General features: G+C 60.8%; 105 protein-coding genes, 1 tRNA gene, 1 other RNA gene and 22 pseudogenes (2 of these 129 cut by a window edge). 89 read left to right on the top strand and 40 right to left on the bottom strand.

Annotated features, from left to right (window positions below; genetic code table 11):
* The 3 genes and pseudogenes from N7E02_RS09180 to tkt all read right to left on the bottom strand — a co-directional run.
* Positions 1-1,204, bottom strand: partial view of a GntP family permease gene (locus N7E02_RS09180; RefSeq protein ID WP_286581550.1) — the 5' portion only. It extends 176 nt beyond the left edge of the window; only the first 1,204 of its 1,380 coding nucleotides appear in the window; its start codon is at positions 1,202-1,204; its stop codon lies beyond the left edge, outside the window.
* Between the two features lie 372 nt (positions 1,205-1,576).
* Positions 1,577-2,587, bottom strand: coding sequence for a type I glyceraldehyde-3-phosphate dehydrogenase (gene gap / locus N7E02_RS09175; protein ID WP_286581548.1), 1,011 nt, complete (start codon positions 2,585-2,587; stop codon positions 1,577-1,579).
* 75 nt (positions 2,588-2,662) lie between these two features.
* Positions 2,663-4,637 (bottom strand): annotated as a pseudogene (tkt, locus tag N7E02_RS09170) (transketolase).
* A 320-nt stretch (positions 4,638-4,957) separates the two neighbouring features.
* Here tkt and N7E02_RS09165 point away from each other — a divergent pair.
* The 11 genes and pseudogenes from N7E02_RS09165 to N7E02_RS09115 all read left to right on the top strand — a co-directional run bounded on the left by N7E02_RS09165 (position 4,958) and on the right by N7E02_RS09115 (position 13,179).
* The gene (locus tag N7E02_RS09165; protein WP_286581546.1) at positions 4,958-5,230 is read left to right on the top strand and encodes a DUF4164 domain-containing protein; all 273 of its coding nucleotides are present in this window, start codon (positions 4,958-4,960) and stop codon (positions 5,228-5,230) included.
* Between the two features lie 10 nt (positions 5,231-5,240).
* Positions 5,241-5,618, top strand: coding sequence for a cell division protein ZapA (locus N7E02_RS09160; protein WP_286581545.1), 378 nt, complete (start codon positions 5,241-5,243; stop codon positions 5,616-5,618).
* Positions 5,619-5,681: 63 nt separating this feature from the next.
* Positions 5,682-5,840: non-coding RNA, 6S RNA (gene ssrS, locus N7E02_RS09155), on the top strand.
* 112 nt (positions 5,841-5,952) lie between these two features.
* Positions 5,953-7,368: a sensor histidine kinase gene (locus tag N7E02_RS09150; protein WP_353622867.1), complete on the top strand. Its 1,416-nt coding sequence runs from the start codon at positions 5,953-5,955 to the stop codon at positions 7,366-7,368.
* A gap of 79 nt (positions 7,369-7,447) precedes the next feature.
* Positions 7,448-7,891 (top strand): response regulator, encoded by a 444-nt coding sequence (locus N7E02_RS09145; protein ID WP_093001692.1) that lies wholly within the window; start codon positions 7,448-7,450, stop codon positions 7,889-7,891.
* Between the two features lie 10 nt (positions 7,892-7,901).
* Complete coding sequence (locus tag N7E02_RS09140) at positions 7,902-8,936, top strand: sensor histidine kinase (protein ID WP_286581543.1); 1,035 nt, start codon at positions 7,902-7,904, stop codon at positions 8,934-8,936.
* Between the two features lie 264 nt (positions 8,937-9,200).
* The gene (locus tag N7E02_RS09135) at positions 9,201-10,430 is read left to right on the top strand and encodes a hemolysin family protein (protein WP_286584112.1); all 1,230 of its coding nucleotides are present in this window, start codon (positions 9,201-9,203) and stop codon (positions 10,428-10,430) included.
* A gap of 7 nt (positions 10,431-10,437) precedes the next feature.
* Positions 10,438-11,024: pseudogene (locus tag N7E02_RS09130) on the top strand (5-formyltetrahydrofolate cyclo-ligase).
* An 11-nt stretch (positions 11,025-11,035) separates the two neighbouring features.
* The gene (locus N7E02_RS09125) at positions 11,036-11,860 is read left to right on the top strand and encodes a TIGR00282 family metallophosphoesterase (protein ID WP_286581541.1); all 825 of its coding nucleotides are present in this window, start codon (positions 11,036-11,038) and stop codon (positions 11,858-11,860) included.
* An 88-nt stretch (positions 11,861-11,948) separates the two neighbouring features.
* Positions 11,949-12,215: a hypothetical protein gene (locus N7E02_RS09120; protein ID WP_286581540.1), complete on the top strand. Its 267-nt coding sequence runs from the start codon at positions 11,949-11,951 to the stop codon at positions 12,213-12,215.
* A gap of 103 nt (positions 12,216-12,318) precedes the next feature.
* On the top strand, positions 12,319-13,179 hold the full coding sequence (locus N7E02_RS09115) for an MBL fold metallo-hydrolase (RefSeq protein WP_286581538.1): 861 nt from the start codon (positions 12,319-12,321) through the stop codon (positions 13,177-13,179).
* Between the two features lie 21 nt (positions 13,180-13,200).
* Here the strand turns inward: N7E02_RS09115 and N7E02_RS09110 are convergent, their stop codons facing one another.
* Positions 13,201-13,713: a pyridoxamine 5'-phosphate oxidase family protein gene (locus N7E02_RS09110; protein WP_286581537.1), complete on the bottom strand. Its 513-nt coding sequence runs from the start codon at positions 13,711-13,713 to the stop codon at positions 13,201-13,203.
* A gap of 170 nt (positions 13,714-13,883) precedes the next feature.
* Between N7E02_RS09110 and N7E02_RS09105 the strand changes: the two are divergent.
* A pseudogene (locus tag N7E02_RS09105) lies at positions 13,884-14,629 on the top strand (YebC/PmpR family DNA-binding transcriptional regulator).
* A 60-nt stretch (positions 14,630-14,689) separates the two neighbouring features.
* Here N7E02_RS09105 and N7E02_RS09100 read toward each other — a convergent pair.
* From N7E02_RS09100 to N7E02_RS09090, 3 genes and pseudogenes are all read right to left on the bottom strand, one after another.
* A pseudogene (locus N7E02_RS09100) lies at positions 14,690-15,684 on the bottom strand (LLM class flavin-dependent oxidoreductase).
* A 115-nt stretch (positions 15,685-15,799) separates the two neighbouring features.
* Positions 15,800-16,768 (bottom strand): methyl-accepting chemotaxis protein, encoded by a 969-nt coding sequence (locus tag N7E02_RS09095; protein ID WP_286581535.1) that lies wholly within the window; start codon positions 16,766-16,768, stop codon positions 15,800-15,802.
* 113 nt (positions 16,769-16,881) lie between these two features.
* Positions 16,882-17,139, bottom strand: coding sequence for a hypothetical protein (locus tag N7E02_RS09090; protein ID WP_286581534.1), 258 nt, complete (start codon positions 17,137-17,139; stop codon positions 16,882-16,884).
* A 174-nt stretch (positions 17,140-17,313) separates the two neighbouring features.
* On the opposite strand from N7E02_RS09090, the gene ruvC reads away from it, so the two are divergent.
* The 10 genes and pseudogenes from ruvC to N7E02_RS09040 all read left to right on the top strand — a co-directional run bounded on the left by ruvC (position 17,314) and on the right by N7E02_RS09040 (position 22,145).
* Positions 17,314-17,823, top strand: a complete 510-nt coding sequence (gene ruvC / locus N7E02_RS09085) for a crossover junction endodeoxyribonuclease RuvC (protein WP_286581531.1) — start codon at positions 17,314-17,316, stop codon at positions 17,821-17,823.
* A gap of 67 nt (positions 17,824-17,890) precedes the next feature.
* Positions 17,891-18,148, top strand: a complete 258-nt coding sequence (locus N7E02_RS09080) for an AbrB/MazE/SpoVT family DNA-binding domain-containing protein (RefSeq protein ID WP_286581529.1) — start codon at positions 17,891-17,893, stop codon at positions 18,146-18,148.
* On the top strand, positions 18,129-18,554 hold the full coding sequence (locus tag N7E02_RS09075) for a type II toxin-antitoxin system VapC family toxin (RefSeq protein WP_286581528.1): 426 nt from the start codon (positions 18,129-18,131) through the stop codon (positions 18,552-18,554). The genes N7E02_RS09080 and N7E02_RS09075 overlap by 20 nt, the downstream gene beginning before the upstream one ends.
* A gap of 16 nt (positions 18,555-18,570) precedes the next feature.
* Positions 18,571-19,184 (top strand): annotated as a pseudogene (gene ruvA / locus N7E02_RS09070) (Holliday junction branch migration protein RuvA).
* A gap of 62 nt (positions 19,185-19,246) precedes the next feature.
* Positions 19,247-19,531, top strand: coding sequence for an AbrB/MazE/SpoVT family DNA-binding domain-containing protein (locus N7E02_RS09065; RefSeq protein ID WP_286581526.1), 285 nt, complete (start codon positions 19,247-19,249; stop codon positions 19,529-19,531).
* Positions 19,528-19,923: a type II toxin-antitoxin system VapC family toxin gene (locus N7E02_RS09060; protein ID WP_286581525.1), complete on the top strand. Its 396-nt coding sequence runs from the start codon at positions 19,528-19,530 to the stop codon at positions 19,921-19,923. Before N7E02_RS09065 ends, N7E02_RS09060 begins: the two co-directional genes overlap by 4 nt.
* Positions 19,920-20,959: pseudogene (gene ruvB, locus N7E02_RS09055) on the top strand (Holliday junction branch migration DNA helicase RuvB). The gene N7E02_RS09060 and the pseudogene ruvB overlap by 4 nt, the downstream one beginning before the upstream one ends.
* Before the next feature lie 31 nt (positions 20,960-20,990).
* Positions 20,991-21,478: pseudogene (locus tag N7E02_RS09050) on the top strand (NUDIX hydrolase).
* Between the two features lie 54 nt (positions 21,479-21,532).
* Positions 21,533-21,754 (top strand): hypervirulence associated TUDOR domain-containing protein, encoded by a 222-nt coding sequence (locus tag N7E02_RS09045; RefSeq protein WP_286581523.1) that lies wholly within the window; start codon positions 21,533-21,535, stop codon positions 21,752-21,754.
* Positions 21,747-22,145 (top strand): hypothetical protein, encoded by a 399-nt coding sequence (locus N7E02_RS09040; protein WP_286581522.1) that lies wholly within the window; start codon positions 21,747-21,749, stop codon positions 22,143-22,145. Before N7E02_RS09045 ends, N7E02_RS09040 begins: the two co-directional genes overlap by 8 nt.
* On the opposite strand, the pseudogene N7E02_RS09035 reads toward N7E02_RS09040, so the two are convergent.
* The 3 pseudogenes from N7E02_RS09035 to N7E02_RS09025 all read right to left on the bottom strand — a co-directional run bounded on the left by N7E02_RS09035 (position 22,129) and on the right by N7E02_RS09025 (position 25,177).
* A pseudogene (locus N7E02_RS09035) lies at positions 22,129-23,009 on the bottom strand (NAD-dependent epimerase/dehydratase family protein). The gene N7E02_RS09040 and the pseudogene N7E02_RS09035 overlap by 17 nt on opposite strands.
* A pseudogene (locus tag N7E02_RS09030) lies at positions 23,006-23,817 on the bottom strand (glycosyltransferase). The pseudogenes N7E02_RS09035 and N7E02_RS09030 overlap by 4 nt, the downstream one beginning before the upstream one ends.
* A gap of 140 nt (positions 23,818-23,957) precedes the next feature.
* A pseudogene (locus N7E02_RS09025) lies at positions 23,958-25,177 on the bottom strand (NAD-dependent epimerase/dehydratase family protein).
* Positions 25,178-25,298: 121 nt separating this feature from the next.
* Here N7E02_RS09025 and ybgC point away from each other — a divergent pair.
* The 12 genes and pseudogenes from ybgC (at position 25,299) to N7E02_RS08965 (ending at position 38,241) form a co-directional block, all read left to right on the top strand.
* Positions 25,299-25,748, top strand: a complete 450-nt coding sequence (gene ybgC, locus N7E02_RS09020) for a tol-pal system-associated acyl-CoA thioesterase (RefSeq protein ID WP_286584111.1) — start codon at positions 25,299-25,301, stop codon at positions 25,746-25,748.
* A gap of 32 nt (positions 25,749-25,780) precedes the next feature.
* Positions 25,781-26,581, top strand: a complete 801-nt coding sequence (locus tag N7E02_RS09015; RefSeq protein ID WP_286581521.1) for an endonuclease/exonuclease/phosphatase family protein — start codon at positions 25,781-25,783, stop codon at positions 26,579-26,581.
* Between the two features lie 312 nt (positions 26,582-26,893).
* Positions 26,894-27,613 carry a protein TolQ gene (tolQ, locus tag N7E02_RS09010; RefSeq protein ID WP_286581520.1) on the top strand — a complete coding sequence of 240 codons (720 nt, stop codon included), beginning with the start codon at positions 26,894-26,896 and terminating at the stop codon, positions 27,611-27,613.
* Between the two features lie 24 nt (positions 27,614-27,637).
* On the top strand, positions 27,638-28,138 hold the full coding sequence (gene tolR / locus N7E02_RS09005) for a protein TolR (protein WP_286581519.1): 501 nt from the start codon (positions 27,638-27,640) through the stop codon (positions 28,136-28,138).
* A 5-nt stretch (positions 28,139-28,143) separates the two neighbouring features.
* Positions 28,144-29,263 (top strand): annotated as a pseudogene (gene tolA, locus N7E02_RS09000) (cell envelope integrity protein TolA).
* An 11-nt stretch (positions 29,264-29,274) separates the two neighbouring features.
* Complete coding sequence (tolB, locus tag N7E02_RS08995) at positions 29,275-30,579, top strand: Tol-Pal system beta propeller repeat protein TolB (RefSeq protein ID WP_286581518.1); 1,305 nt, start codon at positions 29,275-29,277, stop codon at positions 30,577-30,579.
* Positions 30,580-30,786: 207 nt separating this feature from the next.
* Positions 30,787-31,320 (top strand): peptidoglycan-associated lipoprotein Pal, encoded by a 534-nt coding sequence (pal, locus tag N7E02_RS08990; protein WP_286581517.1) that lies wholly within the window; start codon positions 30,787-30,789, stop codon positions 31,318-31,320.
* A 198-nt stretch (positions 31,321-31,518) separates the two neighbouring features.
* Positions 31,519-32,537, top strand: a pseudogene (gene ybgF / locus N7E02_RS08985) (tol-pal system protein YbgF).
* A gap of 14 nt (positions 32,538-32,551) precedes the next feature.
* Complete coding sequence (tilS, locus tag N7E02_RS08980) at positions 32,552-33,922, top strand: tRNA lysidine(34) synthetase TilS (protein ID WP_510185306.1); 1,371 nt, start codon at positions 32,552-32,554, stop codon at positions 33,920-33,922.
* A 103-nt stretch (positions 33,923-34,025) separates the two neighbouring features.
* Positions 34,026-35,960, top strand: a complete 1,935-nt coding sequence (gene ftsH / locus N7E02_RS08975) for an ATP-dependent zinc metalloprotease FtsH (protein WP_286581515.1) — start codon at positions 34,026-34,028, stop codon at positions 35,958-35,960.
* Positions 35,961-36,194: 234 nt separating this feature from the next.
* A complete protein-coding gene (glmM, locus tag N7E02_RS08970) occupies positions 36,195-37,550 on the top strand; it encodes a phosphoglucosamine mutase (protein WP_286581514.1) in 1,356 nt (451 codons plus the stop codon).
* A gap of 208 nt (positions 37,551-37,758) precedes the next feature.
* Complete coding sequence (locus tag N7E02_RS08965; protein WP_286581513.1) at positions 37,759-38,241, top strand: hypothetical protein; 483 nt, start codon at positions 37,759-37,761, stop codon at positions 38,239-38,241.
* 18 nt (positions 38,242-38,259) lie between these two features.
* On the opposite strand, the gene N7E02_RS08960 is transcribed toward N7E02_RS08965, so the two are convergent.
* Positions 38,260-40,092, bottom strand: a complete 1,833-nt coding sequence (locus N7E02_RS08960) for a glycoside hydrolase family 15 protein (RefSeq protein ID WP_286581512.1) — start codon at positions 40,090-40,092, stop codon at positions 38,260-38,262.
* A gap of 252 nt (positions 40,093-40,344) precedes the next feature.
* On the opposite strand from N7E02_RS08960, the gene N7E02_RS08955 reads away from it, so the two are divergent.
* The 6 genes from N7E02_RS08955 (at position 40,345) to N7E02_RS08930 (ending at position 46,861) form a co-directional block, all read left to right on the top strand.
* Positions 40,345-41,169 carry an outer membrane protein gene (locus N7E02_RS08955; protein WP_286581511.1) on the top strand — a complete coding sequence of 275 codons (825 nt, stop codon included), beginning with the start codon at positions 40,345-40,347 and terminating at the stop codon, positions 41,167-41,169.
* A gap of 350 nt (positions 41,170-41,519) precedes the next feature.
* The gene (locus N7E02_RS08950) at positions 41,520-42,038 is read left to right on the top strand and encodes a GNAT family N-acetyltransferase (protein ID WP_286581510.1); all 519 of its coding nucleotides are present in this window, start codon (positions 41,520-41,522) and stop codon (positions 42,036-42,038) included.
* Entirely contained in the window at positions 41,980-42,507 is a 528-nt protein-coding gene (locus N7E02_RS08945; RefSeq protein ID WP_286581509.1) for a GNAT family N-acetyltransferase, read from the top strand. Before N7E02_RS08950 ends, N7E02_RS08945 begins: the two co-directional genes overlap by 59 nt.
* A gap of 138 nt (positions 42,508-42,645) precedes the next feature.
* Entirely contained in the window at positions 42,646-43,827 is a 1,182-nt protein-coding gene (locus N7E02_RS08940; protein WP_286581508.1) for a phosphoserine transaminase, read from the top strand.
* A 76-nt stretch (positions 43,828-43,903) separates the two neighbouring features.
* Positions 43,904-45,499, top strand: a complete 1,596-nt coding sequence (serA, locus tag N7E02_RS08935) for a phosphoglycerate dehydrogenase (RefSeq protein WP_286581507.1) — start codon at positions 43,904-43,906, stop codon at positions 45,497-45,499.
* Positions 45,500-45,793: 294 nt separating this feature from the next.
* Positions 45,794-46,861: a Tim44 domain-containing protein gene (locus N7E02_RS08930; RefSeq protein ID WP_286581506.1), complete on the top strand. Its 1,068-nt coding sequence runs from the start codon at positions 45,794-45,796 to the stop codon at positions 46,859-46,861.
* A gap of 18 nt (positions 46,862-46,879) precedes the next feature.
* On the opposite strand, the pseudogene N7E02_RS08925 reads toward N7E02_RS08930, so the two are convergent.
* Positions 46,880-47,304 (bottom strand): annotated as a pseudogene (locus tag N7E02_RS08925) (DUF1810 domain-containing protein).
* 26 nt (positions 47,305-47,330) lie between these two features.
* Between N7E02_RS08925 and N7E02_RS08920 the strand changes: the two are divergent.
* Positions 47,331-48,092 (top strand): mechanosensitive ion channel family protein, encoded by a 762-nt coding sequence (locus N7E02_RS08920; RefSeq protein ID WP_286581505.1) that lies wholly within the window; start codon positions 47,331-47,333, stop codon positions 48,090-48,092.
* Complete coding sequence (locus N7E02_RS08915; protein ID WP_286581504.1) at positions 48,086-48,523, top strand: mechanosensitive ion channel; 438 nt, start codon at positions 48,086-48,088, stop codon at positions 48,521-48,523. The genes N7E02_RS08920 and N7E02_RS08915 overlap by 7 nt, the downstream gene beginning before the upstream one ends.
* A 7-nt stretch (positions 48,524-48,530) precedes the next feature.
* On the opposite strand, the gene greA is transcribed toward N7E02_RS08915, so the two are convergent.
* Entirely contained in the window at positions 48,531-49,013 is a 483-nt protein-coding gene (gene greA, locus N7E02_RS08910) for a transcription elongation factor GreA (RefSeq protein ID WP_286581503.1), read from the bottom strand.
* A 274-nt stretch (positions 49,014-49,287) separates the two neighbouring features.
* Here greA and N7E02_RS08905 point away from each other — a divergent pair, with 274 nt between their 5' ends.
* The 6 genes from N7E02_RS08905 to N7E02_RS08880 all read left to right on the top strand — a co-directional run bounded on the left by N7E02_RS08905 (position 49,288) and on the right by N7E02_RS08880 (position 54,511).
* Positions 49,288-49,635 carry a hypothetical protein gene (locus tag N7E02_RS08905; RefSeq protein WP_286581502.1) on the top strand — a complete coding sequence of 116 codons (348 nt, stop codon included), beginning with the start codon at positions 49,288-49,290 and terminating at the stop codon, positions 49,633-49,635.
* Complete coding sequence (locus N7E02_RS08900; RefSeq protein WP_286581501.1) at positions 49,636-51,249, top strand: methyl-accepting chemotaxis protein; 1,614 nt, start codon at positions 49,636-49,638, stop codon at positions 51,247-51,249.
* Positions 51,250-51,485: 236 nt separating this feature from the next.
* Complete coding sequence (gene mnmA, locus N7E02_RS08895) at positions 51,486-52,682, top strand: tRNA 2-thiouridine(34) synthase MnmA (protein WP_286581500.1); 1,197 nt, start codon at positions 51,486-51,488, stop codon at positions 52,680-52,682.
* A 158-nt stretch (positions 52,683-52,840) separates the two neighbouring features.
* A tRNA-Met gene (locus N7E02_RS08890) sits at positions 52,841-52,916 on the top strand.
* 96 nt (positions 52,917-53,012) lie between these two features.
* Complete coding sequence (locus N7E02_RS08885; RefSeq protein WP_286581499.1) at positions 53,013-53,249, top strand: hypothetical protein; 237 nt, start codon at positions 53,013-53,015, stop codon at positions 53,247-53,249.
* Positions 53,201-54,511, top strand: coding sequence for a KAP family P-loop NTPase fold protein (locus tag N7E02_RS08880; RefSeq protein ID WP_286581498.1), 1,311 nt, complete (start codon positions 53,201-53,203; stop codon positions 54,509-54,511). The genes N7E02_RS08885 and N7E02_RS08880 overlap by 49 nt, the downstream gene beginning before the upstream one ends.
* Before the next feature lie 76 nt (positions 54,512-54,587).
* On the opposite strand, the pseudogene N7E02_RS08875 reads toward N7E02_RS08880, so the two are convergent.
* Positions 54,588-55,891, bottom strand: a pseudogene (locus N7E02_RS08875) (amidase).
* Positions 55,892-56,106: 215 nt separating this feature from the next.
* Between N7E02_RS08875 and N7E02_RS08870 the strand changes: the two are divergent.
* The 3 genes from N7E02_RS08870 (at position 56,107) to N7E02_RS08860 (ending at position 57,240) form a co-directional block, all read left to right on the top strand.
* Complete coding sequence (locus N7E02_RS08870; RefSeq protein ID WP_286581497.1) at positions 56,107-56,382, top strand: membrane lipoprotein lipid attachment site-containing protein; 276 nt, start codon at positions 56,107-56,109, stop codon at positions 56,380-56,382.
* Between the two features lie 128 nt (positions 56,383-56,510).
* On the top strand, positions 56,511-56,894 hold the full coding sequence (locus N7E02_RS08865) for a DUF983 domain-containing protein (protein ID WP_286581496.1): 384 nt from the start codon (positions 56,511-56,513) through the stop codon (positions 56,892-56,894).
* 97 nt (positions 56,895-56,991) lie between these two features.
* Positions 56,992-57,240: a hypothetical protein gene (locus N7E02_RS08860; RefSeq protein ID WP_286581495.1), complete on the top strand. Its 249-nt coding sequence runs from the start codon at positions 56,992-56,994 to the stop codon at positions 57,238-57,240.
* A 494-nt stretch (positions 57,241-57,734) separates the two neighbouring features.
* On the opposite strand, the pseudogene treY reads toward N7E02_RS08860, so the two are convergent.
* The 7 genes and pseudogenes from treY to N7E02_RS08820 form a co-directional block, all read right to left on the bottom strand.
* Positions 57,735-60,271: pseudogene (gene treY, locus N7E02_RS08850) on the bottom strand (malto-oligosyltrehalose synthase).
* A 7-nt stretch (positions 60,272-60,278) separates the two neighbouring features.
* Positions 60,279-60,428, bottom strand: a complete 150-nt coding sequence (locus N7E02_RS30295) for a hypothetical protein (RefSeq protein ID WP_510185305.1) — start codon at positions 60,426-60,428, stop codon at positions 60,279-60,281.
* Positions 60,403-61,401, bottom strand: a complete 999-nt coding sequence (locus tag N7E02_RS08840; RefSeq protein ID WP_286581491.1) for an alpha-amylase family glycosyl hydrolase — start codon at positions 61,399-61,401, stop codon at positions 60,403-60,405. The genes N7E02_RS30295 and N7E02_RS08840 overlap by 26 nt, the downstream gene beginning before the upstream one ends.
* Entirely contained in the window at positions 61,398-62,090 is a 693-nt protein-coding gene (locus N7E02_RS08835; RefSeq protein WP_286581490.1) for an alpha-amylase family glycosyl hydrolase, read from the bottom strand. The genes N7E02_RS08840 and N7E02_RS08835 overlap by 4 nt, the downstream gene beginning before the upstream one ends.
* 81 nt (positions 62,091-62,171) lie before the next feature.
* The gene (locus tag N7E02_RS08830) at positions 62,172-62,936 is read right to left on the bottom strand and encodes a metallophosphoesterase family protein (protein WP_286581489.1); all 765 of its coding nucleotides are present in this window, start codon (positions 62,934-62,936) and stop codon (positions 62,172-62,174) included.
* Positions 62,933-63,727, bottom strand: a complete 795-nt coding sequence (locus tag N7E02_RS08825) for a nucleotidyltransferase family protein (protein WP_286584109.1) — start codon at positions 63,725-63,727, stop codon at positions 62,933-62,935. Before N7E02_RS08825 ends, N7E02_RS08830 begins: the two co-directional genes overlap by 4 nt.
* A gap of 177 nt (positions 63,728-63,904) precedes the next feature.
* Positions 63,905-64,123 carry a hypothetical protein gene (locus tag N7E02_RS08820; RefSeq protein ID WP_286581488.1) on the bottom strand — a complete coding sequence of 73 codons (219 nt, stop codon included), beginning with the start codon at positions 64,121-64,123 and terminating at the stop codon, positions 63,905-63,907.
* Between the two features lie 153 nt (positions 64,124-64,276).
* Between N7E02_RS08820 and N7E02_RS08815 the strand changes: the two genes are divergently transcribed.
* Positions 64,277-64,465, top strand: coding sequence for a DUF3008 family protein (locus N7E02_RS08815; RefSeq protein WP_093001716.1), 189 nt, complete (start codon positions 64,277-64,279; stop codon positions 64,463-64,465).
* A gap of 135 nt (positions 64,466-64,600) precedes the next feature.
* Entirely contained in the window at positions 64,601-64,831 is a 231-nt protein-coding gene (locus N7E02_RS08810; protein WP_286581487.1) for a hypothetical protein, read from the top strand.
* A gap of 59 nt (positions 64,832-64,890) precedes the next feature.
* Here N7E02_RS08810 and hutX read toward each other — a convergent pair whose 3' ends face one another.
* Both hutX and hmuQ read right to left on the bottom strand, forming a co-directional pair.
* Positions 64,891-65,409: a heme utilization cystosolic carrier protein HutX gene (gene hutX / locus N7E02_RS08805; RefSeq protein WP_286581486.1), complete on the bottom strand. Its 519-nt coding sequence runs from the start codon at positions 65,407-65,409 to the stop codon at positions 64,891-64,893.
* 3 nt (positions 65,410-65,412) lie between these two features.
* Positions 65,413-65,760 (bottom strand): heme-degrading protein HmuQ, encoded by a 348-nt coding sequence (hmuQ, locus tag N7E02_RS08800; protein WP_286581485.1) that lies wholly within the window; start codon positions 65,758-65,760, stop codon positions 65,413-65,415.
* Positions 65,761-65,916: 156 nt separating this feature from the next.
* Here hmuQ and N7E02_RS30025 point away from each other — a divergent pair.
* The 3 genes and pseudogenes from N7E02_RS30025 (at position 65,917) to N7E02_RS08780 (ending at position 68,719) form a co-directional block, all read left to right on the top strand.
* Positions 65,917-66,833, top strand: a pseudogene (locus tag N7E02_RS30025) (heme/hemin ABC transporter substrate-binding protein).
* Positions 66,814-67,916, top strand: a pseudogene (locus tag N7E02_RS08785) (FecCD family ABC transporter permease). Before N7E02_RS30025 ends, N7E02_RS08785 begins: the two co-directional pseudogenes overlap by 20 nt.
* Positions 67,917-67,936: 20 nt before the next feature.
* On the top strand, positions 67,937-68,719 hold the full coding sequence (locus N7E02_RS08780; RefSeq protein ID WP_286584107.1) for a heme ABC transporter ATP-binding protein: 783 nt from the start codon (positions 67,937-67,939) through the stop codon (positions 68,717-68,719).
* 3 nt (positions 68,720-68,722) lie between these two features.
* Here the strand turns inward: N7E02_RS08780 and N7E02_RS08775 are convergent, their stop codons facing one another.
* Positions 68,723-69,079: a YbaN family protein gene (locus N7E02_RS08775; protein ID WP_286581483.1), complete on the bottom strand. Its 357-nt coding sequence runs from the start codon at positions 69,077-69,079 to the stop codon at positions 68,723-68,725.
* Positions 69,080-69,267: 188 nt separating this feature from the next.
* Here N7E02_RS08775 and galE point away from each other — a divergent pair, with 188 nt between their 5' ends.
* From galE to N7E02_RS08730, 9 genes are all read left to right on the top strand, one after another.
* A complete protein-coding gene (gene galE, locus N7E02_RS08770; RefSeq protein WP_286581482.1) occupies positions 69,268-70,257 on the top strand; it encodes a UDP-glucose 4-epimerase GalE in 990 nt (329 codons plus the stop codon).
* Positions 70,258-70,269: 12 nt separating this feature from the next.
* The gene (locus N7E02_RS08765) at positions 70,270-70,665 is read left to right on the top strand and encodes a VOC family protein (RefSeq protein ID WP_286581481.1); all 396 of its coding nucleotides are present in this window, start codon (positions 70,270-70,272) and stop codon (positions 70,663-70,665) included.
* 12 nt (positions 70,666-70,677) lie between these two features.
* On the top strand, positions 70,678-71,370 hold the full coding sequence (ung, locus tag N7E02_RS08760; RefSeq protein WP_286581480.1) for a uracil-DNA glycosylase: 693 nt from the start codon (positions 70,678-70,680) through the stop codon (positions 71,368-71,370).
* A gap of 145 nt (positions 71,371-71,515) precedes the next feature.
* Positions 71,516-72,445 (top strand): VOC family protein, encoded by a 930-nt coding sequence (locus N7E02_RS08755; protein ID WP_286581479.1) that lies wholly within the window; start codon positions 71,516-71,518, stop codon positions 72,443-72,445.
* A 104-nt stretch (positions 72,446-72,549) separates the two neighbouring features.
* Entirely contained in the window at positions 72,550-73,164 is a 615-nt protein-coding gene (locus N7E02_RS08750; protein ID WP_286581478.1) for an alpha/beta hydrolase, read from the top strand.
* Between the two features lie 98 nt (positions 73,165-73,262).
* Positions 73,263-74,687 (top strand): aldehyde dehydrogenase family protein, encoded by a 1,425-nt coding sequence (locus N7E02_RS08745; protein ID WP_286581477.1) that lies wholly within the window; start codon positions 73,263-73,265, stop codon positions 74,685-74,687.
* Positions 74,688-74,877: 190 nt separating this feature from the next.
* Positions 74,878-76,740: a diguanylate cyclase gene (locus tag N7E02_RS08740; RefSeq protein ID WP_286581476.1), complete on the top strand. Its 1,863-nt coding sequence runs from the start codon at positions 74,878-74,880 to the stop codon at positions 76,738-76,740.
* Positions 76,741-76,834: 94 nt separating this feature from the next.
* The gene (locus N7E02_RS08735; RefSeq protein ID WP_286581475.1) at positions 76,835-77,218 is read left to right on the top strand and encodes a YceI family protein; all 384 of its coding nucleotides are present in this window, start codon (positions 76,835-76,837) and stop codon (positions 77,216-77,218) included.
* On the top strand, positions 77,215-77,445 hold the full coding sequence (locus tag N7E02_RS08730) for a YceI family protein (protein ID WP_286581474.1): 231 nt from the start codon (positions 77,215-77,217) through the stop codon (positions 77,443-77,445). The genes N7E02_RS08735 and N7E02_RS08730 overlap by 4 nt, the downstream gene beginning before the upstream one ends.
* Positions 77,446-77,465: 20 nt before the next feature.
* On the opposite strand, the gene N7E02_RS08725 is transcribed toward N7E02_RS08730, so the two are convergent.
* Positions 77,466-78,035 (bottom strand): transglycosylase SLT domain-containing protein, encoded by a 570-nt coding sequence (locus N7E02_RS08725; protein WP_286581473.1) that lies wholly within the window; start codon positions 78,033-78,035, stop codon positions 77,466-77,468.
* 229 nt (positions 78,036-78,264) lie between these two features.
* Here N7E02_RS08725 and N7E02_RS08720 point away from each other — a divergent pair, with 229 nt between their 5' ends.
* From N7E02_RS08720 to N7E02_RS08710, 3 genes are all read left to right on the top strand, one after another.
* Positions 78,265-79,530 (top strand): DUF3422 family protein, encoded by a 1,266-nt coding sequence (locus N7E02_RS08720; protein ID WP_286581472.1) that lies wholly within the window; start codon positions 78,265-78,267, stop codon positions 79,528-79,530.
* A 24-nt stretch (positions 79,531-79,554) separates the two neighbouring features.
* On the top strand, positions 79,555-79,854 hold the full coding sequence (locus N7E02_RS08715) for a hypothetical protein (RefSeq protein WP_286581471.1): 300 nt from the start codon (positions 79,555-79,557) through the stop codon (positions 79,852-79,854).
* 165 nt (positions 79,855-80,019) lie between these two features.
* A complete protein-coding gene (locus N7E02_RS08710; protein ID WP_286581470.1) occupies positions 80,020-80,535 on the top strand; it encodes a transglutaminase-like cysteine peptidase in 516 nt (171 codons plus the stop codon).
* A 35-nt stretch (positions 80,536-80,570) separates the two neighbouring features.
* Here N7E02_RS08710 and N7E02_RS08705 read toward each other — a convergent pair whose 3' ends face one another.
* Positions 80,571-81,455, bottom strand: coding sequence for a DMT family transporter (locus N7E02_RS08705; RefSeq protein ID WP_286581469.1), 885 nt, complete (start codon positions 81,453-81,455; stop codon positions 80,571-80,573).
* Positions 81,456-81,721: 266 nt separating this feature from the next.
* Between N7E02_RS08705 and N7E02_RS08700 the strand changes: the two are divergent.
* The 7 genes and pseudogenes from N7E02_RS08700 to N7E02_RS08680 all read left to right on the top strand — a co-directional run bounded on the left by N7E02_RS08700 (position 81,722) and on the right by N7E02_RS08680 (position 87,598).
* A pseudogene (locus N7E02_RS08700) lies at positions 81,722-83,021 on the top strand (adenylosuccinate synthase).
* 58 nt (positions 83,022-83,079) lie between these two features.
* Positions 83,080-83,301, top strand: a pseudogene (locus N7E02_RS30190) (hypothetical protein); the annotation flags it as partial.
* A gap of 1,159 nt (positions 83,302-84,460) precedes the next feature.
* Complete coding sequence (locus N7E02_RS29575; RefSeq protein WP_353622865.1) at positions 84,461-85,195, top strand: hypothetical protein; 735 nt, start codon at positions 84,461-84,463, stop codon at positions 85,193-85,195.
* Positions 85,192-85,467, top strand: coding sequence for a hypothetical protein (locus N7E02_RS29570; protein ID WP_353622864.1), 276 nt, complete (start codon positions 85,192-85,194; stop codon positions 85,465-85,467). The genes N7E02_RS29575 and N7E02_RS29570 overlap by 4 nt, the downstream gene beginning before the upstream one ends.
* A gap of 127 nt (positions 85,468-85,594) precedes the next feature.
* Entirely contained in the window at positions 85,595-86,032 is a 438-nt protein-coding gene (locus N7E02_RS08690) for a DUF2946 family protein (protein WP_286581468.1), read from the top strand.
* 161 nt (positions 86,033-86,193) lie between these two features.
* Positions 86,194-87,129 (top strand): PepSY-associated TM helix domain-containing protein, encoded by a 936-nt coding sequence (locus N7E02_RS08685; RefSeq protein WP_286581467.1) that lies wholly within the window; start codon positions 86,194-86,196, stop codon positions 87,127-87,129.
* Positions 87,086-87,598, top strand: a complete 513-nt coding sequence (locus N7E02_RS08680; RefSeq protein WP_286581466.1) for a PepSY domain-containing protein — start codon at positions 87,086-87,088, stop codon at positions 87,596-87,598. The genes N7E02_RS08685 and N7E02_RS08680 overlap by 44 nt, the downstream gene beginning before the upstream one ends.
* A gap of 79 nt (positions 87,599-87,677) precedes the next feature.
* Here N7E02_RS08680 and rpoH read toward each other — a convergent pair.
* From rpoH to N7E02_RS08650, 6 genes and pseudogenes are all read right to left on the bottom strand, one after another.
* Positions 87,678-88,581, bottom strand: a pseudogene (gene rpoH / locus N7E02_RS08675) (RNA polymerase sigma factor RpoH).
* 193 nt (positions 88,582-88,774) lie between these two features.
* A complete protein-coding gene (locus N7E02_RS08670; protein ID WP_286581465.1) occupies positions 88,775-89,560 on the bottom strand; it encodes a class I SAM-dependent methyltransferase in 786 nt (261 codons plus the stop codon).
* Positions 89,561-89,888: 328 nt separating this feature from the next.
* Positions 89,889-90,197 (bottom strand): DUF1127 domain-containing protein, encoded by a 309-nt coding sequence (locus N7E02_RS30020; protein ID WP_374730678.1) that lies wholly within the window; start codon positions 90,195-90,197, stop codon positions 89,889-89,891.
* A gap of 87 nt (positions 90,198-90,284) precedes the next feature.
* Complete coding sequence (locus N7E02_RS08660; protein ID WP_286581464.1) at positions 90,285-90,458, bottom strand: hypothetical protein; 174 nt, start codon at positions 90,456-90,458, stop codon at positions 90,285-90,287.
* Between the two features lie 72 nt (positions 90,459-90,530).
* Positions 90,531-91,397 carry a helix-turn-helix domain-containing protein gene (locus tag N7E02_RS08655; protein ID WP_286581463.1) on the bottom strand — a complete coding sequence of 289 codons (867 nt, stop codon included), beginning with the start codon at positions 91,395-91,397 and terminating at the stop codon, positions 90,531-90,533.
* 41 nt (positions 91,398-91,438) lie between these two features.
* On the bottom strand, positions 91,439-92,143 hold the full coding sequence (locus N7E02_RS08650) for a helix-turn-helix transcriptional regulator (RefSeq protein ID WP_286581462.1): 705 nt from the start codon (positions 92,141-92,143) through the stop codon (positions 91,439-91,441).
* A gap of 106 nt (positions 92,144-92,249) precedes the next feature.
* Here N7E02_RS08650 and N7E02_RS08645 point away from each other — a divergent pair, with 106 nt between their 5' ends.
* Complete coding sequence (locus tag N7E02_RS08645; protein ID WP_286581461.1) at positions 92,250-92,963, top strand: DMT family transporter; 714 nt, start codon at positions 92,250-92,252, stop codon at positions 92,961-92,963.
* Between the two features lie 193 nt (positions 92,964-93,156).
* On the opposite strand, the gene N7E02_RS08640 is transcribed toward N7E02_RS08645, so the two are convergent.
* Positions 93,157-94,182 carry an RluA family pseudouridine synthase gene (locus N7E02_RS08640; RefSeq protein ID WP_286581460.1) on the bottom strand — a complete coding sequence of 342 codons (1,026 nt, stop codon included), beginning with the start codon at positions 94,180-94,182 and terminating at the stop codon, positions 93,157-93,159.
* 44 nt (positions 94,183-94,226) lie between these two features.
* On the opposite strand from N7E02_RS08640, the gene N7E02_RS08635 reads away from it, so the two are divergent.
* Both N7E02_RS08635 and N7E02_RS08630 read left to right on the top strand, forming a co-directional pair.
* Complete coding sequence (locus N7E02_RS08635; RefSeq protein WP_286581459.1) at positions 94,227-94,616, top strand: hypothetical protein; 390 nt, start codon at positions 94,227-94,229, stop codon at positions 94,614-94,616.
* Positions 94,613-95,436 (top strand): annotated as a pseudogene (locus N7E02_RS08630) (TrmH family RNA methyltransferase). The gene N7E02_RS08635 and the pseudogene N7E02_RS08630 overlap by 4 nt, the downstream one beginning before the upstream one ends.
* A 12-nt stretch (positions 95,437-95,448) precedes the next feature.
* Here the strand turns inward: N7E02_RS08630 and N7E02_RS08625 are convergent.
* Positions 95,449-96,633: a coiled-coil domain-containing protein gene (locus tag N7E02_RS08625; protein ID WP_286581458.1), complete on the bottom strand. Its 1,185-nt coding sequence runs from the start codon at positions 96,631-96,633 to the stop codon at positions 95,449-95,451.
* Between the two features lie 139 nt (positions 96,634-96,772).
* Positions 96,773-97,433: pseudogene (locus N7E02_RS08620) on the bottom strand (DUF1134 domain-containing protein).
* Positions 97,434-97,552: 119 nt separating this feature from the next.
* Here N7E02_RS08620 and chpT point away from each other — a divergent pair.
* Together chpT and N7E02_RS08610 are read left to right on the top strand one after the other, a co-directional pair.
* Positions 97,553-98,200: a histidine phosphotransferase ChpT gene (gene chpT, locus N7E02_RS08615; RefSeq protein WP_286581457.1), complete on the top strand. Its 648-nt coding sequence runs from the start codon at positions 97,553-97,555 to the stop codon at positions 98,198-98,200.
* Between the two features lie 89 nt (positions 98,201-98,289).
* Positions 98,290-98,652 carry a response regulator gene (locus N7E02_RS08610; protein WP_286581456.1) on the top strand — a complete coding sequence of 121 codons (363 nt, stop codon included), beginning with the start codon at positions 98,290-98,292 and terminating at the stop codon, positions 98,650-98,652.
* A 140-nt stretch (positions 98,653-98,792) separates the two neighbouring features.
* On the opposite strand, the gene ctrA is transcribed toward N7E02_RS08610, so the two are convergent.
* Entirely contained in the window at positions 98,793-99,494 is a 702-nt protein-coding gene (gene ctrA, locus N7E02_RS08605) for a response regulator transcription factor CtrA (RefSeq protein WP_046794530.1), read from the bottom strand.
* Between the two features lie 421 nt (positions 99,495-99,915).
* Here ctrA and N7E02_RS08600 point away from each other — a divergent pair, with 421 nt between their 5' ends.
* The gene (locus tag N7E02_RS08600) at positions 99,916-100,266 is read left to right on the top strand and encodes a flagellar export protein FliJ (protein WP_093001514.1); all 351 of its coding nucleotides are present in this window, start codon (positions 99,916-99,918) and stop codon (positions 100,264-100,266) included.
* Positions 100,267-100,394: 128 nt separating this feature from the next.
* Here the strand turns inward: N7E02_RS08600 and N7E02_RS08595 are convergent, their stop codons facing one another.
* Positions 100,395-100,676: a GNAT family N-acetyltransferase gene (locus N7E02_RS08595; RefSeq protein WP_286581455.1), complete on the bottom strand. Its 282-nt coding sequence runs from the start codon at positions 100,674-100,676 to the stop codon at positions 100,395-100,397.
* A gap of 97 nt (positions 100,677-100,773) precedes the next feature.
* Here N7E02_RS08595 and N7E02_RS08590 point away from each other — a divergent pair, with 97 nt between their 5' ends.
* Positions 100,774-101,244: a paraquat-inducible protein A gene (locus tag N7E02_RS08590; protein ID WP_286581454.1), complete on the top strand. Its 471-nt coding sequence runs from the start codon at positions 100,774-100,776 to the stop codon at positions 101,242-101,244.
* Between the two features lie 60 nt (positions 101,245-101,304).
* On the opposite strand, the gene sciP is transcribed toward N7E02_RS08590, so the two are convergent.
* Together sciP and N7E02_RS08580 are read right to left on the bottom strand one after the other, a co-directional pair.
* Positions 101,305-101,580 carry a CtrA inhibitor SciP gene (gene sciP / locus N7E02_RS08585; RefSeq protein ID WP_018327815.1) on the bottom strand — a complete coding sequence of 92 codons (276 nt, stop codon included), beginning with the start codon at positions 101,578-101,580 and terminating at the stop codon, positions 101,305-101,307.
* A 244-nt stretch (positions 101,581-101,824) separates the two neighbouring features.
* Complete coding sequence (locus N7E02_RS08580; protein ID WP_286581453.1) at positions 101,825-102,856, bottom strand: DUF2793 domain-containing protein; 1,032 nt, start codon at positions 102,854-102,856, stop codon at positions 101,825-101,827.
* Positions 102,857-103,102: 246 nt separating this feature from the next.
* On the opposite strand from N7E02_RS08580, the gene N7E02_RS08575 reads away from it, so the two are divergent.
* From N7E02_RS08575 to N7E02_RS08555, 5 genes are all read left to right on the top strand, one after another.
* Complete coding sequence (locus N7E02_RS08575) at positions 103,103-104,353, top strand: sarcosine oxidase subunit beta family protein (protein ID WP_286581452.1); 1,251 nt, start codon at positions 103,103-103,105, stop codon at positions 104,351-104,353.
* Between the two features lie 17 nt (positions 104,354-104,370).
* The gene (locus N7E02_RS08570) at positions 104,371-104,649 is read left to right on the top strand and encodes a sarcosine oxidase subunit delta (protein WP_286581451.1); all 279 of its coding nucleotides are present in this window, start codon (positions 104,371-104,373) and stop codon (positions 104,647-104,649) included.
* Positions 104,646-107,618 carry a sarcosine oxidase subunit alpha family protein gene (locus N7E02_RS08565; protein ID WP_286581450.1) on the top strand — a complete coding sequence of 991 codons (2,973 nt, stop codon included), beginning with the start codon at positions 104,646-104,648 and terminating at the stop codon, positions 107,616-107,618. The genes N7E02_RS08570 and N7E02_RS08565 overlap by 4 nt, the downstream gene beginning before the upstream one ends.
* Before the next feature lie 6 nt (positions 107,619-107,624).
* On the top strand, positions 107,625-108,125 hold the full coding sequence (locus N7E02_RS08560; RefSeq protein ID WP_286581449.1) for a sarcosine oxidase subunit gamma: 501 nt from the start codon (positions 107,625-107,627) through the stop codon (positions 108,123-108,125).
* A 279-nt stretch (positions 108,126-108,404) separates the two neighbouring features.
* A complete protein-coding gene (locus N7E02_RS08555) occupies positions 108,405-110,831 on the top strand; it encodes a GcvT family protein (RefSeq protein WP_286581448.1) in 2,427 nt (808 codons plus the stop codon).
* A 62-nt stretch (positions 110,832-110,893) separates the two neighbouring features.
* On the opposite strand, the gene N7E02_RS08550 is transcribed toward N7E02_RS08555, so the two are convergent.
* The gene (locus N7E02_RS08550) at positions 110,894-111,103 is read right to left on the bottom strand and encodes a hypothetical protein (RefSeq protein WP_286581447.1); all 210 of its coding nucleotides are present in this window, start codon (positions 111,101-111,103) and stop codon (positions 110,894-110,896) included.
* Between N7E02_RS08550 and N7E02_RS08545 the strand changes: the two genes are divergently transcribed.
* Together N7E02_RS08545 and livM are read left to right on the top strand one after the other, a co-directional pair.
* Positions 111,102-112,004 (top strand): branched-chain amino acid ABC transporter permease, encoded by a 903-nt coding sequence (locus N7E02_RS08545; protein ID WP_286581446.1) that lies wholly within the window; start codon positions 111,102-111,104, stop codon positions 112,002-112,004. The two genes, N7E02_RS08550 and N7E02_RS08545, sit on opposite strands and share 2 nt — an antisense overlap.
* 37 nt (positions 112,005-112,041) lie before the next feature.
* On the top strand, positions 112,042-112,331 hold the 5' end (the start) of the coding sequence (gene livM, locus N7E02_RS08540) for a high-affinity branched-chain amino acid ABC transporter permease LivM (protein ID WP_374730755.1). 1,063 nt of this gene lie beyond the right edge of the window; only the first 290 of its 1,353 coding nucleotides appear in the window; its start codon is at positions 112,042-112,044; the stop codon falls past the right edge of the window.

Here is a 112,331-nt window from a genome sequence, read left to right as displayed (position 1 = left end):
TGACGATTGCCGACAGTTCGAAGCCGCTATAGCCGCCTGCCTGGATCGCAGGCTGGACGAGACCGGCTGCCGTGATCAGGGCCACGGTGGCGGAGCCCTGGGCGACACGTAGCGCGGTTGCGATCAGGAAGCCTGCGACGAAGACCGGCATGCCGATGTCTGCCATTGCGCTCGACAGGGCGTCACCGATGCCGGATGCGCGTAGGACGCCGCCGAACATGCCGCCGGCGCCGGTGATCAGCATAACCGAGCAGACCGGCCCCAGAGAGGACTCTAGGATGCGCTCGACCTTGAATGCGCTGCGGCCGCTTCTCGGACCCAGCACGTAGCCGGCGACGAGAACCGAGATGAGGAGCGCGATCGGGGTAGAGCCGACGGTACGAGCGAGTTGGAACCAAGCAGCATCCTTGCTCACCCATTCCTGGGCACGGGCAAAGTCGAGACCGGTGTTGATGAAGATGAGCAGCAGCGGCAGAAGCAGCAATGCGACGACAAGGCCGGGCTTTGGCGGGGTGATGCCTGCTTCTTCGGCCTTTTCTGCCTCAGCGGTGTTCGGCACCGGCAGGTCAATGCGTTTGCCGATCCAGTTGCCGAAGAAATGGCCTGCAAGAATCCAGGTCGGGATGGCGACAATCAGGCCGGCAATCACAAGCAGGCCGACATCGGCGCCGAGCAGCTCGGCAGCCGCGACCGGACCCGGATGCGGAGGCACGAAGACGTGCATGCAGGAGAATGCGGTCGCGACCGGAATGCCGTAAAGAAGAAGGCTGCCGCCGAGGCGACGCGCGACGGTGAAGACGACCGGAAGCATGACGACGAGGCCCGCATCGAAGAAGATCGGGAAGCCGAAGAACAGCGATGCGATGCCGAGCGCCAGCGGCGCACGCTTTTCACCGAAACGCCGAACAAGGTCGTCGGCTAGCGCTTGCGCGCCACCGGAAATTTCCAGCAGACGGCCGAGCATCGCGCCGAGGGCGACGAGCAATACCACGCCACCGAGGGTCGAGCCGAAGGCCGACGTCAGTGTGCTCAGCACGTTTGCCGCCGGAATGCCGGTGACAAGCGCCGTCAGGAAGCTGACGAGGATGAGCGCCACGAAAGCATGGACACGAAACTGGATGATGAGAAGCAGCAGCAGCGCGACGGCGCCGACGGCGATGGAAATGAGCGCACCGGCGCCCAGGGTCTGTTCGAATTGCGGCAAATCTATACTCCTCCAACGCCGGACCGTGGGAGGCGGTCGGCGGGTTATGCCTTGACAAAACGCGTTGTTATGCGAGCTCAGGTTGAGCCGTGCAGGTTCGCCCTCTACGACGGTTTTGTGCGCTGCATCAACTGGTAAGCCTCAGCATTCCCAGTATTTTGAAGGGTTTTTATCCTAAAATTCTGCGGTTGCTTTCAGCAGAGTGATTTAAACCGATTTATATTCTGCGCGATCGGAATGGCGTCGATCGGCGCCACCGCGTACAAAGAATCGGTGAAGATCAGGCTTCCCCCGAAAAACAAAGAAAAGCCCTCTCCTTCGCCGAAGGAGAGGGCTTCATTTTACTATCGTCCGGCGTTTCCGCCGTGAGCCTCAGATCAGCTTGGCCAGTGCAACCGACGTGTCGGCCATGCGGTTGGAGAAGCCCCACTCGTTGTCGTACCAGGAGAGCACGCGGACGAAGTTGCCTTCCATGACCTTGGTCTGGTCGATCGCGAAGATCGAAGAATGGCTGTCGTGGTTGAAGTCGCGGGAGACGAGCGGCTCTTCCGTGTAGCCGAGGATGCCCTTCAGCTTGCCATCCGAGGCGGCCTTGATGGCGTCGTTGATCTCGGCGACCGCGGTGTTTTTCTTGGCGACGAAGTTGAAGTCGACGACAGAGACGTTCGGGGTCGGAACGCGGATCGAGGTGCCGTCGAGCTTGCCCTTGAGGTGCGGCATGACGAGGCCGACGGCCTTGGCGGCGCCGGTCGAGGTCGGGATCATGGACAGGGCTGCTGCGCGGGCGCGGTACAGGTCCTTGTGCATGGTGTCGAGCGTCGGCTGGTCACCTGTATAGGAATGGATCGTGGTCATGAAACCGTGGTCGATGCCGACGGCGTCGTCCAGAACCTTGACGACCGGCACGAGGCAGTTGGTCGTGCAGGATGCGTTTGAGATGACCAGATGGTCCTTGGTCAGCTGGTCGTGGTTGACGCCGAAGACGACGGTCAGATCGGCGCCGTCGGCCGGAGCCGAGACGATGACGCGCTTGGCGCCGGCCGTCAGATGGGCAGCAGCCTTGTCGCGGGCGGTGAAGATGCCGGTGCATTCCAGCGCGATGTCGACGCCGAGTTCGCCGTGCGGCAGCTGGGCCGGATCGCGGACTGCTGTGACCTTAATCGGCTTGCCGCCGGCAACGGTGATCGTGTCGCCATCGACCTTCACGTCGGCCGGGAACTTGCCGTGGATGCTGTCATAGCGCAGCAGGTGGGCGTTGGTTTCAACCGGGCCGAGATCGTTGATGGCAACGACTTCGATGTCAGTGCGGCCGGATTCGACGATGGCACGCAGAACGTTGCGGCCGATGCGGCCGAAGCCGTTGATGGCAACCTTTACAGTCATAGAGTCCTCTCCCTGAATACGGGCTTACGTTATCAGACGTGGTGGCGCCGCCCGCGAAGGACGGCGCCGGCCCCGTTAAAGCTTTGCTTCAGCAGCGGCGACGACGGCTTCCGCCGTGATGCCGAAGTGCTTGAATACGTCCTTGGCCGGGCCGGAAGCGCCGAAGCTCTTCATGCCGACGAAGGTGCCTTCCGGACCGATGAAGGCATCCCAGCCTTCACGAACGGCGGCTTCGACGGCGATCTTGACCGGCGAGTTGCCGATGACTTCCTTGCGGTAGGCATCCGGCTGTTCGAAGAACAGTTCGGTGCAGGGCACCGAAACGACGCGGGTGGAAACACCCTTTTCCTCAAGCGTCTTGCGCGCAGCGACGGCGAGTTCGACTTCGGAACCCGAAGCGAAGATCGTCACCTTGGCATCGGCATTGCCGGCGAGCGTGTAGGCGCCCTTGGTGACGAGGTTCTCTTCCGAATACTCGGTGCGGACGGTCGTCAGGTTCTGGCGGGTCAGAGCGAGGCCCGACGGGCGGTCCTTGGTCTGCAGAGCGATCTGCCAGGCTTCCGCCGTTTCCGTGACGTCCGCCGGGCGGAACATCATCAGGTTCGGGATAGCGCGCAGCGATGCCATCTGCTCGACCGGCTGGTGGGTCGGGCCGTCTTCGCCGACGCCGATCGAGATCATGCGTCAGGACGTGGACGAGGCGGATGCCCATCAGCGAGGCGAGGCGGATCGGAGGACGGCAATAATCCGAGAAGATCATGAAGCCGCCGCCGTAAGGGATCAGGCCGCCATGCAGCGAGATGCCGTTCATGGCGGACGCCATGCCGTGTTCGCGAATGCCCCAGTGCATGTAGCGGCCGGCGAAATCCGTCGGCGTGATCGAATGCATCTGGCTGGTCTTGGTGTTGTTCGACGGCGTCAGGTCAGCCGAGCCGCCCAGCGTTTCGGGCAGGATGCCGTTGATGACTTCGAGCACGTCCTCGGAAGCCTTGCGGGTGGCAACCGTCGGCTTGGTCTCAACGATCTTCTTCTTGAGGTCGCTGATTGCGGCATCGAAGCCCTTCGGCAGATCGCCAGCGAAGCGGCGGTCGAACTCGGCCTTCTTCTCGGAGGCTGCCAGGCGACCTTCCCAGGCCTTGACGGCATCGGCCGAGCGGGTGCCGGCGGCGCGCCAGTCGGACAGAACGTCGTTCGGGATGACGAAGGGTTCGTATTCCCAGTTCAGCGCCTTGCGGGTGGCGGCGATTTCTTCGGCACCGAGCGGAGAGCCGTGAACCTTGTGGCTGCCGGCCTTGTTCGGAGCGCCGAAGCCGATCGTCGTCTTGCAGGCGATGAAGGTCGGCTTGTCGGACTTGTGGGCCTGTTCGATCGCGTCAGCGATCGCGGCCTGATCGTGGCCGTCGATCTCGATCGTGTTCCAGTGAACGGCCTTGAAGCGCATGATCTGGTCGGTCGAATCCGACAGCGAGACCGCACCATCGATGGTGATCGAGTTGTTGTCCCAGAAGAGGATCAGCTTGTTGAGCTTGAGGTGGCCGGCAAGCGCGATCGCCTCATGGCTGATGCCTTCCATCAGGCAGCCGTCGCCGTTGATGACGTAGGTATAGTGATCCTGCAGGTCGGCGCCGAATTCGTCGCGCAGCTTGCGTTCGGCGATCGCCATGCCGACGGCATTGGCAATGCCCTGGCCGAGCGGGCCGGTGGTGGTCTCGATGCCGGTGGCATGACCGTATTCCGGGTGGCCGGCGGTCTTGGAGCCGAGCTGGCGGAAGCCCTTCAGGTCTTCGACCGTCATGTCCTCGTAGCCCGTCAGATAGAGCAGCGAGTAGAGCAGCATCGAGCCGTGGCCGGCCGACAGGACGAAACGGTCACGGTCCGGCCAATGGGGCTTCGTCGGGTCGAATTTCAGGTATTTGGAAAACAGGACCGTTGCCACGTCCGCCATGCCCATCGGCATGCCCGGGTGGCCGGAGTTCGCCTTTTCGACGGCATCCATGGAAAGGAAACGGATCGCATTTGCCATCCGGTCGTTTTGTTCGCGAGAAGTCATGGCTAATCCACTGTGTCCGAGTGTCGGTCAGAGGCCCGATAATGGGCCCAATAAGGAGGCGCCTGATCCTTATCAGGTGGAACGGGCAAGTCAACAAAAGTGGGACAGTGCGGCGGGATTATGATCGTGTTTGCCGCAAGTTGCCTGTCATTTGGGCAGGAACGTTCAAGTAGGGTGCGGCGAGCGTGATCCACAGTTCGATGATGCCGACCGGCTGTCATTTATTGACCGGCTTTCAAGCGGTGAATAGTCTGCCGCTCTTGTTAGCGAGGCGGCATGTTTCGATTCGGCCGGGCTCGCTTTCTCAACGGGATAGGTGGATGCCGGCAGAAAAATCGGTCGAGATGGCGCTTTCGGAACTCCGGGCTGCGATCGGCAGCCTGGAGAATGCCGTCGATGCGCGCATCGAACGGCAGCGCGACAGCCGCGATGTCGAAGCCGAAGTGAAGCGCGTGCACGCCGATCGTGCCCGTCTGGCGCAGGAGCTCGACCAGTCGCAGTTCCGGGCGAACCGGCTCGAAGAAGTCAATCGCGAGGTTTCGCGCAGGCTCGTGACGGCGATGGAAACCATACGCGCCGTGCTCGATCGATAGGGGCAGGCGGATGGCGCAAATTTCAGTCACGATCGACGGCAAGGCCTATCGCATGGCCTGCGAGGAAGGTCAGGAAGATCACCTGACCGAACTTGCGGCAAGGCTGGATCGCTATGTCGGCCATCTGAAGAGCCAGTTCGGAGAGATCGGCGATCTGAGAATCACGGTCATGGCCGGCATCATGATCATGGACGAACTGTCCGAGATGACCCGCAAGGTGACGGCGCTCGAAAAGGACATCGAGGCGCTCAAGTCCAATCGCGACGGCTCGCTCGAGACGCAGTCGCGCAACGAGGAAATGCTGGCGGCGACGATCGGCGAACTGACCGAGCGGATTGCCGGGCTGGCTGCAAAACTCAATGCCCGCCCGTCGGCAGAGGCCAACTGACGGCTCGCCAAAAAACGTCGATGGCCCACTGGCGCCGCTGCAGCTTCGAACCTATATTGCCGAAGCGATCTGCGCTTCTCGACAGGAACCACAATCCCTGGGGCCATACTCGATCCAAAGGGAGCTGTCCCTGACCAGGCCCGTGGGCTTGGACATATGGCGCCCACCTACGTTTGTAGGCACCCAGGATCGTAAACCTCCATCGGTCGCCGCGGATCGCACTCTTCACCTCATCGCAAATGCCGTTATGGCCCGGTTATCTTGGCCGGTGGCTTGACATGGCTGGCTTTGCCGCCGACTTGTTGCCGATACTCTCAAACGGCGATACCCTTTCATGCCTTTCACCAATGCCAAGTTTGCCCGCTCGTCGCTGATGATGCTGCTCATCGGCGCAGCGCTGCTGCTCGCCATCGTCATGTCATCGTTTTTCCTGGCGCAGATGACGCGCAGCTATTTCGATGAGGTGACGAAACTCAGGGCAGTCCGCTCGGTCGCCGCGGATCTTCTGCTGATGCTGAATGGAGCAGAATCCGGGCAGCGTGGTTATCTTCTGGTGCAGAACGCTGCCTTTCTCGATCCGTACCAGAAGGCGATCGGGGCGCTGCCGGCGCAGGTCGACAGGCTGGAGCGGGTCGCTGGGAACCAGGACACGGTGAAGGTTCCGCTCGACGACATCCGCAGCCTCATTGCGGAAAAGGTCACGGAGATGCAGTCGACGCTGAACCTTGCCAGTCAGGGCAGGGTTGAGGACGCGGTTGCAATCGTGCGCAACGAGCAGGGTTTCGTGGTGATGCAGCGGCTTCGCGAGGTCATCGGTAATCTCGTGCAGGAGCTTGACGGTCATCTGATCTCGGGTATCGACGAGATCCGCGGCAGCGCCGCAACGCTCCAATATTTCACCATAGGCGGCGGCCTGATGATCATCGTCGTCATCGGCGGCGCGATCGCCGTGGTGGGCCAGCATGTCCGGGAGCTTTCGAGCGCACGGCGCGAGGTCGAAGAGCTCAACCAAGGGCTCGAGGAACGCGTCAACGAGCGTACAGAAGACCTGATGCAGGCCAATCGGGAGATCCAGCGCTATGCCTATATCGTCTCCCACGATCTGAGGGCGCCGCTCGTCAACATCATGGGTTTCACAAGCGAGCTGGATGCGACGCTGAAAACGATCCGCACTTACGTGATGGCCGACGGTGCGGAGATCACGGAGGATCAGGTACGCGACGCGCGGCTCGCCGTCGAGGAAGACCTGCCGGAGGCGATTGGCTTTATCCGCTCGTCGACCAAGAAGATGGATGCACTGATCAACGCGATCCTGAAGATTTCCCGAGACGGGCGGCGCGAACTGAAGCCGGAGCGTATCGACCTTGGCGAGATGCTCGAGGCGACCGCGGCCAGCGTCTACCATCAGGTGAACGATGCAGGCGGCGAGGTTTCGATCTCGGTCGCGGCGGCACGCGGGCTTGTAACCGACCGCTTCTCGCTGGAGCAGATCTTCGGCAACCTGTTCGATAATGCCATCAAGTACCGTGATCCCAATCGGCCGCTCAATCTTTCCGTCATGGCGCTGCCGATGGGCCGGGGAGCGATCAAGATCGAGGTGTCCGACAACGGGCGCGGCATCGCGCCGGAGGATCATGAGCGCGTCTTTGAACTCTTCCGCCGTTCCGGCGTGCAGAACCAGAAGGGTGAAGGGATTGGTCTTGCCCACGTTCGATCGTTAGTCAGAAATTTAGGGGCGAAATTACTGTGACGTCCACGCTAGGCGGCGGATCGACATTCATCATCCGTCTGCCCATGGATTTGTCCCAGTATGTCAGGAGTAACGGGTCATGAAAGCTGCAGGCAAGGAAGTCACCATCGTGATGGTGGAGGATGACGAAGGGCATGCCCGTCTCATCGAGAAGAATGTTCGCCGCGCCGGCGTCAACAACGATATCGTGCCTTTCACCAACGGCAACGAGGCTCTCGACTATATTCTCGGCGCCGATCGTTCGGGCAATGTAAACCACGACCGCTACCTGCTGATCTTGCTTGATCTCAACCTGCCCGATATGTCGGGTATTGACATATTGGAGAAGGTGAAGTCCAACCCGCATGCTAAACGGCTGCCCGTAGTGATCCTCACAACGACGGACGATGAGCGGGAGATTCAGCGCTGCTATGACCTCGGCGCAAATGTTTATATTACAAAGCCTGTAGACTACGATAATTTCGCAAACGCCATTCGACAGCTCGGGCTGTTCTTCTCGGTGATGCAAATACCCGGACAATGATTGAAGAGAGATGCCGCGAACGATCCTCTATGTTGACGACGACGTCGCCCTGGCCCGTCTCGCGGAACGCCATCTCGGTCGTGCCGGCTACAATGTAATCACTGCCGTCGACGGCGCCGCCGCCATGGAGGCGGCCGGTCGCGGCGGGGTCGATGCGATCGTTCTCGATCATTACCTCCGCGCGGAAACCGGCCTGGACATCTTTCACAAGTTGCAGGAGCAAGGGTCGACCGCTCCGGTCATCTACGTCACCGGCTCCAGCGACGCGACGATCGCCATCGATGCGTTGAAGAACGGTGCCGCCGATTATGTGATCAAGACCGTCGGAGACGAGTTCTGGCCGCTGATGGAAAGCGCCATCAGCCAGGCGATAACCACCGCTGACCTGCGCCGCGCCAAGGAACGGGCCGACCAGGAAATCCGCATCGGCAAGGAACGGGCGGAAGTTCTGCTTGCGGAAGTCAACCATCGCGTTGCCAACAGCCTTGCGCTGGTCGCCGCGATGATCCGCCTGCAGATGGGCAGCAGCAAGAGCGACGAGGTGAAGGAAGCGCTTTCGGAAACGCAGGCGCGCATCGCCGCAATCGCCGGCATGCATCGCAGCCTCTACACGTCCGACGACGTGCGGCAGGTGGAGATGGACAAGTATCTCGGCACGCTCGTCAACGAATTGCAGGGCACAGTGCCGGACAAGCAGGGGCCGATTATTCGTCTCGACGCGGATTGCGTTTCGCTGACCTCCGATCGTGCCGTCTCCGTCGGGATGATTGTCACCGAACTGCTGACCAACGCTCTCAAATATGCCTATCCGCAAGGAACCCAGGGCGAGGTGCGGGTGCTTCTTTCACGTCAACCGGATGGCAGGGCGCTGCTTGCGGTCGAAGATGATGGCGTGGGCTGGAAGGAAGGCGATACGGTAAAAGGCACCGGGCTCGGCAGCCGCATCGTCAAGTCCATGGCATCGACGCTCGGGTCTGCTATCCACTATATAGAGCGGCCCAAAGGCACGCGCGCAGAGATGGCTATCGAGCTTTCGGTTGCGTGACTGCCTGCGCCAGTGCGCCGGTGATTGCGTCGACCATTGCAATACGCGTGTCGCGACCCTATGATTTCTGCTGTTCATGAGGTGCATAGTTCCGAGAACCGTTTTCCGGTTTTCCGAACTGTGCGCGAGATCATCTATTCCAACGGCCGCCGATCATGCGGATGCCGTTACTGCGCACAGGATATTGTCCCAGCCTAAGAGCACCTTTTGTTAACCGAAATTTTCATCGTCATTGCGCTCACCGTCCTCAATGGTGTCCTGGCAATGTCGGAGCTTGCCGTCGTCTCGTCCCGTCCCGTCCGGTTGAGAGTCATGGCAGAGCAGGGCAATCGCGGAGCCGCCACCGCAATCAAGCTCGCTGAAGACCCAGGCCGTTTCCTCTCCTCCGTACAGATCGGCATCACCCTCGTCGGCGTCCTCTCGGGCGCCTTTTCTGGAGCAACGCTCGGTACACGCCTGACCGGCTGGCTCGAGGCGCAGGGACTTCCAGAAAACGCTGCCGACTGGCTCGGCGTCGGCGGTGTCGTCGTCGTCATTACCTATATGTCGCTGATCATCGGCGAGCTCGTCCCCAAGCAGATCGCGCTGCGCGCTCCCGAGGCCGTGGCAGCACGCGTGGCGCCGACCATGAAGCTTGTTGCACTTATCGGTGCGCCGATCGTCTGGTTCCTCGATATTTCCGGTCGTTTCGTTCTCTCGCTGCTCGGCCAAAAGGGCGAGTCCGAGGACAAGGTGACGGATGAGGAAATCCGTACCGTTCTCGCCGAAGCCCAGAGCGCCGGCGTGATCGAGACGGGTGAATCCGAAATGATTTCGGGCGTCATGCGCCTTGCAGACCGCACCGCGCGCGGCCTGATGACGCCGCGCCGCGACGTCGAGGTTATCGACACCGAAGATGACCCGGATGAGATCCGCGCCCAGTTGCGTGCAACCACACGCTCACGCCTGCCGGTGCGCAAGGGCTCTTCGGACGAAATTCTCGGCGTGCTGTTCGTCAAGGACGCCTATGACTTCATGGCCGGTGGCAAGGTGTTCGACATGGCTGCCGCGATGCGCGAAGCACCGGTCGTCTCCGACCTGACAGGCGCGCTCGACGTCATCCAGGCACTGCGCAAGGCGCCGGCCCATATGGTTCTCGTTTATGACGAATACGGTCATTTCGAAGGCATCATCACGTCGGGCGACGTGCTCGAGGCGATCACCGGTGTCTTCCAGGAAGACGAGCAGGAAGAGCCTCCGATCGTCGCGCGTGATGACGGTTCGTTCCTGATCGCGGGCTGGATGCCGGTCGACGAATTCGGTGCGCAGATGGGCCTGCCGATCGAAGAGGATCCGGGCTACGAGACCGTTGCCGGCTTCGTGCTCGACGAGTTGAAGCATCTGCCGGAACTCGGCGAGAGCTTCGTCACCCATGGCTGGAAATTCGAGGTCATCGATCTCGACGGCCGACGGATCGACAAGCTGCTCGTGACCCGGGCCACGGAAAAGGCCTGAGGCGCCGATGCCGGTTCTTGGCGACAAGGCAAGACTTAGAACCGAGCGGCTGGCGGCAAGGGACGCTCTTGCTGCCGCCGAGCGGATCGAAAAAAGCCTGTCGCTTGCTTCCCATGGCATGGGCGCCATCGATTTCGATGGCGCTCCTGTCGTTTCCGGTTTTCTGCCGATCCGCTCCGAGGTGGATGTTCGCCCGCTGATGGAATTGTTGGGAGACAGGGGGCGCGGCTTTGCGTGCCCGTGGTGCTCGACAAGGAGACGATCGTTTTTCGCGAGTTCCTGCCGGATGTGGAACTAGTCGGTGGCGTGTTCGGTACGGTCGGACCGGGGCCGGATGCGGCTCAGCTCGATCCTGTTATCATGCTTGTGCCGCTTGCCGCCTTCGATGCCCGCGGGCACAGGATCGGCTATGGCGGGGGGTATTATGACCGGGCGATTCACCGTTTGCAGCAAAAAGGCCTGAACCCGAGGCTCATCGGCATTGCATTCGACTGCCAGGAAGTGGCATCAGTGCCGGAAGAACCTCACGATATCAGGCTCGACGCCGTACTGACCGAGAGCGGCTTGAGGCCTTTCGGAGAACAGTCTCCGTAGATTGGATTGAAATGCGTCTTCTGTTTTTGGGTGACATGGTCGGCAAGTCCGGTCGCACCGCCGTATGGGAAAAGCTGCCGGGTCTGATTTCGGACCTGAAGCTCGACTTCGTCATCGTCAACGGCGAGAACGCTGCGGGCGGCTTCGGTATTACGGAAGACATCTATCTTGAGACGATCAATGCCGGCGCTGACGTGGTGACGACCGGCAACCATGTGTGGGACCAGAAGGAAGCCGTCGGTTTCGCCGGCCGCCACGACCAGTTCCTGCGGCCTGCCAATTATCCTGCCGGCACGCCGGGCAAGGGCTCCGGCCTCTACTACGCCCGCAACGGTGCGCGCGTGCTCGTCGCCAACATCATGGGCCGGGTGTTCATGCACCCGGAACTCGACGATCCCTTCAAGTCCGCGGAGGCCATTCTTGAAGCCGCACCGCTGAAGGATCAGGCTGACGCGATCGTCTTCGATTTTCATGCGGAAGCGACCAGCGAGAAGCAGTGTTTCGGCCACTTCGTCGACGGGCGTGCAAGCCTCGTCGTCGGTACCCATACGCATGTGCCGACGGCCGACTGCCAGATCCTGAATGGCGGCACGGGCTATATGTCGGATGCGGGGATGTGCGGCGACTATGATTCCTCGCTCGGCATGGACAAGGAAGAACCGCTCAACCGCTTCATCTCGAAAATGCCGAAGGGCCGTTTCGAGGCGGCATCCGGCCCGGCGACGATCTGCGGTCTCGGCATCGAGATTTCCGACGCGACGGGGCTGGCGGAAAAGATCGAGCCGATCCGCATCGGACCGCGGCTTGCCCAGAATATTCCGAGCTTCTGGCGGTAAGTGCATGTCCCGTACCCTACGGCTGATCGCGATGGCGACGATGTTGACGGCGTCGGCTGGCCTCGCTTGGGCACAGCAGGGAACGGATGTGGAGCGCAAGACGTGGCCGGAAAGAAAGTGCGCTTTCTATGCCGAGGCCTGGCGAGAGCTTCTTGCGTCGTCGCGCGATACTGGCGTTACCGAGGCGTTCATTCGCGGGAATGAAGCGTTCATCGCAGCCGGTTGTTCGAATGGCGCGGATATCTGTTCCTCGGCTCCGGCGGACATTGCGCTTGCCAACAAGCTGACCATCGCGGCGATGAATTTCGGCACCGCGAGCACTTTCCTTCCCTTCGTTTGCCGCCAGCCGCAATGACGGAATCGTGAGGCTTTGCCTCGCAATCGTCGCTGGACGGTTGGCAGAGGTTCCCGCATCTTTCTTCCCGGAATGAGCATGAACGCAGTTCACGGGGTGTGGCATGATGCTGCGAACTCTCGCATTCGGTCTTTCTGGTCTTCTACTTTCCACCTTTTCAGTCTTCGCCCAGGATGGCCTGCCGGTCAGCCAATGTCAGGCGATTGCGCAAAACCTACCGTCCCGGAACTTGCCCGATGTGCAGTTCGCCAGCTTCAAGCCATCGGATCTGCAGCTGGTTCAGGGCAAAACGCAATTATCCCTTGCCGACAGGGAAGAGGTGAAGATCACCTTCGTCGGGCACTCGACCTATTTCATCGAGACGCCTGGACGCATCGGCATCGCCACGGATTATAGCGGCGCCTACCAGCCCGATCGCATGCCCGACGTCGTGACGATGAACAGGGCGCATTCCACCCATTACACGCTCAGCCCGCCGCAGGAGATCAAGCATGTCCTGCACGGCTGGAGCGACGTGCCGGGCGAGAAGGCAAAGCACCAGGAGATGATCGGCGACGTCTATATCCGCAACGTCGTGTCGGATATACGCAACTGGGGCGGCGGGATCGAGGAGAACGGCAATTCGATCTTCATCTTCGAGGTCGCTGGCCTCTGCATTGGCCATCTCGGCCATCTGCATTTCGAGCTCAATGAGCCACAGTATACGGAGATAGGTCGGCTCGACATCCTGATGGTGCCGGTCGATGGCGGGCTCACGATGGGGGCCGACAGCATGAGCCGGGTGGTGCAGCGGCTGCGTTCTTCGCTGATCCTGCCGATGCACCGGTTCGGGCCACCGCTCGACACGTTTCTGAGCATGTTCGATGGGAAATTCGATATCGCCTATGCGAAGGAACGGACGCTGAAGGTTTCGATGCGGTCTCTGCCGAAGAAGCCGACGATCATGGTGCCGCAGGGCCTGTGAGGTCCCGCGGCATTCTTTCGTTTAGTGGTAGGCAGGGAAGGTCAAGTGCTGCTTGACGCCGACATCCGGCATCTTCTCATCCTTCCAGTTGGCCTTGGCGATTTCCCAGCCGAATTTCAGCGAGCTGTCTGTCGATGCCCAGATCTCGGCATCTTCGACGCGCAACGCGATCATGGTGAGCGCCGGATCTTCCTTGCCATGCTCGAACCAGGCTGCGGTCACCGCGCTCCAGTATTCGTCGATCTTCGCTCGATCGGGGCGGATTTCGAGAATGCCCGAAAGGCAGGCGTGGTAATCGTGGTTCTTGCCGACGACGCAGAAATGCGCGCGGCTGCCGGCCCGGATGGCGCGCACGAGATCGGTATCAGTTCTGGTGAAGAACCAGATCGTATTCGTCTCGCGGTCGAGGTTAGGCGCCATCGGCTGGAAATGCATATGGCTGCCTTCCAGTCCGAGCATGCCGGCGTGCACGGCGGTGATCTCGTCCCAGAGCTGGCGCTCCGGTGCTTCGCGGGCTTCCGTCAGGCTGGCCATTGTCGCATGTCTCCGTGTTGTTTTCCTCAAGTGACAAACGACAGGATGCGAAGCTTTGTTCCTTTCCCAAAAGGGTTTCCGGTCACAAGGTTGGTTGAAATGCCTTGAACGCGCGCTTCTTCGAAACTATAAGGCGCCATTCCCAAACAGACCAAGATATCAGGGGTGCCATGGCTGGCCATTCACAGTTCAAGAATATCATGCACCGCAAGGGCAAGCAGGACGGCATCCGTTCCAAGCTGTTCTCCAAGCTCGCGCGTGAAATCACGGTTGCCGCCAAGACCGGTCTGCCTGACCCGACGATGAACGCCGCCCTTCGCCTTGCCGTGCAGAACGCCAAGGCGCAGTCGATGCCGAAGGACAATATCGACCGCGCGATCAAGAAGGCCTCGGGTGCAGACGCCGAGACCTATGACGCTGTTCGTTACGAAGGCTACGGCCCGGGCGGCACCGCCGTCATCGTCGAGGCGCTGACCGACAACCGCAACCGTACGGCCTCCAATGTCCGTTCGATCTTCTCCAAGGCCGGCGGCGCGCTGGGCGAAACCGGCTCGGTTTCCTTCTCTTCGACCACGTCGGCGAGATCACCTACAAGCCTGAAGTCGGCGACGCCGACAAGGTCATGGAAGCGGCGATCGAAGCGGGTGCCGAAGACGTCGTCTCGGATGAAGACGGCCACACGATCTATTGCGGCTTCGAGGACATGAACGAAGTGTCCAAGGCGCTGGAAGCCGTGCTCGGCGAAGCGGAAACCGTCAAGGCGATCTGGAAGCCCCAGAACACGATCGAAGTGGACGAGGAAAAGGCCCAGTCGCTGATGAAGCTCATCGACAACCTGGAAGACGATGACGACGTGCAGAACGTCTACTCGAACTTCGAAGTGTCGGAAGAAGTCATGGCCAAGCTCTCGGCCTGATCTTCATCCCATGCAGAATAGCGAACGGGCCGGTCTTGCCGGCCCGTTTTCGTTTCTGCCTCAAACCTTCTTCATCATTGGAAGGTTGGCGAAGAGTTCGACGGAGCGGAGGCGCTTGTCGATATCGTGGATCGGCATGGAGATGATCAGTTCGTCAGCCTGCGTCTCTTCGAGGAAGTCCTTCAGCTGGGCCTCGATGGTCGGAACGGAGCCGACCGCGGCATAGCGCAATGTGTGCTCGACGCTCATCTTCTCCATCGGCGTCCAGAAGCCTTCCATGCTGTCGACCGGCTTCGGGAAGCGGGAACGGACATTCTTGCGCAGGTTGACAAACTGCTGCTGGGAGGAGGTGAACAGCTTTTCGGCTTCCTCGTCCGTATCGGCCGCGACACCCATGACACCGACCATGACATAGGGCTTTTCAAGCTCGGGGAGGGCTGGAAGCGCTCGCGATAGATGGCGATCGCATCCATCAGCATGTCGGGCGCAAAATGCGAGGCGAAGGCATAGGGCATGCCGAGTGCGGCCGCGAGATGGGCGCTGTAGAGGCTCGAGCCGAGCAGCCAGAGCGGCACGTTTGCCTCGGTGCCCGGAACGGCGATCACCGCCTGGTTTTCGATCGGCGTGCCGAGCAGATGCTTGAGTTCGACGATGTCGTGGGGGAAGTTCTCCGCGCCGGCATCCATGTTGCGGCGAAGCGCACTGGCGGTGCGCATGTCGGTGCCGGGAGCGCGGCCGAGGCCGAGGTCGACGCGGCCGGGCAACAGCGCTTCCAGCGTGCCGAACTGTTCGGCGATGACGAGCGGCGAATGATTGGGCAGCATGACGCCGCCGGAGCCGACACGGATCTTCTTCGTCGCTGCGCCGACATGGGCGATCACGATAGCGGTCGCGGCGCTGGCAATACCCGGCATGCCGTGATGTTCCGCCAGCCACACACGGTTATATCCCTGTTCCTCGGCTTTCACGGCCATTTTCTGCGACTGGTCGAGGGCGTCACGTACGGAATATCCTTCGCCGATCGGCGAAAGATCGAGTATCGAGAACGGGATCATGGGGCTACCTTGAAAGGAATTGAACAGGATATGCCTCTATCTAGGAACCCTGCTTGCGGGATGCGACCCCTCGCTTGCGTCTGCCATGAGAAAAGGGTGCCGAGGCACCCTTCCATCACGTCTTGATCAGCCTCAGATGACTGCGCGACCTTGGTGGCCGGTCCTGGGGCGGCGGATTATCCTGCATGACCGTAACCTTCATGAAGCGTCCGCAATGCTGATTGATCATCGCGAGCTCATGGGTCATGCGATCGAGCATGTCATCCCATTCATGATCAGAAGACGAGCGCTCAACATTCGATTTCACCAGCTCTTCGAGAACCGCGCCTGTGCGATCCATCATTTCGGCCGAGCTTTCGAACGTGTCGGAGATCGAGCTGATCCGGCTTGCCATTGTTTCAAGCTCGGAGGAGACCCCATCGCCCTCGCGAACAAGCTGATCGATTGAGGAACGGGCTTCAGCAGCCGAGATACTCAAGTCTCGCTCGAGGACCGAAGCTTCCTTGGCGACCGTCGCGGCATTTTCCGCCAGTTCGCGCAACTCCATGGCGAAGGTCTTCAAGACGTCATCCGGTGCCGAGCCGTTTGCAGCAGCAACGCTGGCGTTGACCGACAGCATGTTGGTGCGAAAGGCGATATCGCGCATGTTGGACGCTGCCGAGCCAATCCGGCCGCTGCTGCCTGCCACGCTGGTCAGTGCCGTGCCTGCCTTTGCGGCGGCAGCGCCCTGACGCTCCAGGCGTGCTGCCGCGTCGCCGGCCATGGCCGAAACCTGCTGAAGGCCGGTCGCCCGGCTGCGCATTGCCGAGGATGTATTTCTGAGGTCGTCACCTGCCCTAGCCAGGATTGGCGTCTCGTCCACCGCCGTCGTCCGCTGATGGTCGCGCTGGAATCGTGCGGCGGTGCATTCTCCGTGCAGGCGGCTTGCCGACCTTGAAATCGCAGCGAGGCTATCATCCAAGAGCCGCATGGCACGATTGAAGTCGCCGCGCATGCCTTCGAACTCTTCGGGCAGAGGGGTATCCAGTCGCGCCGAGAGATCAGCGGAGGCCAGCCGTCTCAAACCGGCGTCGAACATGTTCATCGCGAACTGTTTATCTTCGGCCTCAAGCGTGCCGGCAAGCGACTCGTCAAGCCTCTCCGACCGGAGTTCGACGACGTCGGCACGAGCGGTTACTAGAGCAATCGAAGGCTTTTCTATTTCTGCAACGGGGTCTTTGCGGATCGGTGCAGTCGTGGATGCGATTGATTTCTGGAGAGGCTGGAGGAGGGGCTGGCGAGGCGGGCGGCCATCATGGCCATCGCCACCGGTAAAACGATGACGCCCGCCGCCAACGCGGCCATCATGGCCGCGGATAATCCCGGAGACAGGTTCAGCATCAACGCGGCCAGCAATCCGTTCTGCAGCGCCAGAAGAGGCCACAGCCGAAGAAACAACTCACGGCGTTCGGACATCGCCTATCTCCTCTCGTATCATTCGAGCGGTCGGTTAACGCGCAGGATAACCTCGCGTTGCATCATGATCCAAAAGCAATCAGCTTTTAGTTAGCCAAAGGTTAAGTACGGCGCGCGTTTCTGTTTTGTTCATATTTCGATGGCACTTGATGACGGGCGACGATAAGGTGAGCCATGGCAGCGACTATTCGAATCATCGGCATCGACCCGGGCCTGAGAAGGACCGGCTGGGGCGTCATCGAGACGCTCGGCAATTCCCTGCGATTCGTGGCGTCGGGCACGGTGACATCCGACGGCGACATGGATCTGGCGTCACGTCTGTGCCAGCTGCATGACGGTCTGGCCGAAGTGGTACATGCCTACAAGCCGGACGAGGCGGCGGTCGAGCAGACCTTTGTCAACAAGGATGCGGTGGCGACACTGAAGCTTGGTCAGGCACGCGGCGTCGTCATGCTGGTGCCGGCGCGAGCAGGGCTGCCTGTTTCGGAATATGCGCCGAACGCGGTGAAGAAATCGGTCATCGGTGTCGGGCACGGCGAGAAGCAGCAGATACACATGATGCTGAAAATCCTGATGCCGAAGGCGGAATTCAAGGGCAACGACGCTGCTGACGCTCTCGCCATCGCCATCTGCCATGCACATAATCGTGGCGGCAATCGCATGCGGCAAGCGCTGGTGGGTTAAGCGTCCACGATCTTTGTTCTTGACTTGTTCTGTTTCGCTGGATAGGTAATACCGCAGAGGTATTACCATGCGCGTCACCGAAAAAGGTCAGGTTACGATCCCGAAGAATGTCCGCGACAGGCTGAATATCGGTCCTGGTTCGGAGGTGGATTTTCATGTCTCCGATGACGGCGTGATGTTGGTAAAGAGCACGCGCAAGAACGACTTCAAAGACTTCAAGGAATGGGCCGAAAGCGTCAAAGGTACCTTCGACACGATGGGCATGACGACGGATGAGTATATGGAATGGCTGAGAGGCCCTCGCGATGACCTCGACCGTGGTTGATACGAATGTTCTGATCGACGTGCTTGGCCCTGCTACATCTTTCAGATCGTGGTCACTCGCTGCGCTCGAGTTATGTCATGGCGAGGGCGAGCTGGTGCTCAACCCGGTCATATGGTCTGAACTCGCGGCCTCATCGCTGTCCGAACAGGAAATCGTGGAAGCGTTCGGCTGGCTTAACCTCAAGCGTGAGCCCCTGTCTTACGAGGCTGCGCATCACGCCGGAAAGGCGCATTTTTCCTATCGCCGTGCGGGCGGTCTGCGCGAACGCACTTTGCCGGATTTCCTGATCGGCGCGCATGCTTCGGTACGCTCGCACAGGCTGCTCACGCGAGATCCGGCGCGCTACCGGTTATACTTCCCGTCACTTGAACTCATCTCTCCCGAAACCCATCCTCTCTCATCCTAAGCGGCGGACCCATTTCATGATCGGCAAGCTCAAAGGCACTATCGACGAGATCGGTGACGACCATGTTCTCGTCGACGTGCATGGCGTCTGCTACGAGGCATTCTGCTCTTCGCGTACCCTGTCGCGCCTCAATGTCGGTGAGGCGGCGATCCTGTTCATCGAAACCTATGTGCGCGAAGACCAGTTGAAACTGTTCGGCTTCGTTTCGGCGCTCGAGCGCGAATGGTTCGGCCTGTTGCAAAGCGTGCAGGGGGTCGGGTCCAAGGTGGCGCTCGCGGTGCTTTCGACACTGACGCCGGGCGAACTCGCCAATGCGATCGCGCTGCAGGACAAGACGGCGGTGTCGCGCGCGCCGGGGTCGGCCCGAAGGTCGCGGTGCGTATCGTCACCGAGTTGAAGAACAAGGCGCCGGCTTTCGCGGGCGAGGCTTCGGCCAATATTGGCCTCAAGCAGGAGATCGGCGAGGGTGTTGCATCGGCGCCGGTGGCCGATGCCGTCTCGGCGCTGACTAATCTTGGTTACTCGCGCGACCAAGCTGCCAATGCCGTCGCTGCGGCGATGAAGACGGCGGGGGAGGGGGCGGATAGCGCGAAGCTGATCCGGTTCGGGCTGAAGGAGTTAGCGCGGTAAGAATTGGTGATCGAGCGAAATGCTGATACCTTTGATGTAAGAAAATTTGCACGAGGTAAGAAATGGGTGCCTTCACGACCATGACCTCCAAGGGACAAATTACGATCCCTAGCGAAGTTCGCGACGCACTCAACCTTGAGCCTGGGACGCGCTTCTATGTGTCTGCTCGCAACGGACAGGTCGTCGCTATTCCTAAAAACAAGAAGCTCATGGATTTCGCCGGCATTCTTGGCAGGCCTCCCACGGGAGAGAGCCTGAGTATCGAAGACATGGACGATGCTATTGGACAGGCCGTTGCGGAAGACGATGCCCGCATCATGCACGAATGGTCGGAGAACAACGGGTGATCGGTATAGACACAAACATACTGGTGCGCTTTCTCGTGGATGACGAACCAAGCCAGAATCTCGCCGCTCGCCGGTTCCTCAGCGAACGAACTGCGGAGGCTCCCGCTTATGTCAGTGCGGTTGTCGTCGCGGAAACGGTATGGATTCTCAACCGGCGCCTCAGGTATCCTATGACGGTGATCACAGAGCTGCTCCAGAACCTGCTTGCCACAGACGGCTTGGTCTTCGAATACACGGAAGAACTCGACGCGCTTTTGAGTGATGCGGGCCCGAAAGCGCATCTAGCGGACTATCTGATCGCTTGGGGTGCGCAACGTGTGGGCTGTGCCCGCATCATGACTTTCGACAAGCAGGCCGCGACGCGCGTGCCCGGAATGGAACTTCTCGCATGACCGATGATACCCGCCTCATCTCGCCGGAAAAGCGGGGCGAAGATCTTGATACGGCGCTGCGCCCGCAGTCGCTGGACGAGTTTACCGGCCAGGCCGAGGCGCGCGCAAACCTCAAGATCTTCATCGAGGCTGCAAAAAACCGCGGCGAGGCGCTTGATCACGTCCTGTTCGTCGGCCCTCCGGGGCTCGGCAAGACGACGCTGGCGCAGATCATGGCGAAGGAACTCGGCGTCAATTTTCGCTCGACCTCAGGCCCGGTGATCGCCAAGGCCGGTGATCTGGCGGCGCTGCTGACCAATCTGGAAGAGCGCGATGTTCTCTTCATCGACGAAATCCACCGTCTCAATCCGGCGGTGGAGGAAATTCTCTACCCGGCGATGGAGGATTTTCAGCTCGACCTCATCATCGGCGAGGGCCTGCGGCGCGTTCGGTGAAGATCGACCTGTCGAAGTTCACGCTCGTCGCTGCCACCACCCGCATCGGGCTTCTGACCACGCCTCTGCGTGACCGCTTCGGCATTCCCGTCCGTCTTTCCTTCTACACGGTGGAAGAGCTGGAGGGCATCGTGCGTCGCGGGGCGCGGCTGATGGGGCTGAATATGACCGATGACGGTGCCCGCGAGATCGCCCGCCGCGCGCGTGGGACACCGCGTATCGCGGGCCGCCTGCTGCGTCGTGTGCGCGATTTTGCCGAGGTGGCGCGAGCGGAAGCGGTAACCAAGGAGATCGCCGATGAGGCGCTTGTTCGTCTCAATGTCGACCATGCAGGCTTCGACCAGCTCGACAAGCGCTATCTCAATATGATCGCGGTGAATTTTGCCGGCGGTCCGGTCGGAATTGAGACGATTGCGGCCGGCCTGTCGGAGCCGCGTGATGCGATCGAGGACATCATCGAGCCCTACATGATCCAGCAGGGCTTTATCCAGCGCACGCCGCGCGGACGCGTGCTGACCGCGATCGCCTGGAAGCATCTTGGGCTGCAGCCACCCAAGGATATGGAAGCGGCGCAGTTCAGGATGAGTTTGGAAGATGAGTAAGAAGGACAAGGTGCAGGATCTGCGCCTGCGCATGAAGTTCAAGCCGAAGCGCATCTTCCAGATGCGTATTGCGGGTCTGGCGTTCCGTGATGGGCATGTGCTCGTCCATAGGGCCATCCACGAGACTTTCTGGACTTTCCCGGGCGGTCGCGCGGAGATGGGAGAGACTTCGGAAGAGACCCTTGCGCGCGAAATGGTCGAAGAGCTTGGCGTCACAGCAAAGGTCGGTCCGCTTCTCTGGGTGGTGGAAAACTTCTTCCACTATGAGGAGAAGGACTGGCACGAGCTCGGCTTTTATTATCGTATGGAACTGCCGGAGAGTTTTCCTTTCATTCGGCCGATATCGTGCATCGCGTCGTCGATACCCACGAACTCGAGTTCAAATGGGTGCCGGCGACGACCGAGGCGCTGAAGGCGCTCGATATCCCGCCTTACTTCATCGCCGACGAGATCGAGGCGCTGCCGACCTCGCCCCGTCATGTCGTCTGGCGCGACGGCGATCTCGATCTGAAAAGTTGATTTCGGAACATCATCGGCCTGCCTGAGTTCCCCAAGGAACGAAAGGAGCCGCTGATGCAGAAGATCCAAGTCGGAACCGACGTCGAATGGACGTGGGGCAGCTCGAAAGCCGAGGGCAAGGTCGCCCAGAAATTCACCGAGGATGTAGAGCGCAAGATCAAGGGCAAGGTGATCAAGCGCAAGGCCGACCGCGAGGAACCGGCCTTTCTCCTCAAGCAGGAGAATGGTGACCGCGTCCTGAAAAGCCAGTCCGAGCTGCGGAGGTCCCATGACTGAGAAGGATCTCGACCATCGCCCCCCAGTCGAGGTTGCTGCCGCGGCGGAAAAGGGACTGAAACTTCGCGCCAAATATCGGCGTGGCGGCACGACCCTTGGTATTGCAAGGGCACGTGACCTGCAGCATCGGAAATCTCTCTCCGACCTGACGGTCAAGCGGATGGCGAGCTATTTTTCCCGTCACAAGATCGACAAGCGTTCGGAGAATTTCGGCAATGATGACGATCCGTCGACAGGCTATATCGCTTGGCTGCTATGGGGCGGTGATGCAGGTCAGAAATGGGCGGAAGAGCATTTGAAGATCATCGAATCCCGCAAGAAGGAAACGCGCCGCCCGAGCCGAAACGCGTTGGACGGCAACGTCCAAAGGCATTTCAACTCGCAGCATTGAGCTGTTGCGCCAAGGACGCCATCGTCTTATCGAACCGCCGCATGCCACCGGGCTTCCAGCCGATGTGGCGGATTTTTTCTGTCAGCATTTCGTTGGCGGCGAGTGCCGTAAAGGCAAGCAGATCAGCTGGCAGGCCAAGCCTTTCCATGATCATGCGTGTATCGACGGTGATGTCGGAGAGGTTGAAGGACTGGCCCGAAACGATCTCGACGTCCGCTTTGAGCATAAGACCGACGGCTTGAGCTACGTCATCTCCATGAACTTCCGTGCCTGCGCGGGGTACGACGGGACGCCCCGCCGCAACATCGGCGACGAGCGCGTCCCATTTGTTCGGAAGCATGTCGCCATAGACACCGGTCGCGCGAAGCGATGAGGCAACGAAGTCGGGGCCGGACATGGCAGTGATTGCCGTCTCGCAGGCCAGCTTGATTTCGCCATAGAGAGAAGTCGGAGACAGGGCGATCTCTTCGGTCAATGCCGTTCCCGGCGGCAGGCCGTCGTAGACTGCGCGGCTGGACAGGAAGGTGGCGCGCGTCACGCCGGCGAGTTTGGCTGTCTCGAACAGCCTGATCGTTCCATCCAGATTGAGCCGTCTGAAGCGTTTGGGATCCTTTCCTTCTCCGCCTCGATATTTGCCCGGCAGGTGGTCGAAGGCGGCGTGGACGAAGGCTTCGATGCCTTTGAATGCTGCTGCCTGATCCCGTTCGGGAGTAAGGTCGAGCGGTACGAAATCGACGCGCCGCGAGAAAAGGCGTCGACCGGCGGTTTGCGCGCGCCGACGACAACGCTGTAGCCTCCTGCCAGAAGTCCCTCGACGATATAGCGGCCGACGAGACCCGTTCCGCCGGAGACGAGCACTTTCAAGAGGTCGCTCCGGGATTGGCGAGGCTTGCAATATCCGGCATTTCCCGGCCCTCATGGAAGGCGTGCCAGAGATCGATCAGCGGGCGCAGCTGCTCGGCTTTCGGGTGATCGGCTTCCCAGGGCTTTTCATACTGGTAGTGCAGGATTGAGATGTCCTTCCAATCCCACAGGGCCGGCATGTTGAACCAGACATATTGCAGCATGTTCATGAACACGGGCAGGCCGTGCCAGTTGGGGAAAAAGCTCTCCAGAAAGGTCTGATCGGTACGCCGCCAGAAGGCATCCGGCTGATCGAGGGCGGCGAGCATCCGCTCGAAGGTCTCGTTCGACGGCTTGGCTACGAAGACGCCGGAGTTGAGGCGGTGAAAATCCGCAAGGCTCTCGTAGACATTCGGGGCGGCTGAAAATTCAGGGTAGTCGGACAGTTTGTCGATGTTCTTCAGCACGACCACGTCCGCATCGAGGAAGACGACCGTGCGGTATTCCGTCAGCTGCCACAGGCGCAGCTTGCAGAAGTTGTCGAGCGGCGTGTGGAAGTCCGGCTTGCGACCCTTGGTGAAAGGGGCGGCACCATGCAGATTCTTGCGGGCGTGACGTTCGTTGAAGCCGTCCGAGAGGGGAGATGCTCGACCGGGATGATGCGGCAGCCGAGTGACTTCAGGCCGGCCAGAGCGTCCTGCGCGACTGCGCCGGTATGGAGCACGACGAGATCGGCAGTGGTTTTCGTTCGGCGCAATGAATGGGCGAGGGCCGTCGCCCCCATGATGTAGTCGGCGTTGGTCACAAGCGTGACGAAGGCGTTCTGCATGGCGTGCGATTGTCCTGTTCGAGTCCAGCGATCGTCACGTTCGGGCATGTCCCGAGCATCTACCGTCGTTGGCCGAATTCTACGTGGGCAGATCCTCGGGACAAGCCCGAGGATGACGGAGTAAAGATCTAGCGCGGCTCCTACGAAACCGACTTCAGGCGCGTGCCTTCCGGGTCGCGCTCGACGGTGGCCGCGATGTCCTTGGTCCAGGCGGATATGGCCGGTACGCGCGAGCGGTCGACGCGATAGGCGTATTTCTTCGCAACGTCGACGATTTCCGACAGCAGGCCTTCGCCGAGCGTCGTCGGCTCGAGGCCGAGCTCGAGGAACTTTTCGTTCTTCACGACCAGATCGTTTTCCGGCGCTTCCTTGCGCGGGTTCGGCAGCCAGGCGATCTTTGCGCCGGTCATCTTCGAGATCATCTCGGCAAGATCACGGACGCGGTGCGTCTCGGTCATCTGGTTGAAAATCTCCACTCGACCACCGGCGGCCGGCGGGTTGTTGAGCGCGATCTCGATGCAGCGGACCGAATCCTGGATGTGGATGAAGGCGCGAGTCTGCCCACCGGTGCCATGGACGGTCAGCGGATAGCCGATCGCAGCCTGGATGAGGAAGCGGTTCAGGACTGTGCCGTAATCGCCGTCATAGTCGAAGCGGTTGATCAGCTGTTCGTGGATGCGCGTCTGCTCGGTATGCGTGCCCCAGACGATGCCCTGGTGCAGGTCGGTGATGCGCAGACGATCGTTCTTGGCGTAAAAGGCGAAGAGGAGCTGATCCAGGCACTTGGTCATGTGATAGATCGAGCCGGGATTGGACGGGTAGAGGATCTCCTGGGAAACCGTCTCGCCGCTCATGGTCTCGATGCCGACCGGCAGGTAGCCTTCCGGGATCGCCGCGCCGACTGTCGAATAGCCATAGACGCCCATCGTGCCGAGATGGACGAGGTGGGTGTCGAGATCCAGCTCCACCAGCGCGTTCAGCAGGTTATGCGTCGCATTGACGTTGTTGTTGACCGTGTAGTTCTTGTGGCGGTCGCTCTTCATCGAATAGGGGCGGCGCGCTGTTCGGCGAAATGCACGATCGCGTCGGGGCGATGCTCGGCAAGCCAGTTCTTCAGCAGTTCGTAATCCTTGGCGAGATCGATCAGGCTGAAGTGGATGCGACGACCGGTTTCGGCATGCCAGATGCGGGTACGTTCCTGTATCGAATCCATCGGCGTGAGCGACTGCACGCCCAGTTCGGTATCGATCCAGCGGCGGGACAGGTTGTCGAGAATGTGGACCTCGTGACCCGCGTGGGAGAGGTGCAGGGATGTCGGCCAGCCGATGAAACCGTCGCCGCCCATGACTGCAATCTTCATAAAAATTCTCCGGTGGTTTTATAAGAATTTCCTGTTAGGGAGGAAATATTACGCCCGTCCAATTGTGGAGCACCATGCTCCCAATATCCAGTGCACGATAAGGTTTTTCCAAGGCAAGCCGATGAATAGCGACAATTTTCTCCTCGCGGGCGAGTTGACCGGGCACGGGCATAGACTCGTTCAGCGCGTCTATTACGAGGACACGGATTTCTCCGGCCTCGTCTATCACGCCCGCTATCTCCATTTCCTCGAGCGCGGCCGCACCGACTATCTCCGCTGCCTCGGCTGCGAGCAGAGTGCTCTGCTGTCGGCGGATGAAGAAGGCCTCGTCTTCGTCGTTCACCGGATGGAGATCGATTTCAAGCAACCGGCACGGATGGACGATATCTTGACGATCACCACGGCGACGGAGAAGGCCGGCGGGGCCAAGATGGTGCTCAACCAGGAAATCCGTCGTGGTGACATTTTGTTGATCCAGGCCAAGGTGGTGATCGCCGTGATCAACAAGCATGGTCGGCCACGACGGCTGCCAGAAACGATCGCGGAGAAGTTTCTGGGGCATCCGGTCTGAGCGTCAGGCACTAAAAAGCCGGGGAGGGCGCAGTGAAGATCATCTGCCTGAATGGCTGGGGCGGCAAGCTGCACGGCGAGCTGATAGACTATGTCGTCCGTGAAGATCCGGATATCCTTTGCTTGCAGGAGGTGGTTCACACGCCTAAGACAACGAAGGACTGGCTTACCTACCGGGACGGAGATCACGTTCTCGCGCAGCGCGCCAACTTCTTCCGGGATGTGGCGGAGGCGTTGCCGGACCACTTTGCGCAGTTCTGCCAGTCGGCCCAAGGCGAGCTGTGGGACGGCGACGTCGAAATTCCTTCGCGATGGGGGCTGGCAACCTTCGTGCGCCACTCCCTGCCGATCATCGAGCAGGTGCAGGGCTTTGTGCATGGCGAATTCTCACCCCATAGCTATGGAGACCATCCCCGCCCGCGGTTAGCGCATGCGGTTCGTGTCTATGATTACGAACAGGACCGAAGCCTTTGCGTTGCCCATATGCACGGCCTCCGCGATCTTGCCGGAAAGATGGATACGCCGGCAAGATTGGCGCAGGCGCAAAGGCTTGCCACGCTTCTCCGCGGAATCGCCAAGCCGAATGAACCGATTGTTTTTTGCGGTGATTTCAACATCGAACCGGATAGCGAAACCTTCGCCGTTCTTGCCGATCTTGGCCTTCAAGATCTCGTGACCGCCCGCGGTTTCACCAGCACGCGCACCTCCCACTACCCAAAGGCGGGCCGATTCGCTGACTACATGTTGGTCAACAGTCTCGTTGAAGTGCTTCGCTTCGAGGTTGTGACCGATCCCGAAGTATCGGACCACTGTCCCTTGTTGCTGGAGATGTGAAAACGGCAAGCGGGCAACCGGCTGTATCCTCTGGCTTTTTCCCGGATAATCGCAAAGTTAGCGAGTCATCCCAACGGGATAGGCGCCGTCGTTGTAACACTTCCTTAACGATAATGATGTCTTACTAGACGGTGAGGAATTTGTGCAACGCACGCCTTCCTTTGACCAAATTTGAAAGCGAGAAGCCAAGCTGAAAACTCAGGACATCTTGGGGTTAGGGCAACGCTGATCGTGATCGAGAACAGTTTCGCGAGAGCGCGCTTTGGAACCCGCCCGGTCGTCAAGCCGGGCGTTTGGATTCGGGGATAGTGGATGGAACAGGCAGCTTTGGAAGCCGCGACGCACGACGTCAGCCTTTGGGCGTTGTTTATGCAGGCCGGATTGATCGTCAAACTGGTGATGATCGGCCTTATCGGCGCGTCGGTCTGGACCTGGGCGATCGTGATCGACAAGTATATGAACTTTGCGAAGGCGCGCCGCCAGTTCGACCAGTTCGAACAGGTCTTCTGGTCGGGCCAGTCGCTGGAAGAGCTCTATCGCACGCTTTCTGACCGGCAGAATAATGGCCTTGCCGCGATCTTCGTCGCCGCCATGCGCGAGTGGAAGAAGAGCTTCGAGCGCGGCGCCCGTTCGCCGATCGGCCTGCAGATGCGTATCGACCGCGCCATGGACGTGACGATGTCGCGTGAGGCCGAGACCTACGAGGCGCGCCTCGGTTCGCTTGCAACGATCGGCTCGGCCGGTCCGTTCATCGGTCTTTTCGGTACCGTCGTCGGCATCATGACCTCGTTCCAGGCGATCGCCGGTTCGCAGTCCACCAACCTTGCCGTCGTGGCACCGGGTATCGCCGAAGCGCTGCTCGCCACGGCGATCGGCCTCGTTGCCGCTATCCCGGCCGTCATGGCCTACAACAAGTTCACGGCCGACGCGGGCAAGCTGTCGGCGCGCATGGAAGGCTTTGCGGACGAGTTTTCCGCCATCCTGTCGCGCCAGATCGACGAGAAGCTGCAGCCCCGCCAGGCCGCGCAGTAACTTCGCGACGAAGGAGACACTCTCATGGGCATGTCTGCCGGAGGATCCAAGGCATCGGGCGGTCGCCGCGGGCGTCGCGGCCGGCGCGGCGGTGCCATCAGCGAAATCAACGTGACGCCGCTGGTCGACGTCATGCTCGTGCTGCTCATCATCTTCATGGTCGCCGCACCGATGATGACGGTCGGCGTGCCGGTCGACCTGCCGCAGACGCAGGCTTCCTCGCTGAATTCCGAAACTCAGCCGATCACCATCAGTGTCAATGCGAATGGCCAGATCCATCTGCAGGAAACGCCGATTGCGGCCGAAGAGATCGCCGCCAAGCTGCAGGCGATTTCGACGACGGGCTACAACGAGCGCATCTTCGTGCGTGCCGACACGACCTCCGCATACGGCGTGGTCGCTGATGTCATGGCGCGCATTCAGTCCGCCGGTTTCCGAAATATCGGCCTCGTGACCCAGCAGCGCCAGGGCGCGGCCGCATCTGCACCGCAGGGCGCACCCCAGGGCACACCAAAGAGCAACTGACCTAGATGAAGGCGAGCCTCACCACATCCGCGATCCTGCACGTAACGGCTCTCGCCTTTGCGCTCGTATCGCTTGGCTCGCCGGAACCGCTCGATGTCGCCAATACCGAGACGCTGCCGGTCGATCTCGTGCCGATCGAGGAATTCAGCCAGATCCAGCAGGGCGACAAGAATGCGCCGATGGCGGAGACGGCGGCACCCGTGCCGACCACGCGTCCCGACATCGTCGAGAACGCCCAGAACGTCGGCGACAACAAGGTGGACATCAAGGCGCCGCCGATGCCGACGGCGAAGCCGAGCGACAACAGAATCCGCAGCTGCCCCGCCGAAGCAGGAAAAGCCTGCGCCTGTCGTCGATACCAAGCCGACCGCTTCGACCGAAGTTGCCAAAGAAGACACGGCACCTCCGCCGCAGGAAGTCGCAGCGCTTCCGCAGCAGAAGCCCGACGTGACGCCGCCGACGCCAAAGCCTGAAGCTGCGCCCGAGCCGACCCCGGCCGAGCCCGAAGAGGCGATGCCGCTGCCGGACAGCGTGCCGCTGCCCGCCGCCAAGCCGAAGCCCGAACCGCCGAAGGAACAGGCCAAGCCCGCCGAGAAGCCGCCGGAAAAGAAACCGGAGCCGAAGGCTGCCGAGAAGCCGACCGACAAGAAGGTCGCCGACAAAAAGCAGGAAGTGGCAAAGACCGCCTCCTCGAAGGAAAGCGACTTCAACGCTGACGATATCGCCGCGCTGCTGAACAAGCAGGCGCCGGCGAATGGTGGTGCGAAGCGCTCGACCCAGACCGCATCTCTCGGCGGCAAGACCAATACCGGCGGTTCCAAGCTCAGCCAGAGCGAGATGGACGCGCTGCGTGGTCAGATCCAGAACAACTGGTCCTATATCGCCGGCATCGAGGGCGCCGAGGGTGTCGTCATCCGGGTGCAGATGAAGCTCGACCAGTCCGGCGCGATCGTCGGAGACCCCGAAGTTTCCTCCAGCGGCGGTTCGGACACGGCCCGCAGGACGCTGGAATCGAGCGCGCGGCGCGCAGTCCTGCGTTCCTCACCGTTCAAAAACCTTCCCGCCGACAAATATGACGCTTGGGGCGATGTCGTCGTGAACTTCACTCCAAGCGACCTGCTTTGAAAGGCCCAATCATGATCAGACGTAACTTCCTCGGCCTCATGATGGCATCTGCCAGCGCGGCTGCGTTCTCAAGCCCGGCAAATGCATTGGTCGAGCTCAATATCAGCAAGGGCAATGTCGAGCCGCTGCCGATCGCCATCACCGATTTCCTGTCGAACAACGAGCTCGGGCCGCAGATTTCCCAGGTAATCGCAGCCGACCTGCAGCGTTCCGGCCTTTTTGCTCCGGTCAACAAGGCGGCCTTTATCGAGAAGATCACCGACCCGAACCGGGCGCCGCGCTTCCAGGACTGGACGACGATCAACGCCCAGGCGCTCGTCGTCGGCCGCGTCAGCCGCGAAGGCGACGGCCGCCTGCGCGCCGAGTTCCGCCTGTGGGATACGTTTGCCGGCCAGCAGATGACCGGCCAGCAGTTCTTCACCCCGCCGGAAAACTGGCGTCGCCTGGCGCATATCATCGCCGACGCGATCTATGAGCGCATCACTGGTGAGAAGGGCTATTTCGATACCCGTGTCGTCTTCGTTTCCGAAAGCGGACCGAAGACCGCCCGCCAGCGCCAGCTCGCGATCATGGACCAGGACGGTTTCAACGTCCGCATGCTGACCAATACCAAGGACCTGGTCCTGACGCCGCGCTTCTCGCCGAGCCGTCAGGAAGTCACCTACATGTCCTTCGAGGGCAACCAGCCGCGCGTCTACCTGCTGCAGTTGGAGACCGGACAGCGCGAGGTGGTCGGCAACTTCCCGGGCATGACCTTCTCGCCGCGCTTCTCGCCGGATGGCCAGAAGGTGATCATGAGCCTTCAGCAGGAAGGTAATGCCAATATCTACACGATGGACCTGCGTTCGCGCACAACGACGCGCCTGACCTCGACGGCTGCGATCGATACGGCGCCGTGCTATTCGCCGGATGGCGCTCGGATCACGTTCGAAAGCGACCGTGGCGGCCGCCAGCAGATCTACGTCATGGGTGCGGACGGCTCCGGCCAGAACCGAATCTCCTTCGGCGACGGTTCCTATTCGACACCGGTCTGGTCACCTCGCGGCGATCTCATCGCCTTCACAAAACAGTCAGGCGGAAAGTTCTCGATCGGCGTGATGCGTCCGGACGGCTCCGGCGAACGCATCCTGACGACCGGCTTCCACAACGAAGGCCCGACCTGGGCGCCGAACGGTCGCGTGCTGATGTTCTTCCGTCAGAACGCCGGTGCCGGTGGTCCGCAGCTCTATTCGATCGATCTGACCGGCTATAACGAGCAGGCCATCAAGACCCCGGCCTATGGTTCCGACCCGGCCTGGTCGCCGCTGCTTGAGTGACGCATTGGCGCGGCACACGCGCGTCCGTGTGAACGATTGCAAACAAAGGTGAGGCGATTTCGCCTCCCTGCCGCCGCATTTCATTGAAAATGGGGCAGATACGGGACACCGGAATACTTTGTTAACCATAGCTGTTTGATGATGGTTAACCGAGTACGGTTAGAGTCTGGCAACTCTGAATATACTGACCTCAAGGAGAGACCGGCTATGAGCCGCACTGAAACCTCGGCGATGAGCCGCATGCAGCAGATCGCACGCAACCCCGCTATCATCGCCCTGACGATGGCTCTGGCACTTGCCGGTTGCGCCAACAAGAAGAACCTCCCGAACAATGCCGGCGATCTCGGCCTGAACGGCGCCGGTTCGGCAACGCCGGGCTCCAGCCAGGACTTCACGGTCAATGTCGGCGACCGCATCTTCTTCGACACCGATTCCACCTCGATCCGCGCCGACGCCCAGCAGACGCTTGACCGTCAGGCTCAGTGGCTTGCCCGCTACCCGAACTACGCGATCACGGTCGAAGGCCATGCCGACGAACGCGGCACCCGCGAATACAACCTTGCACTCGGCGCACGCCGCGCTGCCGCCACCAAGGAATACCTCGCTTCGCGCGGCGTTCCGGCAAACCGCATGAAGACGATCTCTTACGGCAAGGAACGTCCGGTCGCCGTCTGCGACGACATTTCCTGCTGGTCGCAGAATCGCCGCGCCGTTACCGTTCTCGGCGGCGCCGGCATGTAATTCGGCCCGAGCGGTTCGCCGCTCTCCGGATGACAATTCGTTAATAAAAGGTGGTCTTCGGGCCACCTTTTTTGTTTTTCCTTAGTTTGGCCCCGTTTCCCTAGATTTTGAATGACGGCTTGGTTGCTTTTTGGCGGCAGGTAATAAAAATCCGTCTCGCGTCATCCCGGCGCAAATCAGAAGAGCAGGACGAACGACATGAAGAAAATTGTCTTGGCAGCAATGCTGGGGCTGGCGGCAATGGCAGGACCCGCTGGGGCCTTCCAACTCTCATTGCCGAAACTCTTCCAGGGCGAGCAGAGCGCTCCGCAACAGCCACGAGCCGAACAGGGCGAAGTGATTCTGGCGCAGAGCAATGAAGCCGTCCGTGTCCAGCAGCTCCAGGAAGAAGTCCGGCAGCTCAACGGCCGGATCGAGGAAATGAGCTATCAGCTGCTGCAGATGCAGGAGCAACTGCGCAAGACGCAGGAAGATAACGAATTCCGCTTCCAGGATCTGGAAAAGAGGAAAAGAAGCGACTTGGGCGACACGGGCGGGCAACCGGCCGTGGCGTCCAACCGCCCCTCTTCTTCGTCCGAACCGTCCGCCAATGGCGGCGACGATATCAGCCGTATCATCGAGACGCCGTCAGATAATGGAAGCAACGGAGCAGGCCAGGGGGCAATGCCGCTCCCGCGCCCACCACGCTCGGCTCCATGGAATTCGACCAGAACGGCAATCCGGTCGGCGCCAACCGCAATGAGGGCGCGCGCAACTCCTCCGCGTTGCCTGGCGTCGACACCGGCTCGCCGCGTGCCGGCCAGGGCCGCGATCCGCAGCAGACGGCCTCGCTCGGCAGTGAGAGCGACGCCTACAAGATCGCCTATGACCATGTCCTGACGGGTGACTACGCGCTCGCGGAGACCGAGTTCTCGAGCTACATCTCGTCCTATCCGAAGAGCAATCGTCTGCCGGACGCCAACTTCTGGCTTGGTGAGGCGCAGTATTCCCAGGGCAAGTATAACGAGGCGGCCAAGACCTTCCTCAATGCGCACCAGACCTACGGCAAGTCGGCCAAGGCTCCGGAAATGCTTCTGAAACTCGGCATGTCGCTGGCTCAGCTGGACAACAAGGAGACGGCCTGCGCCACGATGCGGGAAGTTCCGCGTCGCTATCCGAGCGCCGCCAAGGCAGTGCTGAGCAAGGTCGCCACCGAGCAGAAGCGCCTCGGCTGCTGATCGGCGGGCTCGACGTGCCCGGCGATCTCCCGCAATTCAGGCCTCTCTTCGAAGCGGTAGACCATTTCCTCTCTTCACTTTTGCGCCCGACGACGCTTCTGGTTGCCGTTTCTGGCGGAAGCGATTCTGTCGGATTGCTGATCGCCCTCCATCAGGCGCTGTCTTCAAGGCCAGGAAATCAGCACAGGCTGGTCGCCGCGACGGTGGACCATGGGCTTCGTCCGGAAGCGGCCGATGAGGCGCTGGTTGTTGCCCGCCTCTGCGAAGAGCTTTCCATCCCACACCGGATCCTGCGATGGCAGGGTGACAAGCCCGAGAGCGGAATTTCCGCAGCGGCGCGGGAAGCGCGGTACCAACTGTTGCTCAAGGCAGCGGGGACATTCAACGCAGACGCCATCGTCACGGGCCATACTTTCGACGACCAGATGGAAACGGTTGCGATGCGGGCTACCCGCAAAAGCGATGATGGAAATCTCGGTTTGGCGGGCATGGCGGATGCCGTGCTGCTAGACCGCCGATGCTGGCTGCTGCGGCCCTTGCTTGCAACGAGACGCGAGGCCATACGCGATTTCCTGAGAGAGCAGGGCAGGGGATGGATAGACGATCCCAGCAATGTCGACCGGCATTATGAACGGGTGCGGGTCCGATCGTCTCTTCAGTCGGAAACGCTTCTATCGCCGGCTTCCATCCGTGAAGCGGGGCGCAGGCGGGCCCAGCTTTCCGCAGCAGCGGCGGATATTGCTCGCCGTTATCTACAGGTTCAACACGGCGTGCTGGCGCATCTGGGCCGTGATGTGTTGGCTGAGGAGGCGTCGGTCGTCCGTCACCTGCTCGGTACGCTTGCCGCGATCCTCGGCGGGCGATCCCATATGCCGGCGGCCAAGACTATGGACCGTGTCATGGCGGTTCTTTCGAACGGTCAGCCACTGGGTGGTCAACCGGATCGCATGACCGCAGGGCGGGTGATCTTCGATCTGAGACGGCAGGGCCTGTTCATACACCGCGAAGCGCGTGACCTGCTGTCAATGCATGTCGGGCCGGAAGAGTGTGCCCTCTGGGATAGTCGGTTCAGACTTGAGAATCGTGGCGGGCGGGAACTCATCGTGGGGCCGACGCCTGCGGATCGCGATCTGGCGCTGGCGATGTTCGAGGACGTGCCGCCAGCGATTGGGATGCGCGCGATGAGTACCTGTCCTCATCTGGAGGTTGCATCTTTGCCGGCTGGAACAATCGATAAAGCGAGTGTGATCGCCACGCCGGTGCTTGCGCCCTACGACCGTTTTTTGCCGCAGTTCGAGCTTATTCTTGGTCGCGAGCTTGGGGTTCTGTTCGGATGCGACGAATTTCCTGCCGCCCCGATTAAGGTTTTCGAACGGAAAAGCTAAACGGGAATGCCACCTTGCCTTGGCAAGGGCGTGACGCAACCTTATGTTATGGGCCAAGAAAGGTGGCCGCTTCATCGGCGGCCGTCGCAGTCCGGGGAGTTCGATGAACCCAAACTTTCGTAATTTTGCCCTCTGGGCTATCATAGCCCTGTTGCTGATCGCCTTGTTCAGCATGTTCCAGACGGCGCCCACGCAGACCAGTTCGCGAGACGTCCCGTATTCGCAGTTCCTCAAGGATGTGGATTCGGGTCGTGTGCGTGATGTTGTCGTCACGGGCAACCGTCTCATGGGCACCTATGCCGAGAATGGCCAAAACTTTCAGACCTATTCGCCTGTGATCGACGACTCGCTGATGTCGCGCCTGCAGGAGAAGAATGTCACGATCGTTGCGCGTCCGGAAACGGACGGTTCGTCCGGCTTCCTCAGCTATCTCGGCACGCTGCTGCCGATGCTGCTTATCCTCGGTGTCTGGCTGTTCTTCATGCGTCAGATGCAGGGCGGATCGCGCGGCGCCATGGGCTTCGGTAAGTCCAAGGCCAAGCTTCTCACCGAAGCGCATGGCCGCGTGACCTTCGAAGACGTCGCTGGCGTCGATGAAGCCAAGCAGGATCTGGAAGAAATCGTCGAATTCCTGCGCGACCCGCAGAAGTTCCAGAGGCTTGGCGGCCGTATTCCGCGCGGTGTGCTGCTTGTCGGCCCTCCGGGTACGGGTAAGACTTTGCTTGCCCGCTCGGTTGCCGGTGAAGCCAACGTGCCGTTCTTCACCATTTCCGGTTCGGACTTCGTCGAGATGTTCGTCGGTGTCGGTGCATCCCGTGTGCGCGACATGTTCGAGCAGGCCAAGAAGAATGCGCCCTGCATCATCTTCATCGACGAAATCGACGCCGTCGGCCGCCATCGTGGCGCCGGTCTCGGCGGCGGTAACGACGAACGTGAACAGACGCTCAACCAGCTGCTGGTCGAGATGGACGGTTTCGAGGCAAACGAAGGCATCATCCTGATCGCCGCCACCAACCGTCCCGACGTTCTCGACCCCGCACTGCTGCGTCCGGGCCGTTTCGACCGTCAGGTCGTCGTGCCGAACCCGGATATCGTCGGTCGCGAGCGCATCCTCAAGGTTCACGCCCGCAACGTTCCGCTGGCGCCGAATGTCGATCTGAAGACGCTCGCTCGTGGTACGCCCGGTTTCTCCGGTGCCGACCTGATGAACCTCGTCAACGAAGCTGCCCTGATGGCCGCGCGCCGTAACAAGCGCCTTGTAACCATGCAGGAATTCGAAGACGCCAAGGACAAGATCATGATGGGCGCGGAACGCCGCTCGTCCGCCATGACCGAAGCCGAAAAGAAGCTCACCGCCTATCACGAAGCCGGCCACGCCATCACGGCGCTCAAGGTCGCGGTTGCCGATCCGCTGCACAAGGCGACGATCATTCCGCGCGGCCGTGCGCTCGGCATGGTCATGCAGCTGCCGGAAGGCGACCGCTATTCCATGAGCTACAAGTGGATGGTGTCGCGCCTGACCATCATGATGGGCGGCCGTGTTGCCGAAGAACTGACCTTCGGCAAGGAGAACATCACCTCGGGTGCATCCTCGGATATCGAGCAGGCCACCAAGCTTGCCCGCGCCATGGTCACCCAGTGGGGCTTCTCCGATGTACTTGGCCAAGTCGCCTACGGTGAGAACCAGCAGGAAGTCTTCCTCGGGCACTCGGTTTCGCAGTCGAAGAACGTCTCCGAAGCGACCGCCCAGAAGATCGATACCGAGGTCCGTCGTCTGATCGATGAGGCCTATACGGAGGCTCGCCAGATCCTGACCGATTACCACGACCAGTTCGTGGCGATCGCCGAAGGTCTGCTGGAATACGAGACGCTGTCGGGCGAGGAAATCAAGGCACTGATCAAGGGTGAAAAGCCGTCGCGGGATCTTGGCGATGACTCTACGCCGAGCCGCGGTTCTGCCGTGCCGTCTACAGGCACCAAGAAGGATGAACCGAAGGGCGATGCCACCGAAGGCGGCATGGAGCCCCAGCCGCACTAAGCTCGGACATCGAATGACAGGATGACCGCCGTGGAGTGATCCACGGCGGTCATTTTATGTTAACGATGACTTATCCACTCACGGGATATGATAACCTTTGATGCTAATTGACGTGCTTGTGCCCCGCGCTTGTGGCATGAGCCTGAAATGCCCGTCCATCGATGACGCGGCAGCGGGATCTGAGCCTTAGCTCGACCTGCAGCGCGCCGGACGCGCGATAGAGAAGGAGCATACATGACACGCCGTTACTTCGGTACCGATGGTATCCGCGGACATTCGAACGTCTTCCCGATGACGCCCGATCTCGCCATGAAGGTGGGTATTGCAGTCGGCACGATCTTCCGCAACGGCAGCCATCGCCACCGCGTTGTCATCGGCAAGGACACACGCCTTTCCGGCTACATGCTGGAGAATGCCATGGTTGCAGGCTTCACCGCTGCCGGCCTCGACGTCTTCCTGCTCGGCCCGATTCCGACGCCGGCGGTCGCCATGCTTACGCGTTCCCTTCGCGCGGATGTCGGCGTGATGATCTCCGCATCGCACAATCCTTATGAGGATAACGGCATCAAGTTGTTCGGGCCCGACGGTTACAAGCTTTCCGACAATCTGGAGACCCAGATCGAGGATTTGCTCGACAAGGATATCTATGGACAGCTGGCGAAATCCGGCGAGATCGGCCGCGCCAAGCGCGTCGAGGGCGACATCTATCGTTATATCGAACATGCCAAGCGCACTTTGCCGCGCGACGTGACGCTGCACGGCCTGCGCGTCGCGATCGACTGCGCGAACGGCGCCGCCTACAAGGTTGCCCCGCTGGCTCTCTGGGAACTCGGCGCAGAGGTCGTAACGATCGGCAACGAGCCGAATGGTACCAACATCAATCTCGATTGCGGCTCCACTGCGCCGGAGCGGCTGCAGAAGAAGGTGCATGAAGTGCGCGCCGATATCGGCATTGCGCTCGATGGTGACGCCGACCGCGTCATCATCGTTGACGAGAACGGCGAGATCATCGACGGCGACCAGCTGATGGCCGTGATCGGCGAGAGCTTTGCCGATGACGGCAGGCTGACCGGCGGCGGCATCGTTGCGACCGTGATGTCCAACCTCGGCCTCGAACGCTTTCTTGGTGACAAGGGGCTGACGCTCGCCCGTACCAAGGTCGGCGACAGATATGTCGTCGAGCATATGCGCAACCATGACTTCAACGTCGGCGGCGAGCAGTCGGGCCATATCGTGCTTTCGGACTTCGGCACGACCGGCGACGGTCTTGTCGCCGCCCTGCAGATCCTGGCTCGCGTCAAACGTCTCGGTCGGCCGGTGAGCGAAATCTGCCGCCGCTTCGAACCGGTGCCGCAGCTCCTCAAGAATGTTCGCTTCTCTGGCGGCAAGCCGCTGGAAGAAGCCGTCGTGCTTCAGGCGATCGCCGATGCGGAAGCTGAACTTGGAACCAAGGGGCGCCTGGTTATTCGTCCGTCAGGCACGGAACCCCTGATCCGCGTGATGGCGGAAGGTGACGACCGGACGCAGGTCGAGAAGATCGTCAATGGCCTGGTTGATGTAATCGCGAATGTCCGCTCGGAAGCGGCCTAACCGCCAATATTCGAGATAATCCAATCGCGCACCGAGGTTCCTAGCGGAGCCTCGGTGCATCGCATTTCGGCTACGGCACACTCCCTTTCGAGCGTGGGACGCCCTGCAGGGCATTGTTTATGCTTGCTCGTAGTCGATGGCTGGTCGGGCGCATCGATCGAACTCATTCGACATTGTCGTGAATTCCAACAGAAAATTGGGGTGACAGATGTCCGATATCTCTATGTCGCAAAGCACGCTTTCAGGTCTTATCCTGAAGCTGCTTACGCCGTCGCCCGATGACGACGGTCGCGTGCCTTGGCCGTTCCGTCCGCGGGCTCTGGAGCGCGGCCCCGCTTCCGAGCCGCGAGATGCCGGGCCAGTCCCCTGGACGCCTCTGGACGGCCTCTCCGATGTGCTGGATCGGATCGTGCGGCTGGCCGATGTGGCGGATGCCGGCGGCTCCGCCGACAAGGCGGTTTCGACCGTCGAAAAGATCCTCACGCGATTTGTCGACGATCACTGTGAAACCCCATGGCGGAAATCTCCGCGACCGCCGCCGAAGCCGCGCGACCTGCTAATGATCGGTGCCTTGTTGGAGGTGCGCAGCGAGGATTTCCAGGGAGGCAGGCTGGGAAAGCTGCTGAGCAATGCTGCCGCAAGGTTTCTTGAGGTCGGGCTCAAACGTCTTTCGAAGGACAAGCAGAACTGACGATTGAGACGGTGGCCGTTATGGCCGCCACTCCCTGAATTTCCCGTCGAGCGCGCCATCGAGATAAAAGGCCGCACTGATCAGGGCGAGGTGTGTCAGCGCCTGCGGGAAGTTGCCGAGGAATTCGCCGCGCGGGTCGAATTCTTCCGCATAGAGCTGCAGGTGATTGCCGAAGAGCAGCAGCTTTTCCATGTTGATCTCTGCTTCCTGCAGGCGGCCGGCGCGGGCCAGGCATTCGACGAACCAGAAGGAGCAGGCGCCGAAGAAGCCTTCGCGACCGTCCAGTGCATCCTGCCATTTGTAACGCATGACAAGGCTGTCGTCGGCAAGCTCATCGGAGATTGCATCGAGCGTAGCCAGCCACTTGGGGTCTGTGGCACTGATGAAACGCACCAATGGCATCATCAGCATGGACGCATCGAGTTCCTCTCCGCCCTTGCTGTGGACGAAATGGCCGTGCTCCTCGTTCCAGAAATTCTCCCAGATGTCCTCGGTGATGGCGTTGCGCGTCTCGATCCAGCGGCCGAACGGCGCTGCGAGAGAGCGTTTCTGAGCCAGGCGGAGAGCGCGGTCGACGGCGACCCAGCACATGAGCCGCGAGTGGAGATGTTCCTGGGCTTCGCTGCGAGCCTCCCATATGCCGGCGTCCGGCTGTCGCCAGACCTCGCAGACATGATCGACGATGCGGCGTACACTCAGCCAGTTTTCGTGCGAGATGGAGCCGCCGTATTTGTTGCTGATGTAGACTGAATCCAGAAGCTCGCCGTAGATGTCGAGCTGAATCTGGTCTGTCGCATCATTGCCGATCCGGACAGGCTTGGCGCCTCCATAGCCTGAGAGATGATCAAGCGATTGTTCTCGTGCTACCTTGGTACCGTCGAGATTGTACATGATCTCGATATTGCCTTTCGAACGGTCAGTGCGTTCGGCGATCCAGCGCCCGAAGGCGTTCGCTTCTTCGAGATATCCAAGCCGCATCAGCGCATAGATCGAAAACGACGCGTCGCGGATCCAGGTGGCGCGGTAATCCCAGTTGCGTGGACCGCCCGGGGCTTCGGGAAGGCCGAAGGTGCCGGCCGCAGCGATAGAGCCATAGCCCGCTGAGGTCAGCATTTTCAACGCGAGCGCCGAGCGGGTGACCGCAGATCTCCAGCGGCCGCGATAGGTCGATTTCTTCGCCCAGCCCTGCCAGTATTCCGTGGTCTGGCGGATGATTGCGTCAACCTCCTCTCGCTTCGGCAGCTCCTGGTCATCGCAATCGAGAATGAAATCGCAGCTCTCACCGCTCTTCAAAGTGAAATGCGCGGTCGCGGCGCCATCGCGGTGTTTGAAGTCAACGGTGCTGGAGAGGCGAAAGGTGAAGTCGCCGCACTGGAAATGCGCGTTACCCTTCTTGATCGAAACTTTCGGCTTGCGACGTGCATAGTCAAAACGCGGCCAGCACTTGAGCTTGAAGCTGACTTCGCCTCGCGTGACGCTCACGCGGCGTATGAGGCGCGACGGATCCTTGTCGCTTTTGGGCACCGGCATGAGGTCGATGATCTCGGCGCTTTTGTGATTGCCCAGCCAGCGGGTCAGCAGCACGTTGCTTTCCGGCACGTACATTTGCAGACGCCGCGCTCCGTCGATCTGCGGGGTCAGTTCAAAGGCTCCGCCTTTTTTCGGGTCGAGCAGTGCGGCAAAGACGCTGGGGCTGTCGAAGTAAGGCCAGCAAAGATAGTCGATGGTGCAGTCCTTGGCGACAAGCGCGATGGTTTGCATGTTTCCGATCGCGCCATGTTCGGCGATGGGGCGGGGGGCGTCGACAGTTTCGACGATTGACTTGCCCGCATCGTCTCTGGAGTGCTTCAATACCAATCCCTCTCTTAGCGCCAATCCATAACAGGTGATGATCAACGCGAAATGAGAGGATCGGTTTCAGAAAACGACAAGATTGGGTGCCTTGAGCGGCTCAACGTTGCTGCGTTTTGTCTGTTCCAGTTCGTATATGACTGCCTGTTGTTTTTATGGTTAAGCGAGACTTAACCATTCTTGTTCATTCTCCATTCCAAAGAGGGCGGTCGCTTGCTTTGTCGCCGCATCCATGAGTTTGGAGAACTTATTATGAAGAAGCGCTTCGCAGTAACGATGGCCCTGATGGTGTCGACGGGCGTGGCCCAGGCGGCCGATCTTTATCAGCCTCAACCGATGATGGACGCGCCGGAGGTGACGATCCAGGAATCCAGCGGCTGGTATCTGCGCGGTGACGCGGGCTATTCGTTCAACCGCTTGCGCGGTGCCGAGTTCTTCCAGGGCTCGAATGACAGCCTCGTCGACTTCGACGATGTCGATCTGAAGGACAGCTTCATTCTCGGCGCCGGTGTCGGTTATCAGATCAACAACTATCTGCGCACCGACCTGACCTTCGACTATATGGGCAAGTCTGATTTTCGTGGCAGCACGAGCGGCTTCTGCCTGAATGGCGTCGACACCTGCACCTCATCCGACAGAGCGTCGATGCGGGCCTATTCTCTGATGGCCAACGTCTATGTCGATCTCGGCACCTATTCCTATTTCACGCCCTATGTCGGTGCCGGTTTCGGTGCCTCCTACGTCAAGTGGGACAAGCTGCGCAATCGCATCTGCGATGATCCGGACGTTGCTGGCTGCTACGGCGACAACCACGACGGCAAGGGCAAGTGGCGTGCAACCGCGGCGATCATGGCTGGTGCCACGATCGACGTTACCTGCAACCTGAAGGCCGATGTCGGCTATCGGTTCCGTTATATCGACGGCGGTGACATGTTCGGCTTTGCCTCCGGCGGCGGACCCGGCAAGGACAAGGGCATCTACAGCCACGAAGCTCGCGTCGGTGCCCGTTACCTGTTCAACGGCTGCGACACGCCTGTCGCCTACGAGCCGGCACCGGAACCGATCGTATACAAATAACCATAGTCACCCCAAGTCACCCATGAAGGCCGCCGCTCTGGCGGCCTTCTGCGTTCCGCGCACCTGCCTGTTAACGATAGATTAAAATCTGGCTACGAGCTTTTCCCGCAATCCGCTATGCATCCCCTGATGCCAGGGAGAAAATCATGTCGGATTTCTTTGCCATCTCTGTTTTCGATGACATTGATGAGCTGTCCTCGGAATGGCCGAGGGGCGGCGATGCCGCCGATGGTGTCTTCTTTTATCCGTTCCAGACCGTCACCTTCCTGAAGGCGTGGCTCGCCAGTTTCGGCCGATCCGGCGAGCGCAGCCTCCACTTCGTTGAAGTACGTGACAATTCCGGAAGGCCCTTGCTGTTCATTCCGCTTTGCATTTCGCGGCGAAAGGGTGCCCGGATACTCGAATTTATCGACGGGGATGCCGCCGACTACAACGCGCCGATCCTGTTTGCGAGCGATGTCGAGTGGAACGCGACGCGAGCAGAGCAGCTCTGGCGCGGTGTGACACAATCCTTGCCACCCTTCGATCTCGTGCAACTGGACAAGATGCCTGCTCACATCGACGGCATGATCAATCCGCTCGGCTTCTTGGGCGATCGGGCCTATGAGATTTCGTGTCACGGCAATGATCTGCGTCGACCCTGGGCTACGGTGGAAGCAGCAGTGCCGCAGCGCAAGACGCTGCTGCGCAAAAGCAGGCAGATCGACCGGATTGCACCATTGGCGTTCAAGATCGCCTCCGACGACAGTGAGCGGACGGAAGCCAACGCCGCATTTTTACGGCAGAAGCAGCAACGATCTCGAACAGACAATGGTGCCGGGCTTCGATACCGACGTCGACAAACTGGATTTCTTCCAGGATGGAACTGAGTTCTTTGCCCGAGAGGGCATGCTCGTCCTCTTCTACCTGAAGGCTGGAGACGAGATCATCGCCACCATATGGGGGTTGAAGGCCGGAAAACGCTATTACGCCATCATGCTGTCCTTCGAGACGGGTGAATGGGCGCGCTACTCGCCGGGCAGTGTCCTCTTCTACCAGACACTCCAGTGGCTTCATGCCAACGGCTATGAATGGATGGACCTTGGTATCGGCGATGAGGCCTGGAAGCTCGAAAGCTGCGAGACGATCTTTCCGCTTATGGCACGCAGCGAGCCGGTGACAGCGCGGGGACGGGCTTATCTACTACGAAACAAGGCGGTCGAGACAATTCGCTCGACGTCGCTGTGGCGCAGGTTGCGCCCGCTGAAGTGGATTATCCGTCGGCGGCTGAGACCGGCCAGCCTGCTTCTCGCGGGTGTTGCCATACTCCCAGAGGGCATCCGCACTGTTTCCGCCTGACCGAACGTTCAGGCTTTGCGCCACCAAAAAACTCCAGGTCTCGTCAAGACCCGCTTGACTGTGAAAGCGGACGCTTATATCCACGGCGGCGGGACACCTCTCCCCAACGAGAGGCTAATTACCTGGAAGGGTATACATATGGCCAATGGCACCGCGAAGCCGGACGTACGTCCGAATAATGCTCATTTTTCTTCTGGCCCCTGCTCGAAGCGCCCCGGTTGGTCGCTCGACGCTCTCTCCGATGCCCCGCTCGGTCGTTCGCACCGCGCCAAGGTTGGCAAGGACAAGCTCAAGCAGGCCATCGATCTCACCCGTGAAATTCTGAACGTACCGGCGGATTACCGCATCGGCATCGTTCCCGCGTCCGATACCGGCGCTGTCGAAATGGCGATGTGGTCGCTGCTCGGCGAGCGCGGCGTCGACATGGTCGCCTGGGAAAGCTTCGGTGCGGGCTGGGTCAACGATGTCGTCAAGCAGCTGAAGCTCAAGGACGTCCGCAAGATCGAGGCCGATTACGGCCTCCTGCCCGACCTTTCCACGATCGATTTCGATCGTGACGTGGTCTTCACCTGGAACGGCACCACCTCGGGCGTCCGCGTTCCCAACGCCGACTTCATCCCGGCCGACCGCAAGGGCCTGACCATCTGCGACGCGACCTCGGCCGCGTTCGCGCAGGACATGGACTTTTCGAAACTCGACGTCGTCACCTTCTCCTGGCAGAAAGTTCTGGGCGGCGAGGGTGGTCACGGCATGATCATTCTTTCCCCGCGTGCGGTCGAACGTCTCGAAAGCTACGTTCCGGCCTGGCCGCTGCCGAAGATCTTCCGCATGACCTCCGGCGGCAAGATCTCCGAAGGCATCTTCAAGGGCGAGACGATCAACACGCCCTCCATGCTCTGCGTCGAGGACTATATCGACGCGCTCAACTGGGCAAAGTCGATCGGCGGCCTCAAGGCTCTCATCGCTCGTGCCGACGCCAACGCCAAGGTCATCTTCGACTTCGTGGCTGCCAACGACTGGATCGCCAACCTGGCGCAGGTCGATGCGACGCGCTCCAACACTTCCGTCTGCCTGAAGATCGCCGACGCTGATGTCGCCGCTCTCGATGCCGACGCGCAGGCCGCCTTTGCCAAGGGCGTCACCGCCATCCTCGAAAAGGAAGGCGTTGCCCTCGACGTCGGCGCTTATCGTGATGCTCCGTCCGGTCTTCGTATATGGGCCGGCGCCACGATCGAAGAAGCCGACATGAAGGCTCTGATGCCGTGGCTCGCCTACGCGTTCGAAACGCAGAAGGCCGCGCTCAACAAGGCTGCCGCCTGATCGATTCCCGGTCCCGCAGAAGCGGGACCGCTCATCCCAGATCCAGAGACTGAACCCTTTATCAGGAGCCCAGACAATGGCACCTCGCGTACTCGTATCCGACGAACTGTCTGAAACCGCCGTCCAGATCTTCCGCGACCGCGGCGTCGAAGTCGATTTCCAGCCGAAGCTCGGCAAGGACAAGGACAAGCTCGCCGAAATCATCGGCAACTATGATGGTCTCGCCATCCGCTCGGCCACCAAGGCCACCGAAAAGCTGATCGCCGCCGCGACCGGCCTCAAGGTCATCGGCCGCGCCGGCATCGGCGTCGACAATGTTGATATCCCGGCTGCGTCGAAGCGCGGTATCATCGTTATGAACACGCCCTTCGGTAATTCGATCACCACCGCCGAACACGCCATCGCGCTGATGTTCGCCGTTGCCCGCCAGCTTCCGGCAGCCGATGCCTCGACACAGGCCGGCAAATGGGAAAAGTCGAAATTCATGGGTGTCGAAATCACCGGCAAGACGCTCGGCGTCATCGGCGCCGGCAATATCGGCGGCATCGTCTGCAAGAAGGCGATCGGCCTTGGCATGCATGTCATCGCCTATGATCCCTTCCTGTCGGCCGAACGCGCGCAGGAAATGGGCGTCGAAAAGGTCGAGCTGGAAGAGCTGCTGCCGCGTGCCGACTTCATCACGCTGCACGTGCCGATGACCGACAAGACGCGCGGCATCCTCGGCGCCGAAAACCTCGCCAAGACCAAGAAGGGCGTGCGCATCATCAACTGTGCCCGTGGCGGTCTGGTCGATGAAGAAGCCCTCGCCGAAGCCATCAAGTCCGGCCATGTCGCCGGTGCCGGTTTCGACGTGTTCGAGGTGGAGCCCGCCACCGAAAGCCCGCTCTTCGGCCTCGACAACGTCGTCTGCACGCCGCATCTCGGCGCGTCGACCACGGAAGCCCAGGAAAACGTCGCCCTGCAGGTCGCCGAGCAGATGTCGGACTATCTCGTCAAGGGTGCCGTCTCCAACGCCATCAACATGCCGTCGATCACTGCGGAAGAAGCGCCGATCCTGAAGCCGTTCATCCGTCTTGCGGACGTTCTCGGCGCATTCGTCGGCCAGGTTTCGGATGATCCGATCAAGGAGATCGAGATCCTGTTCGACGGCGCGACCGCCAACATGAACACCAAGGCGCTGACGTCGGCGCTGCTCGCGGGCCTGATCCGCAACCAGGTGGCCGACGTGAACATGGTTTCTGCCCCGATCATGATCAAGGAAAAGGGCATCGTGCTCTCCGAGGTCAAGCGCGACAAGACCGGCGTCTATGACGGCTATATCAAGCTGACGGTCACGACCGAAAAGCAGAGCCGCTCGGTTGCCGGTACTGTCTTCTCCGACGGCAAGCCGCGCTTCATCCAGATCAAGGGCATCAACATGGATGCCGATGTCGGCGCCAACATGGTCTATATCTCCAACACCGACGTTCCCGGCATGATCGGCTTCATGGGCACCACGCTCGGCGATGCCAAGGTCAATATCGCCAACTTCCAGCTCGGTCGCGAGAAGGACGGTGGCGACGCCATTGCTCTTCTCTATGTCGATGCGCCGGTGTCGCAGGAAGTTCTCGACAAGCTGACCGCCAACCCGGCGATCAAGCAGGCCCGTCCGCTGGTCTTCAACGTCGACTGAGACTTCGGGCTTTAGGAACTTACTGACCTCAGGCTCAACCAATAAAAGCAAAAATCCTCCCAGGGGTGACTAAGAAGAGCTCGACGCGTCAGCGTCGGGCCTTTTTCTTTTGCTCGCGACTATGTGATCGGGTGATGTTTCGAAACATCCTTTGGTTGTGTTTTTGCTTGTTGGCTCCCGTGATGAACTTATGTAGCTACTAGAACGGGAAAAAATTGCGGAGGCTCTAAAACTCTCCGCGGCTCTTCCCCATATGAGTGCAGAGACCGCATAGGGCGGCCACAGGAGATATTGATGTTATCCAAGCTTCGGCGTTTCCAGAAACTCTTCGCGATCGCGGCGATCGGAATGGCAGTTTCGCTAACAGCCGTCGATTTTGCGGAAGCGCGTCGCGCAGGCGGCGGTTCCAGCTTCGGCAGCCGCGGCACGCGCACATTCTCCGCTCCGCCGACAACGAACACGGCACCGGGCGCCGCAAATGGCATCCAGCGTTCGATGACGCCCAACACCCAGCAGAACGCCACCCGTCCTGCGACCGGCGCCGGCCAGCAGGCAGCTCAGCAGCGTCGTCCGGGCATGTTCGGCGGCATGTTTGGTGGTCTCCTCGGCGGTCTCGCCCTCGGTGGCCTGTTCGGCATGCTGATGGGCAACGGCTTTGGCGGCATGGCCGGCTTCATGGGCATGCTCCTCCAGATCCTGCTGATTGGTGGTCTCGCCATGTTGGCGTTCCGCTTCTTCGCGCGTCGCCAGCAGCAGACGGCTGGTCCGGCCGGTGGTCGTAACGGCTTTGGCTCGGGCAACAACCATGACCGCGACCAGAACCATGCATACGAGGCGCCCCAGCAGAATCAGGGCGGCGGCTTCCAGATCCCGAAGATCGGCTCGATGGGCGCAGGCGCGGCAGCAGGTGCGGGCTACAACGATGCCCCGCGTCAGGCTGGTGCCGATACGGACGAGATCGGTATTACCAACCGTGACCTTGGCCAGTTCGAGAAGCTGCTGACGGAAGTGCAGGGCGCCTATGGCGACGAGGACTATGCGAAGCTTCGCAGCCTCACGACGCCGGAAGCCATGTCCTATCTGGCCGAAGAGCTCGGTGAAAACGCCACCAACGGCGTGAAGAACGAGGTCAAGGACGTCAAGCTTCTGCAGGGCGACCTGTCGGAAGCATGGCGCGAAAACGGCCAGGAATACGCGACTGTCGCGATGCGCTACTCGTCAATCGACTTCCTGCGTGATCGCAACAGCGGCGACGTGGTCGAAGGTGATCCGAACAGTGAGACGGAGGCCGTCGAAATCTGGACCTTCGTGCGCAAGCCGGCCAATGACTGGAAGCTCTCGGCGATCCAGTCGGCGGCTTGAGGCACTTGGCTTAAATCTTCAGGAGCCCGACGGTGACATCGTCGTGCTCCCCCGGTAAAAAATCTCAAGGGCTCGCTCGAAAGGCGAGCCTTTTTCGCTGACTAGATGAAACAGCGTCATCGAGCTGCGGAACTTCATGTCGTCGACCGAACCGAGAATTTCATCGGCGCCGCGGCCCTCGTGAGCGAGCATCGCGGTCGTACATTCGGCAAGCCGCCAGCCGAGCAGGGGTGGGCGAGATAGGCGATTGCCTCGTCGCGGGAACGGATGGCAAAGCGCTGCGACATTTCCGATTTTCCGAGCCCGTCGAATTGCGGGAAGATATACCACATCCAGTGGCTGCGCTTCTGTCCGTCGCGCAGTTCCGCAATGACCTGATTGTAGATCGATGCCTGGGCGTCAACGAAACGCGTCAGGTCTACAGTCACGGTACGATCGATCATTAAATGCTCCTCACCCCAATTGCGGCATGAAGACGGAAAAAGATGATATTTTTGCGGCCGCTCTTTTCTATGCTGCAATGCACCCTAGCTGGGATGGAATGAACAACTTCATCGCAGAGTTTCGTCAATATACGGACTGGCTGCCGAATTGGATCGTCAGCATCGGACTTTTGGTTGCCGCCGTCCTCATCGGGCTGGCAATTCATCGGCTTACATTTCGCATTTTTACCCGCCTGGTTGAGAACAAGGATTTGTTCTGGCGCTCGGTGGTGTCGCGCGGACGTCGGCCGTTGCGGGTCGCGATACTGACCTTCACCCTGTCTGTTGCCGCCACCATCGCGCCGCTTGCGGCCAGGCCCGCGGAAATCATCCGCCATGTCCTGCTGATCGCGTTCATTCTTGTGCTCGGCTGGTCGGCAAAGGCCGCCCTGCATATCTGGATGACCGTCTACCTGCGCCGCTTCAAGCTGGATGCAGAAGATAACTTGCTGGCACGCGCCCACGTAACGCAGTCACGCATAGCTGAGCGGATCGCCGGCGCGATGATCGTTGTGATCACGATCGCAGCCATGCTGATGACTTTTCCGGCTGTCCAGCAATATGGCGTCAGCGTGCTCGCTTCCGCCGGTGTAGCCGGTATCGTGCTCGGTCTCGCGCTGCAGCCGATGCTGAAAAATATCTTTGCCGGCATCCAGCTTGCCATCACCCAGCCGATCCGTATCGACGATGCCCTGATCGTCGAGGAGAGTGGGGCAATGTCGAGGAAATCACCTCGACCTACGTGGTAGTGAAGCTGTGGGACTGGCGACGGATGATCCTGCCTCTGTCCTATTTCATCGAGAACCCCTTCCAGAACTGGACCCGTGAAGGCTCGGCGCTCATTGGAACGGTGATGATCTACCTCGACTACACCATCCCGGTATCCGTGATCCGCAAGAAAGTGGAGGAGATCGCGGCCGCCTCGAAAATATGGGACAGGCGCGTGGTCAATGTGCAGGTCACCGATTTCCGGGAAAGCGTGATGGAGATCCGCATTCTCGTCTCCGCCAACAATGCACCCAAGACTTTCGACATGCGGTGCGAGATGCGCGAGAAGCTGGTCGAATTCATCCAGATGGAATATCCGAACGCGCTGCCGAAGGTGAGGACGGATCGCCAGTTCGACGGCAACGGCGCCGCAGTTCTCGGCGCTGCCGCCCACGCTTCCCTTCAGTCCTGAGCGCCGATCAGGCGATCGCGGTGATCTCGAGTTCCTGGTCGCCGACGGTCACCACATCGCCAACGGCCTTGCCGTTCAGCTTGCGGGCGACCGGAGAGACATAGGAAATCGATCCCGCCTTGGGATCGGCCTCGTCTTCTCCGACGATGCGATAGGTCTGTACGCGGCCGTCATCGCGTTCGAAGGTGACGGTGCTGCCGAAGGCGACGACGTCGCTGGAGGTCGGGGCAGGGACGAGCTGCGCCGTACGGAGGCGTTCGGACAGGTAGCGCATGTCCCGCAACGGCCCCGCTGACTGCCGCCGCTTTTCATTGACATCTTCGATCGTCTGGGCGGCGGCATAGGCCTCGCGTGCTTCTTCCATCTGCCGCTCAAGCGCCTTCAGTCCGTCCTCGGTCACCAGGTTCAGATGTGGGGAGATCGGGCGATCCGGCAGCAGCGTTTCGGCTGCCGTTTCTGCGCTCTCTTCCTTGGTGAATGCGACACTCAATGTTCTGCTCCGTGATTCTCTGGCTCTTGAGATAGAGCGAGGCTGCGGGGAGCGCTATGGCGGCTGTTGCAGAACCCTGTCTCAATTCAAGTCTCCTCCATCCGTGATGGCGGATTTCGCGCGACGATTGCAAGAAGAAATATCTGCCTCAACGTAACGGATAGGTTATGTCCAGGTTTTTGAATGTAGACCTATAGAAATAATCCGAGTGACAATTACATTTTAAGATCAATACTTTAGTGTAAGATGCCGTAAACCATTCGTGGCTATTTTATTGCTGATCGAAATTGGTTCAACTTTCATGGCAGCGCACTCATCTCACTCAAGCGATAGAAAGATTATCGTCGTGAGCGTCGCCATCTTCATCTCACTTCTGATGTGGATGTGGCTCAGCCCACGCGGCTCGTTCTTTCTTGTCGTGGCGCAGCCCTTCGCATCCGAACAGACCGTTCTTTCGATTATCGGCAGGGCGGATGGCAACTACGTGGCGGGCGGCAGCCTGCCGTGGATCGCCATTGCCCAGTCCGATGCGCCTTCCTTTCCCGCTCAATTGAGGCGCGCCGGCGCGCTCCTCGTTCTCAACGCCAATCTCAAATCCATTTGCTCGCAGGAGATTTTTTAAATGAACGCGCTGGAGACCATTCGTCATAAGGCCTCGATGGGGATTGTTGCCCTGCTGTGGGTCAATGTCGCGCTCATCATTGCCCGCAATTTCTACCTGCCCGATGGCATGGATATCAGCGCACTCGTTGCGGCCGTGGTGATCGGCGCGATGGGAACACTGCTGTGGCTCAATGACCGGACCGGCGCGACCACTCGCGTCGTGACCTCAATGGCGCATGCTGCGCAAGTCGGCATTCTGGTCTTCCTGTTCTCCGGCTCTCCGCTGCAGATCGACATCCATATGTATTTCTTCGCAAACCTCGCCATGTGCGCGGTCTGGGTCGATCGTCGCGCCATTTTTGCCTATGCAAGCTTCGTCATCGTCCACCATCTCCTGCTGTTCCTCTTCGCTTCGGCTGCCGTCTTCCCCGGCCAGTCCACCTCCATGCGGGTCGTCCTGCATGCCGTCATCGTCATCGGCCAGACCGGCGTCCTGCTTGCCCTGATCAAGGCGCTGACGGACACACTCGTTTCCGCCCAGTCGGCGACCGACAAGGCGCAGGCTGCCCAGGCGGCGACCGACGAGATGTCGAAACAGGCCCGGGAGGCCGATCAGCGCATGGATGCCGACCGTCAGCGTGCCCGCAGCGAGGCGGAAGTTGCAGCTCAGAGCCGCCTGCGCCAGGCGACCGACGGTCTCGGCCGCGGTCTGCGCCAGCTCGCCAATGGTGATCTCACCGTTCAGTTGGACGAGCCGTTTTCGGAAGAATTCGAGGCGCTGCGCCATGACCTGAACGCCGCTGTCAGGCAGCTTCGCGAAACGCTCAATGCTGTCGCCGAATCCGTCACCGTCATCGATGACAGCAGCAAGGAATTGAGCCGCAGCGCCAACGATCTCGCACGGCGGACCGAGCAGCAGGCGGCAACGCTTGAGGAAACGGCGGCGTCACTTGGCACCGTCACCGGCAATATCCATGATGCGTCGAAGCGCACGCAGGACGCACGTGGCGTGGCGGCAGATGCCGCCAGCAGCACGGTCAACTCGGCCACCATCGTGGCAAGCGCGGTCGATGCGATGAGCAAGATCGAAGGCTCGTCCGCCCAGGTGTCCACCATTATCGGCGTAATCGACCAGATAGCCTTCCAGACCAACCTGCTTGCGCTCAATGCCGGTGTGGAAGCCGCGCGTGCGGGTGAAGCCGGCAAGGGCTTTGCCGTCGTTGCCCAGGAAGTCCGCGATCTTGCCCAGCGATCTGCCGATGCGGCGGGCCAGATCAAGGAACTGATCCGCCTTTCCGGTGTCGAGGTGGAAAACGGTGTCGGCCTCGTGCGCGAAACCGGCGATGCCCTGAAGACGATTGAGGGCTATATCGTCGACGTCAACCGCCACATGGAGATGATCGCCAGCACGACGCGGGAACAGTCCTCGGTGCTCGGCGAGGTCAATTCGGCGGTCGGCCAGATGGACAAGGCGACGCAGCAGAATGCCGCGATGGTAGAAGAGACCAGCGCTGCCGTCTCCCTGCTCACCGAGGAGACGACCAAGCTCTCGACGCTGATCGGCCGTTTCACGTTGGGCGGCCGACAGGCCGGTCGCGTATCGGAAACTTATTCCTACGGACAGGCGGCCTGACGGGCGCTTGCCTCCACAATAAATCATGATCATGTTGACGGCGGCGGGGAAACCTGCCGCCGCTCTTGTCTTCGGCTGCCGGCGTACTGCGTGACGATGTCTTGCGCTCTCCTTCATTCCTTTCTATATCCGGCGATAACCGAGCTCGCGTGCGGCCGATCCCGTTTGCCTGCCATTCCGTTTGCCGGAGCGATGCCTGAAGCAGAAGCGCCGGGTGAAGAGCGAAAGAGTATTCCGTGAATACGCTGGATTTTGACAAGAGGCCGGAAGACACGCGCGTTGTCGTCGCCATGTCGGGCGGCGTGGATTCCTCCGTCGTGGCTGGGCTTCTGAAGCGCCAGGGCTATGACGTTCTGGGCATCACGCTGCAGCTCTATGATCATGGCGCCGCCGTGCACCGTGCCGGCTCCTGCTGCGCCGGCCAGGATATCGACGATGCGCGCCGCGTTTCCGAAACGCTCGGCATTCCGCATTACGTGCTGGACTACGAAAAGCGTTTTCGCGAGACGGTGATCAATCCCTTCGCCGAAGCCTATGCCATGGGCGAGACCCCGGTTCCCTGCGTCGCCTGCAACCAGACGGTCAAGTTCGCCGATCTTCTGGCAACCGCCAAGGAACTCGGCGCCGATGCGCTGGCAACCGGCCATTACATCCGCTCGGCCGCAAACCCGACCGCCGACAATCCGAACCGCCGCGCGCTCTACCGCCCGATCGATAGCGACCGCGACCAGAGCTGGTTCCTGTTCGCCACCACGCAGGAGCAGATCGACTATCTGCGCTTCCCGCTCGGCGGCATGTCGAAGGCGCAGGTGCGTGATCTCGCCGAAGAAATGGGCCTCGTCGTTGCCAAGAAGGCCGACAGTCAGGACATCTGTTTCGTGCCCGCCGGCAAATATGCAGACATCATCAACAAGGTGAAGCCGAACGCGGCGCTTGCCGGCGACATCGTCCATATGGACGGGCGCGTGCTCGGCCGCCACGAAGGTATCGTCCACTATACGATCGGCCAGCGCAAGGGCCTTGGCGTCGCCACCGGCGAACCGCTCTATGTGGTCTATCTGGATGCGCGCTCGCGCCGGGTCATCGTCGGGCCGAAGGAAGCGCTCGATACGCACCGCGTCTATCTGCGCGACATGAACTGGATCGGCGATTCGTCGCTGGAGGCCGATGCCGGGGCAGGGTTCCCCTGCTTCGCCAAGGTGCGCTCCACCCGCCCACCGACACCGGCAACGCTTTATGTCGATGAACGCGGCGTCTATGTCGATCTGGCGATCGGCGAAGCAGGCGTCGCCCCCGGCCAGGCCTGCGTACTCTATTCCGCACCGGGAGCGGACGCACGCGTCTATGGCGGCGGTTTCATCGAGCGTTCGGAACGGGCGGCGGAAGCGGAAGCTTCGCTGAAGGAACTGCTGGCCCAGCCCGTCGCGGCCTGAAGAGCGGGCTTGGCGGCGACGAGGATAGGCCGGAAATCACAGGGATTTTCATCTTCCCGGATTTTTGCCGAAAGCCTGCTTGACACTTCGGTGACACGGGTCTTATAAGCCGCACATCAAAACGACGGGACGATTTAAACACTCGTTCCAACCGGTGTGGCTGGGTAGCTCAGTTGGTGAGAGCGCAGGATTCATAACCCTGAGGTCGGCGGTTCAATTCCGCCCCCGCTACCATTTTTTCCCGAGGTTATCACGTTAAACACGCACCCAGCGTTTCTAGCTCTTGCAGACGCTGCGTAGGCTTTCCCACTTGATTTACCATGAGTTCCGATGACACTCCTGTATCCGGTGCATGAGCGTAAGGGACGAGAGGTGTTGGATAATTTCGATCATTGGGCCGCTGATCGGCTTGGCCGCAAGCAGGATGCTGAATTTCTCTACAACTTCTTGATTGGCGAGTTGGATAAGCGCCGCTCGCAAGGTCGCGTCCCCTCCTATGTATTGAATGTCGACGCTGATTGGGGAGGGGGAAGTCGTTCTTTCTTGACGGCCTTGCTCAAGACCTAGACGCCAAGGGCCATATCGTTGCCAGGGTAAATGCTTGGCGCGACGATCATGCCCAAGATCCGTATGTCGCGATTATGGCGGCAATCGACCAGGTTTTTGCGCCCTATGTTAAGAAGCAAGGCGAGATTGCGAAGGCATGGTCTGCCGCGAAGTCAAGCGGCGGGGCGATTGCGCTTAAAGTTACCGGCGCTGTGTTTAAAGGGCTTGTGAGAAAACACGCTGGTGTATCTCTGGACGAGATCGGCGAAATTATCAATGAAACGGGCTTCTCGTCAGAAACACTCGAAGATGTGGCCGACGACGGAATAAAGGCGGCAGGTAAACAGCTCGAAAAATTGTTTGATGCATCGCTGGAGGCGATGATTGACGGATTCAACCGAACTGACGCCGCAATGGCGGATTTTCGGGACAAGCTTGAAAGGGCTATCCACGCCATCGGCAAAAGTAAGTCCGCGCCGCTTTTCATCTTAGTCGACGAACTCGACCGCTGCCGGCCCACATATGCTGTGCAGCTGCTTGAACGCGTGAAACATCTCTTTGATGTGCCAGGTGTAGTTTTTGTGTTCGGAACGAATGCTGACCAGCTTCAACACAGCATCGCAGGTTCGTATGGAGCAAATTTCGACGGCTTCAGATATCTCAAGAGATTTTTTGATCGGACCTATGTCTTTGAGGAACCTCTAACGGAAAATCTGGTCAAAGACCTATGTGCTATGCTGCCGGCTGAGAAGCTTTCAGCTCCAGAGAACGATGTCGCGCAAGCCGTAGGTGCAGGTTGTAAGGCATACGGTTTGGACCTGCGCGCAATTAGGCAGGTCCTCGAAATGGTTGATGCTGCGGCAAGCGCGTGGCCACACCAGATCCCCGCAGATGTTGTCCTACTTTTTCCTCTGTGCGCCAATTTTTATAAGACTGGAAAGGCGGAATGGCCGAGTTTTCAGGAGCAGGAAATAGTTAAATGGACTTTACCTAGGACGCGGGTTGATCGATTTGAGAGGATAGAAACTGATTTCACCATAAACTATGGTGAGGCGTATCGGTACTCTGTCGGATCTTTCAGAACAATGGAGGGGATTCGCGCTATGAGTTCGAGGTCTGATAGGGGCATTGCATTCGATTACGCGCGGCGTGTGTTCGAACCAGAATGGAGTGGTATGCGCGTGTCGGAGCGGCAGCCGAGCATACAAACCGAGCTGCTAGGCATTGTCGCCAATGCAGGAAGAATGGTGAACGCGTCGGTAATTGAAAAGGAACGAGTCTAGGGATTATACAAACGCTCTTTCGACTCGGAGCATTTTTCAGGCATCGCAAGCGAATTCCAGAGGCATTTCGCTTGCCTTACCCCCGCACAACCTCTTCCCACCTCAATGCAGCCCCAAGCACCTTCTCATCCTCGCCCGCCGAGCCCGACAGCAGCAGTCCCACCGGCATCCCCGCATCTCCCGTTCCGCACGGGATCGACACGCCGCACCAGCCCAAAAAGTTGCCGAAGCCGGTGTTGCGCAGCGTCTTGCCGTTGGTGGCGAAGAACAGGTCGTCGTCCTTGAGCAGCGGCCCGATGGCCGGTGCCACATGGGCGACGGTCGGCATGGCGACGAGGCGGCCGGCGAGGAGGGCTTCGGTCTCCTTCGTCAGGCGGCGGCGGATGTTGAGGATCTCGATATAGTCGGCCATGGCGATATTGCGGCCGAGCCGGATGCGGGCGACGACGCGCGGGTCGATGCCGTCGGCCTCTGGTCCCGACAGGCGCTCGCCATGCAGGGCGAAGGCTTCCGCCGTCACCAGGGCGCCGCGGCTCTTCATCAGATCGGTGATGGCCTCGAAGGCCGGGATGCGCAGGCGGACGATTTTCGCGCCGGACTTCTCTAGGCGCCCAATGGCGGCCTCGAAGGCTCTCACAACGCCCGGCTCGGCGCCGTCGAAGACTGCGTTTTCCGGGATGACGATTTCCATCGCGCCATCGGGGGCGGGGCTGCGCATGACGTCCGGCCGGGTGGTACCGCGCATGGCGGCATCGACCCAGATCGCATCCTGAACGCTGCGGCAGAGGGGCCTAATGTGTCGAGGCTTTTGGCGAGCGGGAAGACGCCGTCCATCGTGTGGCGGCCGCTGCTTGCCTTGTAGCCGACGATGCCGTTCAGCGCCGCCGGAATGCGGATCGAGCCGCCTGTATCCGTGCCGATCGCGACCGGCACGAGGCCTGCCGCCACAGCGACCGCGGAGCCGGAGGAGGAGCCGCCGGGTACGCGCGGAACATCCGTCGAGCGCGGATTGTGCGGCGTGCCGTAATGGGGATTGATGCCGATACCGGAAAAGGCGAATTCGCTCATGTTGGTGCGGCCGATTGCGACCATGCCCGACTGGCGCACCAGATCGACCACGCCCGCGTCGCGCTTTGCCGGAGAGGCGTGTCTCAGCACGTCGGAGCCGGCAGGCGTCGGCATGCCTTCGAGGTCGAACAGGTCCTTCCAGGCGATCGGAACGCCATCCAGCCAGCCGAGGGAGCGGTTTTCCGTAACCCGCTTTGCGGCTGCCTTCGCTTCGGTGAGCGCCCGGTCCTTCGTCAGCGCTGTGAAGATCGCCTTGTCGGGATGGCTTTCAATGGCGTCGAAGACCGATTCTGCGATTTCGACCGGGCTCATGACGCCCGAATGGATCAACATCGACATTTCGGCAATCGACATGCCGGCAACGGGTCTGCTCACGGGTATTTCCTAGGCTCAACTATCTGAGGTCACAGGTGTAACGGATCTGCGCCGGAAGGGTAGCGGAATTATCCGCACGGCCCTATTTCCCTTCCAAGGTCATCCGGTGGCGCTGCTGCGGGGTGTCTAAAATCCGGTTGGAGGACACGAAGATGAAACCGACCATCGTTCTTATTACGGCAGCGCTCGCGCTTTCCGGGTGCCAGACATATGCACTGAACACCAACGGTCTGGAACCGATCCCCGGCAGCATCACCTATGGCGGCCAGCCCCGTACTCGCTTGATGAAGGCGCCGATCGGTAGCCAGGTGCCGCACGAGTTCCGCAACCAGTGGGGCGAGCGGATCAGCGAGACCTACATCATCCAGCCCGACCGGAGCCTGAAGCTCGTCGAGCGGCATAAGATCCCCGAGCCCATCTGGGACTGAGTTGTAGGCAGGCTGTGTTGCGCGCCAGACCGGGGCAGATTGACGCGCCGGCCCGGAAAGCCTTGATGGATGCCAAGTATCGGGAGTACGAGATTTGAAAGATCTTATTCTCGGAAAGGTTGAATTTCATGGCGCAGGATACACAATGGCCGCCGCTTTCGCCTTACAGCACGGGAGTTCGCGGCCATTGCCCCCGTTGCGGCCAAGGCCATCTGTTCAGCGGCTTCCTGCAGCTGCGACCCAGTTGCGAGGTTTGTGGCCTGGACTACAGCTTTGCTGACCCCGCCGATGGCCCGGCCTTTTTCGTACTCTGCTTTGCCTGCGTGCCGAGCGTGGCGCTGGCGGTGTGGATCGAGGTGGCCTTCCAGCCGCCGTTCTGGGTGCATCTGCTGATCTCGCTGCCCTTCCTGCTTCTGACCTGCATCCTGCCGCTTCGGCCTCTCAAGGGATGGCTGGTGGCAAGCCAGTATTTTTACAAGGCCGAACAGGGCAGGCTCGACCGCGGCACCTAGCTTTTGCTCTGCTGCTGCGATTCGTTAGTCTGTATCGCGTTTCGGTCAGGAACATTTTCAGGCGCAAACCATTCCAAAGCTAAAGCGAGGAATTGGAATGCCCGATGTGAATGACATGGATAGCGAGGCGCGGCGGCGCTCTCTGGCGCTGGAAGGCGCGATGCTGCTCTTGATCGACGGCCTTGCCGCCCGCGGAACAATTTCTGCCGACGAGGCAGAGGATATGCTGCGCGTTCTCGCCAGCAGTTCGGAGGCCTCGGCGGCGCGTGCCTCGAGTTCACTTCGTGTGGTCAGCCAGCTCAAGCAATTGCGCCGCGGCGACGGGTTTTCGACGCCCGGAGCCTGATCTTCCTTCGTAAATTCCGTATCGGCAAAGACCACGGTTCGGCGCGGCCATTAATGCCTGCGGCGGCCCTATGACCATGGCTGGAAGCCTTAGAATTGCGGGCGTTTCGAATTCGTTGCGCTGCAAAAACTTCAGCTCGAAAACATGATCATCTGGAACCTTTTGCAGCTGCATCCGTTCAATTTTTCGACATCAGAAGGAGACTAAAAATGAACAGCATCATTTGGTTGGTCGGCGCAGTCGTGATCGTGATCGCAGTCCTCAACCTTGTCGGATTTGCTTGAGCCAAGGGTGCCCAAGCTCGCATACGACCTAAATTTCCAGGAGAGCTAAAATGAACAGCATCGTCTGGCTCGTCGGAGCCGTTGTCATCGTCCTCGCCATTCTGTCTTTCTTCGGACTTCGTTGAAGCCGAACGCAAGATGCGGCACCAAAGCAAAACCGCCGGGACTAACGTCCGGCGGTTTTCTTTGCGTAGAATATCCCGTTTCTGGCTATGCCGAAACCAGAACCGAAAATGGATGATCGGCAAACAGCCAATTGACTGCGGCACTGTCGCCGAAATCGAAGCTGCGGCCGGTGAATACATCCTTGTAGCGTCTGCCGGAAATTGGCTGGGGCAGGGTGACGCGGGTTTCGGCCCAATCGCCGGAGCGGGCGCGGGAAATATCCTGCAGCGCAGCCAGCACCAACCGCGGCGCCACGACCAGGACAGCTCGGTTGCCGTCGTGCCTCGCGAAGGCGATGATGTTGTCCTTGCGCTTGCCGGATATGTCGAGAGGCAGATAGTCGCCGTCGCTGAAGAGATCCGGTATTTGTGCGCGCAGCCGCAGCAGCCGACCCATCACATTCAGCTTCAGCCGGCCGCTCTGCCAGTCCATCTCGTCGGATGAATAGAGCGGCTCGTCTTCCGCCAGATAGCGATCCAGCGCGTCGAAATCCGGTTCCCGGCGGTTGTCGGGATCGACGAGCGAGAGGTCTCGCGCTTCGCTGCCCTGATAGATATCCGGCACACCCGGCGCCGTCAGCTTGATCATCGCCTGGGTCAGGCTGTTGACGTGGCCGGCGCGCATGAAGGGGCGGATCGAGGCGGTGAAGTCGCTAAGAAATTCCTGGTTTTCCGGCGACAGCATATGGTGGACGTAATCGCGCACGGCGGCCTCATAGTCGACATTTCCGTCGCCCCAGTTGGTCCTGAGCTTGGCTTCGCGGAGCGCCTTTTCAGCGTAAGCCTGGAAGCGCTCCTCCAATAGCTCGAGCCGGGGGCATCGTCGGGCGCAAGCTCTGCCGGCCAGACGCCGAGAAGCGCCTGATAGAGCATCCATTCGACGGCCGGCTCCGGTGCCGGGCCATCGGCAAGCCGGGCTACGGCCTTGGCATTCATCCTGCGCCAGCGCGTCACGGCATCGGCCCAGATTTGCGGCGCCTCGCTTAGCGCGTAGAGCCGGGCGCGGGCATCCTCGCCGCGCTTGGTGTCGTGGGTCGATGTGCCGGACAGGGCCTCGGGCTGCAGTTGCTGCCGGTTCTGCATCTGGGCGTGGAACTGTTCGAGCGAGAAGTCGCGGGGCAGGGGTTCCGCGCCGACCTCATTCAGCGCCAGCAGCATGTGGTGGCGGAAGAATAGCGTGTCCTCCACCGACTTCGCCATCAACGGACCGGTCAACTGCTGGAAGCGGGTGCGAAAGATGGCAGCTTTTTCGGCCGGTGTTGTTGGGACATCACCGTTGAGGACGCTCGTCAGAAAGGGCAGGGCGGCGAGATCGGCGGTCGGCTGGCTGCGTCTGACATGAGCGACAACCTTCTCCAGCATCTGCCTGCCTTCTGGCGGCATGCCGTCATCGGTGCCGTAGGTGCGGTAGACCGGAAAGGTGACCAGCAACTCGCGCAGTCCCGCCCTGATCGTTTCCGTGGAAAGCTGAGGCGCATCCAGCAGGTCTTCACAGATTGATTCAGCAAGCTTGCCGAGCGTTGCAACTTCTCCGGCGAAGTTATTGTCCGCCATCAGCAATTTGGCCGCGCGAAGCTCCTGTTCCATGTCAGGGGCAGCGCCGGTTGTCGCAGCATAGGCTGCCTGCAGATCCTTCAGTTTCGCACCGTCCACCAGTGCGTTGCTGAGGCTCGCAATGAATTCGTAGCCGGTCGTGCCGGAGATCGGCCAGTCCGGCGCGATATCCTCGCCTTCGCCAAGGATTTTTTCCACGGTGATATAGCAGTCCGACCCGGCCTCCTGACGCAACCGCTCCAGATAGGCCTTAGGATCGGCGAGGCCATCGACGTGGTCGACACGCAGGCCATCGACCGCGCCGGAGCGGACAAGTTCCAAGATCAGGCGATGGGTATCGTCGAAAACCTGATCGTCCTCGACGCGGACACCGGCAAGACCGGTAATCTCGAAGAAGCGTCGGTAGGAGAGATCACGCGGCGCATCCCGCCAGGACATCAGCCTGTAGGGTTGCTGGTCATGAAGGTCTGCGATGGCGGTGTTGTCGGTCAGCGCCAAAACTTCGTCCTCGCGTCCGGCATAGGTCTCCGGGTTCAGCGGGTAGAAGGTCTCGTAATAGGCGAGCGCCGGCTTGCCCGTCTCAGGATCGGGCTTTACCGAAATCTCGCCGGCTTCCAGCACTTTCTCGAACGTATCTCCGAGGAAGGGTAGGGTGAGACGCCGCGACCAGTCGATGTCGAAATGGCGGGCGTAGGCGCTTTTCTCGCCATGCTCCACCACGTCGCGCCACCAGGGGTTTTCCAAGGATGCGGCCATGTGGTTCGGCACGATGTCGAGGATCAGGCCGAGGCCCTCGGCCTTCAGGGCATAGACGAGGCGGTTGAAGCCTTCGCGGCCGCCGATATCGGGATCGATCTCGTTGGCGTCGGTGACGTCATAGCCGTGGGTCGAGCCCGACGTGGCGGTGAAAATCGGCGAGGCGTAAAGGTGGCTGATGCCCAGGCGTTTCAGATAGGGCACGAAACCGGCGGCGCGGTCAAAGGTCATGCCGTTGCGAAACTGGATGCGGTATGTTGCGGTCGGGATCATGCGGCGGTCATGCCTTTTCAAAGCTGACTAGGATCGAATTCGGCGGCAGTTCGGTCAGTTTTTCCGGGTGGTCCTTGCGGGGATAGGCGAAGACCGCCTTGCCGGGCATGGTTGGCACGGGGCGGGCGGCCTCACCGATATTGAGGGCGATACCCAACCTGCCTTTCGGGAAATCCCAGGAAACGGCCAGATAGTCTTTGTCGGTCTCGATCACCTTGCCGGTGCCGCCCGGGGCATCGGCCAGCATCGGAACGACGATCTCCCCGCGCAGCTTCAGCAGGTCGCGGGTGAGGTCCAGCCATTCGCGGCCCTGCGGCGATCTCGACCTTGTCCCAATCCAGCCTCGATGCCTCGAAGGTTTTCTTCGCATTAGGGTCGGGTACCTTGTCGCCATGTCCGGCATGGCCCTTGAATTCGCTCGCCCGGCCTTCACGCACGGCCTTGGCGAGGTCACCGTGGAAGTCGGTGAAGAACAGGAAGGGGTTCGTCTCACCGTATTCCTCGCCCATGAAGACCAGCGGGATATGGGGCGAGAGCAGCAATGTGGCGAAGAGCAGTTTGGTGCGGGTTTCGCCGGCAAGCGAGATAAGTCGCTCTCCCTGGGCGCGATTGCCCGTCTGGTCATGGTTCTGGATGAAGTCGACGAAGGCGACGGGCGGCTGACTGGTCGAATCGACACCACGCTTTTCTCCCGATTGCGGTGACACTTCACCTTGATAGGCAAAGCCTTCGGCGAGGCAGCGGGCGACGAGCTTTTCCGGGTGCGCGGCAAAATCCTGATAATAGGCGTGCGTCTCGCCAGTGGCGAAGACATGCACGGCGTTATGAAAATCATCGTTCCATTCGCCGGTGAAGAGCGGCGCCGAGCCATCCTCGTTGCGGGGATGGAGGAAGGTGACGTTGCGGCAGTCCTCGGTCGTCAGGTGGATCGGCCGGTCGGTGAATTCGGCGCGGATGCGCTCGGCGATTTCGATCAGCACATGCTTTTCCGAGGTGTCCTCGATCTGGTCGATCGCATCGAAGCGCAACCCGTCGAGGTGAAATTCCTCCAGCCAGTAGAGCGGGGCTTCGACGATGTAACGCCGCGCGGCATCGGCGTCATAGGCGATGCCGGCGCCCCAAGGCGTCATACGCTCCTTGTGGAAGAAGTCGGGCGCCAGAAGTGGCAGGTAGTTTCCTCGGGGCCGAAATGATTGAGCACGATGTCGAGTACCACGGACATTCCAAGCCCGTGAGCCGCATCGACAAAGGCCTTGAAATCCTCCGGCGCGCCATAGGCGGAATGCGGTGCGTAAAGCAGAACGCCGTCATAACCCCAGCCGCGCTTGCCGCCGAATTGCGAGACGGGCAGAACCTCGATCATGGTGATGCCGAGATCGGCGAGGTGGGGCAGTCTGTCGATCGCTGAGCGGAACGTACCTTCGGACGTGAAGGTGCCGACGTGAAGCTCGTAGACGACCGTCTCTTCCCACGGCCTGCCTTTCCAATCGCCGTCCTGCCAGTCGTAATTGGTCGGATCGATGACGAGGGACGGGCCGTTGACGTCGTCCTTCTGCGCGCGCGATGCGGGATCGGGTACGACCATGCCGTCGGGGAGAACGAAATTGTATTCCGCACCTGCATGGACGCCGGTCGCCAGTAATTCGAACCAGCCGTCGCCGGCCTCGCTCATCTCGGTGTCTTCGCCGTCGAGCCGCAGGCTTACCTGCTTTTGTCCCGGAGCCCAGACGCGGAAGCGGACTTCGCCGACGGCGACATATTCCGCACCCCATGTCTTCGGGAAAACACGAAACTCCGTGGCGGTATTGCTATCCGTCATATGACCCGGTCCCTCGTTGAAAGAGACCGGCAAACGGAAAAGGGGCTTGGTGGTTCCATCCCAAGCCCCTGTTATTTCGCCTCACATCTCCAGCAAAGCATAAGCCTTGCCGCTCGGCTTCTCGATATGGGAGGCGACGTTATAGACGGGAGCGCCGCCCGGGGTCTTGCCTTCGTAGGTGCCGCGATGGGCGTGGCCGTGGACCACGGCCTTGACCGGGAAGCGATCGATCGTTTCCGCCAGGCGTGACGAACCGAGGAATGGGAAGATTTCCGGCGGTTCGCCCTCGACGGTCTGCTGGATCGGTGCGTAATGGAGGACCACCATGGCACGCTCCGAACGCACTTGGCGCAAAGCGTTTTCGAGCCGCATCGTCTCCTCGACGCTTTCCGCGACCATCGCCTTGATTGCAGGTTCACCAAACGAGCCCAGCATGTAACGGCCAAAGCCCCCGGCGAAGCCTTTCACGCCGGCAAAGCCGACGCCGTTGATTTCGATCGCCGTGCCTTCGAGCAGATGAACGCCGGCATCCTTGATGATGTGCCTGACCTCATCCACATGGCCGCACTCATAGTCGTGGTTGCCGAGGACGCCGACCATGGGAATGGAGCAGGAGCGGAGATCGGCCGCCAGAAGCTCGGCTTCCTCCGGTTTGCCGAGATCCGTCAGATCGCCGGTCAGCACAAGGATGTCGGCTTCTTGCGAAATCTCGGTGAAAAGCTCCTTGTAGGAGACCGAACCGTGTTCCTTAACATGCAGATCGCCGACGGCTGCGATGCGCTGCTTACCGTTGGCCTTCTTCGCGTCCGCCTTGGCGGTGTCCTTCTTGTCCGGCGCGCTCGTCATACAGGACCTCCTTCTCGTGTTGCTTCGTCCACGCCCGCGCGCAGGTCACCTTCGCCGCCGACATCGGCAAAGCCCCATTCCTTCACGTCGATCTCGAAATCGACGCGGCTGAACATGCGGCCGCGACAGATCTTCATCTGCGGCAGCGGCAACTCGCGCTGGGCCTTGAGGCGGTCGAGCAGTTCGTCGAGCAGCCAGTCCGGCAGCTTGTCCCGCTCGGTCGGGTAGATCCAGCGGAAGTTCATCAGATGGATGAACAGGACTTCCCAGTGGACTTCCATGTAGTTCAGCAGACGCTGCCAATCGATCTGGTCGTGGGCGCGCAGGATCATATGGACGATGTCGCCGCCGTCATAGCGGTGCCGAAGCTGGACGAAACATTTCGACCAAATGAGCTCTGTCGGTGCGATGATACGCACCTTGTGGCCATTCATCTCGATCTGGCGGGCATTGTCGAACCAGCTGTCGCTGATCGGCATCGTGCCGTTGGAGCCGGAAAAGATGACGTCGAAAAAGTGGCGGCCCTTCTTCACCTTGCCGAGCCAGCGGTCATCTTCGACCTCGATCTCGTAGCCCTTCTCCTTGAAATGCGCGAGAATGCGGGCGTAGTCGCCCGCCTTGCAGAAGATGTCGAGATCCTTGGTGGGGCGGGTAATACCCGTATAGGCGCTGATCGCGAAGGTACCGGCCAGCAGGAACGGGATATGACAGGCGACCAGATCCTCCAACGCCTGCGAGACGAAAGCCTCGGCATCCGCATCGGCAAGCGTTGGCGCTGCCATCACCTCCATATCGGGCATAGCATCGACAGGATGGGCGTGGCGCTCCTGGCCGGCAGAGCCGGCCTCCGTTTCGGGCTTTAAGGTTTGCGCTGTATTCACGTCGGCATTCATCGATTTTCTCCGAATGTCAGTTGCGCAGGGTAACAGCCGGAGGGGATGGTAGGTTCCGCCGCCTCGTTTTGCAGGTCAGGAATCTTCCTGATTGTCGGCGTTGGCCATGGGGCTGGCACGCCCGTCAGGCTGGTCCCCGTCCTCGCGCTGGTCTGCATCTTCCAGATCGGATTTGACGAGGTAGTTGTCTTCCTTGCCGAGCCTTGCCGCTTCCTTCAGTGCTTCCGGATTGGTCGTATCGAGCTGTTCGCGTTCAATGTCGTTCTCGATCGATTTTTTGGATGGTTCGCTCATCTTTCCCTCCTTGAGAGTATCCTTTTGCCCGCAGGGCTCTGCAGGCCTGCGGGGAGAACCCTTCGCAGGGAGAGAGGTTCCGCGCTTGTCGATTGGAACGAAAATCGGCGCTGCCCGGTTTGATCGGGAGAGTTCGAAAAGATGGAGGCAGAGATGCCGGCAAAATCAAAGGCACAGCAGAAGGCGGCAGGAGCCGCATTGGCCGCCAAGCGCGGCGAGATCAAGAAGGGCGAGCTGAAAGGCGCCTCGAAGGGAATGGAGAAATCCATGAGCGAAAAACAGTTGGAGGATTTTGCTTCTACCAAGCGCAAGGGCAAGCCCGAACACGTCGCCCATCACTGAGACATAAAGATTTCCGGTCCGAACCCGGACTTCCCGGAAAGGCGGGTGCCATAGCAGGCACCCGCCTTTTCCCATTTCCGTCCATCTTTGTCGCTAGAACAGCGTTTGACCGCTTGAACGGGAGGGAGAGGAAAAATGTCACCTGAGGAACTCGATCAGACCCTGCAGGCACTGCCGCTGAGAGCAGGCGTCTATATACCCGAAGATCTTCTGGAGGACTGGTTTGCGCCGGGAACCGGCATGAACCCGGTCAGCAGCGAAGCCCTGGATGCCGCAGAAGCCTATGGAAAGCGCTTCGAATGCGAGTTCAAATATTATCCGGAACGGATGGAGGGCGTGTTCTGGAAATGGGTGCCGGCGATCTGACGCTTCGGACAGCCACAATCGACGGAAAGGGCGGCACACGAATGCCGCCCATGTCCAACTTATAGGTAATGCGCGCGCAAAGCCTCGAACTTCGTAAGCTGGTCGGCCAGCAGTTCCCGGGCCTCGTCGCGGCGGACGAAGACCTTGAACATGGGCGCGCCCTTGCCGTTCATGAACCAGACCGAACAGGAACGGCGGCCATGGAAGGCACGGTCGACGAAGGTGACCGAGGCGCAATTGTCCTTCTTGATGTGACCGCCGATCGGGCTGTCGCCATGGATGTTGAACCAGCCATGGCTTTCCGAACCGGCCGGCAGGACGCCATCGATCTCGGCGACGACATCCTCCGTATGGACGAGGAACAGCACGACGCCCCAAGTGGTGAGCTCGGCCCAGATATCGTCGAAGCTTTCCTTCGGCGCGATGACGGCAGAGCCGGCGGGCAGGATTTCGAGGATCTCGGCGGCCGTTACATCTGCGGCGGCGGCGATAGCCTCGACGATGCCATCAGGTTTCTCGGCCAGAGCAGCAAGAGCGCGTTCACGACGGTCGGGGTTGATTTCAGCAATCGCGTCCATGGTTCACGCCGCATCGGCGACACGGGCGCCGGTCTTGTCTTCGTGGATGATGACTTCGAAACCTTCGAAATGCGGGCCGGAGAGATATTCGACTTTGCCGCGGTTCTCGCCGGCATTGGCATGGGCGGCGCGGAACTGTTCCGAGGTCGTCCAGGCCTTGAAGTGTTCGAAGGTTTCCCAGACGGTATGGGATGCGTAGAGGGTGTGGTCTTCCGCCTTCGGGCCCTTCAGCATGTGGAATTCGACATAGCCCGGCAGCTCCGCGAGGCGACCCTGGCGGCCACGCCACATGGCTTCGAAGGCCTCCTCGAAGCCCGGAACGACGCGAAAACGGTTCATCGCGATATACATGAAAACATCCCTCACTTAAGTTTCATTTGGCGGTCAAGATATCTGCCGCTCCGCCTCTTGAAAAGCCAAAAAACTTGCGTAGTCAACTCAAGTTATTGGGTTTTATTGTTGGTTTTTCCAAAACCGGACCGCCGCGTGTGCCGACGATCCGCGGCAATGTCGAAAAGGTATAGCGCCATGGTTTCCTCTTTCAGATATGGGCGGCTGCTTGCCGTCATTCTCGTCGGTGCCGCCATCATGCCGGATGCTGTATCCGCTGCCGACAAGGGCAATCCCGAGGCCAAGCGCATCGTCTCGGTCGGCGGCACGATCACCGAGATCCTCTATGATCTCGGTGCCCAGGACCGCATCGTCGCGCGCGACTCCACCAGTTTCTATCCTGCCGATGCCAATTCCAAGCCGGATGTCGGCTATATGCGGGCGCTTTCGGCAGAGGGTATTCTCGGCCAGAAGCCGGACCTGATTCTAATGGAGGAAGGTTCCGGCCCGCCGCCGGTTCTGGAGATCCTAAAGGCCAGCGAGGTGCCGATGGTGGTCGTCCCGACCCCGCCAGAAGCCGGCAAGATCGGCCAGAAGATCCGCGACGTCGGTGCCGCGGTCGGCCTGTCCGACAAGGCCGAGGCACTAGCCGCCAAGACAGAGGGGGCCTGAAGGCCGTTGCCGCGGATGTCGCGAAGATCACCGAAAAGAATGGCGGCGCGAAGAAGAAGGTTCTGTTCGTCCTTTCCATTTCGAATGGCCGACTGATGGCCGGCGGCGCCGATACCGAGGCGGGTGCGATCATCGAAATGGCCGGCGGCATCAACGCTGCACCGTCGATCAACGGTTACAAGCCGCTCTCCGACGAGGCCGTGATTGCCGCAGCGCCCGACGTGATCCTTGCCATGTCGCGCGGGGACCATTCCATCACGCCGGAGCAGATGTTCGCATTGCCTTCGATGCAGACGACGCCTGCTGCTGCTGACAAGGCTCTCGTCTCCATGGACGGCCTGATGCTGCTGGGCTTTGGCCCTCGCACGCCGGAAGCCGCTCGCGCGCTCGCCGCCAAGATCTATCCGGGCGCGATCAACTGATGAAGTCGCTGGCCATGCCGTTTCGACGGACGGGCGAGGGGATCGGACGTCGCAGGGCGTCCTGGTCCTGTTTCTCCTTGTCCTGCTTCTGATCGTCGCCTGTCTCGTGTCGCTGCATGTCGGCCCGACCGGCGTCGGGTTGCGTGACCTCTGGGCCTATGCGACCGGCAATGGCGACAGCCTGACGGTGCAGGAGCGGGTAATCCTGGAAGCGGTTCGCCTGCCGCGCACGGCACTCGGCCTGCTGGTCGGCGCCGGGCTTGCCGTCTCCGGCGCGATGATGCAGGGGCTTTTCCGCAATCCGTTGGCCGATCCCGGCATTGTCGGCGTGACCGCCGGCGCAGGGCTTGCCGCTGTTGCGGCGATCGTGCTCGGTGCCACGGTGCTTGCCCCGCTTTCGATGCTGCTCGGCGGCCAGTTCCTGCCGCTGATGGCTTTCTTCGGTGGCCTCGCCAATACCTGGATCCTCTATGTCATCGCGACCCGCGACGGCCGTACGTCCACCACGGCGCTGATCCTCTGCGGTATCGCCATCGGTGCGCTCACCGGCGCGTTGATGGGCCTGCTGATCGTCACCGCCGATGACCGGCAATTGCGCGACATCACCTTCTGGAGCCTCGGCTCGCTCGGCGGCGCGACCTATGGTCGGGTGCTGTCGATCCTGCCGTTCATTCTCGTCGTGCTTGCCATTATTCCCTTCGTTGCCCGCGGCCTAGACGCTCTGGTCCTCGGCGATGCCGCGGCCTTCCACATGGGCATTCCGGTCCAGCGGCTGAAGCGGATCGTTATCGTGGCCGTCGCCGCCGCTTGTGGCTCGACGGTGGCCGTTGCCGGTTCGATCGGCTTCGTCGGCATCGTCGTGCCGCATCTCCTGAGGCTTGCCATGGGGCCGTCGCATCGCTTTCTGTTGCCGGGATCGGCACTCGGGGAGGTGCGCTTCTGCTGATCGCTGACAGCGTGGCGCGCACCGTCGCGGCACCTGCCGAATTGCCGATCGGCGTCATCACGGCGCTGTTCGGCGCTCCCGTCTTCCTGTTCCTGCTGATCGGCAAGAACGGCGTAGGCATGCGGGATCTGCCATGAGCGAGGACATGACAAAGCCGGTGATCATCGCCGACAAGGTCACCGTAACCCGGTCTGGCCGCAAGCTCATCGACGAGATCACGATCGGGCTTAAGCCGGGGCAGTTCACCGTGGTGATCGGCCCCAACGGTGCCGGCAAGTCGACGCTGATGAAGGTGCTGTCCGGCGAGATGAAGCCGGATAGTGGGCATGTTTCCTATTACGGCACCGGCGTCGAACTCTGCCAGCCGGTCGACCTGGCGCGGCGCCGGGCGGTGCTGCCGCAGGCGACACAGCTTGCTTTTCCCTTCACGGCGCTGGAAATCGCCCGCATGGGCGCGGTTGCCCAAGGCGCGCTCAACCCGACCGAGGAGGGGCGCAAGGCATTGGCCCGTGTCGGGCTGCGCGGGTTTGAAAGTCGGCCCTATCCGTCTATGTCCGGCGGCGAGCAGCAGCGGGTGCAGTTCGCCCGAGCGCTGGCACAGGTCCCGCAGCCGGCCGTCGACGGCATCCCGCGGGCGCTCTTCCTCGACGAGCCGACGGCAAGCCTCGATCTCGGCCACCAGATTTCGGTGCTGGAAGAGGCGCGCGACTTCGCTTCTGGTGGTGGCATGGTTCTCGCCATTCTCCACGACCTCAATCTGGCGGCGGAGTTTGCCGACCATCTGATCGTGCTCAATCATGGCCGGGTGGTGGCCGAGGGTGCGTGCCAGGAAACGGTCAATGACGAGATCATTTCTACGGTTTACGGCATCGCCGGCGCGGTCGGACGCCTACCTGCAGCACACATCCCTTACGTCCTGCCGCAGTCCCGGGATCGCTGAAACTCAGGCGCTCGGTCGGGTCAGCATGAAGATCGCCGGGGCGATCATCAGTGCCGCGACGAGCAGCGCCAACCACGCCGACGGATGCGCGCCGAACCAGAAGCCGACATAGCTCACCGCCATCAGCGAGATCGCCATGATCTTCGCCCGTTTGGAGATCGCCCCGCGCTCGCGCCAATCGCGCAGCGGCGGGCCGAATGTCTTGTGGTTCATCAGCCATGCTTCAAGCTTCGGCGACGAGCGGGCGAAGCAGGCAACCGCGAGCAGAAGGAAGGGTGTCGTCGGCAGGACCGGCAGAAACGCGCCGACCACGCCAAGCGCGACGAACAGCCAGCCGAGACAGAGAAAGATGAGTCGCATGAAGGGCCTATGGAAAAATCCTGAACAGGATAGACAAGTTTCGTTCGCCCGTCTTCATGTAAAGATTCACCCGGAAGCCGCTACCGGCATAGGTCACTGTTAGGCGCTTCGCATATGCGAAATGCGGCCTTCCCATTTGATCCGCGGCAGCTATATTGCCGCCGACTTCAACAATTCTTGAGGACATGATGTCGAAGAAGAAAGTGCTTGTCGTGGGCGGGGCCGGCTATATCGGATCCCATACGTGTCTGGTGCTGGCGGACAGGGGCTACGAGCCGATCGTCTTCGACAATCTCTCGAACGGCCATGCGGAATTCGTCCGCTGGGGTGAACTGGAACAGGGCGATATCCGCGACCGCGCCCGTCTCGACGAGGTCTTTGCCAAGCACAAGCCGGATGCCGTGCTGCATTTCGCGGCGCTGATCGAGGTCGGTGAATCGGTCAAAAACCCGGTCGGCTTCTACGACAACAATGTCATCGGCGCGCTGACACTTATGTCGGCCGCGATGGATGCCGGGGCCAAGGCATTCGTCTTTTCGTCCACCTGCGCCACCTACGGCCTGCCGGACCGCGTGCCGATGGATGAGACCCACAAACAGGCGCCGATCAATCCCTATGGCCGTACCAAGTTCATCATCGAGCAGGCGCTGAAGGATTACGGGCAGTACAAGGACCTGAAGTCTGTCATGCTGCGCTATTTCAACGCCGCCGGTGCCGATTTCGAAGGCCGGATCGGCGAGTGGCACACGCCGGAAACCCATGCGATCCCGCTTGCCATCGAGGCGGCGCTCGGCCGTCGCCAGGGCTTCAAGGTCTTCGGCGACGATTACGACACCCGCGACGGCACCTGCGTGCGTGACTACATCCACGTTCTCGACCTTGCCGACGCGCATGTCCGCGCCGTCGACTACCTGCTCGCCGGTGGCGAGACGGTTGAGATCAACCTCGGCACAGGAACCGGCACGACCGTCAAGGAACTGCTCAGCGCCATCTCCGATGTCTCCGGCAAGCCTTTCCCGGTCGAATATGTCGGCCGTCGCGAGGGCGATTCCACCTCGCTCGTTGCCAACAACACCAAGGCGCGCGAGGTTCTTGGCTGGGAGCCGCAATATACGCTGGCCGATATCATCAAGTCCGCGTGGGACTGGCATTCGCGCTCCAACCACGTATTGCAGTAAGGAAGTTTTTGCATGGCCAAGCTGGTCCATTCGATGATCCGCGTTCTCGAAGAGGCGCGGTCGGTCGATTTCTACGACAAGGCCTTCGGCCTGAAGGTTGCCGATCGCGTGCCCTTCGACGGTTTCACGCTGCTTTATCTCTCCAACCCGGAAACCGGGTTCGAGCTGGAGCTGACCGTCAATAATGGCCGTACCGAGCCTTACGATCTCGGAAACGGCTATGGCCATCTGGCGGTCACGGTCGAGGGCATCGAGGCGGAGCACAAGCGTTTCACCGATCTCGGGCTGACGGTCGGCAAGCTGGTTGAGATGCCCCACGAAGGCAGGCCGTTCGCCAAGTTCTTTTTCGTTACGGACCCGGATGGTTACAAGACCGAAGTCATCCAGCGTGGCGGACGTTTTCAGTAAGAGGTGACTGCAATGGCGGAAGGTGAGGTCAAGCTGGAGGAGAGCTGGAAATTCGCTCTGGAGAACGAGTTTTCCGATCCCTACATGGCCGACCTCAAGCGCTTTCTCGTTGCCGAGAAGCAGGCGGGGAAGCGAATCTTCCCAAAGGGTTCGGAGTATTTTCGTGCACTCGACCTTACCCCACTGGATGAGGTGAAGGTCGTTATCCTTGGCCAGGATCCGTATCACGGTTTCGGCCAAGCGCATGGGCTGTGCTTCTCCGTCCAGCCCGGCGTGCGAACCCCGCCGTCGCTCGTGAACATCTACAAAGAAATGCAGTCCGACCTCGGCATTCCGCCGGCCAGGCATGGCTTTCTGGAACACTGGGCCGAGCAGGGCGTGCTGCTCCTGAACAGCGTTCTGACGGTCGAGGAGGGGAAGGCGGCGGCCCATCAGGGGCGCGGCTGGGAGCGCTTTACCGATGCCGTCATTCGCACGGTGAACGATGAATGCGACGGTATCGTCTTCATCCTCTGGGGCTCTTATGCCCAGAAGAAGGCGGCCTTTGTCGATCAGGAAAGGCATCTGGTGCTGAAATCCGCCCATCCTTCTCCGCTCTCGGCCCATAACGGTTTCCTCGGCTCGCGGCCTTTTTCCAAGACGAACGAGTACCTGCAGTCCATCGGCAAAGATGCGATCGAATGGAAATTACCTGAAAACGTCTGATCAGTGAACACTCCAAGATTGGCGTCAACGTTTGTCGAACAATCCGTTCGGATGTGATCCTCTATCCAATTCCGGCCTGATCGACCAAATATCCCCCATGAACAGCGGGCCGCAGGGGCGGCTCCATAGAGACAAGGGGTTTGACATGCTTAGACAGATCAAGGGCCTCCACCACGTCACGTCGATGGCTGCGAGCGCAACGACCAACAACAAGTTCTTCACCGACACGCTCGGTCTGCGCCGAGTGAAGAAGACCGTCAATTTCGACGCGCCGGATGTCTACCATCTCTATTACGGCGACGAAGTCGGCACACCCGGCTCGGTCATGACCTATTTCCCGTTCCCGCATATCGCCCAGGGCCGTCCTGGTACCGGTGAAGTCGGCACGACGATTTTCTCGGTGCCGCAGGGTTCGCTTGGCTACTGGACCGATCGCCTGACCAAGGCCGGCGCCGATGGCCTGAAGGCCGATGAAGCCTTCGGTGAAAAGCGCCTGCATTTCGCCGGTCCCGATGGCGACGGCTTTGCGCTGGTCGAGGTGAAGGACGACGATCGCGCTCCCTGGACTGGCAATGGTGTCGGTGCCGAGGAGGCGATCCGTGGCTTCCATTCCGCCTCCATGCGGCTTCGCGACGAAGGCTCGACAGCCGAACTGTTGAAGTTCATGGGCTACGAGCAGGTCGATGCGAAGGATGGCGTCACCCGCTTCGGCATTCCCGGCGGCAATGGTGCGGACTTCATCGACGTCGAGACGATGCCGAACATCAACAGCGCCCGTCTTGGCGCAGGTTCCGTGCATCACATCGCCTTCGCGGTCGACGACCGTGAGAAGCAGCTCGAAGTGCGCAAGGCCTTAATGGACACGGGCTATCAGGTCACGCCGGTGATCGATCGCGACTATTTCTGGGCAATCTATTTCCGTACGCCGGGCGGCGTGCTGTTCGAGATCGCCACGAACGAGCCGGGCTTTGACCGCGACGAGGATACGGCCCATCTCGGCGAAGCCCTGAAGTTGCCGACGCAGCACGAGCATCTGCGCAAGGCGCTCGAAGAGCATCTCGAGCCGATCGTCTAAGGCGCAATCAGGGGCAGGGCGGGTTCTCGCCCTGCCAAACTTCTTTTCACGCAATTCCGGATGCGGAACCGCTTCGCGGGAATTGCTTCCTTCCGGAGATTTCCATGAGCTACGACAGCTATCTGCACCGGGTGAGGCCCGGTGCCCCCGGATCGCCGATCCTGTTCACCTTTCATGGCACCGGCGGCGGCGAGAACCAGTTCTTCGATTTCGGCAGCCGCCTGTTGCCGGGCGCGACAGTGGTCTCGCCCCGTGGCGACGTTTCCGAACATGGCGCGGCCCGCTTCTTCCGGCGCAAGGCGGAAGGCGTTTATGATTGCGACGACCTCGCACGCGCCACCGAACGGATGAGCGAGTTCGTGGCCGCCAATCGCGACCGCTACGAATCCTCCACCGTGCTGGGCCTCGGCTTTTCCAACGGAGCCAATATCCTCGCCAACGTTATGATCGAGAAGCCCGGCCTGTTCGAAGCGGGCGTGCTGATGCATCCGCTGATCCCGTTCGAACCGGCAGACAGAAAAACCGGCGAGACGGCGCATGTGCTGATCACGGCCGGTGAGCACGATCCGATCTGCCCCGTGCGGGCGACGCTGAAGCTTGCGGACTACTATAAGAAGCAGGGTGATGCCGTGAGGCTCGAATGGCATTCGGGCGGCCATGAAATCCGGCCGAACGAGATCGAGGCAATCAAGATGTTCCTCGCGCCCTACGGGGCGTGAGGCCGACATGATGGAGTAAGCCCATAGTTTTTGTGGGCTTGCGGTCGCTGCCACCATTTCCGATAGTGCTCCGGTCCTCAATCGGATCGGAGAGCGTCATGAGCAATCACCTGAAATTCTTCATCGACGGGGCCTGGGTGCCGCCGGTCGTACCGGTGGCGCTCGATGTGATCGATCCTTCGACCGAAGAAGCCTTTACGCAGATCGCGGTCGGCTCGAAGGCGGATGTCGACAAGGCGGTGGCGGCTGCGAAAGCGGCATTCCCGGCTTTCTCCCGATGGACGCAGCCCGAACGTCTGCAGCTTCTGAAGCGCATTCTCGCCGAATATGAAAAGCGCGCGGAGGACATTGCGCAGGCCGTCAGCCGGGAAATGGGCGCGCCGATTGCGTTTGCCCGCGAATCCCAGGTCGGCGCTGGCCAGGGACATCTGAGTGCAACGATTGCAGCGCTGGAAAACTACAGGTTCACTGAGCAGCGCGGCTCGACGATGATCGTCAAGGAGCCGATCGGCGTCGTGGCGCTGATCACACCGTGGAACTGGCCGCTCAACCAAATCACCTGCAAGGTCGGCCCGGCAATCGCGACTGGCTGCACGATGGTCTTGAAGCCTTCCGAGATCGCGCCGATCTCCGGCATCATCTTCGCCGAGGTGATGGAAGCCGCCGGCGTGCCGAAGGGCGTATTCAACATGGTCAACGGCACCGGTCCCGATGTCGGCCAGGTGATGGCGGGCCACCCGGATGTCGACATGGTTTCCTTCACCGGCTCGACGCGTGCCGGCATCATTGTCGCCAAGACGGCGGCCGATACAGTGAAGCGCGTGGCGCAGGAACTCGGTGGCAAGTCGCCCAATATCATCCTGCCCGATGCGGATCTCGCCCAGGCGGTCGCCGATGGCGTGACCGGCTGCTTCGGCAATTCCGGCCAGTCCTGCGATGCGCCGACCCGCATGCTGGTGCCCCGCGACCGCCATGACGAGGCGCTGGCGGTGGCAAAGGATGCGGCCGAGAAGCTGGTGACAGGCGATCCGAGGAGCGAGGGCATCGATCTCGGCCCGGTCGTCAGCCAGGTCCAGTTCGACAAGATCCAGCGGCTGATCGAGGCCGGGATTTCGGAGGGTGCCACGCTCGTCACTGGCGGGCTGGGGCGACCGGAAAACCTCAATCGCGGCTACTACATCCGCCCAACCGTTTTCGGCAATGTCACCAATGACATGACGATCGCGCGCGAGGAGATCTTCGGGCCGGTTCTCTCCATCCTGCCCTATGACAGTGAGGAAGAAGCGATCGAGATCGCCAACGACACGCCCTATGGGCTGGCAGCCTATGTGCAGGGCGAGGTGGAGCATGCGCGAAAGATCGCACCGCGCTTGAGAGCCGGATCAGTCTATCTCAACTATCCGGACTGGGACCTGTTCTCCTCCTTCGGCGGCTACAAGCAATCCGGCAATGGTCGCGAATATGCCGATTGGGGTATTCACGATTTCCTTGAGATCAAGAGCGTCGTCGGTTACGGCGGTTAGCGCCGCGTGACATCGCGGATGATCAGAGAGCGTTAACTCTGCCGATAGCTCGTCCGGTTTCAAAACGCTGTGCTAACTGATCTTTATAGTTCAAGGATTTAAGGCTGAGACATAAACAGCTTTATGGAGTGGCCGCGAGGTTGATGGGTTGAACAGTGTTTGGATAGGCCTGCTGGCGAACACAGCAATTGTGGCGCTGGTGATTTCGCTTTGGTCGAACATCCGGCTGGCGGCCTTCGATCGGCCGGGTGCTTTCCATCGTCTGGAAATCGGCTGCCTGTTCGGGCTCGGCTCGATCGGCGTGATGTCCATCCCGTTCCAGATCAGCGAAGGATTCTTCATCGACCTGCGCATGGCCATGATCGGCACGGCCGCCTTCATCGGTGGTCCGGTGGCCGGCGTGGTGACCGCGCTCGTGGCGGCCATCTTCCGCATCTATCTCGGCGGCGCCGGTGTTCTCATCGGCCTGGCCGGGATCGTCGTAGCGGCTGCCGTCGGCCTCATCGGCTACCGTTTCAAGGCTGCGGAAGCGCCGAGTATCAAGGAAAGCGTAATCTTTGCACTTGCCATGGCGGCAAGTTCGGCGCTGCCCTCGCTCATTCTCTCGCTCGACAATTCGTCCGGACTGCATATCCGCCTGCCTTTCATGACGATCGTCTTCCTGGCCTCTCTGATGGCGGCCCTGGCCATGGCCAATGAGATGCGCCGTCGCGAGATCGATCAGCGGAACCACATGTATCGGCATGTCATAGACAGCCTGCCGGAGGCGCTCAACGTCAAGGATCGCGAAGGCCGGTTCATCATGGCCAATCCGGCGACGGCCCAGCTGATGCATGTCGATGGCGTGTGCTCGCTGATCGGCAAGACGGATTTCGACTTCTACCCGGCAGAGATCGCCACCGCCTTCAAGCTGGACGAGGAGAAAGCCTACAGGGCGGCGGAGCCGATCGTCGAAGAGCAGGAACTCACGCATCTCGACGGCAGCAAGGCTTATCTCTCGACGCTCAAGGCACCGTTCACCAATGCCGACGGCCAGTGCATAGGGCTCATCACCCATAATCGCGACATTACCGACAAGAAGCGGCTGGAAGTGGCGCTCGCCCAGAGCGATCGTCGCGCCGCCGAGGCTCTGTCCAGTATTTCCGATGGCCTCGTCATGTTCGACAAGGACCTGACGCTGGTGTTCTGCAACGAGCGCTACCGGTCGATGTTCTCGATGACGGCGGATCTGCGCGTGCCAGGGACGGCTGCTGCTGCGATCCTCTACGCCTCGATTGCGCGGGGAGAGCTCGTCGGCATTCCGCAGGACCAGGTAACCCAGTGGGTGGACAATACGCTGAGCCGTCTGCGAGAGGCAGGCACGGTTCAGTTTCCGCTGTCCGATGGTCGCTGGATCGAATCGCGCACGCGGCCGACGCCGGAAGGCTCCTGCTTCGTCATCTGCTCGGATATCACGGCCGCCAAGCAGCATGAGTTGAAGCTGCAGGACATGAACGACAAGCTTTCGGTGCTTGCCGAGACCGATGGTCTGACCGGGTTGCGCAATCGCCGCGCCTTCGATGCCGTCATGGCGCAGGAAATCGAGCGGGTTGGTCGCGGCGAGGGCGGGTTGGCACTGTTGATGGTCGATGTCGACTATTTCAAGCGCTTCAACGACACCTATGGCCATGGCGCGGGCGACCGCTGCCTGAAGGCGGTTGCCGATTGCCTCCGCGCCTCGGTCCGCAACCCAACCGACAGTGCCGCCCGTTATGGCGGCGAGGAAATGGCATTGGTCCTGCCCGATACGGATGAGAAGACCGCTCTTGCGGTTGCCGAAGACTTCTGCCGGCGGCTGCGCGAGTTGCGCATTCCCCATTCCGGCAGCCATATCGGCATCGTTACCGCCAGCGTCGGCGTTGCAGCACTGCCGATCGGTGGTCCGGCCATCAAGGCGACACGGCTGGTTTCTCGGGCCGACGAGGCGCTTTACGCAGCTAAAGGCGCAGGCCGCAATGGCGTGAAGACGTGGGAGCCCAGCCGGCCGCGCATCGTCCACTCGGATATTGCGTAATCCTGGCTTCTAGAAAGTGGCCCGCTTTTCGGCGACAAACCTGAACTAACGAGTTAGGAAATGGGTCTGCGAGTCGAAGCTAGGACCCATCTCCATGAAATTTCTCAGCGTTTTTGCAATGGCGACATTCTGCGCGACAGCCACTCTGGCCGCCGACGTAAAACCTGCGCCCTCCGGCACCTATGTTTCCGATCCCGCGCATTCCAGCGTGACCTGGAAGATCAGCCATCTCGGCCTTTCGAACTACACCGCACGCTTTACGAAAATGTCCGCCGAGCTGGTCTGGGATGCAGAGAACCCGGCGTCCTCAAAGGTGACGGCAGTCATTGACCCGCTTTCGGTGCGGACGGATTTCCTCGGCCGGAGGAAGAGGATTTCGACAAGGAGATCGGAACTGGCGAGAATTTTCTCTCGTCCCAGGAAATCCGTTTCGTCTCGACATCCGTCACCGTCACGGAAGGCAACAAGGGCGAGGTGAAGGGAGACCTGACTTTCCGCGGGCAGACGCATCCGGCGACGCTTCTCGTCACCTTCAATGGTTCGATGGCGGAGCAGCCGCGCGAGAAGACGCCGAAGATCGGTTTTTCGGCGGAAGCAAGGATCAAGCGCAGTGCTTGGGGCGTGGCGCCTCAGATCAAGTCGATCGGCGACGAGATCACCGTCGTCATCGAGACCGAGTTCCAGCCGCCGAAGAAAGCCGACTGAATTTGGGTAGACGCTGCGGATCAGTATCCGCAGCTCTGCAACTGAGCCGCATAACGTGCGGCGACCGAGGCGGATTTCTTGGCGGTCTGTCTCAGGCTGCCGCTGAACTGGCCGCGGTTATAGCCCGACTGGCCGGAATAGTAGGCAAGGTAGAGATTGTAGGCGTCGTTCCGCGCAATGCCGTTCCGCTTGTAGCTCTGGTAGTGATACCAGCCGACGAACTTGATCGCGTCGCCGAAATCGTTGCGACGCGCACCCCAGCGTCCGGTGTCGCGACGATAGGTATCCCAGGTGCCGTCAAGAGCCTGGGCGTAGCCGAAGGCAGAAGAAGGGCGCTTCATCGGGATGAAGCCGAGCAGCCACTTGCGCGGCGGGCGCGCATTGGCCCGGAAGCTCGATTCCACGTAGATGGTCGCCATCAGGATCGAAACGGGAATGCCGTATTCCCGTTCGGTCGCACGCGCTTCGCGGGCCCAGTTGTTGAACAGGCCGTCCTTCTGGTCGAAAATGGCGCAGGCATTGGTGATACGGCTCGGCGCACTGGCGCAGCCGGTCAAAGCCATGAGCGCGATGAAAAACGCAATACGCATCGCAGAAACTCGGGTCATGCCCCGATAGATGACTCTTAAGATTTAATGAAAAGTTTAAGCAACCGGATCGGCAGTGGATGCTGGCGAATTCTAGTGGCTTGTCGGGCGCGACGCGCAGGGGCATGCTCTGCGGCAAACCGCCGCGTCGTGCGGCCCAACGCTTTTGATAATAGGCAATTAGGAAGAAATCGCAGATCACTTGCGGTCGGGCATAGCCGGGGAAATATGAATGACGAAACGCAGCTTTTCGTTTCCAGTCGCTGACGTCAGGGCGCGTGCGCTCGGTGAAATCCATTCCCGGCCCTATACGCTGGTCGCTCTGCCCCGCGTCATCTTCCAGGTTGCCTTCCTCACCGAAGACAATTTTGCCGCCGATCAGGCGAGCCTTGCCGAACTCTCGCTTGGTCAGGGCGTGCCGGCGCCGGCGCCCGATACCAGCCACCACACGATGACCTGGGGCAGTGGCACGCTGCGCTGGGAGCGTCATACCGAATTCTCCACCTATTTTTGGGATACGGCAGCACCCGCTACATTCGGCGCCGAGGTTCCGGTCAACCCCTTCGGCGCGCGGTTCGGAGCGCCCGGTCCGTTCATTTCCGGTGTGCGCATCGAGATCCGTCCGGCAAGCGAGGACGTGTCTTCCGTCATCGAGAATTTCGATCCGACCAGCCTCTGCCAGAGCATGGTCGCCGACGGCAATGCGACGGTCATTACCGATTTCCGTCAGGACGGTGACGGGCTGACGAAATTCCTGATCCTCGACCATGGGATGACGGATGCGGCGCGCGGCATGCTCGCCCAGCGTATCCTCGATATCGAGACCTACCGGACGCTCGCCATGATGGGCCTGCCGCTGGCGCAAACGCTCTCGCCGGAAATCCGTCGCATCGAGGAGCGTTTCACCGCGATCACGCAGCGGATGAAGCAGCATGCGCGCAGCGAGGCGGACGGCATGCTGGCAGAGATCACGGCACTTGCCGCCGAACTGGAAGCCAATGCGGCGCTCAGCCTCTATCGCTTCGGTGCCAGCCGCGCCTACAACAATATCGTGCTCGAACGCGTCGCCATGCTGGCGGAGAAGGCGCTGCCGGGCAACGAGACGCTCGGCGCTTTCCTCAACCGCCGTCTGGCACCGGCCATGCGCACCTGCCAGTCGGTGGAAGAGCGGCAGGTCAACCTGTCGCGCAAGCTGACCCGCGCCACGGCGCTGCTGCGCAGCTGGATCGACGTCGACCTGCAGAAGTTCAACACCGAGATCCTCGCCTCGATGGACAAGCGCGCGCATCTGCAGCTTCGTCTGCAGCAGACGGTCGAAGGTCTGTCTGTCGCGGCGATCTCCTATTACGTCATCGGCCTCGTCGGTTATCTGGCCAAGTTCGCCCACAATGTCGGCGTCGAGATTGCGCCGGAGACATTGACGGGCGCGTCGGTGCCTGTTGTCGTGTTGGCCATCTGGTGGACGGTTCGTCGTATTCGCAACAAGCACAAGGACTAGCCGAGTTCGGCGGGGAGACGGGGAATGCAGCGGACATCATGCGGCCTGAGCGCCATCTCTCTCCTTCTGTCTTCGCTGGCGAGCGTTACCTTTGCCGCAGACCTGCCGGCGGATGTGGCTACCTTTGTCGAAGATCGTCAGCAATGCGATCACTTTCGCGGTGAAGAGGCCTATGACGACGCCCGAGCGGCAGAGATCAATGCGGCTCTCGACCGATACTGCACCGGCACCGACGCCCGGCTTGCGAAGCTGAAGGCGAAATACAGCAAGGGACCGGCAGCGGTCGTTACGGCTTTGAGTGAGTTCGAAGACAGGATCGAATAGGCCTGACAGGCTGCCGGTCACCACCATTGTGCCAAGACGAGAAAAAATCGATTTCAATAAAATTGCATCTTTCCGCTTAAGCGCGCCGAAAACCTGTCGGCCTATTGTCGTGCCATAACGAAACGAGATGGCCGAAGAGCCGTCCGGCAAACAGGGTATGGTGCAATGATCAAGAAGCTCATCATTTCGGCGGTCGTGCTGACGGCCCTCATCAGCGGCAAGGAAGCCAATGCGGCCGGTGCTGCCGGTTTCGCCCGGGCGCTCGCTACGTCCACGCATACCGAGTTGGCAGAGCTTGCGCCTGCCGCGCCAGCAATCGGCTTTACCGCCGAGAAGCGCAGCGAAGTTCTCCGCATCAGCGCCGACGTCGACAAGGCGATCCAGGATGTCGATACCTATCTCGACACGTTTGCAGTGGACGACGCAAAGGCCGCAGCGCCGCAGGGCTGTTTCGACTGCGCCGACATCAAGCGCGACCAGTTGATCGGTCTCGGATGGTCGGCCGATGCGATGCGTATCGCCTACGCGATCTCGGTTGAGGGACGTATCGAGCGGGTTCTGATCGTCGAGACCGTGCTCGGCGAACTCCTGGTCGGCGAAGGCCGTCCGAGCTTCATAGGCGACGACGATGCGCAGGAGATCGAGCTGCCTCTCAGTGCTGCCTTCTCCTACGAGATCTGATCTCTACCGAGTTTTCGACTATACAGCCGGGTTCATTACGAGCCCGGCTTTCCCCGTTCCGCGATCGCAATGCCACCGAGTGCCAACACGAGGGCGACGACGTGGAAGAGTTGCACGTCCTCGCCGAGGATCACGACCGACAGAAGCGTGCCGAAGACGGGGATGAGGTTGATGAAGAGGCCCGCCCGGTTCGCGCCGATGCCGATGACGCCGAAGACATAGAGGGTCTGGGCGACGAGAGAGGCGAAGATAGCGGTATAGGCGGCAATCACCCATCCTTCCGTATCAGGCCAGATGGCATTGCCGCTCGATATTTCCCAGCCCACCAGGGGGATCGTGGTGAGGAGCGCAAACAGCGCCGGCAGCGCCATCAAGGTGCGCCAGTGGACCGGCGGCTTCCAGCGCAGGGAAACCGTGTAGACGGCATAGGCCACGAGAGCGATGATCATCAGTGCATCGCCGAAATTGAGCTCCAACTGCAGCAGTGACAGAAGATCGCCGTGTGAGGCCGTCAGCGCCACGCCAAGAAGCGTCAGCGAGAAGCCGCCGATCTGCGCCCATGATACGCGCATGCGAAACAGCACGAAGTTGAACAGGAAGATCAGCATCGGGATTGCCGCCTGTTCGATCGTCACGTTGATCGCTGTCGTATATTTGAGTGCCGTATAGAGCGTTGCGTTGAAGGTGGTGAAACCAATCACGCCGAAAAATGCCAGTATCGGCAGATGCTTGCGGGCGATCGGCCAGTCCTTGATCAGTTGCGGGACGGAGATCGCGAAGATCACGACAACGGCAAAAAACCAGCGCCAGAAGGTCAGCATCATCGGGCTGATATGGCCGACCGCAAGCTTTCCGGCCACGGCGTTGCCACCCCAGCAGAGTGTTGCAAGGACAAGATACAGATAGGCTCTGTTCAGCAAGATCTTTCCCCCGATTGCCGCAGGTGGGCCACTACACGGCTCGCGGGCAATACAGGCTGGTATCTGTGTTTGTCACGCAAAAACCTCAGCGTGTTCATAAACAGGTCGCTTTCCTCGTGCCAAGGCATTATAGATGCGCGCGTTTGTGGTGCTCGGGACCCTTTCAGGGCGCAGGCATCGAGAAGAAGAATTGGTATCGAGACCGACGTCTTTTCCAATCCGTTTGAGAAAAGCGATCGGCCGCCGTCCGAAGGGCAGGAAGCAAAATGACGAACGTGGTAGTCGTAGGTTCGCAATGGGGCGACGAGGGCAAAGGCAAGATTGTCGACTGGCTCTCCGAGCGCGCCGATATCGTCGTGCGCTTTCAGGGCGGCCATAATGCGGGCCATACGCTTGTCATCGACGGCACCAGCTACAAGCTTTCGCTCCTGCCGTCCGGCGTGGTGCGTCCGGGCAAGATGGCCGTCATCGGCAACGGCGTGGTCGTCGACCCGCATGCCCTGATCGCCGAAATGGGCCGCCTCAAGGACCAGGGCGTCGTCGTCACGCCCGAGAGCCTGCGAATCGCCGAGAACGCCACGCTCATCCTGTCGCTCCATCGCGAGCTCGACGGCATGCGCGAAGATGCCGCCTCCAACAGCGGCACGAAGATCGGCACGACCCGCCGCGGCATCGGCCCGGCTTATGAAGACAAGGTCGGCCGCCGCGCGATCCGCGTCATGGATCTCGCCGATCTCGATGCGCTGGAAGGCAAGGTCGAGCGCATCCTCACCCATCACAATGCGATCTCGTCGCGGCATCGGCGCAGCCGAGGTCGAGCACAAGACGATCATGGACGAACTGACCTCGATCGCCGACAAGGTCCTGCCGTTCATGGAAAGCGTCTGGCAGCTTCTCGACAAGGAGCGCCGCAAGGGCTCGCGCATCCTGTTCGAAGGCGCGCAGGGCTCGCTTCTCGACATCGACCACGGCACCTATCCCTATGTGACGTCGTCCAACACGGTGGCCGGCCAGGCCGCTGCCGGTTCCGGCATGGGCCCTGGCTCGCTCGGCTATATCCTCGGCATTACAAAGGCTTACACGACCCGTGTCGGCGAAGGTCCGTTCCCGACCGAACTGACGGACGAGATCGGCCAGTTCCTCGGCGAGCGTGGCCATGAGTTCGGCACCGTCACCGGCCGTAAGCGCCGCTGCGGCTGGTTCGATGCGGCGCTGGTTCGCCAGTCGGTTGCCACCAACGGCATCACCGGCATTGCGCTGACCAAGCTCGACGTCCTCGACGGCCTGGAAGAGCTGAAGATCTGCGTCGGCTACAAGCTCGACGGGCAGGAGATCGATTACCTGCCGGCGTCGATGGCGGCGCAGGCTCGTGTAGAGCCCATCTATATCACCCTCGAAGGTTGGAAGGAGTCGACCGTCGGCGCACGCAAGTGGGCGGATCTGCCGGCTCAGGCCATCAAGTATGTCCGTCAGGTGGAAGAGCTGATCGGCGCGCCGGTGGCGCTCCTATCCACAAGCCCGGAGCGCGACGACACCATACTTGTGACCGACCCGTTTGAGGACTAAAGTCAAGAATTGATTATCCATTCGGCCGGCCGACGCTGGCGACCATGAGAAAGTCCTGATGGCTGATTTTGTAGCGGTGATCCGCCGCGCTGTTGACGGTTTGGCGACCAACACGCCCGAGGCGCGCGTAAGAGTGTATGAAAAAGCTCGCGGCGCAGTCCAGCGACAGCTTGAAAACATGAAGCCGCGTCCGCCCGAAGAGATGCTCCGTCGCCAGATGGACAAGCTCGAGGCGGCTATCGCGGAAGTTGAGACCGAACATGCCGAGGCGCTGCCGTCCGAGACGGTCGTTCCCGTTCCTGCGGAGATCTACGAGGCGCCTGCGCCTCACGCCGAGCCGGTTGAAGAACAGGTTACTGAACCGGAAGCCCCGGTTCCGGCGACTGAACCGGTCGTGACCGAGGACGAGCGCGGTGCCGAGACCTACGCGTTGCACGAACCCTACGAGCATCCTGTCGAACATGAGACCGCCGCGGCCGAGGCGCAGGCTGACGACGAGTGGCGTCGCGAGCCGGAGCCAGAGGCGGTCGAGCCCGTACAGCACGAGTGGAACGAACCAGCGCGGGCGGATACGGTCGAGCCGGTTGTCGAAGAGCCGAAGGCTGAACGTTACGGCGACTGGCGTGACGAGGTTCCCGAAGAGGAATCGACATTCGCCGCCGAGCCGCGGCGTGACGAGCATTTCCAGGCGCATGAGGACATATCGGTTCAGACGCCGGAACGCGCCGAAGACTACGAAGCGCCGGTGCATGAGCCGGTTCATCACGTCTTCGACGAGGACCGTCGCGAGCAGGCCGCTTCTGCAGAGCACGACAATGTCCTGTCCTGGCCGAATGCGGATCATGATCGTCCCGAAGAGCACGCAGCGGAGGCCAGCGCCACCGAGACGTGGGACTGGTCGGCTTCCGATCCGGCTCCAGTAGCCGAGGACGTTCGCTCTGCTGATGCGTGGGAGAATGGCGGCGACCTTGCCCAACCGTTCAACCAGACGCAGAGCGGCGACAGCGTCGATGCCCATTTCAGCCCCGAAATGCGTGCGTCGGTGGATCCGGTCCGCATGCCTGCGGCAAGTGACCTTCCCGACCTCACCCAGCCGGCGGAAGCCGCTAAGGTAGAGGACCCATTCGAAGCCTATGTGAATGCGCAGCCTTCCGCGCCGGCCGCGACTGAGGCCAAGCCGGACGACCGTGATCCCTGGAGCGATCTCGAGGATCTGATCGGCTACACCAAGGAGGCTCCCGCTGCGGAGCCGGGCAAGCAGCAGGCCAAGGCGTCCGAAGACGACCTCAGCGACCTGCTGGCACCGCCGGCAAAGCCCTATCGCGTGACGGCTGTCCGCAAGCGCAATTACGGCGGCATGATCCTCGGCCTTATCGGCCTGCTTCTGCTCGCAGGCGGCGGGTATGCGCTCTGGATCAACCGCGATTCTGCTGAACGACATGGTTGGTGGGCTTATCGAATCCGGCACCAACGAAACGGCCGAACAGGCCCCGGCCACGAGCGAACCTTCCGGCCAGGCTACGCCTTCGCAGCCTAACGAGAGCGCCCCGCCAGCCCAGTCTTCGACGCCTCCGGCGGACCAGGCTGATCCTGCAGAGCAGGGCCAGAACGCACCTCCGCCGGCGGACGGCTCGTCCTCCACCGGGAAGTTCACCCAGCGACTGATGCAGGATGGCACCGAGACCGATGCGGGTCCGGGCGATGCCGGCAGCCTGGCGCAGAACGCCGAAGGCCAGTCGGTTTCGCAGCTCAATGCTCCTCCCGCCGATGGCGGCCCAGCGGCTGCGACAGACGGTGCAACGGCAGGTGCCGCGGGCGCACAAACACCGGCGCCGAACGCGCCGGCCACGCCGAGCGCCACGCCTTCGGAAACGCCTGCCGCAGCGGGCGAGCGCATGTTCCTTTATGAAGAACGCATCGGACAGAGTGCCCCGACCGCAATCGAAGGCACCGTCTCGTGGTCGCTCCAGCGGGAAGCCCCGCAGGGTGGCGGTGCGCCGGAACCGATGGTGCAGGGACGCATCACCGTACCGGGCCGTGGCCTGACGGCACTGCTGACCCTGAAGCGCAATACCGACTCATCGCTGCCTGCCAGCCATCTGATCGAGATCGTCTTCGCCGTTCCGCCGGATTTCGAGGAGGTGCGATCGACAGCGTGTTGCGCATCGCGATGAAGCAGACAGAACAGGACCGCGGCAATGCGCTTGTTGCGGTACCGGCCAAGATCACCGACGACTTCCACATGATCGCGCTCAATGACTTCCCGGATGCCCGCGCGACCAATCTGGAGCTTCTGCGCACCCGCGACTGGATCGACATTCCAGTGGCCTATCGCAACGGCCGTCGTGCGCTGCTGACGCTGCAGAAGGGCCCTGACGGCAAGGCTGCCTTCGATGAGGCTATCAGTGAGTGGAGCCAGCAGAGCGGCACTCCGAACGGTCAGTAATCCGGCCGATCACCTGATCAACAAGGCCCGCGATCCTCAACAGGATCGCGGGCTTCTTTGACCGGGGGCGTGGGCTGCGAGCCAGGGTTGTCGAGGGAGGGCGCTGCAATGTCGCATTGACATCGGCATGTTTCGACGCCATGCATCGGCCATGCGTTTCTTTCGGCAACTCATCAGCGATGCGACATGCGGCGGCCCTCTGGCCGCGCTGATCGGCGTGCTGATGGCGCTGCAGGCGCTGATCGGTGGCATCGGCACCGGCACGATGGCGTTCGCCTCCGTCGAGCAGGCGATCATCTGTTCAGACGGCGCGCCAGAGGCTGCCCATCACCAGTCGCATGGCGGTTCGGACAAGTCGGACAGCACTCACAAGAGGGACTGCTGTCTCACCGCCTGTCAGATTGCGGCGTCCGTTCATGTCGGCATCCCCGCCAAGGCGCCGTCGCCCGCCGCATCCGCTGCGATGGCTCCGCTGCCAGGCTTGGTGCTCGCCGATATCGATCTTCGGCCCCATCGTCTCGTCTTGAGCCGCGCCGCCCGCGGTCCGCCTGGTTCTCCGGTCTGACGCCACCCTTCCGCCGGTTCTTGCCGGCTGCCGTCAATCGGAAACCACGATGAATTTTCAAAAGATTGCCTTCCCGGCAGGATCGCTCAAGCGCCTGTCTCCCGCCCGGTTCATTGTCGGATCGACACCGATCGGCCTCCTTCCAGCCTCGGGAGGCTGCCATGTCCGCTGACCGTCCTGCTTCTCAGCCCGCGCCCGGTGCGGTCCGACAGCTGATCTTGCGGTTGCATTTTTATATCGGCCTGTTCATCGCTCCCTTCATCTTCATTGCGGCGCTGACAGGCACGCTCTACGTGCTCACGCCGCAGATTGAGGCGTGGCTCTATCGCGATCAGCTCGTCGCCCAGTCCAGTGGCCCGGCAAAACCGCTCGCCGAACAGATCGCCGCTGCCCGCGCGTCGATTGGTGAAGATCCGCGTTTCTTCGCCATCCGTCCCGCGACGAAGGAAGGCGCAACGACGCGCGTGATGTTCACCGAGCCCGGCCTTGGGGAATCGGAGACGCGAGCCGTCTTCGTCGACCCGGCTTCTGCTGCCGTCCAGGGCGAGATGATCGCTTACGGCACAAGCGGCATCCTGCCGTTCCGCATCGCGCTCGACTATCTTCATCGCAATCTGCTGCTCGGAGATATCGGTCGCAATTACAGCGAGCTCGCGGCCTCCTGGCTATGGGTCGCGGTTGCCGGCGGTGTGCTGCTCTGGTTCTGGCAGCGGCGCCTGCCGAAAAATGCTGGCCGGGCAGGGCGGCAGAAACGCCTGCACAGCCTGATCGGGCTCTGGGTCTCGGTCGGCCTGCTTTTCCTCTCCGTCACGGGGCTCACCTGGTCGCGCTGGGCAGGAAACAATATCGACCAGTTCCGCAATCACGTCGGCTGGGTTACGCCTTCGATAACGGTCGATCTTGGAGGTGCTGCACCGCCGAAGCCACTCGGTGAACATGCCGAGCATATGGCGCCGGCTGCCGCGCCGGTAGCATCGCGTCCCGAGCAGATGGTCCTGGCGGAGATCGACAAGGTCGCCGAAACTGCACGTGCGGCGGGGCTCGATTCTGCCGATGATCGAGATCCGCCCGCCGCGCAGCGAGACGCAGGCCTATAGAGTCAGCGAATATGACCGCAGCTGGCCGACACAGGTCGATACACTCGCGATCGATCCTCGCGACATGAGCGTGACCAGCCGCGCGGATTTCGAAACCTTCCCGGTCATCGCCAAGCTGATCCGCTGGGGCATCGATGCGCATATGGGCGTGCTGTTCGGCATCGCCAACCAGCTCTTCATGGCGGCACTCGGCATCGCGCTGATGGTGTCGATCGCCTATGGCTACCGCATGTGGTGGCTGCGGCGGCCGGCGGCCGGTGCTTCACCGCGAACGCTGGTCCGTGCGTTTTCCTACCTGTCGCTGCCTGCCAAGGTCGCGACCGCGATCGTCGCCATCGCTTTTGGCTTTGCCCTGCCGGCCATGGGGGCGAGCCTGGCGCTGTTCCTGTTCGTCGATCTGATCCGATCGGCATTTTCCGAAATCGCATCTGCCGACAGGCAGCAGGGCTTACCGCCGGGCGTGCGGTAAAGCCGTTCTCACCGAAACAAGAAAGCCCGCGGCAAAACCGCGGGCTTTCTGCTGATTTCTGTGGGCTCGGGGCGTGACCTTACGCGTCGACGACGCGCAGCGCCTGGGCCTGAGCCAGCGCTTCCTTCTGGACGGCATCCTGCACCTTTTCGAAGGCGCGGACCTCGATCTGGCGAACGCGTTCGCGGCTGATGTCGAATTCCGTCGACAGTTCCTCGAGCGTGATTGGATCCTCGGTCAGGCGACGGGCCTCGAAGATCCGGCGTTCGCGGTCGTTCAGCACACTCAGTGCCTTGGACAGCATGCGGCGACGGGTATCGAGTTCGTCCTGCTCGATCAGCACATCTTCCTGGCTGTCATGGTCATCGACGAGCCAATCCTGCCACTGGCCGGATCTCGCCTTCCGATGCCCGGATCGGAGCGTTCAACGATGCGTCACCGGAAAGGCGGCGGTTCATCGATACGACTTCTTCCTCGGAGACATTCAGCTTGGTGGCGATTTCCTTGACCTGGTCAGGCTTCAGATCACCGTCCTCGATAGCCTGGATCTTGCCCTTGAGGCGGCGCAGGTTGAAGAACAGCCGCTTCTGGTTGGCGGTCGTACCCATCTTTACCAGCGACCAGGATCGCAGGATGTATTCCTGGATCGAGGCCTTGATCCACCACATGGCATATGTCGCCAGGCGGAAGCCGCGTTCCGGGTCGAACTTCTTGACGGCCTGCATCAGGCCGACATTACCCTCGGACACGACCTCACCGATGGGCAGGCCGTAACCGCGATAGCCCATGGCAATCTTTGCCACGAGACGCAGATGGCTCGTCACCAGTTGATGCGCGGCGTCGCGATCACCATGTTCATTATAGCGCTTCGCAAGCATGTATTCCTGCTGGGGTTCCAGCATAGGAAACTTGCGGATTTCGTCCAGATAACGATTGAGACCGCCTTCACCGGCGGTAATGGAAGGCAAATTGTTGCGGGCCATAAAGCACCCCTTTCCGATCGTTGTCGGCTCCCTCTGATTAGCTGTTCGGGCTGTAAGGCGAACCGAATATGGCGCGGATCGTTCCCGATCCCGCACCAACCCACGTACCAAGTAAGTACGGCATAACAGTGATTCAAGGCATCACGGGCGCGTTATATCATTACATCTTGGTAATGATATGAACCGTGCCGGGTCAGCGGTAGACGCGTTCCGAAAGCGAGCGCATGCCCGACCTGACCATCACTTCATAGACCATACGCCGGCCCATGGGATTGTGCAATCTTATCGCCGTGGAGCCCAGGAACTCGGTATCCACATGGTCGAAGGCCATCAGATCCGCCGCATCGGTAACCGCCTTGCGGTAGAAGTCGTAGAATTCCCGCCGGCAGACATAGGTCTTGTATTTGGTCATGCAGAAGACGGCGAACTGGTCCTGGCGAGTGCGGAGAAAATCCGAAACGCCGACCGTCACCTCCGGCCATGCCGGATTGAACGTATCGTCGAAGGCAATGATGCCGTGGTCGGCGAGCGTTTCCATGGCAAGCGCGCTATCGGACACAACATGCTGGAGCATATGGCCGCCGTCGATGCTGAAGAAGCGGATGGGGCCTGCCTTGTCGGTGATCGCATTTGGCTGCAAGCGGGTGCTGTCACCCTTGATGATGAGATCCTCGTCGACAGGCAAACCCAGCCGCTCACCATTTTCAACGAAGCGGCTGTATTGCGTGACGTCGCCATTCACCTGCTGGTCGATATCGAAGAGATCGATGGCCAGAACCTTGTCGCCGCCGTTGCAGACCTTCTTGAACAGAAAATACGAGCGTCCGTAAAAGACGCCTATCTCCGCCACGCCGCCATTCAGGCCGTTGTCGGTCTGCGCTCCGAGGAGCGACAGAAACACGAGCGCGTCCGGAGGATCGATATAACCCTCCACGGTCTGAAGGTCGTCGAAGATGAATTTGCGGAGATCGGCCGTCATGTGCTGCGTGTCCTCCAGTGCTCTGGAATACTCAAATGGCGAATATCGTGACATCCGATCGATAAGGCGATGCCTGGATCGGATGTCGATTTTCGCATTGCAGCAGGCGGTCTAAATCAAGCAAAAGTTTGGCGCTGCCGCCGACCACCAGTTTCGGTTGAAATAATTGACATGTAGTCATTTTATTGGGCGCTGAAACCAAAGTGTATTATCGGTTTTGAAAAGGAATTCGGAAAAGTATTTTTCCGTCTGCCATATCTTGTTTTTAGGCCGCGCCGGCGGCGGAAAATTACTTTGAGATTGCTCGAATTTCTGGTGTCGATACTGCTCACATTCTTCTGCGCTCAAGGTTGTGGGATTGGCTGCTGCGATAGCGACTGTAGCTGCCATAGGCCTGGCTGCGTGAGATGCCGATATCCTTGAGCTGGTCATCGCTGAGTTCCAGAAGAGCCATGCGATGGCGACGGTAGCGCCAGCGCATTGCGATCCATCCCAGCAATCGGCTAAAGATGTTTCGCGGTGAAACCTTCGCTTCCGTTGCGCCTGCAATTTCGCCTTCGTCGGCCGGTAGGTCGAAGGCATAGTCTATTGGTTCCGGCGCGCGGTCGAAGACCGCCCGGTTCTCGTTTTTCATCATTTTTCTCCAAGATTTGTCTGGCCCGTCTGTCGAGCCTGGAAGGGTGGCCGTTCGGCCGCCCCTGGTCATGATGGCCGTGTCGGCGGCCTAGCGCGCGATGTGAGCTGCGGCAGCGGCCGTGGCCCGTGTCGCGGTTTCAGCCTCGCGAAGAACGATGGCGCATTCCTCGCAGCAGACTTCGACGGTCTTGCCGCCGATCTTGACCGCAATGCGGGTGTCGTCGAGTTCGCAGTCGCAGGCGGCGCAGGTGTTTTCCTTCATCTCGTCTCTCCCGGTGCTTGATGTTGACGAGATCAGGAAACACCGTTTGGCGATTGGGCGCTGTCAGAATCTTTAGTGATTTTGCTCCTGGCGGCTTTGGCCTGCCGTTTGTCTCAGCCCGGCAAAACGCTGGAACTCGGCGGGCGTGCGGCCATAGGCCTGGCGGAACGAAGAGGAGAAATGGCTGTGGCTGGAAAAACCGAGATCAAGCCCCAGCACGGTCAGGTCGTCGTAGCTGCCGAGCAGGTCGAGCGCACGGGCGAGCCTGAGGCGCAACTGATAGCGATAGAGCGGCATGCCCTCCACCTTGCGGAAGACCTGGGTGAGATAGACGGGCGAGACGCCGGCTTCTTTCGCGATTTCCGAAAGCGTCCAGCGACGGGCAAGATCGGCGGAGAGGAGAAGCTTGGTGCGGTTGACCAGTTTCTGCGTGCTGAAGCCGGGTGTCGGTGGCCGCGCGGTGCGCTCGCCGACCGCCCGGCGCACGAGCGTCAACGCCAGCGCTTCGCCTTCCAGCGGCTCGGCCGTGCGATTGATCAGGCTGTGGCGCAGCAGAGCCACCTGAGCCTGTGCGCGGGCATCGATGCCGAGGCGCTGCTTGTTGAAGGCGAAGGTGTCGCCTGAGCGGCGGTGGACATCCGGAACGATCTCATCGAGAAGCACTTCCGGCAGGCTGAGGCTGATACAGGCATCGCCGCCTTCCACCGGATGGCTGATGCGATAGACGTCGCCCCTGTTGAAGAACAGGACCTGGCTTGCCTCGGCCACCGCTTCGTCATCACCGACATGGCGCATGAAGACGCCGCGATACGGGAAGACGAGGCAGGTGGTGGTGGACGTTTCCTCGTCACTCAGATGACGATGCGCGCCGTCGCAGACGACATCCCGCACCGTCAACAGATCGGTCTCGAGCAGCGTGGTCGAATGGATGTGGCTCATGTTCGCTCCCAACCGGTCCGCGTTCCCATCGTTCGTCTCGGTCAGACGACCAGCGACGCATTGTCGAAAAAGTCAGGCAGCAGCCGCCACTGCTTGCGCAGTCTGGCTGCGTCCCGGGAAAAGTAGTCGTCCGTCAACTCGCAGCTTGTGATCCGGTCATGCCTGAAATGGCGAAAATCGGCGCGCAGTTCGCAGAAGCCGGCAAGGATCACTCCATCGATATAATAGAGCATGGCAAGGGGAAGAAGGATGCGTTCGGTCATGTTGCCGCTGCCGTCGCGATAGGCGATCCTGAGCTTGCGCTCCTCCCTGATTGCAATTCGCAGGATGCGCATGTCGATCTTCGGTTCGGGAATGGCGTGCCAGGGGGACGCGAACAGCCAGGGGTCGTAACCGGCCACTCTGGCGTCATGGGCAACAGCGTCACCGACTTTGGCGCAGGCGCTGGCGCCGGCGGCCATCAGGCTCTTGTCGCCAGTCCGGCCGATCAGCGCCAGCCCCACCGTGATCGCGTCGACTTCCTCCGGCGTGAACATTAGCGGTGGCAGGTCATAGCCCCTGCGCATCACATAACCGATGCCGGCTGCCCCCTCCAGCGGAACACCGGCTGCCTGCAGGGCGGCGATGTCGCGATAGACCGTGCGCTTGGTGACCTCCAGGCGCGCCGCAATCGCGTCGGCAGTCAGCGGCGATCGTGCCGCGCGCAGCAGCTGGACGATCTCGAACATGCGTCCCGAATTCGGCATGGGCTGAACTCCACTTGCGCGTGCATTGAACACTGCTGACGGGAGGTTGTCAGCAGCAATCTGCTAGGCGTCAGAGAGATCAGTTGGATCGGCGAAGGAGGCGGGCGTGGTGAAGCTGTCGTTGCATGCACAGGGTCTGCTGGCCGTTTCCGTCGCGACAATTCTGCTCAGTACCGCCGGTCTGATGACCCGTCTTGTCGCCATCGACGCTCCGACCCTGATGTTGCTTCGCGGCGCAATCGGCGGGGTATTCCTGTTCGGCTGCATGGTGGCGGTATCGCGACGACGGGCGATTGGGGATCTGCTGTCCCTCGGTTTTTCCGGCCTGCTGATCTGCGTCACCTCGGCCGCCTCGGCCATCCTGTTCATCGCCTCGCTTTACGCCACTTCGGTCGCGCATGTCGCCATCATCTTCGCCACATGCCCGTTCGCCGCCGCCGGGCTGGCTTTCCTGATGCTCGGTGAAAGGCCGACGCCCTCCGCGCTGCTGGCGAGCGCGGCGGCCCTCGGCGGCGTTGTCCTCATGGTGGGGCAAGGGAATGATGGAACGATGTTCGGGGATCTGCTCGCCTTCGGCATGACGGTCATGGTGGCACTCTGGACAGTGCTTGTGCGCCGCCATCCGGACAAGCCGGCGCTCGCCTGCACAGCCGTCGCCGCTATCATGACGGCATTGATCGCCGCGCCTTTTGCAAGCCCTCTGGCGGCCTCGGCCTTCGATTTCGGCGTCGTCCTCGTCTTCGGCGTGTTCGGCTTCTCGCTCGGCTTCGTGCTGCTTCTGATCGGCTCGCGCCTGCTGCCCCTGTCGAAAGCGCGCTGATCGGCGCAATGGATGCGCCACTCGCCCCGCTATGGGTGTTGCTGTTCGTCGGCGAGGTTCCAGATCCGAACACGCTTGTGGGAGGCGCGGTCGTCTTCCTGGCGGTGTGCCTGCATATCGTCAGCAGCCGGCCACGCCCTGTTGCGTGTCGCACAGTGATCGATCCATAGAGACGCCGGACCCGCCTTGCGGTCTATCCCCGCAGCGCCTCGATCAGTTCAGCCATATCCTTTGGCGTCGGCGCTTCGAATTCCATGATTTCGCCGGTGCGCGGATGTTCGAAGGCCAGCAGGAAGGCATGCAGTGCCTGGCGCGGGAAGGCGCCGACCACGGTTCTGGCGGGTTCCGGCAGACGATTGGCCTTGGTCTTGAAGCCGCCGGAATATTCGGGGTCGCCGATCAGGGGATTGCCGACATGGGCCATATGGACGCGGATCTGGTGCGTGCGGCCAGTTTCGAGACGACACTCGATGAGCGATGCCAGCGCTACGGCCTCCGGTGTCTCCTGGAAACGCTCGATGACATCGTAATGGGTGACGGCATGGCGGGCGTCGGAGGAGTCCTCACGCTTGACGGCGCGCTTGGTGCGGTCGGCGGTCGAGCGTCCGAGCGGCGCGTCGATCGTACCGCGCAGCTGGCTCGGCCGGCCCCAGACGACTGCCTGATAGGCGCGTTCCAGATCGCCCGAGCGGCCGTGGTCGGCAAACTGGTCGGCGAGATGGCGATGGGCGATATCGTTCTTGGCCGCCACCATGACGCCGCTCGTCTCCTTGTCGAGGCGATGGACGATGCCGGGACGCTTGACGCCGCCGATGCCGGAAAGGCTTGCGCCGCAATGGTGGATCAGCGCATTGACCAGCGTGCCCGTCCAGTTGCCGGGGCCGGGATGAACGACGAGACCGGCGGGCTTGGCGATGACGATCAGATCGTCGTCCTCGTAGAGAACCTCGAGCGGAATATCCTCGCCCTTCGGTTCGGGGTCTTCCGCCTCGGGCAGGACGAGTTCGACCGTGTCTCCCGGCGAAATCTTCTTCTTTGCCTCGGTTACGACGTTGCCGTTGATCTTGACCGCGCCTTCCTCGATCAGCGCCTTGACGCGGCTGCGGGAATGTTCGCCGTCGAGCTGCGCCGTCAGCCAGGCATCCAGGCGCCCGCCGTCGTCTTCGCCGGCACTCAGGACTTTCCTTGGCAGCCCGGCTTCGTTAAAGGGTTCGCTCATTCATTCATCCGCAATACGCCATCGGCATCAAACAAGGACATTCCATGCCCCAACCCGAGATCGAGGAACAGGAAGAGCCGCTTGACCCGGCAATGGAGAGAATCCGCCGGAAGATGGTGCTTCTGCAGCTCGTTTCGGGCGGGATCATGTTCGTGTGCTTTATGGCCGTCCTCGGCGCCATTGTCTACAAGATCAACCAGCGCCCCGACGAGCCGTCCACGACTGTCGCCACACCGAGTGGATTGAGCGTTCCGGCAGACCAGCCGCTCGCGGCGACCGCCGCCTTGCCGGCCGGCTTCGAAGTCCAGCAGGTGTCGATGTCCGGCAGCCAGATCCTTTTCTATGGCCAGCTTAACGGCGGCCGGAAGCTGTTCATCTTCGATCTTTCCATCGGCCGCATCATCGCCGATGTGACGGTAGGCCAGGGCCAGTGATCGAACCGATCCGCATCGCGCATGCGGATGACCCCCGCATCGACGAATTCCGCTCCATCCGCGAGCGGGATCTCGTCGGGCGCCACGGCCGCTTCATCGCGGAAGGGACCGTGGTCCTGCGCATGCTGGCTGCGGCTCACGGGCGGCAGCGCGAGTTCGTCGCCGAAAAGATCCTCATCCTCGAAAACCGGCTGGCCGGCGTGGCGAACATTCTGGCCGCGTTTCCCGATGACGTGCCGGTCTATGTCGCCGACAGCACGGTTCTCGACGGCATTGTCGGCTTTCATCTGCATCGCGGCATTCTCGCTGTCGGCCGACGGGTGAGGAGCCCTCCGCGACCGAGCTTCTTGCTGCACTTCCGGAAAACGCACTGGTCGCCGCAGCGATCGGCATTTCCAATCACGACAATATCGGCTCGATCTTCCGCAACGCTGCGGCGTTCGGCGTAGACGCGATTCTACTCGACGAAACCTGCTGTGATCCGCTCTATCGCAAGGCGCTGAGAGTGTCGGTGGGATCGGTGCTGCAGGTGCCCTATGCGCGAAGCGGCAGCATGACGGACCTTGTCGAGGCGCTTATCGGTGAAAGCTTTGCAATTTGGGGGCTGTCGCCATCCGGTCGCACCGATATCCGCAAGGTGCCGGCGTCTCCGCGCATGGCACTTCTCACCGGCAGTGAGGGCCAAGGCTTGCCGGTGGCGCTGATGGAAAAAATCCAGACGGCCGGCATTCCGCAGGTTCCCGGTCTTGATAGCCTGAATGCGGCGACTGCGACGGGTATCGCGCTCTACCAGATTGCCGGTGCGCAAGGTCGTATCTGAAAACGGAAAGACTTAACGGCCGGCTGCTTCACTGGTCGTGCCGAGCAGCGTCTTGACCCGTGCGGCCAGGCTCTGGCGCGGGCCGGTTGCCGATTTTCCGGCAAGCATGGGGTGAATCGGAGAGCTCTTGCCCTCCGTCAGCGCGGTCATCGCGACCATGCTTGCGGCGATCGCCGCCATTTCCTGGCGCAGTGCCTCGTCATTGGTCTTGCCTTTGCCGTTGAGCAGCCGCTCCGACAGTGCCGTCGCGCGGTTCTGTGCCTCGCTGGCAAGCGAAGCCGGGTTCGTTCCGATTGCTGTGCCGAGCGGGCTTGCCGGAGCCTGCGATGCATCCGGGAAATCTTCGGTTTCGGTCATGACGGGCGCTGTTTCCACAACCTCATCGGCATTCTCCTGCCGGGCATCGGTTGCCGACGAGGCAGCCGCGACGCGGTTCTTTACCTTTTCGCGCAGGCGAGCGATCTCCTCGTCGCGGCGTTCGATGGCAGTTTCCTTGTCGGTACGGGTCGATATCTCCTTCGACAGCTTGTCTTCAAGGCGCAGCGCCTTGTGTTCTTCCTGAGCGAGTCGGCCTTCGGCATCTTTGGCGCGGGTCGTCAGAAGCTTGATGTCGCGGCGCAGCTCGTCGCGTTCCTCACGCAGTGCGCTGATGCGGAATTTCAGGTTCTCGATTTCCGTCTCGCGGGTCGAGAGATCGATGCGCGCATTGTCACTCTGGGCTGTCAGCACATCCGCGCGCTTGATCAGGTCCTCGATCTCGAGATCTTTGGCGACACCAGCTTCCTCGGACGTTTCGAGCGCGGCCTTCAATTCGGCGATGTAATCGTCCTCCTGGCGCAGCTGGGAGCGCATCTCGGCGGCGGCGACATCGGTGTTCTCGAGGATCGTCTTGAGCTCTATATTCTCCGCCACCAGCCCCTTCATCTCGTCGCGCAGGCTTTCGCTCTTGACCTGCAGCGCCACGACCTTGTCCCGCTCCTGTACGAGTTCCTGCTTGGTGCGGGCGTTCTCGGCAGCGTATTGGGCGCGGGCAAGATCCCGCTGGGCGCGTACTTCCTGCGGGCTGATCGGCACGGTGGCGCGGATGCGATTTTCGGTGAAGGCCACGATACGGCGGTGGATGGCCGGGCCGATCAGCATGGCGATCAGCAGCGCACTCAGGAAACCAAGGCCAAACAGCAGGGCGAATTCGATCACGATCGGGCCATCTTCATGTGGGACGTCGGGCGCCCGTTTAAAGCATGCGGGGAGGTCGCCACAAGCTCCGGCTGTCTGGCGGCAAGCGGTAGAGGCTATTTCCACATTCCGCTGCCGCGAGGCCGAAAGTCTTTTGCGATCAGAAGGGGTTCCAGGTCGGCGAGCGGGTCAGCTTCAGATAGCCGATATTGACGCCGAGACGGGCGCCGACGCCGGTGCGGATCGGAACGAGCACGACATTCTGGTTGCGCAGCACGGTCATGCCGACGCCAGCGACGACGAAGGCCGAGCCAGAGACGCCGCCGAAACGGGCGTAGAGCGCATCGACCGACGGAAGATCATAGACGAGCATCATCACGCGCGTGCCCTGGCCGCCATAGTCGATGCCGAGGAAGGACCCTGCCAGAAGGAGGGTGCTGACCGGCATTTTTGGTGTAGAGCTGGCCTTCGCCATAGGTCAGGCCGGCGATGAATGCGCCGGAGCCTTCCTGGCCGAGAATATAGCCGTTCGGCAGGCCGAACTTCTGGAACGCGTTCTCCACCACCTTGGCAAGTCCGCCGCTCGTCTCGCCGAAGAAGCCATGACCGGCGTCGATGATTTCCTGGGGCGTGTATTGACTGCCGTTATTCTGTGCCGCAGCAGGCGACACGGCAAACCACGTCGCCAGGACAGCGATGAGAAAGGCCTTCAAACGAAGGTTCGGGGTGGAGACTTTTAGGCGGCTCATATCCAGGTCCGTTTTCGAATCGTCCATACGCATAGCTTCATGCTCAAGCATGCGCCATCTTGGAAGCATCATATTAACAATCGGTTTACCAAATATGGTGTCATTATGACCGCCTCAGACACACACCATCCCCGCACAATCTTGCGATGACATAGAGCGATGGTGATCAAACGATGCATCAGGAGCAAGGCATGCCGAAAAATCCCAATCTCACCCTCAGCGGTCCGGATCTGGCGGCGCTTCTGTGCAGCCGGGTGTGTCACGACGTCATCTCGCCGGTCGGCGCGATCAACAACGGCCTCGAGCTTCTCGACGAAGGTGCGGCCGACAGCGACGCACTCGACCTGATCCGTACCTCGGCGCTCAATGCTTCCGTCCGCCTCAAGTTCGCTCGTCTCGCCTTCGGCGCCTCGGGTTCCGTCGGCGCGTCGATCGATACGGGTGAAGCCGAGAAGGCTGCGAAGGATTTCGCGGCTGCGGAAAAGAAGACGGAAGTCACCTGGAACGGCCCGCGCGCCATCATTCCGAAGAACCGCGTCAAGCTGCTGCTCAACCTCTTCCTCGTCGCCTATGCCGGCATTCCGCGTGGCGGCTCGGTCGATGTGACCCTCGAAAACCCGGAAACCGACGCCCGTTTCGTCATCACCGTGAAGGGTCGGATGATGCGCGTGCCGGCAAAATTCGTCGAGATTTGCACCGGTACGCTCGAAGAGGCGGTCGATGCCCATTCGATCCAGCCCTACTATACTGTTCTTCTCGCCGATGAATGCGATATGGAACTGAAGCATATCGTCGACGAAGACAAGATTACCTTCATCGCCGAAGTCGCTTCTGCCTGACAAAGCTTGCCTCAGGCGCGTAACGATTCGTTAGCTGCGGTCCGCTATACCTTCACGCTCGCCCGTGCGGGGCAGCTAGGGAGCGGATTATGCAGCGTCTGATGATCGCCGATAGTTCTGACATTGTGCGTAAGGTCGGCAAGCGTATCCTGTCCGAGCTCGGCTTTCTCGTGATCGAGGCGGAGACCGCCCTCGAAGCGCTGAGAAATTGCCAGGCCGAGCTGCCGAATTTCATCATCGTCGATGCCGGGCTTGACGGAGCGATCGAGCTGATCTCCGACGTACGTGCTCTTCCTGAGGGAAAAAGTGTACGCATCTTCTACTGCGTCATCGAAGCGGATCTGAAGCGGATGATGGCCGGTAAGCGCGCCGGGGCAGACGAATTCCTGCTCAAGCCTTTCGATCGAAAGATCCTGACCTCGGTCTTCGCAGGTCACGCTGCCGCCGCCTGAGCGAAAGCGCTATTTCAGACCACACAGCAAGGCGGCCATCGGCCGCCTTTTTGCATTGGTGATTTGGGTATCGGGAACGATGGACAAAGAAAAACCCGCCTGGCTGACCAGGCGGGTTTTTGCGGTAAAGGGAGGCAGTCTTAGGCAGTTTCTGCGTATTCGGCGCCGTCCGGCTCGCGCAGCACGTAGCCGCGGCCCCAGACCGTTTCGATATAGTTCGCCCCGCCTGCGGCGTTTGCGAGCTTCTTGCGCAGCTTGCAGATGAAGACGTCGATGATCTTCAGTTCAGGCTCGTCCATGCCGCCATAGAGGTGGTTGAGGAACATTTCCTTGGTGAGCGTGGTGCCCTTGCGGAGCGAAAGAAGCTCCAGCATCTGGTATTCCTTGCCCGTCAGATGAACGCGCTGGCCGCCGACTTCGACGGTCTTTGCATCGAGGTTCACGATCAGTTCGCCGGTGATGATGATCGACTGGGCGTGACCCTTGGAGCGGCGAACGATTGCATGGATACGAGCGACCAGTTCGTCCTTGTGGAACGGCTTGGTCATATAGTCGTCGGCGCCGAAGCCGAGACCGCGTACCTTGTCTTCGATGCCGGCCATGCCGGAGAGGATCAGGATGGGAGTCTTGACCTTGGACAAGCGCAGGGTGCGCAGAACTTCATAACCCGACATGTCGGGAAGGTTCAGGTCAAGAAGAATGATGTCGTAATCATAGAGTTTGCCGAGATCGACGCCCTCTTCACCAAGATCGGTGGTGTAAACGTTAAAGCTTTCCGACTTCAGCATCAGTTCGATGCTCTGCGCTGTGGCGCTGTCGTCTTCGATAAGTAGAACCCGCATTTCTATCCCCTTTGCCGCCGCGTAAGGTTAACTGTCGCCCCCTTACTCGTTACGGATCCAGACTGTGCCTGATTTGGAAGCTGCCACCAATTGGTTAACAAATTATGATCCATCCTGGCAAGGTGTATCAATTTATTAAGCAAAATTAGTAGTAGCCTGTTTTCCTTTCAGGATTGGCCATCACCAGTTGAATCAACGGAAGAGGAAACTCCGCTAAGTGATTCATGCGACTCGCACATTGTCGCTGTCCAAATCGGACTTGGCATTTACCTACCCTTAAACGATCGTGATTATCATTAATGATGCCCGTAAACGAAAGGTTAACGCGGCGGCGAATTTATTAACGTCGCGGAAATTTTTCTGCCCCGGACTGTTACGATCGGGGCACTGGCCGGGGTAGGGTATCCACGGAGTATTGCGTATGAAGTCGCGTGACAGCCTTGTTCGCCTGAAGGGTTTTCAGGTTAACGAAAAACGCCGCCAGCTGCAGCAGTTGCAGATGATGATGGCGGAATTCGAAAGGATGGCGAAGGAACTGGAACACCAGATCACGCTGGAGGAGAAGAAATCGGGCATTACAGACCCGAATCACTTCGCCTATCCGACCTTTGCCAAGGCCGCGCGCCAGCGCGCGGACAACCTGCAGGTCTCGATCCGCGAGCTGCGCGTGCAGCAGGACAGCGCGGAACTCGCGCTGGAAGAAGCGGAAGCCGAACTGGCCAAGGCCTCGGCGCTCGAAGAGCGTGACGGCGGGATGCGCGCCCGCGCTTAAACGCACGGGGCTATAGACGGCGGATATGAGGGCGGCCCGGATCGGGACGGCGCCCTTTTTCCATTTGTCCTTTTTCAAGTTTTCCAGGCGGATTTCGTGCCGATGCACGGCATCGCTTCGAGACGCGTCTATTTCTTGACGATGTCCTGCCAGTCCGGGTGGCGTTCGATCTGGCTTTTGAAGAACGGGCAAAGCGGGATGACCTTCCAACCGCCCTTTCGCGCCTCTTCAACCGCATGTTCCGCGAGTGCCTGACCAACCCCTTTGCCGCGCAGTCCATCCGGAACACCGGTATGATCGATGATGATCAGGTGCGGGGAGGCGCGCGAGTAGCTCATTTCGGCGACGTCGCCATCGAGCCTGGCGAGATATTTTCCGCCGGATGTCGTTTCTTCGTGGGTGATGTTCATTCTGCCTCCAATCCTGTTTGCCGGATGCTATGAGAGCCTATCGTGAATGGCAACGTGATGGTTGCGTTGTTTCGATATTGCTATCGGTGGAAGCAGATTGATCCGGATTTTTTCGTTCGTATTGCTCGCGCTTGCGGCGCTGTGCCTGATCCTCGGCATATCGCTGCCGATCATGCGTTTCGAGACGCTCTATTTTTTCAGCGACGAGCCATCGCTTCTGCAGGTGATCGGTGGCTTGTGGGCGGACGGCAGCCAGATGCTGGCCGTTCTCGTCCTGGTACTCTCGGTTCTCTTTCCGGCTGCGAAACTGATCGTGCTCGGCATGGACCTTGGTCGCCGGGGAGGTCGAGCGCGATGGCTCAGGCGCACGATCCCGCATCTGTCCAAATGGTCGATGATGGATGTGATGCTGGTGGCGATCGTCATTTTCGCGGCAAAGACCGGTGGTCTTGCGAAGGCCGTGACGCTGCCGGGGCTTTGGTTCTACGCGGCTTCCGCCGTCATGGCCGCCATCTTTCCCTCCGTGGTCAAACTGGGAAAGATGAGGAGCCGGATGGAAAAGGGATAAAGCAAAGGGCGCCGCAACCCTGGAGCGCGACACCCGAAATGCGAAATCTTGGTTTTACGCCTAGTGGCGGTACTGCTGGATACGCGTCGTGCGCAGTCCGGCGAGGCCATGATCATTGATCGACGACTGCCAGGATAGGAACTCTTCGACAGTGAGCGTGTAACGCTCGCAGGCTTCTTCCAGGCTCAACAGGCCACCGCGAACTGCCGCGACAACCTCTGCCTTACGACGAATAACCCAACGGCGCGTATTGGCCGGCGGAAGATCCGCAATCGTAAGCGGGCTGCCATCGGGGCCGATGACATATTTCACCCGGGGACGTATCATTTCGGTCATTGGAACTCTCTACACAACACAAGACCACGTCGCTGAGCCTAGACCCGCAGTTTTAACATTTGACTAAATGTGATCCTCAAATGTGGCCAATCGCGCAAAGGTCGCATTTTTCTGTACCTCCCCATCCCAAGTCATTGAAAAACAAGGACGACAGGGGAGGGGTGTATCGAGCCGAAACGGCATAATGCGATCCCCTGTGTAAGAGAATGAGACAGCGGATCGACCATTTTGCGAGATTTTTTCGCTAAATCATTGTCAGGGATAGCATTGTTCCGTTCGCGCCTGACGCCAATGTCGCTGTGCCCGAATGGGCGAATGTAAGCGTGTCGCCCTGCTGCAGCTGGACGATGCCGGAGGCCGACAGCGTTGCGAGCGAACCCGCCGCGCCATTCGCCGCCAGAACCGCCTGACTACCATTGCGCGAAATCGTCACGCCATAGGCTGAAGGTGCCGCCGTCACGGATACAGTCAGTGCGAGGAGATAGAGCCCCGTCGCGGGCACCATGAGAGCGTTGCCGCCAGCGGCGACTGCAGCGCCCAGCGCGAAGCCACCCTGGTTGATAGCGAAGTCGGTGACGCCGCTCTGTTGCCCGGCTGCGGGCGTGAAACTGCTGCCGCTCCTGTAAACGCGAGCCGTCGGCTGGTTGGGGCGCGTGACCCGACCGGCGGTATCGATTGCCAGCCCCGTCTTCCAATCGGTGCCGTCGCTCACCTTGATCGAAAAGTCGTTATTGCCGGCAAGGCCCATCTCGGCATGACCGGTCCATCCGGTCTGGAACAGAAGGGTCGCCGTGTCGGCTTGGGCGGCCTTGTTGATCTTGAGCTGGTGGCCTGCGCCAGCGTGGGTGAACAGGCTGGCGGGAGAGGAGACCGCAAGCCTGTTGGTGAGGTCGGCGCTTGTGGAAATGCCCAGCATCGTCATCTCGGCCTCTTCCGGCAGAGACGTCGCCTCCCAGGTCGTCCCATCGAAAACCTTCAATGTACCTGTATCCGCAAACCAGGCCTGCCAGCCCGGTCTTGGAGTGGCGAAAGCCCAATATCCGTCCTGCCAGATGGCAATCTTGCCGGCATGGCCGCTCCAGATTCCGGTCGGGTTCGCCGCGACCAGATAACGATCGCCGGCGAGGGGCTCCGAAGACGGCGAGGCGCTTTCGTCTACGATGCAAAGCTGGACAATCGCATCCAGCAGAAGCATGGCTTCGTTGTGGGTGACGTGCTTCTGTGCCTGGGACGGCATGATGAAGGGCATTTCGAGATTTACGGTCCGGTCGCTCATCGGTTTCTCCAGCAATCGCGTTGGCTGCAGTGTAGCCACAGCCTCACGGAGCGTGGACGTTGCGGGCGTTAAGCCATTGATGCCGCTTGGGCGGAGGTCGCATTCGTCCCCGCTCCTGGTGTCGCGCAAATGCCGCAGTGTGGCCATGGTGTACCCGTGTCGCGATCCGGCCTGTGGATGTCCTGATTGCGCTTGTCCTTTCTCCCGCATATGCGAAGGTGGGGCAAAGAAGAGACGGGAACGGGCATGCGATATTCGGCATATTCGATTTTCAAGCAGGCGCTTTCGGGCAACCGGCTGTGGAAGCCGGCTTGGCGCGAACCGGAGCCAAAGCCGCATTATGATGTGATCATCGTCGGCGGCGGCGGGCATGGCCTTTCGACGGCGTATTATCTCGCCAAGGAATTCGGCATCACCAATGTCGCGGTCATCGAAAAGGGCTATATCGGCTCCGGCAATGTCGGCCGCAACACGACGATCATCCGTTCCAACTACATGCTGGAAGGCAACAACCCGTTCTACGAGCTTTCGCTGCAGCTTTGGGAAGGGCTGGAGCAGGACTTCAACTACAATGCGATGGTCTCCCAGCGCGGCGTGCTGAATCTCTTCCATTCCGATGGCCAGCGCGATGCCTATGCGCGGCGCGGCAACGGCATGAGGATGCACGGCGTCGATGCCGAACTGCTCGATCGCGAGCAGGTGCAAAGGCTGGCCCCCTATCTCAATTTCAATCACGCGCGCTTCCCGATCATGGGCGGGCTGATGCAGAAGCGCGGCGGGACGGTGCGTCACGATGCGGTCGCCTGGGGTTATGCGCGTGGCGCCGACATGCGCGGCGTCGACATCATCCAGCATTGCGAAGTCACCGGCATCCGTCGCGAAAACGGCGTCGTCACCGGCGTCGAGACGACCAAGGGCTTCATCGGCTGCAACAAGCTGGCGCTGGCGGCGGCCGGCAACACGACGACCGTCGGCCGCATGGCGGACCTGCAATTGCCGATCGAGACCCATGTCCTGCAGGCCTTCGTTTCCGAGGGCCTGAAGCCGGTGATCGACCAGGTCATCACCTACGGCGCCGGGCACTTCTATATCTCGCAGTCGGACAAGGGCGGCTTGGTCTTCGGCGCCGATATTGACTACTATTCCTCCTATGCCCAGCGCGGCAATCTCGCGACCGTCGAGCATACGATGCAGGAAGGCGTCTCGCTCATTCCGGGCATTTCGCGCGCCAAGGTGCTGCGCGCCTGGGGCGGGGTGATGGACATGTCGATGGACGGATCTCCGATCATCGACCGCACCTCGATCGACAATCTCTACCTGAATTGCGGCTGGTGCTATGGCGGCTTCAAGGCGACGCCCGCCTCCGGCTTTTGCTTTGCCCATCTCATCGCCAAGAACGAAAGCCACCACGTCTCGCGTTTCATGCGTCTCGACCGTTTCGAGCGCGGCTACGTGATCGACGAGACGGGCAAGGGCGCCCAACCGAACCTGCACTGATTTCGCTGAGATATCCCATGGCAAGCCTCATCACCTGCCCCCATTGCGGGACACGACCCAAGGAAGAGTTCTCCATTCGCGGTACTGCGTTGAAGCGGCCGGATCCCGTCGCCTCCGACGAGGTCTGGCAGGCTTATGTCTATGTGCGCGACAATCCGAAGGGGCGCTATCAGGAATACTGGCATCACGCCGCCGGCTGCCGCCGCTGGCTGGTCGTCGATCGCGACAACTTCACCCATGAGGTTTTTGGCGTGACAGATGCAGCAAGCGCTCTGCATGGGGAGGCCGGCGAATGACATCCTATCGCCTCGGCACGGCCGCTCCCGGATCAGGTAACGGCGTGAACCGCGCCCAGCCGCTGTCCTTCACCTTCGACGGCAAGAGCTACAAGGGCTTCGAAGGCGATACGCTCGCCTCGGCGCTGCTTGCCAACGACCAGATGCTGATGGGCCGCAGCTTCAAATATCACCGCCCGCGCGGGCCGGTGACGGCAGGCTCTTCGGAGCCGAATGCACTCATGACGATCGGCACCGGTGCGCGGGCCGAGCCGAACGTCCGCGCCACCATAGCCGAACTCCATGAGGGGCTGACGGCCGTCAGCCAGAACCGCTGGCCGTCGCTCTCGACCGATTTCGGCGCGGTCAACAGCCTGTTCGGCCCGCTGCTGGGGGCCGGGTTCTACTACAAGACCTTCATGTGGCCGGCGATGTTCTGGGAAAAGCTTTATGAGCCGCTGATCCGCAAGGCGGCGGGCCTCGGCAAGCTCGCCATGCAGGCCGATCCCGACCGTTATGAAAAGGCCTGGGCACATTGCGACCTGCTGGTCATCGGCTCCGGCCCTGCAGGGCTGATGGCAGCATTGGCCGCCGGTCGCGCAGGTGCCCGCGTCATCATCGCCGACGAAGGGTTCCGATTCGGCGGCTCATTGCTGTCGGAAAGCGTGGCGATCGGCGGTGTTGCCGCTGCCGATTTCGCCCGCGGCAAGGTCGAGGAACTGGCGTCGTTTCCGAATGTCACGCTGATGCCGCGCACCACCATTTTCGGCTGGTACGACGACATGGTCTTCGGCGCGGTCGAGCGGGTGCAGAAGCATGTGGCAACGCCGTCGCCCGACCTGCCGATGGAACGGCTGTGGCGCATCGTTGCCAAGCGCGCCATCCTGGCCTCCGGCGCCGAAGAACGGCCGCTGGTCTTCGGCGGTAACGACAAGCCGGGCGTGATGACCGCAAGTGCCGTGCGGACCTATCTCAACCGCTATGGCGTCGCTGCAGGCTCGAAGGTCGCCGTCTTCACCAATGGCGGCTCCGGTTATCGGACCGCTGCCGATCTCTCCGCCAGCGGCGTCACCGTAAGCGCGATCATTGATGCCCGTGCGCAATCGGCCGATCTTGCGCCCGAGGGCGTGCGGCTGATCCGCAACGGCGCCGTCATTGGCACCAAGGGACGTTTGCGCCTCGACGGGCTGATCGCCGAACGCTCCGGTTTCCAGGAGCAGATCGATTGCGATGCGCTTGCCATGGCTGGCGGCTGGTCGCCGGTCGTGCATCTCATGTGCCAGCGCGGCGCAAAGCCCGTCTGGTCCGACGATACCCAGGCCTTCATGGCGCCGGATGTCGGCGCGGCCTTCGTTGCCGCCGGCTCGGCTGCGGGATGCGACACGATCTCCGCCTGCCTCAAGGATGGTGCCGAAAAGGCCTCGGCCCTCTGCCTGGCGCTCGGCTTCTCCTCTTATGCGGCCAACATTCCCGAAGTCGAGGGCGAATATGATCCGGCCTTCGCGCCGCTCTGGTATGTGCCCGGCGCCAGGGACAAGGCCTTCGTCGATTTCCAAAACGACGTGCATGTGAGCGATCTCGGCATCGCCCAGCGCGAAGGCTTTGGCCATATCGAGCATACCAAGCGCTATACGACTGCCGGCATGGCGACCGACCAGGGCAAGCTTGGCAATGTCAACACGATCGGCATCGTTGCCGGAATGCGTGGCGTCTCCCCGGCCGAGATCGGCACGACGACGTTCCGGCCGTTCTACACGCCCGTCTCCTTCGGCGCTCTGGCGGGAACATCTCGCGGAGAGCATGCGGCACCGGCCAGAACCTCGCCGCTGCATGACTGGGCGAAGAAGAACGGCGCGAGCTTTGTCGAGGCCGGGCTCTGGTATCGCTCGCTCTGGTTCGCCCGCGAGGGCGAAAAGGGCTGGCGCGACAGCGTCGACCGTGAGGTGCTGAACGTCCGGCAGAATGCCGGTCTCTGCGATGTCTCGACGCTCGGCAAGATCGAGATTTTTGGCGCCGGCGCTGCCGAATTCCTCAATCGCGTCTATTCCAACGCCTTCCTCAAGCTGCCGGTCGGCAAGGCCCGCTATGGGTTGATGCTGCGGGAGGACGGGATGATATTCGACGACGGCACGACCAGCCGGCTCGCCGAGAACCACTACGTGATGACGACGACGACGGCCTATGCGGGCGAGGTGATGGCGCATCTGGAGTTCGCCAGCCAGACCTTCTGGCCGGAGCTCGACGTGCGCTTCGTCTCAGTCACCGATCAATGGGCGCAGATGTCGCTTGCCGGCCCGAAAGCGCGGACGATCATGAGCCGCGTGGTGGAAGACGATATTTCCGACGCCGCCTTCCCCTATCTTGCGGCAAAGACCGTGACGCTGCGCGGTGGATTGAAAGCTCGGCTTTTCCGCATCTCGTTTTCGGGCGAGCTGGCCTATGAGCTGGCGGTTCCCGCAGGCTACGGCGAAGCGGTTGCGGATGCGGTCATGGAGGCGGGACGGGACGAGGGGATCTGCGCCTATGGCGTCGAGGCGCTCAACGTGCTGCGGGTCGAGAAAGGCTTCATCACCCATAGCGAGATCGACGGACGCACGACGGCCGACGATCTCGGCTATGGCAAGATGATGGGCATGAACAAGCCGGATTTCATCGGCAAGCACCTGTCCAGCCGCTTCGGCCTCACCGCCGCCGACCGGGCGCAGCTCGTCGGCCTGAAGCCGGTCGAGGCGGACAAGGAATTCAAGGCAGGTGCGCATCTGCTGAAGGAGGGTGCGACCCCTTCGCTGGTCAACGACCAGGGCTGGGTCTCGTCGGTCTGCCATTCGCCGACGCTCGGCCATACGATCGGGCTTGCCATGCTGAAGTCCGGCCGGGAGCGCTATGGCGAGAAGATCCTCGTCTGGGACGGATTGCGCGGGACGGAAATCGCCGCCGAAGTCTGCTCGCCGGTCTTCGTCGATCCCGAGAACAAAAAACTGCAGGGTTAAGCCGCCATGTCGCTCACACTCTTTCATCGGCATGTGCTCGAGGACCATCTCTCAGGCTTCGAGGCCAATGCCAATCCGAACCATCTCTCGGTGGTGCGCCGTCCGGCAATCTTCTCGGTTCTGGCGCATCGCGGGCACGGCGCTTCCGTCAGGGAGGCGTTGAGATCAGTCGAAGGCGCAAAGCTCCATGATTGTGGCCCCGGTGAATGGCTGGTCGTGTCCGCAACATCAGGTGCGGCCGTCGTCGAAAACCTCTTGATAGGGATTGCTGGCGCATCCGTTGTCGATCAAAGCGATGGCCGGGCCCTGCTGGAAATTTCGGGTCCGAGCGTGCGCAAAATTCTCGCCAAATGCGTCGCAGTCGATCTTCATCCGGACGTCTTCTCCATCGGCGCATCCACGAACGCGCTCTGCTGCCACGTGGCGGTCAATCTTGCCCGCACGGACGACGACACGTTCGAGATCCTGGCGCCACGCTCCTTTGCCGGCTCCTCTTCGAGGAAATGATGGAGATGGGCCGCGAATTCGCGCTCACCGCCTCCTTCGCTCGCGATTAGTCCGCAATCATCCTGTCTTCTGCCCATGCCGTCGCCCTGATCCGGGGCGCCGGCTTGTTGCTAGTGGCGCTGAAACCAGCGATGCCGCGCAGGGGACATGGAATGGGCAGTTCGCGACATGAGGCTTCGCAGAACGGACTACTAGGCTTTTCGGATTATCGCTAGGCTCACGTCATTCCTGTCCCCCAAGGCGCTCGTTGTGCCGGCGCCGCAAAGCCGGAGATTCTGAATGAAGAGCCATGCCCGCGTTGTCGTTATTGGCGGCGGTGTCGTCGGATGTTCCATCCTCTATCACCTGACGAAATTCGGCTGGACCGATGTTGTCCTCGTCGAGCGCTCCGAGCTGACATCGGGCTCAACATGGCATGCGGCGGGCGGCATGCACACGATCAACGGCGATCCGAATGTCGCCAAGCTGCAGAAATACACGGTCGAACTCTACAAGGAGATCGAGGCCTATTCCGGCCAGGATATCGGCCTGCACATGACCTCCGGCCTGATGCTGGCAGCGACCAACGAACGTTTCGACTGGTTCAAGTCACTGCTGGCCAAGGGCAAATATGCCGGCGGCGAAGCGCGTCTCGTCTCGGTCGAGGAAGCGCATGAGATGATGCCGCTGCTCGATCCGAAGGAATTCGTCGGCGCCGTCTTCGATCCCCATGAAGGCCATCTCGACCCCTATGGCACGACCCATGCCTATGCGAAATCGGCGAAGAAGAACGGCGCCGACATCTATCTGCACACCAAGGTCGAGGAACTGATCCAGCTGCCTGACGGCATGTGGCGGGTGGTGACCGACAAGGGCGAGATCCTCGCCGAGCATGTCGTCAACGCGGCGGGCCTGTGGGCGCGCGAGGTCGGCCGCATGGTCGGCCTGGAACTGCCGGTGCTCGCCATGGAGCACATGTATCTCATCACCGAGGATATGCCCGAGGTCATCGATTTCAACAGGACGGCCGGGCGCGAGCTGATGCATTGCGTCGATTTCGACGGCGAGATCTATATCCGCCAGGAACGCAACGGCATGCTGATGGGCACCTACGAGAAGGACTGCCGCCCCTGGTCGCCGATCGAGACGCCCTGGACCTTCGGACATGAATTGCTGGCCGAGGATATCGAGCGCATCTCCGGCGAGCTGGAAGTCGGCTTCCGTCATTTCCCGGCCTTCAACAATGCCGGCATCAAGACGATCATCAACGGTCCCTTCACCTTCTCGCCGGACGGCAATCCGCTGGTGGGACCGGTGCGCGGCATGACGAATTTCTGGTCGGCCTGCGCGGTCATGGCCGGTTTCTCCCAGGGCGGCGGCGTCGGGCTGGCATTGGCGCAGTGGATCATCAACGGCGATCCGGGCTTTGATGTCTTCGCCATGGATGTCTGCCGCTACGGCGACTATGCGACGCTCGCTTATACCAATGCCAAGGTACGGGAGAACTATTCCCGCCGCTTCTCCATCCGCTACCCGAACGAGGAACTGCCCGGCGCCCGTCCGCTGCTGACGACGCCGATCTACGACAAGCTGAAGGAAAAGGGCGCGGTGTTCGGCGCCTCCTACGGGCTTGAAACGCCGCTGTGGTTTGCCCCCGAGGGCGTCACGGATGCCTTCTCTTGGCGTCGCTCCACCGATTTCGACCATGTCGGAAACGAGGCCAAGGCGGTGCGCGCCGGCGTCGGCATGATGGAGACCTCGGGCTTTGCCAAATATCTCGTGGCCGGGGAAAGCGCCCGGGAGTGGCTGGACGGCATGCTGGCGGGCAAGGTCCCGCAACTCGGCCGCATGACGCTGACGCCGATGCTGAACGATGCGGGCAAGCTGATCGGCGATTTCACGCTGGCGGCGCTCGAAGACGAAGAATTCCTGCTGATCGGCTCCGGCATTGCCGAGGACTATCACATGCGCTGGTTCGAGCAGCATCTGCCGGAAGACGGTTCGGTGGAGATTGATGCGCTCAATCTCGGCCTGCTTGGCCTCTCCGTCGCAGGGCCGAAGGCGCGCGAGGTGCTGCAGAAGCTGACCCATCTCGATCTGTCGGATGCGGCTTTCCCGTTCATGACGGTGGGCGAGATCGATCTCGGCATGGCACCGGTTATTCTCGGACGCGTCAGCTATACGGGTGATCTCGGTTACGAGATCTGGATGAAGCCGGAATACCAGCGCTACCTGTTCGACGCGATCATGGCGGCGGGCGAGGAATTCGGTATCTCGCTGTTCGGCCTTCGGGCGCTCAACGCCCTGCGCGTCGAAAAGTCCTTCGGCAGTTGGTCGCGCGAATACCGGCCGCTCTATGGCGCTCAGGAGGCCGGGCTCGGCCGCTTCATCGCCTATAGTAAGCCCGCAGACTTTATCGGCAAGCAGGGCGCTCTGGAGGAGAAGGCAAGCGGCGGCGAATTGCGGCTCGTGACGCTGATCGTCGAAGCCAAGGATGCTGATGTGATCGGTGACGAACCGATTTCGCTGCGCGGCGAGGTGAGGGGATGGGTGACGTCCGGAGGCTACGCCCATGCCTCCGGCGTCTCCGTCGCCATGGGCTATGTTCCGAAGGAGATCGCGAATACGGCCGAGGGCTGGGAGGTCGAAATTCTCGGTGAGTTCTTCCCCGCGAAGCTCCAGTCGCAACCTCTGTTCGACGCCAACGGATCGCGGATGCGCTCCTGAAAATTGAAAACTCTATAGAAAAGTTTCTACTTAAGGGCGGTGTTATCCACACCGCTCAGCGCTCACTTTTTGTGAGTTATCTGCCGCATTTCTGGCATTTGTGGGTGTATTTGCGCCAGTTCGAGCAAAAGCTCGTGAAATTTCATCTGCCTCTTTCTTTTGCACTTCACATTTTTAGCGAAACGGATAGGAATCAAAAAATTGAAGATCCCATAAGGGACATCGAACGAAGAGGTGCGGCCGGCATGGTCCGCATCCCAGGGAAACTGCATGGAATACTTTATCCAGCAGCTCGTGAACGGGCTGACTCTCGGATCCATCTATGGCCTTGTCGCAATCGGCTACACGATGGTTTACGGCATTATCGGCATGATCAACTTCGCCCATGGCGATATTTTCATGCTCGGCGGCTTCGCCGCCCTCATCATCTTCCTGATCCTCACCTCGTTCTTCGCAGGCATCCCGGTCGCACTTCTGCTGCTGGTCATGCTGGTCGTCGGCATGCTGATGACGGGTCTTTGGAACTGGACGATCGAGCGCATCGCCTACCGGCCACTGCGCGGTTCGTTCCGCCTCGCGCCGCTGATCACTGCCATCGGTATGTCGATCGCGCTGTCGAACTTCATCCAGGTGACGCAGGGCCCGCGCAACAAGCCGATCCCGCAGCTCGTCACCGATGTCTATCACATCGGCGCCCTGACGATCTCGCTCAAGCAGATCCTCATCGTCGTGATCACGGCCATCCTGCTCGCAGCCTTCTGGTTCATCGTCCATAAGACGCCACTTGGTCGCGCCCAGCGCGCCACGGAACAGGACCGCAAGATGGCGGCTCTGCTTGGTGTCGACGTCGACCGCACCATCTCGATCACCTTCATCATGGGTGCAGCGCTCGCGGCGGTCGCCGGTGCCATGTACCTGATGTATTACGGTGTTGCCTCGTTCAACGACGGCTTCATCCCGGGCGTCAAGGCGTTCACCGCAGCCGTTCTCGGTGGTATCGGCTCGCTGCCGGGTGCCGTTCTCGGCGGCCTGCTCATCGGCCTCATCGAAAGCCTATGGTCGGCCTATTTCTCGATCGCCTACAAGGATGTCGCGACCTTCGCCATCCTGGCCTTCGTGCTGATCTTCAAGCCGACCGGCATTCTCGGCCGTCCGGAAGTGGAAAAGGTCTGACATGACGACGCAGTTGGAAAAGAACGAACCCGGCCTCATGGCAAAGGCCGTGAAGGAAGGCGTGTTCGCCGGCCTCATCGCCTTCGGCATGTTTCTCCTGTTTGTCGGCATCGAGACCTATCAGGACATCAACAACCAGCTGGTTTGGCGTACGCGCTGGGGCCTGCTCGGCATCTTCGTGGCGATTGCCGCCATCGGGCGCTTCCTGACGGTCGGCTTCATCAAGCCGCATATCGACCGTCGCAAGCTCTCGAAGGCCAAGAGCGGCGTGCTCGAGATTTCGGACCAGAAGAGCTTCTTCCACAAGCACTTCCTGAAGATCGCTCT

This window comes from Terrirhizobium terrae (assembly GCF_030323265.1).
Taxonomy (GTDB): domain Bacteria; phylum Pseudomonadota; class Alphaproteobacteria; order Rhizobiales; family Rhizobiaceae; genus Neorhizobium.
This window is presented reverse-complemented; position numbering and strand designations above follow the sequence as displayed.

Excerpts from the sequence above, each read along its gene's own strand:
- gap (WP_286581548.1), bottom strand. The coding sequence starts at position 2,587 with ATGACTGTAAAGGTTGCCATCAACGGCTTCGGCCGCATCGGCCGCAAC.
- N7E02_RS09165 (WP_286581546.1), top strand. The coding sequence starts at position 4,958 with ATGCCGGCAGAAAAATCGGTCGAGATGGCGCTTTCGGAACTCCGGGCT.
- N7E02_RS09160 (WP_286581545.1), top strand. The coding sequence starts at position 5,241 with ATGGCGCAAATTTCAGTCACGATCGACGGCAAGGCCTATCGCATGGCC.
- N7E02_RS09150 (WP_353622867.1), top strand. The coding sequence starts at position 5,953 with ATGCCTTTCACCAATGCCAAGTTTGCCCGCTCGTCGCTGATGATGCTG.
- N7E02_RS09145 (WP_093001692.1), top strand. The coding sequence starts at position 7,448 with ATGAAAGCTGCAGGCAAGGAAGTCACCATCGTGATGGTGGAGGATGAC.
- N7E02_RS09140 (WP_286581543.1), top strand. The coding sequence starts at position 7,902 with ATGCCGCGAACGATCCTCTATGTTGACGACGACGTCGCCCTGGCCCGT.
- N7E02_RS09135 (WP_286584112.1), top strand. The coding sequence starts at position 9,201 with ATGTCGGAGCTTGCCGTCGTCTCGTCCCGTCCCGTCCGGTTGAGAGTC.
- N7E02_RS09125 (WP_286581541.1), top strand. The coding sequence starts at position 11,036 with ATGCGTCTTCTGTTTTTGGGTGACATGGTCGGCAAGTCCGGTCGCACC.
- N7E02_RS09115 (WP_286581538.1), top strand. The coding sequence starts at position 12,319 with ATGATGCTGCGAACTCTCGCATTCGGTCTTTCTGGTCTTCTACTTTCC.
- N7E02_RS09110 (WP_286581537.1), bottom strand. The coding sequence starts at position 13,713 with ATGGCCAGCCTGACGGAAGCCCGCGAAGCACCGGAGCGCCAGCTCTGG.
- N7E02_RS09095 (WP_286581535.1), bottom strand. The coding sequence starts at position 16,768 with ATGAACATGTTCGACGCCGGTTTGAGACGGCTGGCCTCCGCTGATCTC.
- N7E02_RS09090 (WP_286581534.1), bottom strand. The coding sequence starts at position 17,139 with ATGTCCGAACGCCGTGAGTTGTTTCTTCGGCTGTGGCCTCTTCTGGCG.
- ruvC (WP_286581531.1), top strand. The coding sequence starts at position 17,314 with ATGGCAGCGACTATTCGAATCATCGGCATCGACCCGGGCCTGAGAAGG.
- N7E02_RS09080 (WP_286581529.1), top strand. The coding sequence starts at position 17,891 with ATGCGCGTCACCGAAAAAGGTCAGGTTACGATCCCGAAGAATGTCCGC.
- N7E02_RS09075 (WP_286581528.1), top strand. The coding sequence starts at position 18,129 with ATGACCTCGACCGTGGTTGATACGAATGTTCTGATCGACGTGCTTGGC.
- N7E02_RS09065 (WP_286581526.1), top strand. The coding sequence starts at position 19,247 with ATGGGTGCCTTCACGACCATGACCTCCAAGGGACAAATTACGATCCCT.
- N7E02_RS09045 (WP_286581523.1), top strand. The coding sequence starts at position 21,533 with ATGCAGAAGATCCAAGTCGGAACCGACGTCGAATGGACGTGGGGCAGC.
- N7E02_RS09040 (WP_286581522.1), top strand. The coding sequence starts at position 21,747 with ATGACTGAGAAGGATCTCGACCATCGCCCCCCAGTCGAGGTTGCTGCC.
- ybgC (WP_286584111.1), top strand. The coding sequence starts at position 25,299 with ATGAATAGCGACAATTTTCTCCTCGCGGGCGAGTTGACCGGGCACGGG.
- tolQ (WP_286581520.1), top strand. The coding sequence starts at position 26,894 with ATGGAACAGGCAGCTTTGGAAGCCGCGACGCACGACGTCAGCCTTTGG.
- tolR (WP_286581519.1), top strand. The coding sequence starts at position 27,638 with ATGGGCATGTCTGCCGGAGGATCCAAGGCATCGGGCGGTCGCCGCGGG.
- tolB (WP_286581518.1), top strand. The coding sequence starts at position 29,275 with ATGATCAGACGTAACTTCCTCGGCCTCATGATGGCATCTGCCAGCGCG.
- pal (WP_286581517.1), top strand. The coding sequence starts at position 30,787 with ATGAGCCGCACTGAAACCTCGGCGATGAGCCGCATGCAGCAGATCGCA.
- ftsH (WP_286581515.1), top strand. The coding sequence starts at position 34,026 with ATGAACCCAAACTTTCGTAATTTTGCCCTCTGGGCTATCATAGCCCTG.
- glmM (WP_286581514.1), top strand. The coding sequence starts at position 36,195 with ATGACACGCCGTTACTTCGGTACCGATGGTATCCGCGGACATTCGAAC.
- N7E02_RS08965 (WP_286581513.1), top strand. The coding sequence starts at position 37,759 with ATGTCCGATATCTCTATGTCGCAAAGCACGCTTTCAGGTCTTATCCTG.
- N7E02_RS08955 (WP_286581511.1), top strand. The coding sequence starts at position 40,345 with ATGAAGAAGCGCTTCGCAGTAACGATGGCCCTGATGGTGTCGACGGGC.
- N7E02_RS08945 (WP_286581509.1), top strand. The coding sequence starts at position 41,980 with ATGGTGCCGGGCTTCGATACCGACGTCGACAAACTGGATTTCTTCCAG.
- N7E02_RS08940 (WP_286581508.1), top strand. The coding sequence starts at position 42,646 with ATGGCCAATGGCACCGCGAAGCCGGACGTACGTCCGAATAATGCTCAT.
- serA (WP_286581507.1), top strand. The coding sequence starts at position 43,904 with ATGGCACCTCGCGTACTCGTATCCGACGAACTGTCTGAAACCGCCGTC.
- N7E02_RS08930 (WP_286581506.1), top strand. The coding sequence starts at position 45,794 with ATGTTATCCAAGCTTCGGCGTTTCCAGAAACTCTTCGCGATCGCGGCG.
- N7E02_RS08920 (WP_286581505.1), top strand. The coding sequence starts at position 47,331 with ATGAAGACGGAAAAAGATGATATTTTTGCGGCCGCTCTTTTCTATGCT.
- N7E02_RS08900 (WP_286581501.1), top strand. The coding sequence starts at position 49,636 with ATGAACGCGCTGGAGACCATTCGTCATAAGGCCTCGATGGGGATTGTT.
- N7E02_RS08885 (WP_286581499.1), top strand. The coding sequence starts at position 53,013 with ATGACACTCCTGTATCCGGTGCATGAGCGTAAGGGACGAGAGGTGTTG.
- N7E02_RS08870 (WP_286581497.1), top strand. The coding sequence starts at position 56,107 with ATGAAACCGACCATCGTTCTTATTACGGCAGCGCTCGCGCTTTCCGGG.
- N7E02_RS08865 (WP_286581496.1), top strand. The coding sequence starts at position 56,511 with ATGGCGCAGGATACACAATGGCCGCCGCTTTCGCCTTACAGCACGGGA.
- N7E02_RS08860 (WP_286581495.1), top strand. The coding sequence starts at position 56,992 with ATGCCCGATGTGAATGACATGGATAGCGAGGCGCGGCGGCGCTCTCTG.
- N7E02_RS08840 (WP_286581491.1), bottom strand. The coding sequence starts at position 61,401 with ATGACGCCTTGGGGCGCCGGCATCGCCTATGACGCCGATGCCGCGCGG.
- N7E02_RS08835 (WP_286581490.1), bottom strand. The coding sequence starts at position 62,090 with ATGACGGATAGCAATACCGCCACGGAGTTTCGTGTTTTCCCGAAGACA.
- N7E02_RS08830 (WP_286581489.1), bottom strand. The coding sequence starts at position 62,936 with ATGACGAGCGCGCCGGACAAGAAGGACACCGCCAAGGCGGACGCGAAG.
- N7E02_RS08825 (WP_286584109.1), bottom strand. The coding sequence starts at position 63,727 with ATGGAGGTGATGGCAGCGCCAACGCTTGCCGATGCGGATGCCGAGGCT.
- N7E02_RS08820 (WP_286581488.1), bottom strand. The coding sequence starts at position 64,123 with ATGAGCGAACCATCCAAAAAATCGATCGAGAACGACATTGAACGCGAA.
- N7E02_RS08815 (WP_093001716.1), top strand. The coding sequence starts at position 64,277 with ATGCCGGCAAAATCAAAGGCACAGCAGAAGGCGGCAGGAGCCGCATTG.
- N7E02_RS08810 (WP_286581487.1), top strand. The coding sequence starts at position 64,601 with ATGTCACCTGAGGAACTCGATCAGACCCTGCAGGCACTGCCGCTGAGA.
- hutX (WP_286581486.1), bottom strand. The coding sequence starts at position 65,409 with ATGGACGCGATTGCTGAAATCAACCCCGACCGTCGTGAACGCGCTCTT.
- hmuQ (WP_286581485.1), bottom strand. The coding sequence starts at position 65,760 with ATGTATATCGCGATGAACCGTTTTCGCGTCGTTCCGGGCTTCGAGGAG.
- N7E02_RS08775 (WP_286581483.1), bottom strand. The coding sequence starts at position 69,079 with ATGCGACTCATCTTTCTCTGTCTCGGCTGGCTGTTCGTCGCGCTTGGC.
- galE (WP_286581482.1), top strand. The coding sequence starts at position 69,268 with ATGTCGAAGAAGAAAGTGCTTGTCGTGGGCGGGGCCGGCTATATCGGA.
- N7E02_RS08765 (WP_286581481.1), top strand. The coding sequence starts at position 70,270 with ATGGCCAAGCTGGTCCATTCGATGATCCGCGTTCTCGAAGAGGCGCGG.
- ung (WP_286581480.1), top strand. The coding sequence starts at position 70,678 with ATGGCGGAAGGTGAGGTCAAGCTGGAGGAGAGCTGGAAATTCGCTCTG.
- N7E02_RS08755 (WP_286581479.1), top strand. The coding sequence starts at position 71,516 with ATGCTTAGACAGATCAAGGGCCTCCACCACGTCACGTCGATGGCTGCG.
- N7E02_RS08750 (WP_286581478.1), top strand. The coding sequence starts at position 72,550 with ATGAGCTACGACAGCTATCTGCACCGGGTGAGGCCCGGTGCCCCCGGA.
- N7E02_RS08745 (WP_286581477.1), top strand. The coding sequence starts at position 73,263 with ATGAGCAATCACCTGAAATTCTTCATCGACGGGGCCTGGGTGCCGCCG.
- N7E02_RS08735 (WP_286581475.1), top strand. The coding sequence starts at position 76,835 with ATGAAATTTCTCAGCGTTTTTGCAATGGCGACATTCTGCGCGACAGCC.
- N7E02_RS08725 (WP_286581473.1), bottom strand. The coding sequence starts at position 78,035 with ATGCGTATTGCGTTTTTCATCGCGCTCATGGCTTTGACCGGCTGCGCC.
- N7E02_RS08720 (WP_286581472.1), top strand. The coding sequence starts at position 78,265 with ATGACGAAACGCAGCTTTTCGTTTCCAGTCGCTGACGTCAGGGCGCGT.
- N7E02_RS08715 (WP_286581471.1), top strand. The coding sequence starts at position 79,555 with ATGCAGCGGACATCATGCGGCCTGAGCGCCATCTCTCTCCTTCTGTCT.
- N7E02_RS08710 (WP_286581470.1), top strand. The coding sequence starts at position 80,020 with ATGATCAAGAAGCTCATCATTTCGGCGGTCGTGCTGACGGCCCTCATC.
- N7E02_RS29575 (WP_353622865.1), top strand. The coding sequence starts at position 84,461 with ATGGTTGGTGGGCTTATCGAATCCGGCACCAACGAAACGGCCGAACAG.
- N7E02_RS29570 (WP_353622864.1), top strand. The coding sequence starts at position 85,192 with ATGAAGCAGACAGAACAGGACCGCGGCAATGCGCTTGTTGCGGTACCG.
- N7E02_RS08690 (WP_286581468.1), top strand. The coding sequence starts at position 85,595 with ATGTTTCGACGCCATGCATCGGCCATGCGTTTCTTTCGGCAACTCATC.
- N7E02_RS08685 (WP_286581467.1), top strand. The coding sequence starts at position 86,194 with ATGTCCGCTGACCGTCCTGCTTCTCAGCCCGCGCCCGGTGCGGTCCGA.
- N7E02_RS08680 (WP_286581466.1), top strand. The coding sequence starts at position 87,086 with ATGATCGAGATCCGCCCGCCGCGCAGCGAGACGCAGGCCTATAGAGTC.
- N7E02_RS08670 (WP_286581465.1), bottom strand. The coding sequence starts at position 89,560 with ATGACGGCCGATCTCCGCAAATTCATCTTCGACGACCTTCAGACCGTG.
- N7E02_RS30020 (WP_374730678.1), bottom strand. The coding sequence starts at position 90,197 with ATGATGAAAAACGAGAACCGGGCGGTCTTCGACCGCGCGCCGGAACCA.
- N7E02_RS08660 (WP_286581464.1), bottom strand. The coding sequence starts at position 90,458 with ATGAAGGAAAACACCTGCGCCGCCTGCGACTGCGAACTCGACGACACC.
- N7E02_RS08655 (WP_286581463.1), bottom strand. The coding sequence starts at position 91,397 with ATGAGCCACATCCATTCGACCACGCTGCTCGAGACCGATCTGTTGACG.
- N7E02_RS08650 (WP_286581462.1), bottom strand. The coding sequence starts at position 92,143 with ATGCCGAATTCGGGACGCATGTTCGAGATCGTCCAGCTGCTGCGCGCG.
- N7E02_RS08640 (WP_286581460.1), bottom strand. The coding sequence starts at position 94,182 with ATGAGCGAACCCTTTAACGAAGCCGGGCTGCCAAGGAAAGTCCTGAGT.
- N7E02_RS08635 (WP_286581459.1), top strand. The coding sequence starts at position 94,227 with ATGCCCCAACCCGAGATCGAGGAACAGGAAGAGCCGCTTGACCCGGCA.
- chpT (WP_286581457.1), top strand. The coding sequence starts at position 97,553 with ATGCCGAAAAATCCCAATCTCACCCTCAGCGGTCCGGATCTGGCGGCG.
- N7E02_RS08610 (WP_286581456.1), top strand. The coding sequence starts at position 98,290 with ATGCAGCGTCTGATGATCGCCGATAGTTCTGACATTGTGCGTAAGGTC.
- ctrA (WP_046794530.1), bottom strand. The coding sequence starts at position 99,494 with ATGCGGGTTCTACTTATCGAAGACGACAGCGCCACAGCGCAGAGCATC.
- N7E02_RS08600 (WP_093001514.1), top strand. The coding sequence starts at position 99,916 with ATGAAGTCGCGTGACAGCCTTGTTCGCCTGAAGGGTTTTCAGGTTAAC.
- N7E02_RS08595 (WP_286581455.1), bottom strand. The coding sequence starts at position 100,676 with ATGAACATCACCCACGAAGAAACGACATCCGGCGGAAAATATCTCGCC.
- sciP (WP_018327815.1), bottom strand. The coding sequence starts at position 101,580 with ATGACCGAAATGATACGTCCCCGGGTGAAATATGTCATCGGCCCCGAT.
- N7E02_RS08580 (WP_286581453.1), bottom strand. The coding sequence starts at position 102,856 with ATGAGCGACCGGACCGTAAATCTCGAAATGCCCTTCATCATGCCGTCC.
- N7E02_RS08575 (WP_286581452.1), top strand. The coding sequence starts at position 103,103 with ATGCGATATTCGGCATATTCGATTTTCAAGCAGGCGCTTTCGGGCAAC.
- N7E02_RS08570 (WP_286581451.1), top strand. The coding sequence starts at position 104,371 with ATGGCAAGCCTCATCACCTGCCCCCATTGCGGGACACGACCCAAGGAA.
- N7E02_RS08565 (WP_286581450.1), top strand. The coding sequence starts at position 104,646 with ATGACATCCTATCGCCTCGGCACGGCCGCTCCCGGATCAGGTAACGGC.
- N7E02_RS08560 (WP_286581449.1), top strand. The coding sequence starts at position 107,625 with ATGTCGCTCACACTCTTTCATCGGCATGTGCTCGAGGACCATCTCTCA.
- N7E02_RS08555 (WP_286581448.1), top strand. The coding sequence starts at position 108,405 with ATGAAGAGCCATGCCCGCGTTGTCGTTATTGGCGGCGGTGTCGTCGGA.
- N7E02_RS08545 (WP_286581446.1), top strand. The coding sequence starts at position 111,102 with ATGGAATACTTTATCCAGCAGCTCGTGAACGGGCTGACTCTCGGATCC.
- N7E02_RS08550 (WP_286581447.1), bottom strand. The coding sequence starts at position 111,103 with ATGCAGTTTCCCTGGGATGCGGACCATGCCGGCCGCACCTCTTCGTTC.